Annotated in this window: 98 protein-coding genes (1 of these 98 running past the window's edge); 52 read left to right on the top strand and 46 right to left on the bottom strand. The window is 60.6% G+C overall.

Annotated features, from left to right (window positions below; genetic code table 11):
- The 7 genes from dadA to IF654_RS00705 all read left to right on the top strand — a co-directional run.
- A protein-coding gene (gene dadA, locus IF654_RS00735) for a D-amino acid dehydrogenase (RefSeq protein ID WP_047278796.1) crosses the window boundary here: on the top strand, nucleotides 1–569 show its end. The gene continues 733 nt to the left of window position 1, outside the view; only the last 569 of its 1,302 coding nucleotides appear in the window; its start codon lies off the left edge, out of view; the stop codon is at nucleotides 567–569.
- Nucleotides 541–894 carry a RidA family protein gene (locus IF654_RS00730; RefSeq protein ID WP_047278798.1) on the top strand — a complete coding sequence of 118 codons (354 nt, stop codon included), beginning with the start codon at nucleotides 541–543 and terminating at the stop codon, nucleotides 892–894. The genes dadA and IF654_RS00730 overlap by 29 nt, the downstream gene beginning before the upstream one ends.
- A 98-nt stretch (nucleotides 895–992) precedes the next feature.
- A complete protein-coding gene (gene alr / locus IF654_RS00725) occupies nucleotides 993–2,069 on the top strand; it encodes an alanine racemase (protein ID WP_047279581.1) in 1,077 nt (358 codons plus the stop codon).
- Nucleotides 2,070–2,196: 127 nt separating this feature from the next.
- On the top strand, nucleotides 2,197–2,745 hold the full coding sequence (locus IF654_RS00720) for a cupin domain-containing protein (protein ID WP_047278802.1): 549 nt from the start codon (nucleotides 2,197–2,199) through the stop codon (nucleotides 2,743–2,745).
- Nucleotides 2,746–2,927: 182 nt separating this feature from the next.
- Nucleotides 2,928–3,338 carry a c-type cytochrome gene (locus tag IF654_RS00715; RefSeq protein ID WP_047278804.1) on the top strand — a complete coding sequence of 137 codons (411 nt, stop codon included), beginning with the start codon at nucleotides 2,928–2,930 and terminating at the stop codon, nucleotides 3,336–3,338.
- Nucleotides 3,339–3,637: 299 nt separating this feature from the next.
- Nucleotides 3,638–4,384, top strand: a complete 747-nt coding sequence (locus tag IF654_RS00710; RefSeq protein WP_052959445.1) for an S-type pyocin domain-containing protein — start codon at nucleotides 3,638–3,640, stop codon at nucleotides 4,382–4,384.
- A gap of 110 nt (nucleotides 4,385–4,494) precedes the next feature.
- Nucleotides 4,495–6,423 carry an acetyl-CoA hydrolase/transferase C-terminal domain-containing protein gene (locus tag IF654_RS00705; RefSeq protein WP_083333135.1) on the top strand — a complete coding sequence of 643 codons (1,929 nt, stop codon included), beginning with the start codon at nucleotides 4,495–4,497 and terminating at the stop codon, nucleotides 6,421–6,423.
- 69 nt (nucleotides 6,424–6,492) lie between these two features.
- On the opposite strand, the gene IF654_RS00700 is transcribed toward IF654_RS00705, so the two are convergent.
- Both IF654_RS00700 and rep read right to left on the bottom strand, forming a co-directional pair.
- Complete coding sequence (locus tag IF654_RS00700) at nucleotides 6,493–7,065, bottom strand: xanthine phosphoribosyltransferase (protein WP_047278811.1); 573 nt, start codon at nucleotides 7,063–7,065, stop codon at nucleotides 6,493–6,495.
- A 56-nt stretch (nucleotides 7,066–7,121) separates the two neighbouring features.
- Nucleotides 7,122–9,131, bottom strand: coding sequence for a DNA helicase Rep (gene rep, locus IF654_RS00695; RefSeq protein ID WP_047278813.1), 2,010 nt, complete (start codon nucleotides 9,129–9,131; stop codon nucleotides 7,122–7,124).
- A 263-nt stretch (nucleotides 9,132–9,394) separates the two neighbouring features.
- Between rep and IF654_RS00690 the strand changes: the two genes are divergently transcribed.
- Nucleotides 9,395–11,062 carry a putative bifunctional diguanylate cyclase/phosphodiesterase gene (locus IF654_RS00690; RefSeq protein WP_047278816.1) on the top strand — a complete coding sequence of 556 codons (1,668 nt, stop codon included), beginning with the start codon at nucleotides 9,395–9,397 and terminating at the stop codon, nucleotides 11,060–11,062.
- A 21-nt stretch (nucleotides 11,063–11,083) separates the two neighbouring features.
- On the opposite strand, the gene IF654_RS00685 is transcribed toward IF654_RS00690, so the two are convergent.
- The gene (locus tag IF654_RS00685) at nucleotides 11,084–12,469 is read right to left on the bottom strand and encodes a NorM family multidrug efflux MATE transporter (protein WP_047278818.1); all 1,386 of its coding nucleotides are present in this window, start codon (nucleotides 12,467–12,469) and stop codon (nucleotides 11,084–11,086) included.
- 152 nt (nucleotides 12,470–12,621) lie between these two features.
- Between IF654_RS00685 and IF654_RS00680 the strand changes: the two genes are divergently transcribed.
- Entirely contained in the window at nucleotides 12,622–13,542 is a 921-nt protein-coding gene (locus IF654_RS00680; protein WP_047278820.1) for a LysR substrate-binding domain-containing protein, read from the top strand.
- A gap of 44 nt (nucleotides 13,543–13,586) precedes the next feature.
- Here the strand turns inward: IF654_RS00680 and IF654_RS00675 are convergent, their stop codons facing one another.
- The 13 genes from IF654_RS00675 to IF654_RS00615 form a co-directional block, all read right to left on the bottom strand.
- Complete coding sequence (locus tag IF654_RS00675) at nucleotides 13,587–14,819, bottom strand: vWA domain-containing protein (protein WP_047278822.1); 1,233 nt, start codon at nucleotides 14,817–14,819, stop codon at nucleotides 13,587–13,589.
- Nucleotides 14,820–14,882: 63 nt separating this feature from the next.
- Nucleotides 14,883–15,386, bottom strand: a complete 504-nt coding sequence (locus IF654_RS00670; RefSeq protein ID WP_047278824.1) for a lipoprotein — start codon at nucleotides 15,384–15,386, stop codon at nucleotides 14,883–14,885.
- 4 nt (nucleotides 15,387–15,390) lie between these two features.
- Nucleotides 15,391–16,125 (bottom strand): hypothetical protein, encoded by a 735-nt coding sequence (locus IF654_RS00665; protein ID WP_047278827.1) that lies wholly within the window; start codon nucleotides 16,123–16,125, stop codon nucleotides 15,391–15,393.
- 33 nt (nucleotides 16,126–16,158) lie between these two features.
- Nucleotides 16,159–17,706 carry a formylglycine-generating enzyme family protein gene (locus IF654_RS00660; protein ID WP_047281564.1) on the bottom strand — a complete coding sequence of 516 codons (1,548 nt, stop codon included), beginning with the start codon at nucleotides 17,704–17,706 and terminating at the stop codon, nucleotides 16,159–16,161.
- Complete coding sequence (locus IF654_RS00655; RefSeq protein WP_047278831.1) at nucleotides 17,696–18,919, bottom strand: ABC transporter permease; 1,224 nt, start codon at nucleotides 18,917–18,919, stop codon at nucleotides 17,696–17,698. The genes IF654_RS00660 and IF654_RS00655 overlap by 11 nt, the downstream gene beginning before the upstream one ends.
- A complete protein-coding gene (locus tag IF654_RS00650) occupies nucleotides 18,903–19,607 on the bottom strand; it encodes an ABC transporter ATP-binding protein (protein WP_047279587.1) in 705 nt (234 codons plus the stop codon). The genes IF654_RS00655 and IF654_RS00650 overlap by 17 nt, the downstream gene beginning before the upstream one ends.
- A gap of 10 nt (nucleotides 19,608–19,617) precedes the next feature.
- Nucleotides 19,618–21,561: a vWA domain-containing protein gene (locus IF654_RS00645; RefSeq protein ID WP_169835792.1), complete on the bottom strand. Its 1,944-nt coding sequence runs from the start codon at nucleotides 21,559–21,561 to the stop codon at nucleotides 19,618–19,620.
- 41 nt (nucleotides 21,562–21,602) lie between these two features.
- A complete protein-coding gene (locus IF654_RS00640; RefSeq protein WP_047278838.1) occupies nucleotides 21,603–22,643 on the bottom strand; it encodes a hypothetical protein in 1,041 nt (346 codons plus the stop codon).
- Nucleotides 22,644–22,646: 3 nt separating this feature from the next.
- Nucleotides 22,647–25,355, bottom strand: a complete 2,709-nt coding sequence (locus tag IF654_RS00635) for a putative virulence factor (protein ID WP_047278839.1) — start codon at nucleotides 25,353–25,355, stop codon at nucleotides 22,647–22,649.
- A complete protein-coding gene (locus IF654_RS00630) occupies nucleotides 25,352–28,423 on the bottom strand; it encodes a virulence factor SrfB (protein WP_094987327.1) in 3,072 nt (1,023 codons plus the stop codon). Before IF654_RS00630 ends, IF654_RS00635 begins: the two co-directional genes overlap by 4 nt.
- Nucleotides 28,424–28,441: 18 nt before the next feature.
- Nucleotides 28,442–29,857: an SrfA family protein gene (locus tag IF654_RS00625; RefSeq protein WP_094987328.1), complete on the bottom strand. Its 1,416-nt coding sequence runs from the start codon at nucleotides 29,855–29,857 to the stop codon at nucleotides 28,442–28,444.
- Between the two features lie 226 nt (nucleotides 29,858–30,083).
- Nucleotides 30,084–31,577 carry a YifB family Mg chelatase-like AAA ATPase gene (locus tag IF654_RS00620; protein ID WP_047278844.1) on the bottom strand — a complete coding sequence of 498 codons (1,494 nt, stop codon included), beginning with the start codon at nucleotides 31,575–31,577 and terminating at the stop codon, nucleotides 30,084–30,086.
- 182 nt (nucleotides 31,578–31,759) lie between these two features.
- Entirely contained in the window at nucleotides 31,760–32,020 is a 261-nt protein-coding gene (locus IF654_RS00615) for an accessory factor UbiK family protein (protein WP_047278846.1), read from the bottom strand.
- Nucleotides 32,021–32,437: 417 nt separating this feature from the next.
- Between IF654_RS00615 and glnK the strand changes: the two genes are divergently transcribed.
- The 3 genes from glnK to sutA all read left to right on the top strand — a co-directional run bounded on the left by glnK (nucleotide 32,438) and on the right by sutA (nucleotide 34,944).
- The gene (gene glnK / locus IF654_RS00610; protein ID WP_002555808.1) at nucleotides 32,438–32,776 is read left to right on the top strand and encodes a P-II family nitrogen regulator; all 339 of its coding nucleotides are present in this window, start codon (nucleotides 32,438–32,440) and stop codon (nucleotides 32,774–32,776) included.
- A gap of 34 nt (nucleotides 32,777–32,810) precedes the next feature.
- On the top strand, nucleotides 32,811–34,148 hold the full coding sequence (locus IF654_RS00605; protein ID WP_047278849.1) for an ammonium transporter: 1,338 nt from the start codon (nucleotides 32,811–32,813) through the stop codon (nucleotides 34,146–34,148).
- A 469-nt stretch (nucleotides 34,149–34,617) separates the two neighbouring features.
- On the top strand, nucleotides 34,618–34,944 hold the full coding sequence (gene sutA, locus IF654_RS00600) for a transcriptional regulator SutA (RefSeq protein WP_047278851.1): 327 nt from the start codon (nucleotides 34,618–34,620) through the stop codon (nucleotides 34,942–34,944).
- Nucleotides 34,945–35,083: 139 nt separating this feature from the next.
- On the opposite strand, the gene IF654_RS00595 is transcribed toward sutA, so the two are convergent.
- Genes IF654_RS00595 through lptM form a run of 6 tightly spaced genes read right to left on the bottom strand, consistent with a single transcriptional unit; the run spans nucleotide 35,084 to nucleotide 39,640 of the window.
- Complete coding sequence (locus IF654_RS00595; RefSeq protein ID WP_194862838.1) at nucleotides 35,084–35,773, bottom strand: HAD family hydrolase; 690 nt, start codon at nucleotides 35,771–35,773, stop codon at nucleotides 35,084–35,086.
- Nucleotides 35,770–36,666, bottom strand: coding sequence for a tyrosine recombinase XerC (gene xerC / locus IF654_RS00590; protein ID WP_047278855.1), 897 nt, complete (start codon nucleotides 36,664–36,666; stop codon nucleotides 35,770–35,772). The genes IF654_RS00595 and xerC overlap by 4 nt, the downstream gene beginning before the upstream one ends.
- Nucleotides 36,667–36,668: 2 nt before the next feature.
- Nucleotides 36,669–37,385, bottom strand: a complete 717-nt coding sequence (locus tag IF654_RS00585; protein WP_194862839.1) for a DUF484 family protein — start codon at nucleotides 37,383–37,385, stop codon at nucleotides 36,669–36,671.
- 13 nt (nucleotides 37,386–37,398) lie between these two features.
- Nucleotides 37,399–38,229, bottom strand: coding sequence for a diaminopimelate epimerase (dapF, locus tag IF654_RS00580; protein WP_047281571.1), 831 nt, complete (start codon nucleotides 38,227–38,229; stop codon nucleotides 37,399–37,401).
- 4 nt (nucleotides 38,230–38,233) lie between these two features.
- Nucleotides 38,234–39,481, bottom strand: a complete 1,248-nt coding sequence (gene lysA / locus IF654_RS00575; protein WP_047278862.1) for a diaminopimelate decarboxylase — start codon at nucleotides 39,479–39,481, stop codon at nucleotides 38,234–38,236.
- 12 nt (nucleotides 39,482–39,493) lie between these two features.
- Nucleotides 39,494–39,640: an LPS translocon maturation chaperone LptM gene (gene lptM / locus IF654_RS00570; protein WP_047278864.1), complete on the bottom strand. Its 147-nt coding sequence runs from the start codon at nucleotides 39,638–39,640 to the stop codon at nucleotides 39,494–39,496.
- A gap of 203 nt (nucleotides 39,641–39,843) precedes the next feature.
- Here lptM and cyaY point away from each other — a divergent pair, with 203 nt between their 5' ends.
- The 3 genes from cyaY to rnk all read left to right on the top strand — a co-directional run bounded on the left by cyaY (nucleotide 39,844) and on the right by rnk (nucleotide 40,967).
- Nucleotides 39,844–40,176 (top strand): iron donor protein CyaY, encoded by a 333-nt coding sequence (gene cyaY / locus IF654_RS00565; protein ID WP_047278866.1) that lies wholly within the window; start codon nucleotides 39,844–39,846, stop codon nucleotides 40,174–40,176.
- Nucleotides 40,177–40,178: 2 nt separating this feature from the next.
- Nucleotides 40,179–40,388, top strand: coding sequence for a DUF1289 domain-containing protein (locus IF654_RS00560; RefSeq protein ID WP_047278869.1), 210 nt, complete (start codon nucleotides 40,179–40,181; stop codon nucleotides 40,386–40,388).
- A 159-nt stretch (nucleotides 40,389–40,547) separates the two neighbouring features.
- Nucleotides 40,548–40,967 carry a nucleoside diphosphate kinase regulator gene (gene rnk / locus IF654_RS00555; protein WP_047278871.1) on the top strand — a complete coding sequence of 140 codons (420 nt, stop codon included), beginning with the start codon at nucleotides 40,548–40,550 and terminating at the stop codon, nucleotides 40,965–40,967.
- A 3-nt stretch (nucleotides 40,968–40,970) separates the two neighbouring features.
- Here the strand turns inward: rnk and IF654_RS00550 are convergent, their stop codons facing one another.
- Both IF654_RS00550 and IF654_RS00545 read right to left on the bottom strand, forming a co-directional pair.
- Nucleotides 40,971–43,820 (bottom strand): class I adenylate cyclase, encoded by a 2,850-nt coding sequence (locus IF654_RS00550; RefSeq protein ID WP_194862840.1) that lies wholly within the window; start codon nucleotides 43,818–43,820, stop codon nucleotides 40,971–40,973.
- 185 nt (nucleotides 43,821–44,005) lie between these two features.
- Nucleotides 44,006–44,275 (bottom strand): TIGR02647 family protein, encoded by a 270-nt coding sequence (locus IF654_RS00545; RefSeq protein WP_047281573.1) that lies wholly within the window; start codon nucleotides 44,273–44,275, stop codon nucleotides 44,006–44,008.
- Nucleotides 44,276–44,658: 383 nt separating this feature from the next.
- Here IF654_RS00545 and oscA point away from each other — a divergent pair, with 383 nt between their 5' ends.
- The 8 genes from oscA to IF654_RS00505 all read left to right on the top strand — a co-directional run bounded on the left by oscA (nucleotide 44,659) and on the right by IF654_RS00505 (nucleotide 51,067).
- Nucleotides 44,659–44,841, top strand: a complete 183-nt coding sequence (gene oscA / locus IF654_RS00540; protein ID WP_047278876.1) for a sulfur starvation response protein OscA — start codon at nucleotides 44,659–44,661, stop codon at nucleotides 44,839–44,841.
- Nucleotides 44,842–44,909: 68 nt separating this feature from the next.
- Entirely contained in the window at nucleotides 44,910–45,920 is a 1,011-nt protein-coding gene (locus tag IF654_RS00535; RefSeq protein ID WP_047279602.1) for a sulfate ABC transporter substrate-binding protein, read from the top strand.
- 91 nt (nucleotides 45,921–46,011) lie between these two features.
- Nucleotides 46,012–46,830: a sulfate ABC transporter permease subunit CysT gene (gene cysT / locus IF654_RS00530; protein ID WP_047278882.1), complete on the top strand. Its 819-nt coding sequence runs from the start codon at nucleotides 46,012–46,014 to the stop codon at nucleotides 46,828–46,830.
- A 13-nt stretch (nucleotides 46,831–46,843) separates the two neighbouring features.
- On the top strand, nucleotides 46,844–47,716 hold the full coding sequence (gene cysW, locus IF654_RS00525; RefSeq protein ID WP_047278884.1) for a sulfate ABC transporter permease subunit CysW: 873 nt from the start codon (nucleotides 46,844–46,846) through the stop codon (nucleotides 47,714–47,716).
- Between the two features lie 3 nt (nucleotides 47,717–47,719).
- Nucleotides 47,720–48,709: a sulfate/molybdate ABC transporter ATP-binding protein gene (locus tag IF654_RS00520; RefSeq protein ID WP_047278886.1), complete on the top strand. Its 990-nt coding sequence runs from the start codon at nucleotides 47,720–47,722 to the stop codon at nucleotides 48,707–48,709.
- A 198-nt stretch (nucleotides 48,710–48,907) separates the two neighbouring features.
- A complete protein-coding gene (locus IF654_RS00515; protein WP_047278889.1) occupies nucleotides 48,908–49,540 on the top strand; it encodes a CDP-alcohol phosphatidyltransferase family protein in 633 nt (210 codons plus the stop codon).
- Nucleotides 49,527–50,126, top strand: coding sequence for a lysophospholipid acyltransferase family protein (locus IF654_RS00510; RefSeq protein ID WP_094987331.1), 600 nt, complete (start codon nucleotides 49,527–49,529; stop codon nucleotides 50,124–50,126). The genes IF654_RS00515 and IF654_RS00510 overlap by 14 nt, the downstream gene beginning before the upstream one ends.
- Entirely contained in the window at nucleotides 50,123–51,067 is a 945-nt protein-coding gene (locus IF654_RS00505; protein ID WP_047281574.1) for a phosphatidate cytidylyltransferase, read from the top strand. The genes IF654_RS00510 and IF654_RS00505 overlap by 4 nt, the downstream gene beginning before the upstream one ends.
- A gap of 50 nt (nucleotides 51,068–51,117) precedes the next feature.
- On the opposite strand, the gene IF654_RS00500 is transcribed toward IF654_RS00505, so the two are convergent.
- Nucleotides 51,118–51,396 (bottom strand): YheV family putative zinc ribbon protein, encoded by a 279-nt coding sequence (locus IF654_RS00500; protein ID WP_047278897.1) that lies wholly within the window; start codon nucleotides 51,394–51,396, stop codon nucleotides 51,118–51,120.
- Nucleotides 51,393–53,471: an oligopeptidase A gene (gene prlC / locus IF654_RS00495; RefSeq protein ID WP_170320281.1), complete on the bottom strand. Its 2,079-nt coding sequence runs from the start codon at nucleotides 53,469–53,471 to the stop codon at nucleotides 51,393–51,395. Before prlC ends, IF654_RS00500 begins: the two co-directional genes overlap by 4 nt.
- A gap of 75 nt (nucleotides 53,472–53,546) precedes the next feature.
- Between prlC and IF654_RS00490 the strand changes: the two genes are divergently transcribed.
- Both IF654_RS00490 and IF654_RS00485 read left to right on the top strand, forming a co-directional pair.
- Nucleotides 53,547–54,095 (top strand): gamma carbonic anhydrase family protein, encoded by a 549-nt coding sequence (locus IF654_RS00490; RefSeq protein ID WP_047279606.1) that lies wholly within the window; start codon nucleotides 53,547–53,549, stop codon nucleotides 54,093–54,095.
- A 32-nt stretch (nucleotides 54,096–54,127) separates the two neighbouring features.
- A complete protein-coding gene (locus IF654_RS00485; RefSeq protein ID WP_047283305.1) occupies nucleotides 54,128–54,772 on the top strand; it encodes an HAD family hydrolase in 645 nt (214 codons plus the stop codon).
- Nucleotides 54,773–54,816: 44 nt separating this feature from the next.
- On the opposite strand, the gene IF654_RS00480 is transcribed toward IF654_RS00485, so the two are convergent.
- Genes IF654_RS00480 through IF654_RS00470 form a run of 3 tightly spaced genes read right to left on the bottom strand, consistent with a single transcriptional unit; the run spans nucleotide 54,817 to nucleotide 57,753 of the window.
- Nucleotides 54,817–55,296, bottom strand: a complete 480-nt coding sequence (locus tag IF654_RS00480) for an Mpo1 family 2-hydroxy fatty acid dioxygenase (protein WP_094987332.1) — start codon at nucleotides 55,294–55,296, stop codon at nucleotides 54,817–54,819.
- Between the two features lie 46 nt (nucleotides 55,297–55,342).
- A complete protein-coding gene (locus tag IF654_RS00475; RefSeq protein ID WP_047279608.1) occupies nucleotides 55,343–56,158 on the bottom strand; it encodes an ABC transporter ATP-binding protein in 816 nt (271 codons plus the stop codon).
- Nucleotides 56,155–57,753 (bottom strand): ABC transporter permease, encoded by a 1,599-nt coding sequence (locus IF654_RS00470; protein WP_194862841.1) that lies wholly within the window; start codon nucleotides 57,751–57,753, stop codon nucleotides 56,155–56,157. The genes IF654_RS00475 and IF654_RS00470 overlap by 4 nt, the downstream gene beginning before the upstream one ends.
- 307 nt (nucleotides 57,754–58,060) lie before the next feature.
- Here IF654_RS00470 and IF654_RS00465 point away from each other — a divergent pair, with 307 nt between their 5' ends.
- A complete protein-coding gene (locus tag IF654_RS00465; RefSeq protein WP_047279610.1) occupies nucleotides 58,061–59,083 on the top strand; it encodes an ABC transporter substrate-binding protein in 1,023 nt (340 codons plus the stop codon).
- A 42-nt stretch (nucleotides 59,084–59,125) separates the two neighbouring features.
- Nucleotides 59,126–60,031: a TauD/TfdA dioxygenase family protein gene (locus IF654_RS00460; protein WP_047278913.1), complete on the top strand. Its 906-nt coding sequence runs from the start codon at nucleotides 59,126–59,128 to the stop codon at nucleotides 60,029–60,031.
- A gap of 57 nt (nucleotides 60,032–60,088) precedes the next feature.
- On the opposite strand, the gene IF654_RS00455 is transcribed toward IF654_RS00460, so the two are convergent.
- Entirely contained in the window at nucleotides 60,089–61,696 is a 1,608-nt protein-coding gene (locus tag IF654_RS00455) for an alkaline phosphatase family protein (RefSeq protein ID WP_194862842.1), read from the bottom strand.
- Between the two features lie 110 nt (nucleotides 61,697–61,806).
- A complete protein-coding gene (locus IF654_RS00450) occupies nucleotides 61,807–62,754 on the bottom strand; it encodes a LysR family transcriptional regulator (RefSeq protein ID WP_047281580.1) in 948 nt (315 codons plus the stop codon).
- Between the two features lie 155 nt (nucleotides 62,755–62,909).
- Here IF654_RS00450 and IF654_RS00445 point away from each other — a divergent pair, with 155 nt between their 5' ends.
- The 12 genes from IF654_RS00445 to IF654_RS00390 all read left to right on the top strand — a co-directional run bounded on the left by IF654_RS00445 (nucleotide 62,910) and on the right by IF654_RS00390 (nucleotide 77,944).
- On the top strand, nucleotides 62,910–65,282 hold the full coding sequence (locus IF654_RS00445; RefSeq protein ID WP_094987335.1) for a TonB-dependent receptor: 2,373 nt from the start codon (nucleotides 62,910–62,912) through the stop codon (nucleotides 65,280–65,282).
- Nucleotides 65,283–65,301: 19 nt separating this feature from the next.
- The gene (locus IF654_RS00440; protein WP_194862843.1) at nucleotides 65,302–66,645 is read left to right on the top strand and encodes an aryl-sulfate sulfotransferase; all 1,344 of its coding nucleotides are present in this window, start codon (nucleotides 65,302–65,304) and stop codon (nucleotides 66,643–66,645) included.
- 18 nt (nucleotides 66,646–66,663) lie between these two features.
- Complete coding sequence (locus tag IF654_RS00435; protein WP_047281583.1) at nucleotides 66,664–67,467, top strand: energy transducer TonB; 804 nt, start codon at nucleotides 66,664–66,666, stop codon at nucleotides 67,465–67,467.
- 35 nt (nucleotides 67,468–67,502) lie between these two features.
- Nucleotides 67,503–68,216, top strand: coding sequence for a MotA/TolQ/ExbB proton channel family protein (locus tag IF654_RS00430; RefSeq protein ID WP_047278925.1), 714 nt, complete (start codon nucleotides 67,503–67,505; stop codon nucleotides 68,214–68,216).
- A 1-nt stretch (nucleotide 68,217) separates the two neighbouring features.
- Nucleotides 68,218–68,619 (top strand): ExbD/TolR family protein, encoded by a 402-nt coding sequence (locus IF654_RS00425; RefSeq protein WP_047278927.1) that lies wholly within the window; start codon nucleotides 68,218–68,220, stop codon nucleotides 68,617–68,619.
- Nucleotides 68,620–68,754: 135 nt separating this feature from the next.
- On the top strand, nucleotides 68,755–69,336 hold the full coding sequence (locus IF654_RS00420) for an alpha/beta hydrolase (protein WP_047278929.1): 582 nt from the start codon (nucleotides 68,755–68,757) through the stop codon (nucleotides 69,334–69,336).
- Between the two features lie 50 nt (nucleotides 69,337–69,386).
- A complete protein-coding gene (locus IF654_RS00415) occupies nucleotides 69,387–70,283 on the top strand; it encodes a sigma 54-interacting transcriptional regulator (RefSeq protein ID WP_047278931.1) in 897 nt (298 codons plus the stop codon).
- Between the two features lie 159 nt (nucleotides 70,284–70,442).
- On the top strand, nucleotides 70,443–71,225 hold the full coding sequence (locus IF654_RS00410; RefSeq protein WP_047278933.1) for a MetQ/NlpA family ABC transporter substrate-binding protein: 783 nt from the start codon (nucleotides 70,443–70,445) through the stop codon (nucleotides 71,223–71,225).
- Between the two features lie 146 nt (nucleotides 71,226–71,371).
- On the top strand, nucleotides 71,372–72,487 hold the full coding sequence (locus IF654_RS00405; protein WP_052959697.1) for an RHS repeat-associated core domain-containing protein: 1,116 nt from the start codon (nucleotides 71,372–71,374) through the stop codon (nucleotides 72,485–72,487).
- A gap of 239 nt (nucleotides 72,488–72,726) precedes the next feature.
- Nucleotides 72,727–73,818 (top strand): efflux RND transporter periplasmic adaptor subunit, encoded by a 1,092-nt coding sequence (locus IF654_RS00400; RefSeq protein ID WP_047281585.1) that lies wholly within the window; start codon nucleotides 72,727–72,729, stop codon nucleotides 73,816–73,818.
- Nucleotides 73,815–74,882: an efflux RND transporter periplasmic adaptor subunit gene (locus IF654_RS00395; protein WP_194862844.1), complete on the top strand. Its 1,068-nt coding sequence runs from the start codon at nucleotides 73,815–73,817 to the stop codon at nucleotides 74,880–74,882. Before IF654_RS00400 ends, IF654_RS00395 begins: the two co-directional genes overlap by 4 nt.
- A complete protein-coding gene (locus tag IF654_RS00390) occupies nucleotides 74,879–77,944 on the top strand; it encodes an efflux RND transporter permease subunit (protein ID WP_047278940.1) in 3,066 nt (1,021 codons plus the stop codon). Before IF654_RS00395 ends, IF654_RS00390 begins: the two co-directional genes overlap by 4 nt.
- Nucleotides 77,945–78,362: 418 nt before the next feature.
- Here IF654_RS00390 and IF654_RS00385 read toward each other — a convergent pair whose 3' ends face one another.
- From IF654_RS00385 to hemF, 5 genes are all read right to left on the bottom strand, one after another.
- Entirely contained in the window at nucleotides 78,363–78,620 is a 258-nt protein-coding gene (locus IF654_RS00385) for a hypothetical protein (protein ID WP_047281587.1), read from the bottom strand.
- Between the two features lie 396 nt (nucleotides 78,621–79,016).
- Nucleotides 79,017–80,978 carry a choline transporter BetT gene (gene betT / locus IF654_RS00380; RefSeq protein WP_094987340.1) on the bottom strand — a complete coding sequence of 654 codons (1,962 nt, stop codon included), beginning with the start codon at nucleotides 80,976–80,978 and terminating at the stop codon, nucleotides 79,017–79,019.
- A 360-nt stretch (nucleotides 80,979–81,338) separates the two neighbouring features.
- Complete coding sequence (locus IF654_RS00375) at nucleotides 81,339–81,665, bottom strand: DOPA 4,5-dioxygenase family protein (RefSeq protein WP_047278945.1); 327 nt, start codon at nucleotides 81,663–81,665, stop codon at nucleotides 81,339–81,341.
- Between the two features lie 43 nt (nucleotides 81,666–81,708).
- Nucleotides 81,709–82,530 carry a shikimate dehydrogenase gene (gene aroE, locus IF654_RS00370; RefSeq protein WP_047278947.1) on the bottom strand — a complete coding sequence of 274 codons (822 nt, stop codon included), beginning with the start codon at nucleotides 82,528–82,530 and terminating at the stop codon, nucleotides 81,709–81,711.
- A 22-nt stretch (nucleotides 82,531–82,552) separates the two neighbouring features.
- Nucleotides 82,553–83,467 carry an oxygen-dependent coproporphyrinogen oxidase gene (gene hemF / locus IF654_RS00365; RefSeq protein ID WP_047281588.1) on the bottom strand — a complete coding sequence of 305 codons (915 nt, stop codon included), beginning with the start codon at nucleotides 83,465–83,467 and terminating at the stop codon, nucleotides 82,553–82,555.
- 160 nt (nucleotides 83,468–83,627) lie between these two features.
- Between hemF and IF654_RS00360 the strand changes: the two genes are divergently transcribed.
- Nucleotides 83,628–84,605, top strand: coding sequence for an NADPH:quinone reductase (locus tag IF654_RS00360; protein WP_047281589.1), 978 nt, complete (start codon nucleotides 83,628–83,630; stop codon nucleotides 84,603–84,605).
- A gap of 63 nt (nucleotides 84,606–84,668) precedes the next feature.
- On the opposite strand, the gene tsaC is transcribed toward IF654_RS00360, so the two are convergent.
- Nucleotides 84,669–85,226 carry an L-threonylcarbamoyladenylate synthase type 1 TsaC gene (gene tsaC / locus IF654_RS00355; protein WP_047278952.1) on the bottom strand — a complete coding sequence of 186 codons (558 nt, stop codon included), beginning with the start codon at nucleotides 85,224–85,226 and terminating at the stop codon, nucleotides 84,669–84,671.
- A gap of 36 nt (nucleotides 85,227–85,262) precedes the next feature.
- Complete coding sequence (gene dprA / locus IF654_RS00350) at nucleotides 85,263–86,369, bottom strand: DNA-processing protein DprA (RefSeq protein WP_047278954.1); 1,107 nt, start codon at nucleotides 86,367–86,369, stop codon at nucleotides 85,263–85,265.
- A 567-nt stretch (nucleotides 86,370–86,936) separates the two neighbouring features.
- Between dprA and def the strand changes: the two genes are divergently transcribed.
- The 5 genes from def (at nucleotide 86,937) to IF654_RS00325 (ending at nucleotide 91,573) form a co-directional block, all read left to right on the top strand.
- Entirely contained in the window at nucleotides 86,937–87,443 is a 507-nt protein-coding gene (def, locus tag IF654_RS00345) for a peptide deformylase (RefSeq protein WP_047278956.1), read from the top strand.
- A 156-nt stretch (nucleotides 87,444–87,599) separates the two neighbouring features.
- Nucleotides 87,600–88,550 (top strand): methionyl-tRNA formyltransferase, encoded by a 951-nt coding sequence (fmt, locus tag IF654_RS00340; RefSeq protein ID WP_194862845.1) that lies wholly within the window; start codon nucleotides 87,600–87,602, stop codon nucleotides 88,548–88,550.
- Nucleotides 88,547–89,857, top strand: coding sequence for a 16S rRNA (cytosine(967)-C(5))-methyltransferase RsmB (rsmB, locus tag IF654_RS00335; protein WP_194862846.1), 1,311 nt, complete (start codon nucleotides 88,547–88,549; stop codon nucleotides 89,855–89,857). Before fmt ends, rsmB begins: the two co-directional genes overlap by 4 nt.
- 21 nt (nucleotides 89,858–89,878) lie before the next feature.
- The gene (gene trkA / locus IF654_RS00330; protein WP_047278959.1) at nucleotides 89,879–91,255 is read left to right on the top strand and encodes a Trk system potassium transporter TrkA; all 1,377 of its coding nucleotides are present in this window, start codon (nucleotides 89,879–89,881) and stop codon (nucleotides 91,253–91,255) included.
- 12 nt (nucleotides 91,256–91,267) lie between these two features.
- Nucleotides 91,268–91,573, top strand: coding sequence for a hypothetical protein (locus tag IF654_RS00325; RefSeq protein WP_194862847.1), 306 nt, complete (start codon nucleotides 91,268–91,270; stop codon nucleotides 91,571–91,573).
- 49 nt (nucleotides 91,574–91,622) lie between these two features.
- Here the strand turns inward: IF654_RS00325 and IF654_RS00320 are convergent, their stop codons facing one another.
- Complete coding sequence (locus tag IF654_RS00320) at nucleotides 91,623–92,510, bottom strand: lysophospholipid acyltransferase (protein ID WP_047279215.1); 888 nt, start codon at nucleotides 92,508–92,510, stop codon at nucleotides 91,623–91,625.
- Between the two features lie 89 nt (nucleotides 92,511–92,599).
- Nucleotides 92,600–93,157, bottom strand: a complete 558-nt coding sequence (locus tag IF654_RS00315; protein ID WP_047279625.1) for a DNA-3-methyladenine glycosylase I — start codon at nucleotides 93,155–93,157, stop codon at nucleotides 92,600–92,602.
- A gap of 81 nt (nucleotides 93,158–93,238) precedes the next feature.
- On the opposite strand from IF654_RS00315, the gene glyQ reads away from it, so the two are divergent.
- The 4 genes from glyQ (at nucleotide 93,239) to IF654_RS00295 (ending at nucleotide 97,635) form a co-directional block, all read left to right on the top strand.
- Nucleotides 93,239–94,192, top strand: coding sequence for a glycine--tRNA ligase subunit alpha (gene glyQ, locus IF654_RS00310; RefSeq protein ID WP_003437964.1), 954 nt, complete (start codon nucleotides 93,239–93,241; stop codon nucleotides 94,190–94,192).
- Complete coding sequence (glyS, locus tag IF654_RS00305) at nucleotides 94,189–96,243, top strand: glycine--tRNA ligase subunit beta (RefSeq protein ID WP_047278967.1); 2,055 nt, start codon at nucleotides 94,189–94,191, stop codon at nucleotides 96,241–96,243. Before glyQ ends, glyS begins: the two co-directional genes overlap by 4 nt.
- A 10-nt stretch (nucleotides 96,244–96,253) precedes the next feature.
- Nucleotides 96,254–96,787, top strand: a complete 534-nt coding sequence (gene gmhB / locus IF654_RS00300) for a D-glycero-beta-D-manno-heptose 1,7-bisphosphate 7-phosphatase (protein WP_047278969.1) — start codon at nucleotides 96,254–96,256, stop codon at nucleotides 96,785–96,787.
- Between the two features lie 77 nt (nucleotides 96,788–96,864).
- A complete protein-coding gene (locus tag IF654_RS00295; RefSeq protein WP_047278971.1) occupies nucleotides 96,865–97,635 on the top strand; it encodes a lysophospholipid acyltransferase family protein in 771 nt (256 codons plus the stop codon).
- 178 nt (nucleotides 97,636–97,813) lie between these two features.
- Here IF654_RS00295 and IF654_RS00290 read toward each other — a convergent pair whose 3' ends face one another.
- Together IF654_RS00290 and IF654_RS00285 are read right to left on the bottom strand one after the other, a co-directional pair.
- On the bottom strand, nucleotides 97,814–99,436 hold the full coding sequence (locus tag IF654_RS00290; protein ID WP_047279627.1) for an MFS transporter: 1,623 nt from the start codon (nucleotides 99,434–99,436) through the stop codon (nucleotides 97,814–97,816).
- A gap of 90 nt (nucleotides 99,437–99,526) precedes the next feature.
- Nucleotides 99,527–101,188: a GMC family oxidoreductase gene (locus IF654_RS00285; protein ID WP_047281592.1), complete on the bottom strand. Its 1,662-nt coding sequence runs from the start codon at nucleotides 101,186–101,188 to the stop codon at nucleotides 99,527–99,529.
- Nucleotides 101,189–101,325: 137 nt separating this feature from the next.
- Between IF654_RS00285 and IF654_RS00280 the strand changes: the two genes are divergently transcribed.
- From IF654_RS00280 to IF654_RS00270, 3 genes are all read left to right on the top strand, one after another.
- Complete coding sequence (locus IF654_RS00280) at nucleotides 101,326–102,213, top strand: LysR family transcriptional regulator (RefSeq protein ID WP_047278977.1); 888 nt, start codon at nucleotides 101,326–101,328, stop codon at nucleotides 102,211–102,213.
- A 174-nt stretch (nucleotides 102,214–102,387) separates the two neighbouring features.
- Nucleotides 102,388–105,357, top strand: a complete 2,970-nt coding sequence (eprS, locus tag IF654_RS00275; RefSeq protein ID WP_094987345.1) for an autotransporter serine peptidase EprS — start codon at nucleotides 102,388–102,390, stop codon at nucleotides 105,355–105,357.
- 133 nt (nucleotides 105,358–105,490) lie between these two features.
- Nucleotides 105,491–108,526 (top strand): autotransporter domain-containing protein, encoded by a 3,036-nt coding sequence (locus IF654_RS00270; protein ID WP_194862887.1) that lies wholly within the window; start codon nucleotides 105,491–105,493, stop codon nucleotides 108,524–108,526.
- Nucleotides 108,527–108,601: 75 nt separating this feature from the next.
- Here the strand turns inward: IF654_RS00270 and gyrB are convergent, their stop codons facing one another.
- Genes gyrB through dnaA form a run of 4 tightly spaced genes read right to left on the bottom strand, consistent with a single transcriptional unit; the run spans nucleotide 108,602 to nucleotide 114,809 of the window.
- Nucleotides 108,602–111,019 (bottom strand): DNA topoisomerase (ATP-hydrolyzing) subunit B, encoded by a 2,418-nt coding sequence (gene gyrB, locus IF654_RS00265; RefSeq protein WP_047279216.1) that lies wholly within the window; start codon nucleotides 111,017–111,019, stop codon nucleotides 108,602–108,604.
- Between the two features lie 5 nt (nucleotides 111,020–111,024).
- Nucleotides 111,025–112,128 (bottom strand): DNA replication/repair protein RecF, encoded by a 1,104-nt coding sequence (gene recF / locus IF654_RS00260; RefSeq protein ID WP_047278983.1) that lies wholly within the window; start codon nucleotides 112,126–112,128, stop codon nucleotides 111,025–111,027.
- 21 nt (nucleotides 112,129–112,149) lie between these two features.
- Complete coding sequence (gene dnaN / locus IF654_RS00255) at nucleotides 112,150–113,253, bottom strand: DNA polymerase III subunit beta (protein WP_047278985.1); 1,104 nt, start codon at nucleotides 113,251–113,253, stop codon at nucleotides 112,150–112,152.
- A gap of 38 nt (nucleotides 113,254–113,291) precedes the next feature.
- Complete coding sequence (gene dnaA, locus IF654_RS00250; RefSeq protein WP_047278987.1) at nucleotides 113,292–114,809, bottom strand: chromosomal replication initiator protein DnaA; 1,518 nt, start codon at nucleotides 114,807–114,809, stop codon at nucleotides 113,292–113,294.
- Nucleotides 114,810–115,343 lie beyond the last annotated feature (534 nt).

The raw sequence follows: 115,343 nt of genomic DNA, 5'->3' as shown, positions 1-115,343 counted from the left end.
CGGCCGACCGTTACGTGCTGGCGCTGGGCAGCTACTCGCCACAACTGCTCAAGCCGCTGGGCATCAAGGCCCCGGTTTACCCGCTCAAGGGTTACTCGTTGACCATTCCGATCACCCACCCGGACATGGCCCCGACCTCGACGATTCTCGACGAGACCTACAAGGTCGCGATCACCCGTTTCGACAACCGTATTCGCGTCGGCGGCATGGCCGAGATTGCCGGTTTTGACCTCTCGCTTAATCCGCGTCGGCGCGAAACCCTGGAGATGATCGTCAACGACCTTTATCCTCGCGGCGGTGACTTGAGCCAGGCCAGTTTCTGGACCGGCTTGCGTCCCACCACGCCAGACGGCACGCCGATTGTCGGTGCGACCCCGTTCAAGAACCTGTTCCTGAACACCGGCCACGGCACACTCGGCTGGACCATGGCGTGCGGCTCCGGTCGTTACCTGGCTGATGTGATGGCCAAGAAAACGCCACAAATCAGCACCGAAGGCCTCGACATTTCGCGTTACGGCAACCACCAGGAGACTGCTAAACATGGCAATCCAGCGCCAGCTCACCAATGACCGCATGAGCCAGATCGTCGTCCACAACGGGACGGTGTACCTGTCCGGTCAAGTCGGCGATGACATGAATGCGGGTGTCGAGCAGCAAACCCGTGAAACGCTGGTTAACATCGAGCGCCTGCTGGATTTGGCTGGCACCGACAAGCATCACATCCTGTCGGTGACCATCTACCTCAAGGACATCGATGCTGATTTTGCCGGCATGAACCGTGTGTGGGACCAATGGCTGCCCAAAGGTGTGCAACCGGCCCGTGCCACCGTTGAAGCCAAGCTGTGCGAACCCGAAATTCTGGTTGAGCTGTCAGTGATTGCAGCTCTGCCTTAACTGTTCTGCTCCTTGTAACAGTCCCTCTTGCGGCGCAGCTCGCAGTTAACGCTGCGGGTAGCGCCGTTTTTTTATTCATTAGCCGTTAGAAGCCCGCCATGCGCCCAGCCCGTGCCCTGATCGACCTTCAAGCCCTGCGTCATAACTACCAATTGGCCCGCGAAGTGACGGGGGCCAAAGCCCTCGCCGTGATCAAGGCCGATGCCTACGGCCATGGCGCCGTACGCTGCGCCCAGGCGCTGGAGGGCGAGGCGGATGGTTTCGCTGTCGCCTGCATTGAAGAAGCCCTGGAGCTGCGCGAGGCGGGCATCCGTGCCCCGATCCTGCTGCTGGAGGGTTTTTTCACCGCCCAGGATGAACTGCCGCTGATCGTCGAGCACGACCTGTGGTGCGTGGTGCACTCGCTGTGGCAACTCGATGACATCCTCGCCAGCACGCTCGCCAGACCGATTCACGTCTGGCTCAAGCTCGACACCGGCATGCACCGCGTCGGGCTGCATCCGGCGGACTTTCAGGCGGCTTACCAACGCCTGCTCGCCAGCCCCAACGTTGCGAAGGTGGTGTTGATGAGCCACTTTTCCCGAGCAGACGAACTGGGATGCGGCCGCAGCGAAGAACAGGTGGCGGTGTTCGAAGCAGCCCGCGCTCAATTGAACGCTGAAGTGAGCCTGCGCAATTCGCCCGCGGTGCTTGGCTGGCCGAGTGTGCCCAGCGACTGGGTACGCCCTGGCCTGATGCTGTATGGAAGCACCCCGTTCGAAGAAGCCCATGCGCTGGCTGAACGTTTGCAGCCGGTGATGACACTGGAGTCCAAGGTCATTTGCGTGCGTGAATTGCCTGCCGGCGAACCGGTGGGCTATGGCGCCCGCTTCATCACCGACCGCCCCATGCGCATTGGCGTTGTGGCCATGGGCTACGCCGACGGTTATCCACGCCACGCCCCCACGGGCACGCCGGTTTGGGTGGGCGGGCAACGCAGCCAATTGCTGGGGCGCGTGTCGATGGACATGCTGTGCATCGACCTGACGGATGTGCCAGAGGCGGGTCTGGGGTCTACCGTTGAATTGTGGGGTAAACACATCCTTGCCAGTGAAGTGGCAGCACATGCTGAAACCATTCCTTACCAGATTTTTTGCAACCTCAAACGCGTGCCACGCCTCTATTCCGGGAGCTGATGGCAGACCGTCCAAATAAGGAGCCAAACGGTTGCGCAGGTTTGAAGTCGAAGTGTTGTAAATACTGAACGCTATCGCCATGATGGCGCCCATTCGACCTAAATCTGAACCCCAGGAGGCTCCCGCATTGGACGTCGGTGAACGACTGCAATCCATCCGCAAACTGAAAGGGCTATCTCAGCGTGAACTCGCCAAACGGGCGGGCGTCACCAATAGCACCATTTCAATGATCGAAAAGAACAGTGTCAGCCCTTCGATCAGTTCGTTGAGAAAAGTGCTGAGCGGCATCCCGATGTCGATGGTCGAGTTCTTTTCCGAAGAAATCCTTCAAGAAACACCGACTCAGATTGTCTATAAAGCCAATGAGCTGATCGACATTTCCGACGGTGCCGTGACCATGAAACTGGTCGGTCGCGCGCACCCCAGCCGGGCCATTGCCTTCCTGAACGAAATTTACCCACCGGGCGCCGACACCGGCGACGAAATGCTGACCCACGACGGTGAAGAAACCGGCATTTTGCTCGAAGGTCGTCTTGAATTGACCGTAGGTCTTGAGACGTTCGTGCTGGAGGCGGGTGACAGCTACTATTTCGAGAGTTCGAAGCCGCATCGTTTTCGTAATCCGTTCGACGTCGCAGCGCGACTAATCAGCGCAGCGACCCCGGCGAACTTCTAATAAAAGAGGCGCCCTGCAGGCCCTGCAGAGGCGGCCCACGTTGCATTTCGCCACTTATAAGACCCCTTCTACTTTAGGGTTGTTTCAGAGTGGCGGGCTAACCGTTATACTTTCGCCCGCCCGCGAAACCGTGGTTGTGGGCGTGACTAGCCACCATTGAGGGTGAACGCGTGAACCTAATTATGAAAATGCTGGCCGTACCAGCAGCAGTAGTGGCCCTTTGGGCAGTCAACGCTCAAGCAACGACGAACGATGACATCGCAAAACGTCTTGAGCCTGTGGGTAAAGTGTGTATTGAAGGCCAAGAATGCAAAGGAATGGAAGTTGCAGCCTCGGTCGGCGGCGGCGGTATGTCGGCAGACGACATCATCGCCAAGCATTGCAACGCGTGCCATGGCACAGGCCTGTTGGGCGCACCGAAAATCGGTGACACCGCCGCCTGGAAAGAACGCGCAGATCACCAGGGCGGCCTTGACGGCATCCTGGCCAAGGCCATCACCGGGATCAACGCCATGCCGCCCAAAGGCACGTGCACAAGTTGCTCCGATGAAGACCTCAAAGGCGCCATCGAGAAGATGTCCGGTTTGAAATAAACCGATCTCCTGCAAAAAAGCCGCTGATGGGCGGCTTTTTTGTGCCTGCCGTTTCACCCCCGCCCACGGCCCTTACGCCGCAAGGCCGAAAGACCAAGTTACAAACCGCTCAGAAAACTCAGAATTCTCCTACGTGTCCCGTACCGGCATGTCGCTAGCATCACCACACACCCATCCAGCGACTCATGCCTGTGTACGAAACGTGTGTGGCCTCATCTCATTCCCCTTGCCCCTGTCGCGCCTGCACCCGGCAGCGCAAGGCCGTCCCGGCGTTCAATGCACCTGCAAGCCCGCCAGGGATGGCACGTGGCAGCGTGTTCGCCAAGTCGTGTGCGCTGCCAGACGGGCTGATGGACTTCAGCAATTACAACGAGTTCGTCCCCGTGGAGGCACTGACCCAGTACGGCGAATTTGCCGTGCTGGGCACCGACACCCGCATTGCCGGTGACCATACGGATTTGCACTGGATTGGCGGCTCTCTCAGCGCCAGGCTGTTCGCCGCCCGCCTGCAGGGCAGCCTGGCCGTGAAGGCCCCACCGCGAAGTCGGGTCGTCGTCACCGTGCTGATGCCCAGCACCAATTCGGGCGACAGCGCGTTCTACCGTCACGAGCAATATGGCCAACTCACGGAAGGCAACACGCGTGTGAGGTTGACCGTCAAACATCTGCACGACGGCGCCATCAGCGCCTACGGTTTTTATACCGGCACCAAAAGAGAATGGCAGCGAGTCCCCGTCATCGCCGCACACGCGCACGCTGAACAACGGGTCGCCCGCGTGGGCAACGGCCTTGAAATAAGCTGGAAACCCGCACCCGACCCGTCGGCCATCGCCCCCCTTGCGCCCCTCGAAGGGGCATCCCTCAAACCGGCCGCCTGGGTGTTCCCGCCCTCCGATCAGGCCGACACGATGCTGGTCAACCCCGTCTACCCGCCTGACTATCAAGACGCCATTGTGTGGTTTCCCGGCCTTGCCCACCGAGCGCCTGTGTATGTTTCGATCAACGTGCGCTTGCCGGAAACCGGCGAAATCCACAGCGTGGGTTAAACACGCTGTTCCTGTTCCGGGCAGGCCGGTCGGGGTTAGTCTTGGTCAGTGCAACCAACACCCGTCACTCTCAGTCACATCTCTACACATGGATGGTTTTGGAGGATCAGATGGTGCAGTCCTGTTCAATCGAGCGCGCAGTCGATGACGTATTGGCGCGGCTTCCCTCGCATATTCACCTGGGTTTACCGCTGGGTCTGGGCAAGGCCAATCGCTTCGTCAACGCGCTCTACCAACGCATCAGGCAACTGCCCGAACGCCGACTGACGATTTACACCGCCCTCAGCCTTGGCCGCCCGCCCCTGGGCGAAGGGCTGCAAAGGCAGTTTCTCGAACCGTTCATCGAGCGGGTGTTTGGCGACTACATTGAGCTGGACTACCTCGCAGACCTGCACCGCAACAGCCTCCCGGACAACATCCACGTCGAGCAATTCTTCATGCAGCCGGGCAGCCTGCTCAACAGCCCGTCGGCCCAACAAGACTACGTCAGCAGCAATTACAGCCACGCCGCCCGCGACATCAATGCCAATGGCTTGAATCTGGTCGCGCAACTCATCGCCCGTGATCCGCAGGATGCCCATCGCCTGAGCCTGAGCTGCAACCCCGACATCACCCTGGATCTGCTGCCGATGATCGCCAAGCGTCGGGCCGCGGGCGAGACCATCCTGATGCTGGGCCACGTCCACAGCGACCTGCCGTTCATGCCCGGCGACGCCGAAATGACAGCCGACGATTTTGACCTGCTCATCGAGGAGGATGAGCGCACCACGCTGTTCTCCACACCCAATATGCCGGTGAGCCTGCAAGACCACTTTATCGGCCTGCACGCCAGCACCCTGGTGCGCGATGGCGGCACCTTGCAGATCGGGATCGGTGCCATGGGGGATGCGCTGGTGGCGGCATTACTGGCACGTCAGGCCGACAACGCAGGCTATCGCGCCTTGCTCGACGACCTGGACATCAGCCCCTGGCACCCCCTGATTGAGGCAGAAGGCGGCATCGTGCCCTTCGCCCAAGGCTTGTACGGTTGCAGTGAAATGTTTGTCCACGGGCTCATGGTGTTGGTGGACGCGGGCATCGTGCGGCGCAAGGTGTACCCGGACGCCGAACGTCAGGCGCTCGCCAACGCGGGCATGCTTGACGAGAGCCTGCACACTGACGGGGTGTGCGTACATGGCGGCTTCATCCTCGGCCCGGCCAGTTTTTACCAACGCCTGCGGGAGGTGCCTCACAGCAAACGCAGCGAATTCAACATGACCGCCATCAGCTTTATCAACGAGCTGTACGGCCAGGAAGCATTGAAACGCCTGCAACGCCGCAACGCGCGCTTTGTGAACAGCGCGTTCACCATGACCCTGCTTGGCGCCGGGGTGGCCGATCAACTGCAAGACGGCCGCGTACTCAGCGGCGTGGGCGGGCAATACAACTTTGTCGCGCAGGCGCACGCCCTGCATGACGCGCGCTCGGTCATCATCCTGCGCAGCTGGCGTGAGTCGGGCGGGGAGGTGAGTTCCAACATCGTCTGGGAATATGGCCACTGCACCATCCCGCGCCACCTGCGCGACATCGTGATCACCGAATACGGCATCGCTGATTTGCGCGGCAAGACAGACCGCAAGGTCATCGAAGCCTTGCTCAACATCACGGACTCACGCTTTCAGACCGCGCTCATCGAGCAGGCTCAGCACATCGGCAAGCTGCCCAAAGACTTTTGCCTGGATCCGCGCTTTGCCAACAACAGCCCGGAGCGCTTGCACGCCATCGCCGCGCGCCATCCGCACCTGTTCCCGGAGTACCCGCTGGGCTGTGATTTCAGCGCGCAGGAGCAAGACCTGCTGCGAGCCCTGAACTGGCTCAAGAGCAAATTCAAACTCACGCAGATCTATGAACTGGGCAAGGCCACGCTGGACGCACCCGCGCCCCATGCCTTCCCGGAGCACCTGGCGCGCATGCAACTGGCAAAGCCCACTGGCCTGCGCGAAGAGTTGTATCAGCGCTTGCTGCTGGCGGGTTTACAGGCAACCGCCAAGCCGCACTGAAACACAGGCACGCACGTGCTTTAACCGTTGGCGGCGCACGGCGTGGCCAGCGGTTAAAGAGGCAACGCCTTACTCGATAAAGGTCACTTTGCCGTCGGCCAGGGACTTGACCCGAGCCAGCGACTCAACGCGATAACCCTGAGCGTCCAGTTCGGCACGGCCGCCCTGAAACGACTTCTCGATCACGATGCCAAGGCCTGCAACCGTGGCGCCCGCTTGCTTGATGATCGAAATCAGTGCCTGCGAAGCCTTGCCGTTGGCCAGGAAGTCATCGATGACCAGCACGCGGTCGGTGCTTTTCAGGTGACGCGGCGAGATCGCAACGGTGCTTTCGGTCTGCTTGGTGAACGAGTAAACGGTCGCCGTCAGCAGGTTCTCAGTCAGGGTCAGCGACTGGTGCTTGCGGGCAAAAATCACCGGCACGCCCAGGTTCAAACCCGTCATCACCGCAGGCGCAATGCCCGACGCTTCGATGGTGACGATCTTGGTGATGCCCGCATCTTTGAACAAACGCGCGAACTCGTCGCCGATCTCTTTCATCAATTGCGGATCGATCTGATGGTTCAAAAAGGCGTCGACCTTCAAAACCTGATCGGAAAGCACGATGCCTTCTTCGCGAATTTTCTTGTGCAGTGCTTCCAACGTAACGTCCTCAAATAGCGCTTATGCGCTGAAGGTAGAGTGAAAAATAGTCGATTTTAGCGTTTAAGCATGGCGCGTATATCGGCCAATGCCGTATTTCCGCGAACCGCTTTAACTTCGGTAGGGGTGTCGTCGTTACCTTCCCAGGCCAAGTCGTCCGGGGGCAGCTCATCCAGAAAGCGGCTAGGCGCGCAATCGATGATCTCGCCGTACTGTTTACGCTTGGCGGCAAAGGTAAACGCCAGCGTCTGACGTGCGCGGGTAATCCCGACGTAGGCCAGGCGCCGTTCTTCTTCAATGGTGTCGGCTTCAATGCTGGAACGGTGCGGCAGGATTTCTTCTTCCATGCCCATGATGAACACGTAGGGGAATTCCAGGCCCTTGGACGCGTGCAAGGTCATCATCTGCACGCCTTCGGCGCCGTCTTCCTCTTCTTGCTGACGTTCGAGCATGTCGCGCAAGACCAGCTTGCCGATGGCCTCTTCGATGGTCATGCCGCCGTCTTCGTCTTTTTCGAGGGTGTTTTTCAACGCCTCGACCAAAAACCAGACGTTGGCCATGCGGTAGTCCGCCGCTTTCTCGCTCGAACTGTTGGTGCGCAGCCAGTTCTCGTAGTCGATGTCCATGATCATGCTGCGCAGCGCGGCTATCGGGTCTTCGCCCGCGCACTGCTGGCGGATGCGGTCCATGAAGCGCTTGAAGCGTGCCAGTCGGTCGGTGTAACGGGTGTCGAGGTGCTCGCCCAGGCCGATTTCGTCGGTGGCCGCGTACATCGAAATTTTGCGTTCGGTGGCGTAGTTGCCGAGTTTTTCCAGCGTCGTGGAACCGATTTCCCGGCGCGGCACGTTAATCACCCGCAGGAAGGCGTTGTCGTCATCCGGGTTCACGATCAAGCGGAAATAGGCCATCAGGTCTTTGACTTCCTGACGTCCGAAGAAGCTGTTACCGCCGGACAGACGATACGGAATCTGATGGTGCTGCAATTTCAGCTCAATCAGTTTGGCCTGATAGTTCCCGCGATAGAGGATCGCAAAGTCGCTGTAGGGCCGGTCGGTGCGCAAGTGCAACGTGAGGATTTCAACCGCCACGCGCTCGGCTTCTGCGTCTTCGTTGCGGCAGCGAATGACCCGCACTTCGTCGCCATGGCCCATCTCGCTCCACAGTTGCTTCTCGAACGCGTGCGGGTTGTTGGAAATGAGCACGTTGGCACAGCGCAGGATGCGGCTGGTGGAGCGATAGTTTTGCTCCAGCATCACCACTTTCAGGGACGGGTAATCGTCCTTGAGCAACATCAGGTTTTCCGGGCGGGCGCCGCGCCAGGCGTAGATCGACTGGTCGTCGTCGCCCACCACGGTGAACTGGTTGCGCGTGCCAATCAGGTACTTGACCAGCAAATACTGGCTGGCGTTGGTGTCCTGGTATTCGTCCACCAACAGGTAACGCACCTTGTTCTGCCACTTTTCAAGGATGTCGGCGTGCTCTTCGAACAGCTTGACGGGCAACAGGATCAGGTCGTCAAAGTCCACCGCGTTGTACGCCTTGAGCGTGCGCTGGTAGTGGGTGTAGACAATGGCGGCCGTCTGTTCCTTGGGGTTGCGGGCGTCTTCGAGGGCCTTGGCGGGCAGGATCAGGTCGTTTTTCCACGAGCCGATCATGTTCTTGATTTCATCGACCCCGTCGTCGCCCGAGTACTCCTTCTGCATGATGTCGGTCATCAGCGCTTTGACGTCCGCTTCGTCAAAGATCGAAAAACCCGGCTTGTAGCCCAGCCGCGCATGCTCCTTGCGGATGATGTTGAGCCCCAGGTTGTGAAACGTACTCACTGTCAGGCCACGGCCCTCGCCCTTTTTGAGCAATGTGCCGACCCGTTCCTTCATCTCGCGCGCCGCCTTGTTGGTAAAGGTCATGGCGACGATGTACTGGGCGCGGATGCCACAGTTCTGGATCAAGTGCGCGATTTTGCGGGTAATCACGCTGGTTTTGCCCGAGCCCGCGCCGGCGAGCACCAAAAGAGGGCCGCCGACGTAGCTCACGGCTTCTTGCTGCCGGGGATTGAGTCGGGACATGACGAGTCAGGGGGTCGTATCTGAAAAGGGCGGGCATTTTAACAGGCTGAGCAAATATTGCTGCCACTCTGCGACAGTGTGACGTAGCACTCTGTCTAAATTTGCTGCTTTTGTTACTTTCGCGCAGGATGCCGGGCGGATTTGAGGCTACCGTGAGAGGTGGACCACAAATATGTATTTGATAACCAATGTCATTTGCCATTGGTCGTCGGCGCGTCATAATGCCCACCGCCTGAAATTACTGCAGAGTCTAGGGAGCCAGCTTGTCTACGCCTGTCGAACCCTTGCGTTTGCTGCTATTGGCCGAAGAGCCTTCTTGGGCAGCGTTGTTGCGCGAGTGTCTGGCGCCCATAAAAACCGTTGCCGTTCTTGTGTGTGCGCCGAATTGGGAGTCGGTCAGTTATCTGTTCGAAAACGACCGCAATGCGTTGCTGCTCACCACCCCCGCGCTACAACCCGCACCGGGCCGTTGCCGGTTATCGACCATTCTGCTGCTGGAGGCTGAACCCGATGCCTCGCCGCAAGGGGTCAGCGACTGGTTCGTGGCGTCCAACCTGACGACCGATTTATTGCGCCGAAGCCTGCGGCATGTTCGCGAGCGCGGCGTACTCGAACACACCTTGCAGCGCTTGGCCGAAGAAGACCCGCTGACCGGCATCGCCAACCGCCAGGGCTTTCAGACCCTGCTGGCCGTGCGTCTGGCGGAAAGCGAAGGCCGCGGCATCGCCCTCGGGCATCTGGACCTGGACAACTTTCGCCACGCCAACGATGCCCTTGGGCACCAGGCGGGGGATCGCCTGATCCTGCAAGTGGTGGCCCGGCTCAAAAGCCAGCTGGAGGCGGGCGATCAACTGGCCCGACTGGGCAGCGACGAATTCGCCTTGTTGATCGACACCCGCCGCGCCCCCGAACGCGCCGAGCAGATCGCTGAACGCATCACTGAAGCGCTGGCCGAACCTTACTGGATTGACGGCGAGAGCCTGTTGATCGGTTGCAGCCTCGGTATCGCCCATGCGCGCGCCAACGCCGGGGCCGATCCGCTGATGTGGCATGCGCACATCGCCATGCAGCAGGCCAAGAGCACGCAAGGCTGCACGTTTCACCTGTTCAATGAACGCATCAACCGCAACGCCCGCAGCCTGGCAGACCTTGAAAGCGAACTGCGTCGTGCCCTGCGCCGCGACGAGCTGGAGCTGCATTACCAGCCGCGCCTGGATTTGGGCACCGGGCAGATTGTCGGCCTTGAAGCCTTGGTGCGCTGGCGTCACGGCGAACGTGGCCTGCTGGCCCCCAGCGAGTTTGTGCCGCTGGCCGAACAAAGCGGGTTGATTGTGCCGCTGGGCTATTGGGTGATTTCCCGGGCGCTGCGCGACATGCAAGCCCTGCGCGAACACGGGTTTGCGCCGCTGCACATGGCGGTCAACCTGTCGTTCCGGCAATTTCAGGACAGCCAGTTGCTCTCCACCCTCAGCCGCTTGATTAGCGAGCGCGGGGTCGAGGCGCAATGGCTGGAATTCGAACTGACTGAAACCGCCGTGATGCGGCGCAGCGACCTGGTCAAGCAGACGATGGATGCGCTGGGGCGGCTGGGCGTGAGGTTTTCGCTGGACGACTTCGGGACGGGGTTTTCTTCTTTCGTGCACCTCAACAGCCTGCCGATCGCCTTGTTGAAAATCGACAAAAGTTTCGTCGGCGGCATGGAGAGTCGCGAAGAAAACCGCAAGCTGGTGCCCGCCATGATCAACCTGGCGCACAACCTCAAGCTGGAAGTGGTCGCCGAAGGGGTCGAAACCCCCGAGCAACTGGCCCTGCTGCGTAGCTTTGGCTGCGATCAGGTGCAGGGCTACTTCATCAGCAAGCCCTTGCCACTGACCGAACTGGTGGCCTTCTTGAGCCAGGCCATGGGCAAGCGCGAGGCGGCCTCGCGCTAACGGCGCGAGGCTCGGTTACGCCTACAGGCGGATCGTGGCGTTGTGCGCACGCCTGAGCATGCGCCGCATCTTCCACTCGAACGCCAGGGTCAGGCTGATGGCCGCACACGCGAGGCCCAGCGCCAACCCCCACCACACACCCGCCGGGCCCCAATCGAAGGTGAACGCCAGCAACCAGGCCAGCGGCGCGCCGATGGCCCAGTAGCAGAACAGGCCGACGAGAAAGGTCGTGCGGGCGTCTTTCAGCCCGCGAATCGCGCCCATGGCGATGGTTTGCGCACCGTCGAACAGCTCAAACCACGCCGCCACCGCCAGCAAGCTCATCGCCAGCTCGAACACCGGGCGGAACGCCAGATTGTCGTAGTCCAGCAACAGGCCGACCAGCTCCTTGGGCCAGAACCAGAACACCACCGAAAAGCACAGCATGGTCGCCGCGCCAAAGCCGATCCCGACTCGCCCCGCCAGGCGTGCGCGCAACAAATCGCCACCGCCGTAATGCTGACCGATGCGCATGGTGATCGCATACGACATGCCCGCGGGCACCATGAACGCGGCCGACACAATTTGCAGCGCGATCTGGTGCGCGGCCAGTTGCGTGCTGCCCATGGTGCCCATGCACAAAGCCGCAAAGGCAAACAACCCGACTTCCACCGCGTAGGTGCCACCGATGGGCAAGCCCAGGCGCCACAATTCGCGCAGGTACGGCACGTTAAGCCGCGACAGGCCTTTGCGCAGCGGATAGGCGTCGTAGGCCGGGTGCCGATGAATATGCCAGGCAAGCCCCAGCGCCATGCCCGTGGCCACAATCGCCGTCACCAGGCCGATGCCCATCAACCCCAGTTTAGGCAGGCCGAACATGCCGGTAATCAGCGCGTAATTGAGCAGGAAGTTGGCCACGGTGCCGATGACGCTAATGACCATCACCGGCACCGGGCGACCCATTGCACTGGTAAAGCCGCGCAAAGCCATAAACGTCATGTAGCCGGGCAGTGCAAAAGGCAGTAACAACAAGAACTGACCAGCCATTTCGACGTTGCTCGGGGTTTGCCCGAACAGCAGCAACACCGGCTTGATGTTCCACAGGATCAATGCGGCGCCCAGCGCCAGCCCCCACGCCAGCCAAACGCCAGCCTGAGTGAGACGGGTCGCGCCCTCGATGTCGCCCGCGCCCTGGCGGATCGACACCAGCGTGCCCACGGAGGCAATCACCCCCAGGCAGAAAATCGACACGAACGAATAACTGGCCGCCCCCAAACTGCCGCCCGCCAGTGCTTCGGGGCTCAGGCGCGCCATCATCAGGGTGTCGGTGAGCACCATCAGCATGTGCGCCAACTGCGAAGCAATCAGCGGCCCAGCCAACCGCATGATGGCGCCGAGTTCGATACGTGCAGAATGCTGTTTGGTCATCGGTATGAATTCTTAAGATACGTTGAAAGGCTGGATTCTCGGCGCCTTCAGTGATTTAAGCAAAGGGATAAAAACGATCCATGGCATGATTAAAACTCATATCAAATGCCTTTATGCCCGCATAAACCTCTCGTACACATGGAATATTCCTCATGTCTCGTAGCCTTCCTCCGCTGTATGCCTTGCGCGCGTTTGAAGCCGCTGCCCGTCACAGCTCGTTTACCCGTGCGGCCGATGAGTTATCCATCACCCAAAGCGCCGTCAGCCGCCACATCAAAACCCTGGAAGCGCACTTTGCCTGTCGACTGTTCCAGCGCAATGGCCGCACGCTGCAACTGACCGAAGCCGCACGCTTGCTGGTGCCGGGCGTACGCGAGGGGTTCCTCGCACTGGAGCGTGCCTGCACCACCTTGCGCGCTGAAGATGACATCTTGCGCATGAAGGCACCGTCGACCCTGACCATGCGCTGGTTGTTGGCCAGACTCAGCCGCTTTCGCCACTTGCAGGTGGGCAACGAAGTCCAGCTGACCAGCGCGTGGATGGACATCGACCATGTCGATTTCAATCAGGAGCCGTTCGACTGCGCGGTGTTGCTGAGTAACGGCCACTTCCCGCCTGACTGGGAGTGCACCTTGCTGTTCCCGGAAATGCTGATCCCGGTGGGCGCGGCCAACCTGCTCGACGAGCAACCGTGGGATGTCTCACGGCTGGCGGGCACCGAGTTGCTGCACCCTACGCCTGACCGTCGCGACTGGCGCCGCTGGCTGGACTGTCAGGGCCTGACCGGGCAGGTGTCGCTCAAGGGCGGGCAGGTGTTCGACACCCTCGAACTGGGGATGATCGCGGCGGCGCGCGGGTATGGCATCTCCATGGGTGACTTGCTGATGGTGGCCGAGGACGTGGCACAGGGGCGGTTGAGCCTGCCGTTTCCAACCGCCGTGGCCAGCGGCGAAAACTACTACCTGGTGTGGCCAAAAACCCGGCCCGGCGGCGAGCGCTTACGCCGCCTGAGCGACTTCTTGCAGCAAGAAGTCGCCGCCATGGAACTGCCCGACGTGCGGCGGCTGGCGTGAGGCGGACGTGAGGCTGGCGCGCCCGGCCTCACGCTACGACAGGGTCATTCGCACTCTGAAACAGCCTGGGTGGCATGTTTGAGGGCGTTGGCCAAGTCGCTGGCGTTACGGCTGGAGTAGATGCTGCCGCCGGTGTTTTCCGCAATGCAGTTGGACAGCGAGCTGTCACCGATATTGACCACATTCACCCGCAGCCGCGGTTGTTCGACAGCAATGCGCTGCGCCACCTTGCAGACGTTTTCATTGCAGCCGTCGTCGCCGTCCACAAACATCACGATCACCGCGTCGCGATCACGGCCATTGACCTGCCGGGCCGCCTTTTTCAGGCTCGACGCCAGCGGCGTGCCTTCGTTGGCGTTCAGCCCCTGAATCCCGGCGATCAACTGCGGGCGCTGCGCCGCGCTGAAGACACCGTGGTCGGGCTGGCGGAAACACCCGGCAAAGGTCATCAGCCGCGTGTCGATGTCGGGGTGCAGGTTGTTGATGATCCCGGTCAGCGCCGTTTTCGCGACGTCGAGACGGGTTTGCGGGGCGAAGATTTTCACCGTGCGCGGGTCATTGTCTTCGGGCTGGGGACGGCTCTTGAAGTACCAGTCCTCATCGTCCTTGGTCGCGTTGATGTTGAGGTTCATCGAACCCGATGTGTCGAGGATCACCACAAACTCAGGCGGCAACTCGCTGCCTTGCGGCGTGCTGGCACGGCACACAGGAGTGCTCTGCACCGGCAACAGGTTCATCGGCGGCAAGCGCCAATGCCATAACGCCCACAGTAACAGGCCCAGCAGCAGAAACAGCGCCAGCAGCCACCACGGCCAGAGACGCCGTGGGCGCCGCACCACAACGGGTGCGGCTACGGGCGCAGGCGCCGGGGTCGCCACCGCGGGTGGTGCCTGCAACCCCCAGCGCACCACCACCGGGTCGCCATTGATGCTGTAGAGGTTGTTCAGATCGGGCGCACCAATCAGGGTACGCAAACTGGCGGCCTGCTCCGGCTGGCCGCGGGTGACCAGTTCATCGGCCAGTAACCCGAGGGTTTCCTGCCGCTGGCGATAGCGCTCCAGCAGCGCCGCCTGCTGGTCGTCATTCAAGTCATGAAAGCGCGTGGGCTGGCCGCCCAGCTCGGTCCACCACTCCACCACGTCGCCACTGCCAATGCGCGGGATCGCGTAGACACTGGCCACCGACGGCGGGAAGTGCTTGAGGATCAGGGCGATTTTGTCTTTTAGCGCGTCCAGTCCGTGTGGCGTGGCGTGCTCGTCCCGGGTAATGCGCTGCATGGGGTGAATTCCTGAAAAAGACGTCGGCAGCGCCAGGCTGCCGACCGGGTCAAGCAGAAGGGCTTATTCGTAACCGAGGCTGAATTGCAGCTGGTTGACCTTCTTTTGCAGCGCCTTGAGTTCCTGTTGCTTGGCCGCCATTTGCTTGGCGTTGCCGGTGCTGGCGGGCTTGGCTTGCGCGGCTTTGAGCTGCTGCTCAAGCGCGGCAATTTGCTGCTGCACCTGCGCCTTGTTGCCACTGCGGGTCTTGAGCGAACCCAGCAGTTGGCTCAGGGACTGGTTCAGCGCCGCCTGGGACTTCTGCTGCGCCAGCAAGTCATTGCGCGACGCCGCCTGTTGCGCGGCAATGTCCTGGTACACCTGATGGAACATCGCGTTTTCTTGTTGGGATTTGGCCAGCGCCGCCTCGTTCTGGCGGATTTGCTCGCTGTAACCGCCGCCCGCGTCGCAGTTCACTTTGGTGAACAGGCTGGCATCACGGTTCGTGGCATCGCATTCACCCGGTTGGGTGGCGCAACCGGACAACACCAGCAACGCGCCCACCCCTAGCATCAATCGTACATTCATGGTTTCAACCCAACGTGATCGCGGAACGCTGGCTGTACAAGCCATCGACTTCTTTTTGCAGGCTCGCCACTTTCTCGTTCATCTTCGAAATGTTGGCGTCGATCTGCTTCAACTCAGGGGCGTTGCCCTGGGCGCGCTCGACTTTCACCACGTCGTTGTAGCCCGCGACTTTGGTCTGCATGTTTTTCACTTCGCTGCGCAGTTGATCGATGTTGCTGTCGATCGCGGCAATCTGTTGTTGCGCCTGGGCCTTGTCGATTTTTTTGCTGGCCAGGTCGCGTTTGATCTGGGCGATCTGCGCCTTGTCATCGTTAATCACCTGCTGAGCCGTAGCGGTACGCGTGACGACCTTTTGCGTGTCCAGCTGCACGTCGCTGTTGTACTTCTGCAAGCGCTGCGTGGTGTTGGCGTATTCGCTACGACGCTGGTCCACGTAGTAGTTGGCCCCCATCGCCACCCCACACGCCGCCACGCCTGCGGCAATCATGCACACCGCTTTATTCCCGGAGTTGCTCAGGGCACAGGTCAACACCGCAGCCCCCGCGCCCATGGCGCACGCCTGATAGCCCGACTTGCTGAAAAACTCGGCATCGGTGCCCTGGGTCAGGCGCGGATCGGGTGCCGGGGCGCCCGAACCCAACATGCCACTGCCAGTGCTGGCGCAACCGGTCAGCAGCACGCTGGCGGTGAGCATGAAACTGACCAGTAACTTCGAAGAGGACCAGAGGCGGCGCATCATTGTATTTCTCCTTGTTGAAGCGGGTTTCAGGGCTTATTGGGTGACGGACTTGCAGCTGCTCAGCCAGGCGTCAGTGTCGATCTTCTGCTTTTGCAGGTAGGTCTTCTGATTGGCCCAGTGGGTGCGCAGGTACGGTTTGAGTTCTTGCAGTTGTTTGTTCTGGCTGATGATTTCTTCCATCACCGGCACTTGCGGCTCCAGCAACGGCTGGCCGTACAAGGACGCAGACTCCACCAGGCTGCTGGCGTAGTAGCGGCTGAGTTTGTGCAGGCGGTCCTTTTGCTCGTCGAGCTTGCCCTTGCGCATGTCGCAGCTCGGGTCTTTGTCTTCGGATTCACAGTTGAGCGCGTAGTTTTTCTGCAAGAAATCCAGGTAGCGGCCGTCATCAAGCATCTTGGTGCACAGGAACGCGCCCAGGTTGAGGCTGGCGCGAATGGCTTGGTCGCGGGTCTCTTCTTGCTGCTGGTTGCTGGCGCGCAGCTGGTTTTCCAGCGCTTGCAGCTTCTCTTTGAGGGCTTTGTCTTCCACCGCGGAAGCGAGGTTGTTCAACTCCTGAACCGTGCCTTTGTCCTGCGACGCGTCCCCTTGCTGGGCGCCCGTGCCGAGTTTTTTCCAGCTCTTCTCGATGCTGCCCACGCGCTCGCGGGACGTCAGGGTGGGCGACACCAGCACCAGGCGCAAACCGGTGGTTTTGTTTTTCACCTGGCCGTCAGCGTTGTAGTACGGCTCTTCCTTGCGCAACGCAGTGCGCAGATCGGCCTGCGGCGTCAGGTAGTTGCCGCCGCGCACCACGTAACCACCGGCCTGACCGTGCTGGCGGTCCAGTTTGTTCAGGCGGAAGGGTTCAAACATCATTTCGTCGGCGTTGCCGAGCATGTCGTGCAGGCCCAGCGGGTTAGGCTTTTGCAGCCCTGAGAGTTGCAGCTTGCCGTTGGACGACTGCGCGCCGCCAAACCACTCATAGGCATTCAGGCCGTCGGGCATCGGGTAGCGCGTGTCGCTGAACTCGGCCGCGCCGACTTCCAGCCCGCCACGGGCCGCGAATTCCCACTCGGTTTCCGTGGGCAGGCGCAGGAAGCCCAGCGCACCATCTTCTTTCGGCAGTTTGTCGGCGGCGTTTTTACGCAACCACAGGTTGTACGTGTCCCCGGCATCGATGGCCTGCACCCAACTCACCGCCACCTGCGGCAGGCGCAGTTTGTTCGACGGAGTCGGGCAGGTCTCAGCGGTCAGCGCCTGATACTGCAACTGGCTCATCTCGTACTTGGCCATCAGGTAGTAACGGGACTTGTCGTTCTTGGCGCCGGTGAAGCTGCCCGCAATGAACGCCGGGCGCTTTTGCTCGACATAGCCCCAGTCCGGGCTGTCCTGACCAATGTTGATCGGGTAATCGTCCAGCGGGCCGGTGACCGGGATGAACACCTTGCGAAACACCATCGAGCCGTCGCACGGCATCGGCAGCACCACGTCACTGGCGTCGGGCACAGGGTTGAAATACTTCTCGTCCCAGCCTGCCGCCGAAGCGTTAAGCAAGTAGCCGAAGCTCAGGGATGCGAGCAACACAACACGTTTATAGCTCACGCAAACTCTCCGCAGGTTGGATGCTGATGGCCCGCAGCGCGCCGATCACGGCGACCAGTGCAGCGACCAACAGTGCAATCAGCAGGGCCGCCAGCCCATGCCAGACAGTGATGTGACAAACAAAGGTGCCCGTGGCCTGACTGCTGCCGAGCAGGTGGTCGAACAGCAGGCTGCCAACCCCGTAAAACGCGAGTCCGCCGACATACCCGGCAAGGCTTAACAGCATCGCCTGGGCGATCACGAACCCCGCCACTGCCGGGCTGCTGAAACCAAGCAGCCGCAGCACGGCGAGGCTTTTGCGTTTGCGGTCGATGTTGGCCAGAAACGCGCCGATCATCGACGCAATGCAGCCGATCAGCGCCGCCCCGGCGATCACGCCAAAAATCAGGCCCAGCACGTGGTTGATGGCTTTGACGTTGTCGATGTCGGCCAGGCGGCTGGACGTTTCAATGTTCTGCCCGTTCAACCAGCGCTCCAGCGGCGCGACGCCATCCACGTCGCGGGCGTACACCCGCGCCCTGGCGTAGAGCGGTTGCAGGTGGCCGAGTGGCTGACCGGTGTCGAGGCCGAACGCGGGCACCTGATAACCGTCGCGAAACCGCTCCAGCGCCAGCAGCAACGGTGGCGCGACAAACCCCGCGGCCCGGCCGAAACGGGCGGCGTCGAGCACCGCGACCACCTGCAAGGTCAGCTCGCCGCGTTCGTTGATGCCGTCCAGACGCCGGGTTGCGCGCAAACGCACGCTGTCGCCGACCTTGGCCTGCAAGCGTTGCGCGGCGCGGTCACTGAGGATCACTTGTTGGCCGCTCAGGTGGATCTGCGGCAGGTTGAGCAACGGGTCAGCGGCCTCGCTGGGGATAATTTCCGCGTTTTCGACAAAGCGCTGCAGGCCGACCAGCAAATCTGCCTGGGTGTTGAGCGAGCGGGTCTGGCCAATGGCAAAGCCGACTTCGGGTTGCTCACGCAACCGCGCGATCCAGGCCGCGTCGTAATTGCCGCTGCTGAGCATTTTCACTTCGAGGTTGCGCGGGTCGCTGAGCAGTTCGTTCTGCAACTGGCTGACCACGCCGTGCTTGAGGCCAAACAGCAGCAACAGCGGCGCAATCACTGCCACCAGCGAGGCAGCAATGCAAAACGACACCTTGCGGTCATGCCAGAGGTCGTCGACCGCCAGCTTGCCGAGCAGGCCGAGACGGCTAATCCATGGCTTCAAACAGCGTTTCTCCCTGACGGCTGATCGCGCCCAGACGCGGTAAGCCAAAGTCGCGCACCAGCGCCCAATCGTGGGACACCACCAGCGCACTCAAGCCCAGCTCATTGACCAGGCTCAGTAACAATTCGAACAGGCGCCGGGCGCTGTGGGGGTCGAGCGCGGCCGTCGGTTCGTCGGCCAGCAACACCTGCGGCTCATGGGCGATGGCCCGCACACAGGCCACCCGCTGGCGCTCGCCGATGGACAAGGCTTGGGGCAGCTTGCCCAGCAAACCGTCGAGGCGCAGCGCCTGCACGGCCCGATCCACCTGCGCGCTGTCGGCGGGCATGCCGAGCAAGCGGCGGGGCAGGCTGATGTTGTCGCGCACGCTCAAGAACGGCAGCAAGCCGCCGCTTTGCAGGATGAACCCCAAGTGCCGCGAGCGTACGGCCGACAAACCGGGCTGGTCATTCGCGGCAAGCATCTGCGCGATATCCAGCGAAGCCGTCGCCGGGCCGAGGCGAAATCGCCCCAGCTCCACGGGTTGCAATAACAAGCCGATGGCTTCGAGCAGGGTGCTTTTGCCGCAGCCGCTTTCGCCGGTGATGGCCAGAATTTCTCCGGGCTTCACCTGCAACGTCGGCAAACGCACATTGTGCGCCTGGGCGCCGCTGCCCCGGCGCACCCACATGTCCTGAATATCGAGCATGGGCGTCCCGTTAAGGCATCATTTCCAGCGGCACCGGGTACACGTTATCCCGTGCATCGCTGTCTTTGGCCAGGGCCACCCAACGGTCCACGTCCGCGTTGTAACGCTGGTAGTGGCGCAGTTTGGTGCTCAGGTTGCGGATAAAGCGCTCTTGCGCCAGGCCGTCCCAGCTCTTCCAGGTTTCTTCGTCCAGGTTGAGCACTTCGCTCTGGTACGGCAGGTCTTCGAGGTACTCACCGAGCACGCCCATGTCCGCCAATTTGGCGTTGCCGTTCTGCTTGAGCTGGTTGGGGTCGGCGCCCATGGTCGCCGCGACCGAACGCAGGCGATCAAACATTTCCGTCGGTGAGATCAACCCTTCGTTGGCCGCGTCCAGAATCTGTTTCATCACGTCGCTCAAATCGCTGAGCTGGGCTTTGGTCAGCAGCACACGCACATCGGTGGTGGGGATGTTTTGCTTGATCAGGTCGCGGTCCGTGATCCACGCCTCAAACACGGGCGGCGCCTGGCTGTTGGTTTTTTCACCCAGATACGCCAGTTGCATGGCATGACCGATCAAGGCCGCGTCATCGAGCATTTTCTGCTCGGCCGGGTCTTTCTGGGCGGCCACGTCCTGCTTGGCATTCAACGCGCTGCCGATGGCGTCATCGCCCATGTAGGCGGCCTTGACCTGCGCGGTGATGGCACCGGCCAGCGCATCGACCTTCTGACCGAACGCCTGCACGTCACCGGCATTGACCGGGTAGTACAGCGAGGTGTTGGTGCCGGGGTAGGTGGACAGGTTCTGGTACTGCGCCTCGGCCTTGCCGTGATCCTTGATCCCGGCCGGGGTTTTGAGGTGCAGGGTGTAAATCGCCACGCCAGGGTTGGCCGCTTCAAGGCGAACCTGATCGGCGCTGAGCCCGGTGCTGCTGAGCTTGTCATCGCCTTCAAGGGCGCCCGCGTCGGTAATCAACACCACATACCGGGCGCCGAACTGTGACCAGTCGACCTTCTCAATGCTGTGCATCACACCGGCATACGAGTCTTCGTCGAAACTTTTACTGGAGACCTTGGCTTGCTTGAGGTCCGCGACCTTGGCCAAAAAGTCTTCACTGCCGGTGACCTTGTTCGGGTCGGCGTACATTTTGGTCACGTATTCCAGCCCCGGCACCGCCTGGGTGTTGGAACGAAACGCCACCAGGCCGAACTTGACCTGATTGCCCAGGTTCTCGCTTTCGATCTGTTTGTAGACCTTGCGAATCGCTTCGCGGGTGCGGTCGATGTACGGGTCCATCGAGATGGTGGAGTCGATGACAAACACCACGGCCGCACTGAATTCTTTCAATTGGCTGGTTTTCACCGCGCCCGCGTCAGCGGCGTTGGCGGCGGCCGCTTGCACCGCTTTGTCCTCGGCCTTGCTCACCGACGCGACGTTGAGCAAACGCGTGCGGAAGCCTTCTTCGGTCATGACTTCTTCGCCGCTCAACACCGGCAGCAGGTAGAACTGCTTGTGCAGGTCGACGAAGTATTCCGGCTCCTGGGCCAGTACACCCGGCGCCAGCGTGCCCTGTTTGAGCTTGGCCCGCAGCGGCGCCACCTTGCTCACCGGGTCGGGCGCGTCGAGGATGCCTTCGAGCGTGGCGCGGTCCTTGAAGAACATCAGGCGATCACGGTTGGCCGGGTTGGTGAAGGCCAGTGTCAGCTGCATCTTCCAGTCCGTGGTGCAACTGGCCGGCAGCCAGCCGATGGTTTTGCCGTAGCTGTCAGGCCCGACCTTGAGCCACTGGGCATTGCCGGCGTCGGCCCGCTCGTACACGTAGAAACGGCTGAATGTCGGCTGAACCGCCCCGGCGGCGCCACCCGCGCTGCTGCTCAGTGCGCAGCCCGGCGTGGTGAGGACGCGCTGGAACAGGGTTTTCTTGCCTTCCTGAATCAGCGGCTTGTCGTCGGCCCAGGCCAGCGAACTGCCCATGCACAGGGCCAGCAGGGCGCTGGCGGCCAAAGCAAAACGGCTCACGGCTTCAACTCCTCAAAACGCGCCTTGGCGTCGGCATTGTCCGGGTCCTGGCTGAGAATGGTTTCGTACCAGTAAGCGGCCGTGGCTTTGTCCGGCTCGGCAAAGCAGGTGCTGGCCTGATGGAATTTCGGGTCGTACTCATGGGCATAGGCCATGGCGATGGGCAGATCACCGGCCTGTGCACGGTTGGCGTACAGCCGCTGGGCGACGCCGCAGTGGTTGTTGGCCTTGGCGACGTTGATGATTTCCAGCAGTTCGGCGCTGCCCGGCGCTTTTTTGATGCAGGTTTGCACAAACGTCAGCTCGGGCAAGGTGCTCATGCTCTCCAGCGTGCAGGCTTCGGCGCCCGTGATTGCCGGTGCAGGGACGGGGGCCGGTTCAGGCGCAGGCGCTTGGGCCGCCGGGGTTTTGTTCAGCCAGAACCAGGCGCCCACCGCAATGGCCGCCAGCACCACCAGGGCGATGATCAAAGGCAGCAACCAGGCTTTTTTGCGAGGCGCAGCAGGGGGCGGCGCAGGCGGGGCCGGGGCGGGTTCAGGGTCTGGTTGCGGGGTGACGGGTTCGACGACCGGCTCCGGCTCAACCACGGGCGCCGGTTCAGGCTGCGCCGGGGCGGGCGGAGGCGGCAGCTCGCCGGTGTCCTTGTGCTCGGGCAGCTTTTCTTCGGTGTTCGCTGACGACGGTTGCAAGCCCACCGCCGGTTTCAGTACCCCACGGTCGCTGTACCCGCCACCGCCCTGTTCGCGCAGCTCGATCATGAACTGGGCATTTGCCCCGCCTTCGAGCACCGGGTCGATCAGTTGCGGGCCGACCACGGTTTCCAATTCTTCTTCAGTGGCCCCCACGCTGAAATGCGCGACCTTGAACCAGTACGGGCTGTTGCTCCAGTGCTGGTCGCCCTGAAGGAAGTGGCCGTCCTGATTGCGCTGGATCGAAAACTCCAGGCACTCATGGCCGCCTTGCCATTTTTTGACCGACAGGCAGCCCTGACCGGCGATGTGGGGTTGCAACTTGAACAAGTCGACTCGAATGGTCATTGCTTATCTCGCAGGGAACATCTTGAGCACGTGGCCCAAGCGTTCATTTTGTTCTGGAGTGATTTCATTACCGGAGCCATGCCCGGCGTTTTCCATCGTGATGTAGGCCACGCCGCTCAGCCAGTCGCCCAAAAATTGCTGGGCCTGATTCGCCGGTTGCGCAGGCAGAATCGGCAGCTGGTCCGGGGCCACGTCGCCGTAAAAGGCAAACAACGCCTCGCGATTTCCGGCATGGCTTTTCGGGCGCTCGGCCACAGGCTTTTGGGTGTAACCGAACCAGGCCACGAAGTCGCTCAGTACGCGCTGTACTTCCAGCACCTGACGTTCAACCATCTGATCGCGGCGTGATCCGCTTTGCGCGCGTTTGAGCACGGCGTCGCGCAGTTGACCGGGCAGATCGAGGCGATAGCCGCTGGTGATGAGTTCATCCACCAGCGCCTCAATCGACGGTTTGTCCAGTTGCAGCACGTCCATCAGGCCCTGACGGCCCGGGATCGCACGCAGGTAGGCAATCCAGTCCTTGAACACCGCACGGGCGAATTTGTGCTCGTTGCTTTGCAGTTCCGGGGCCTGGTTGGCCTCGGCCGCCGCGGCGACCGGCGCATCGAAGTCCACCGACAGATCCCCGAAGCTGTCACCGAAATCAAAGTCGCTGCTCGGCGCGTAGAGCTGCGGCTTTTTCTCCACCACCTGGTCGGCATCGTCTGCCGGTTCGCTGTCGTCCTCGTCATACACGCCGTTGAGGTACAGCTCGCGGATGTCTTCGTTGGGCAATTGCAAGGTGTTGATCAGCTCGCCCAACACCGGGCCGCGGCGCTTGAGCTGGGCCAGAATCATCTGCGCCTGCTCGCGCTTGGCGGCGCTGGCGTCATCGCCATCGGCACGGTACAAGCGGCTCAAGGCCTTGAGCGTGTCGCCGTTGAGCGTCTGTTGCAGTTGTTCGCGGATGCGGCTGAGTTTGAACTCCAGTCCCGCCAGTTCGCTGAAACTTTCGCTGAACCGGGTGATGCCGCCATCGTTGAGGGTCAGCATCGCGTCCCACGCCTGATCGACGTCTTTGACGTGCTTGCTCACCAGCTCCGCCTTGGCGAAGGTCTTGCGCATCAGCGTCAACTGCTCGCCGCAGCTGTCGGAGAACTGCTGCTCGTCCTTGCCCACAAGGTTGATAAACGGCGTCGGCATACGCGGTTTACGCACCAGATAGGTGTTGTTGAACGCCTGGTCGTTCTTCCAGTTGGCCATCCACGGGAAGCTCTTGAAGCGCTCCAGCATGGTGCGCGTCATCATGCCTTCCCACTCTTCGTCCAACTGAAGCGCGGATTTTTGCAGGGACTGGGCGATGCACTTGTCGAACATGGTCAGGGCCCAGATCAGGCCGGTTGCACGGCCCGCACGCTCTTGCGCGGTCTTGCCCTGAGTGACTTCAATCCAGCGGCTGAGCACCGGGCCTACGTCATTCACGTCGCTCTGGTTGGTGGAACCGGTACACACCACCAGCGCGTTCATTTCCTGATCGTCGGTGTAGCGTTCGAACAGGTAGGCCACCTTGCCCCGCAGGATCAATTGCGAGACCGAGTTTTCCTGACCGTTTTCGCTGGAGATGCTGCTGATCTGACGTCGCCCGCGGTAGCCGGGGAAGTCGAGCAGGTCGACTTGTTCAACGATTTTCGCGTTCGGGGTTTCAACCAGCCGAAAGGTCATTTCCGCCGTCAGCGCCGCCAGCTGGGCGATCGGCAGGGAGTTGGGGTTCTGCAGGCGGCCGTCGGTGAACGGACGCACTTCGACCGGCAGATCCTGCGGGCCGCCGAAGCGCTCCAGGATGTCGACGCTCATGATGCTGTTGCGGCGGCTGTATTCCTCGCCCTGACGCTCCACCAGCACCGACAGCGGCGCGAACACGGTGGCGGGCATGCCCAGGCGGTTCAGTGAACCCGCCAATTGCTGATACACACGGGTCAGCGCGCTTTGCTCGCCCCACAGGATCGAAAACAGCTCGCCACGCTCCTGGAAGTTCAGGCGCGGGGCCAGCTTGATCACTTTGGGCCAGTAGTGATGGGTCAGGGCCTTGAGGGATTTTTCGAAGCTCTTGTTCAGGTAATCGAGCAACGAGACCACGTCGTCAGCGTTTACACCCGGCTGCAAAGGCCCGGTTTCACGGCCTTCGAAGGGCTTGAGCGCTTTGCGGATGCACTCTTCGTCGATGACGTAATTGACCTTTTCCTGATCAAAATCCTTGAACCAGGTGTTGGCCAGAATTTTCGCCAGCTCGATTTCATTGAACAGTTTGAGCTCGACCGGGAAGTTGTCGTCTTCGCTCTTTTTCGCCAGACGGCTGAAACGCGTGACCAGCCCGGTGGCTTCTTTACCGCCGCCGCCGGGGTTCACGTGCTCGATGAAGTCCATGCGCTGAGGGCCGAAGTCGGTTTCCAGCGTGCCTTTGGGGCCTGCGGCGAGTGCCGAAATCAGAAAGGACTTGCCCGCCTGCGACAAGCCGAAAAACCCGGCCGTCATCGGCGTGGTCGCCACACGGCTCAGGCTCTTGGCCTGATTGCGCGCCTTGTGCAGTTCCAGGCTGAGTGCGTCGGCTTCGCTGTCCAGGCGCGGGGCGGTGACACGGGTTTTCTCAACCCAGTCCAGCGCCTGACCGGCACCTTCATACACCGCGGCCCAGCTGTCACGCAGCGTTTGTTGCTCAGGGGTCAGGTTGCTCATTTGCGTTTTACGCTCCCGCTGTCCAGCCAATACTTGTTGTCGCTCAAGCCCGCCACCAGCAACGTGTTGAGTTGCAGCAGCAAGTCACTTTTGCGGAACTGCTTGTCGGTGTTCGATTCCACCTGGTCGATACTCAGCAGGTCACTGAGCTGTTCCTGACGCTTCATTTGCGTGGTCGGCTCAAGCACTTTGAAGGTGACCTTGACCACCGGCATCTCGCCTGCCACCACCGGCCGCGCTTCGGAGAAACGCTGACGCCCCGACGGCGTGAAACTCAGGGTGTACAGCGGCGAGGCGGACCAGCGTTCGGCCGCCAGTTGGCGGAAGCCCAACCGCATGTCACCGCGCATTTCCAGCGCAGGCGTGCGGGCGTCGAGGCCCTCACCGATTTCAGGCAGCACAATGCGCCCGTCCGCCGATTTCAGGTCGCGGTACAGCACGTCGGCGTCGGTGATGATGTTGCTCAGGTCGATCACGCCCAGGTGCTTGATGGTCGAATAGGGCTTGAGTGCCGAAGAACGGAAGTAGAAGTTCGGCACGCTGTGATTGGCGCACAGCAGGCACAGCATGGCGCCCACCGAGGCGGTGCTTTTCGGGTCGTCGATCAGGCCGTTCTTGTGGAACGGGTACCAGCCGCCGGTGCGGTAGTTTTGCAGCGCGAGGATGCGCCCCGGTGGCAGCGGCAGCATTTTGCGGATAAACGCTTGAATGCCCGGCAAGCGGGACGGGCGGCCGGTCAGCAGCAACATGTCGCACGGGTAGTGGGCGATCACTTCACACAGCGCACCGAGGATTTTGGTGATGTTGATCTGGCCGTTGAGGAACGCGCCATGCATCACTTGCAGGTCAAAGGTGATGGGGGTCTTGCACAGGTCGAAATCGGTCTGGCCGCCCAGCTCGCGGCGTACCGCGCTGTTCACGTAATCGAGCACGCTCTGGCTGATGGCGTCTTTGCCCAGCAACTCAAGGTAGGTGTGGGTGCTGGCAACGACCGGGAACTCCGGGTTGTAAAGCTCGTACTGGCGCAGCAGTTCCAGCCCCAGCGGGGTGAACACCTGCAAGTTCAGTTGCTGGCGCAGCACCATGTCTTGCGCGCTGCCGGACTCGGCGCCGCACAGGCGCGACATCAGCGAAGCCGGGGCTTTTACGCCCGCGTCCTGCAAAGCCTTCTCGAAGCTGGGCAGGATGAATTCCTGAATCACGTCAAGCAAGATGTCGTCGCCCGCCACCTTGAAGCCGTCCCGAAAACGCTGTTCCGGCACGATGTGCACGTTACTGCCGCTGGTGGCGTTGCCCGCACGGTCCAGCCGGTAGTCGGTGATGACCAGGTCAGTGGTGCCGCCGCCGATGTCGATGGTGGCCAGCGTGATGCGCTCACGGTCTGTCTTGCCGGGGCGGGAAATGGCGTCGAAGAACTCTTCGGGGTGGCCCGCGAAGTTTTCGTTCACTTCGGTGTAGAGGTACACCAGTTGCCCGCACGACGCCTCGTCCCACTCCACGCGCACTTTAGGCAGCGGCGTGGTGGACGGCGCGGCGTCCTGATCGTAAGGGTCCAGTTCATCGGTTTGCCAGTTCAGGCTTTTCCACACCAGGCCGATGGCGTGGCGCATGCGTTTCTCAAGGATGCTGCGCTCGGCCTGCGGCATGCCCGGCGGCACGGTCAGCGTGATGCTGTTCAGGCGACGCGGCACGCGGGTATGACCCTGGCGCGAACGCTGGGCAGGGCTGTTGATTTGCATCAGCGCCTGCGCCAGCACTTCGGCCAGCATGAAGGTCATCAGCGAGCTGCGTGAGTAACGCGGCATGAACACGGGCAGCTGTTCGTTAGGGTCGAGGCTGTACAGCGCGTCGCCGGTCTCGTTAATCAGGTGCGAAAACGGCGCGGCGGTGGCGAACGGCTCCTTGTCGGTCTTGACGTAGGCGCAGTTGAAGCGCCAGCCGTGGTCGTACGTGTTCTCATCCCACAGATAGCGTTTGGGGCTCGACAGCCCGGTCGACCCTTCGGTGCCACGGCGACGGCTGGCCAGACGCCCGGCTTCTTTGCCCACGCGGGCGATGGTGGCCCACTGGAAGGCATCGTGACGGCCGCTCTTGACCGAGCAATGGTCCTTGCCAAACGAGGCTTGCGCAAACTCGACCCGGCTTTCGAACGCATCGTTGTAGGTGTGCTCGGGGGTAATCAGGTCACGCAACTCAAGCACATAGTTGTCCTTGAGGCCCGAACCGGTCTGGCCGTGGTCTTCGATGAGGATCCCGCAGGTGCGCGAGTTGCCGACGTCGAGGACCAGGTCCACCGGAATCGGCGGCGTGACACCGCTGCCGTGGCTGGCCACGACCTTGAGTTCCGGCACTCTGACCTGCGGCGGCGGGGTGGTGTTGTCGCGCGTGGTGCACGGTTCCATGAACAGGCTGAGCAGGTTGAGGTAGTGCGCCTCGGGCCAGCCTTCCTTGATGTCTTTTTCCAGCTCGTCACGCGGGGTTTTCGCGTTGCCTTCCTTGAACACCTCCAGCAGCCATTCCTTGACCCAGATCTGGTCGAGGAACCAGCGCGCCTGCTGCGGCTTGCACGCCAGTTTGAAGGTGACGCCCGAGCTGGCGTCGTCCTTGTTGGGGCCCAGGTAGAGGCTGGTGTCGTGCTTGTCCATGGTGCGGGTGTCGAATGCCAGCGTCAGGCGATGGGTATTGCCATCCACATCCGGCTCGGCCAGGCGCACCAGGCGCATGCGCGACCAGTTGGTCGGGCCTTGATCAAAGGTGTACGGCGGGCGGTGACGGAACACCGGAATCGGCAGCCAAAGCCCGTCGTAGAGCTGCAGGCTGCTGTCCATGCTGATGTTCAGGGTGCTGCGCGCTTCGACGGTTTTGCCTGGCTCGCTTTCGTAAAAGTAGCTGGTCAGGCCATTGCGTTCGCCTTCTTCAAGGCGGCACAGCAAACCGTTGGTCAACGGCGCGAAGTCACCGGAGGGCAGCTTTTTCGGGTCCAGTCGCAGGGCGAAATCCATGAACTGGACGCCGGTGTCACCCACGAGGATGACGGTGTCTTCAAATTGGGTAACTTGAGGCAGCATGTCAGAGTCTTCCGGTCATTATTCGCCCGTCTGGCGCATGGAGATGGGGAATTTCTTGTCTTCGTAAACGCCGGTGCAATCGGCAATGCTGCGGGCACCCTGGCGGCAATCGATCTGCGGCATCTCGTAACTGCTGCCGTCGCTGCACGCCGCCTGACCCTGGCTATTGATCGCCAGACTGCCGCCCTGCATCGCAGCCGATACCGGGCCGGTGCAGTTGATGCCGTTGGCCTTGCGCACAATCACGTCGCCTTTGCCGTCCTTGAACTGGTATTCAAGGCGCAGTGGCTTGCCGGTGTTTTTGTCTTGAATGCCCGCACCTGCGCGGTAGTGGCCATTGAGGAAGTCCGCCTGACCATCAGGGCTTTGTGCCGGGATGGTCAGCGGTTCGCCGGGTACATTCGGCGCTGGCGGTGGCGTCGACGCTTGCGGCTCATCCGGGATCTGCGGCGGGGCAGGTGGCGTTTGGTCGGCTGGCTCGGCTGGCTCGGCTGCATCCGGCGCTGACGGCTCGTCTGCGGGAGCAGGCGGCGCGGCGTCAGGCTCCGGTTGCGGCTCGGACTCGGGCTGAGACTCAGCAGCGGGCTGCGCATCAGGCACGGTGGGCACCTGAGCATTGGGCACCGAAGCCCCCAGACCTGCGCCCGGCACGGTGGGGCCACCATTGGGCAACGACAGGTCAGCGTTGACGTCAGGGGCGGGCACGCTCACGTCAGGCACGTTCACATCCGGCACGGTGGGCCATATCTGCGCGGGCAAGCCCAATTGTGGCGCGCAGCCGCGCAGGCCAAACAGCAGCAGGAGCAACAACAGCAAAAGCAGCGGCAACAGCCACCACCAACGACGCCACCATGGCCGCGCCACCACCGGCAACGGTGCAGGCGCGGGGACGGGTTCGGCAATCGGCGGCACCACGGGCGCAGGCGTGACCAGCGGCGCGGCCTGCGGGCGCAAGCAGTGCAACGGGTCCATGTTGTGATCGGCCCCGGGGCGACGGAACCCCCAGAACGTCAACACGGGTTTACCGTTGACCAGGTACACGTAATGTTCGTCAGGGAAAGGCAGCACGTGCCCCAGCAGTTTGCCGAACACAGTACGGTCGACAGAAGGCTTGGTATCGCTGTTCGGGTCGAGGTAGGTGGCACTGAGCTGATTGAGGAACGCCTGGAGCTTTTCCAGCTCGCCGACGGCATGGGCGCGCTCATCAGGGGTGGCGCTGCTCCAGGGGATCACATCGCCTGGCAGCTCGCTGTACCAGTCAATGTTGTCGCCCAGTTCATCGCTTTGCGGGATGGCCAAGTGCTGAGCCATCTCTGGATTTTTGCGGCGAATGGCTTCGCGTAACTGCAGTGCTGCCCGGTAAACCGGTTGTCCGGTTTCGCCAAGGGCTGTGAAATCACCGCTTTTACCACTGCGTAGAAGTGCGCCGCGCATCCGAGCTCCATCTTTTTAAATTCGCGCGGTTAAACCCGGACGTGTGCCCGAACCGCTTCCCTGATTAAGCGCGTGACAGTACTGGCTAAACGATATCGGAGTCAATTAGCCATTAACTGATGCCTGTCATTTTCAACGCTTTGGCAGGCAAGCAGGCGCAAGGCAAAGGGCCGTGACGCCCTAAAGCGTACGGCGCAGGGTGTGAAGGATGGCGCGCGGTGTGGCTTCAGCCACTGACCGGCCGATACTGCAACGCCTCGGCCAGATGCCGGCGTTCTATCGATCCAGCCCCTTCCAGATCCGCCAGCGTGCGCGCCACTTTCAACAGGCGATGCGCCGCGCGCAACGACAAGGTCATGCGCTCGCAGGCGTTTTCCAGCCAGGTGTTATCCACAGCCGTCAACTGACAATGGCGGCGCACGCCGGGCAAGTCGAGAAACGCATTGGCGCAGCCCTGGCGCTGAACTTGCCGCCCACGGGCCAACGCCACCGAGGCGGCAGCCGTTGCGGTGTTGTCGCCCGATTGCGCGAGCGGATTGAGCGAGGTGGTTTCACGGGCCACGGTCAGGTGCAGGTCGATACGGTCCAGCAGCGGACCGGACAGTTTGTTGCGGTATCGCTGGATCTGCTCCGGCGTGCAGCGGCAGCGCCCGGTGGGCTCTCCCAGAAAACCGCATGGGCAGGGGTTCATGGCGGCCACCAGCTGGAAGCGCGCCGGAAAACGCATGCGGTCTCGCGCTCGCGCTATCACGATAAAGCCCGACTCCATTGGCTCGCGTAAAACCTCCAGCACCTTGCGGTCAAACTCAGGCAACTCATCGAGGAACAAGACGCCGTGGTGGGCCAGCGTGATTTCACCCGGCTGCGGCCTGGAACCTCCGCCCACCAATGCCGGGCCGGACGCGGAGTGATGGGGCTGACGAAAGGGGCGTTGCGGCCAACTGCTCAGCGGCTCATGGCTGGCCACGGACTGAATGGCCGCGACCTCAAGCGCCTCCTGTTCATCGAGCGGCGGCAGTAAACCGGGCAGGCGGCTGGCCAGCAGGGTTTTACCGGTGCCGGGCGGGCCTGTGAATAAGAGGTTATGGCTGCCAGCGGCGGCGACCAGCAGAGCGCGCTTGGCCGATTGCTGGCCTTGTACATCGCTCAGGTCTGGGTACGGCTTGCTCACTTGGAGCAGGCCGCTGGCGATGTAAGGCTCCATCACCGTACGGCCCGCAAAGTGCGCGACCACTTGCAGCAAATGCTCGACCGCAATCACCGTCAACCCGGAGGCCAGACAGGCTTCCTCGGCATTGGCCACGGGCACCACCAGCGCACGCCCCGCCGCCCGGGCAGCCAGAGCAGCGGGCAGAACGCCCTGCACCGGACGAATCGCCCCCGACAGCGCCAATTCACCGAGAAATTCCACGTTTTCCAGCGCCACGGCAGGCAATTGCCCACTGGCCGCCAAGATCCCCAGCGCGATGGCCACATCAAAACGCCCGCCGTCCTTGGGCAGGTCGGCGGGCGCGAGATTGAGCGTGATGCGGCGAGCCGGGAAGTCAAAACCGGCGTTGAGGATCGCACTGCGCACCCGGTCTTTGCTTTCTTTGACGGCGGCTTCAGGCAAACCGACCAGTGTCAGCGCAGGCAGGCCATTGGCCAGGTGCGCTTCGACGGTGACTACAGGCGCCTCAACGCCCACCTTGGCACGGCTGTGAACAATCGCCAGAGACATGACTCACTCCTTGAGTTCGCAAAAAACGCATCCTGCGCGAATTGACGCTCATGGGAGGAGGTTGAATGGATACGGAATGTGAACAGGCGCTGCGTCACGTGCTGGCTAGCCAACCGGCGGACACCCACGGGCTTCAGGGCGTCATGCAAACACGTCCGTTGCCCACAGGCACGGCTGCGCGATTACTCGGCAGGTGGCAGCAATCGGGCTTCCATTTCGGCCACTTTGGCTTCCAGCGTTTCAAGGCGGGCACGGGTGCGCGCCAGTACCACCATCTGGCTGTCGAACTCTTCGCGACTGACCAGATCCAGCTTGCTGAAGCCGCTTTGTAGCAGGGCTTTGAACTGGCTTTCGATTTCATTGCGCGGCAAGGCGGTGTCGCCATTGAACAAACGAGCAGCCTGGCCACTCAGGGCATCGAGAAAATCTTTGGGCGCGAGCATGGAATAGGTCCTTAACACTGATGGCGGCGAGTGTATCACGGGGTTTCAACCCTAACGGCGCCGGGGGCCGTTGCACATTTTATGAGCATGCCATCCCCCTCCCGCGCACTGTTTTTGTGCACAAAATCCGTACTTCTTCCGGCTGTGTTTTCTCTACACCTGATAAGCCGCTGTAATTTCTGACTTTTCCAGACATGGCAAGGTTTCTGCTAAGGCAGTAATGACTCATGCACTGATGCAGTTGCTGTGACGAAGGCAGTGCGGCAGGCGGATCAAGGGATGTTTTCGTCACCAGCAGTTAACTGAGGTTGAACGGCCTGAAGAAGGCTGACGACGCGTTACAAAGCCAGACACTGCGCTTAGACTTGGGCCGGGTTTGTTTTCCTGGGGCAAGTCCACCAATTCGGGAGAAGTTTCATGAAGCTAGTCACCGCCATTATCAAGCCGTTCAAGTTAGACGACGTGCGCGAGTCGCTGTCCGAGATCGGCGTGCAGGGCATTACCGTTACTGAGGTCAAAGGCTTCGGCCGGCAGAAAGGCCATACCGAGCTGTACCGCGGCGCTGAATACGTGGTCGATTTTCTGCCAAAGGTGAAGATTGATGTCGCCATCGACGACAAAGATCTTGACCGGGTTATCGAGGCGATAACCAAGGCTGCCAACACCGGCAAGATCGGTGACGGCAAGATTTTTGTGGTCAATCTGGAACAGGCTATCCGCATCCGTACCGGCGAAACCGATACCGACGCCATCTAAGCCGCCAAACCCCAACGCCCCAGGAGAAAACACTATGACTCTGCGTAAATTCGCAGGGCTCGGAGCCCTGTTGTCTGTCGTAATGCCCGGCCTGGCCATGGCGGCAGACGAAGTGGCCGCTCCAGTCCTCAACTCCGGCGATACCGCCTGGATGCTGACCGCAACGGCCCTGGTGCTGTTTATGACCATCCCCGGCCTGGCCCTGTTCTACGGCGGCATGGTGCGCTCCAAAAACCTTCTTTCTGTGATGATGCAGTGCTTCGCCATCACCGGCTTGATCAGCATTCTCTGGGTCATTTATGGCTACAGCATCACGTTCGACACCACCGGCATGGAGCAGGGCGTCACCAACTTCAACTCGTTCATCGGCGGGTTCGGCAAAGCGTTCCTGGCAGGCGTCACGCCCGCCAGCCTGACATCGCCCACCGCACTGTTCCCGGAAGCTGTGTTCATCACCTTCCAGATGACCTTCGCCATCATCACCCCCGCGCTGATCGTCGGCGCCTTTGCTGAGCGCATGAAGTTCTCAGCGATGCTGATCTTCATGGGCGTGTGGTTCACCCTAGTGTATGCGCCCATCGCGCACATGGTGTGGAGCGGCAACGGCGGCCTGATGTGGGACTGGGGCGTGCTCGATTTCGCGGGCGGCACCGTGGTGCATATCAACGCCGGTATCGCGGGCCTGGTGGCGTGCATTGTGCTGGGCAAGCGCAAAGGCTACCCGACCACCCCCATGGCGCCGCATAACCTTGGTTACACGCTGGTCGGTGCCGCGATGCTGTGGATCGGCTGGTTCGGCTTCAACGCAGGTTCTGCCGCAGCCGCCAATGGCACGGCCGGCATGGCGATGCTGGTGACCCAAATTGCGACCGCCGCCGCTGCGCTGGGCTGGATGTTTGCCGAGTGGATCACCCACGGCAAGCCAAGCGCGCTGGGCATTGCCTCAGGCGTGGTGGCCGGTCTGGTGGCCATCACCCCGGCGGCTGGCACCGTAGGCCCAATGGGTTCGATCGTGATCGGCCTGGCGTCGGGCGTGATCTGCTTCCTCTGCGCCACCAGCCTCAAGCGCAAACTGGGCTATGACGACTCGCTGGACGCCTTTGGTGTACACGGGGTGGGCGGTATCGTTGGCGCCATCCTCACCGGCGTATTTGCCGCCCCGGCACTGGGCGGCTTCGGCACGGTGACCGACATCGCGGCCCAAGTCTGGATTCAGTGCAAGGGCGTAGCGTTCACTGTCATCTACACCGCGATTGTGACCTTCATCATCCTGAAAGTACTGGATGCCGTGATGGGGCTGCGGGTGACGGAGGAAGAGGAAGCCGTAGGCCTGGATCTGGCGCAACACAACGAGCGCGGCTACAACTTGTAAGCAGCCCCTCGAAAAAAATACCCGGCCTGCCGGGTATTTTTTTGCCCGGAATGTGGCGCCATTCGCATCAAGAGAATGATTTTTCCTACACCTTTATGCAGTTATCAGATCTACGATGAAATGTAAGACGAACACTTACATCACAACTCGACTATTAGCTGCTTTGCTTTTTTCTTCAGCACGCTAGAATGCGCGCCGAAGGGCGGAGTTAAGCGCCCGAAAACCACGAAGGCACGGATCATCTCCTCAGGCTTTCAAGGTCAGCGTACCAAGGCCCCGCGCCAGGTACCTGACACGCGTTTATTTAATGAGCGAATGCCCTCAACGGCACTCGTAAAGTCCTACCGCCTTCCAAGGCGAAGAGGCGTAAGCCGCGGGTAATCCGGGGCTACTTTTTCACCAGCGGCGGTCCACAGTGGGCATAGCTGGTCTATAACTAATCTGCTTTACGTAAGTCATGGGGTAGAACATGAGCGACGATGATCTGGAAAATGATGACCTCGAAGTAGGTGACGAAGACGAAACCGAAGAAGGTCTTGAAGCGGCCGCCGATGACGTGGCTGACGACGACGGTGGCGACGATGTGCCGGTCCCCGTGGCCAAAGGCAAATCCAAGGCAGCGGTGTCGGTCGATGACCTGCCCAGCGTAGAAGCCAAAAACAAGGAGCGTGACGCTCTGGCTCGCGCCATGGAAGAGTTTCTTTCCCGTGGCGGCAAGGTGCAGGAAGTCGAGGCCAATGTGGTGGCAGATCCACCCAAGAAGCCTGACAACAAGTACGGCAGCCGTCCTATTTAAGGTCTGTTGTTTGCTTGAAAAAAAAGCCCGCCGTCGCTGCGGGCTTTTTTGCGAGTGCCGGGAATTGATCCGGGCCAGTTGCCGAGGCACGAAGCCGTAACCCGGCTCCCGCACCACCCCTCAGCGGCGATAAACAGCTTTAACCAAAGTGCTTGAGCACCTGAGGCAACTCGCTCAGACAGCCGATTTCAGCGTCAGGACGCGTGTCGCCTTCCCAGATGTTGCCACCGGGGTTAAACCAGACGGCGCGCAAGCCGGCCTGCTGGGCGCCAGCGATGTCGTCGCCCGGATGATCGCCCACATGCACGGCAGCACTGGCCTTCACGCCGCCTCGCGACAAGGCTTCGTGGAACAAACGTGCATCCGGCTTGGCGATGCCGATGTCTTCGGCGCACAACACGAACCTGAAGTGATGCCCCAAACCGATGCGCCGCACGTCGGCATTGCCATTAGTGACAACCCCCAGTGCGTAATCGCGCGCCAGTACCGCCAGCATTGGCTCGACCTGCGGGAAAACCTCCAGCGCGTGGCGGGCCTCGATGAACACCTCAAACGCCGCGTCTGCCAACGCGTGTGCGTCAGCGTATTGCGCCTCCCGCAGGGCGTGGAACAGTACGTGCCGACGCAGTGCACTGATTCGGTGCTTGAGGTGTGGGTTTTCACTTAAAACCTGCTCGCGAATCGCCTGGGATGTTCCAGGTTCAAGAGCGCCCACATCCGGTGCGTTTACAGCCAGCCACTGCCGCAAGGTCTCTTCGGCCCGCATGATCACGGGGGCGGTGTGCCACAGCGTGTCGTCAAGATCGAAGGTAATCAGTTCAATCGTCATTCACTGCCCTTACTGCGTTTGGCCCGTGGGTGGGCGCTGTCGTAGACGGTCGCCAGATGCTGGAAGTCCAGATGGGTATAAATTTGCGTGGTTTTGATGTCCGAATGCCCGAGCAACTCTTGCACCGCGCGCAAATCCTGAGAGGACTCTAGCAAATGGCTGGCAAACGAATGGCGCAGCATGTGCGGATGCAGGTTTTGCCCCAACTCGCGCTCGCCCGCAGCCTTGACGCGCAGTTGAATGGCGCGAGGCCCGAGACGGCGCCCGCGCTGGCTGACAAACACCGCGTCGTCTTCAGGGTTGGCCAGCGCCCGCAAAGGCAGCCAGACCTGTAGCGCCTCGCGGGCCTTTTGCCCGACCGGCAGCACACGCGTCTTGCTGCCTTTACCCAACACTTGCACCAGCCCGTCAGCCAGGTCCAGTTGATCCAGATTCAACCCCGTCAGCTCCGACAGGCGCAGCCCGGAGGAATAAAACAATTCCAGAATCGCCTGATCGCGCTGCGCGAGGAAATCCTCTTCCACGGCGCCTTCCAGCAGTTGCAGGGCGCGGTCGGTGTCGAGGGTTTTGGGCAGGCGACGTTCGCCTTTAGGCGGCGCCAGACCGTTGGCTGGGTCGTGATCGCACAGACCTTCGCGGTTGAGGTAGTGATACAACCCGCGAACGGCCGACAACAACCGCGCAATGCTGCGCGAAGACTGTCCCTGATGATGCAGGCGCGCCACCAACTGACGCAGGCGTTGAATATCCAGGGCCGCCCAGCTGGGGATGGCTTCTTTGCTGCAAAACGCCACGACCTTGCCGAGATCGCGGCGGTAGGCTTCCAGCGTGTGGGGCGACACTTGGCGCTCACTGCGCAGGTGAATGCAGTAAGCGTCCAGTTGCCGTTGCATGCCTAGCGCACCGAGCGCAGGGCGTTGGTGAAACGCGGCAACACGCGACCCAGCACTTCAGCGATGTAGCTGAGGAACAGGGTGCCCACCGAACTTTTGTAATGCTGCGGATCGCGGCTGGCGACGGCCAGTACGCCGTGCAGGCCCAGATGGTTGAGGGCAACGACAGCGGTCGAGCCGATTTGCTTGCGCTGCGCTTCTCCAAACAGGAAGTCCAGTTCATGCTCGCGCAGGCTGCCACTCACGGCCTTGCCTTCGGCCAGCAACCCCCCGAGGGCACGCTGGGCGTCCGCGCTATTGACCCAGCGCCCCACCGGCATCGGGTTGTCACCAAACAGCACCAAGCTGACGAAGGGCACCTGAAAATCCTGTCGCAGGCTGTCTTCGACGGCGATCACCAGTTCTTCAAGGCTGGTGGCGTCCATCAAGGCCAGGTTCAGGCGACGGGTTTTCTCAAACAGGCGATCGTTGTCGCGGGCCACATCCATCAGTTGTGAAAGGCGATGGCGCATCTCGATATTGCGGCCACGCAACAGCTCAAGCTGGCGCTCCACCAACGACACCGTATCGCCGCGCTGGTGAGGAATGCGTTGGGTCAACAACAGTTCTTCACGCTGGCTGAAGAAGTCGGGGTGGGCCTGGAGATAAGCCGCCACGGCCGCAGCCTCGGGGCTTTGATCCTGGACATCGAGGTCTGCTAACTGTGGCTGGTCGGTCATCGTGTGCGCTCGCTCATAAACGGACTTGTCCTTCGTAAACACGCATCGCCGGGCCGGTCATGATCACTGAATGACCCGGACCTTCCCACTCGATGGTCAAACGACCGCCGGGCAGGTCCAGCGTCACCGGGGTGTGCATCCAGCCCTGAAGGATGGCAGCCACCGCCGCAGCGCACGCGCCTGTGCCGCAGGCCTGGGTTTCCCCGGCGCCGCGTTCCCAGACACGCAATTGCGCGCGGTGACGGTCGATGACGTGCAAAAAGCCGACATTGACCCGGGCCGGGAAGCGCGGGTGGTGTTCAATTTTCGGGCCTAACTCATGAACCGGCGCGGCATTGATGTCGTCGACGCGCAACACCGCATGCGGGTTGCCCATGGAGACGGCGGCCAACTGGACCGTCTGGCCATCGACGTCCACGTCATAGCTCAGCGCCTGCGCATCCGCCACAAACGGAATCTCGGCCGGCACCAGACGCGGCGGGCCCATATCCACGCTGATCTGGCCGTCACTGCGCACGTTCAGTTCAATGATGCCGCTTTTAGTTTCGACCTTGATCTGGCGCTTGGTGGTCAGGCGCTTGTCGAGCACAAAACGGGCGAAACAGCGGGCACCGTTGCCACACTGCTCAACCTCGGAACCGTCGGCGTTGAAGATCCGGTAACGGAAATCCACCTCCGGGTTGCTGGGCGCTTCAACGATCAATAATTGATCGAAGCCGACGCCCGTGTGCCGGTCGCCCCATTGCTTGGCGTGCTTGGGCAGGATGTGCGCGTGCTGGCTGACCAGGTCGAGAACCATGAAGTCATTGCCCAGGCCGTGCATTTTGGTAAAACGCAGCAACATGGGTTCACTCCGGCAGCAGGCTTTCGCCAGCAAACAGCTCGGCAACCGTCTCGCGACGACGCACTTCGAACGCCTGATCGCCGTCCACCAGCACCTCGGCCGCACGGCCACGGGTGTTGTAGTTAGAGCTCATGACAAAACCATAGGCACCGGCCGAATGCACCGCCAGCAGATCACCTTCGGCCAGCGCCAACGGGCGGTCTTTGGCCAGGAAGTCGCCGGTTTCGCAGATCGGACCCACGATGTCATAGGCACGGGCTTCAGTGTCGCGCGGGCGAACCGCTGTCACGTCCATCCAGGCCTGATACAGCGCAGGGCGGATCAGGTCATTCATCGCCGCATCAACGATGGCGAAGTCTTTGTGTTCGGTGTGCTTGAGGTACTCGACCTGTGTCAGCAGCACGCCCGCGTTGGCCACAATGAAACGGCCCGGCTCGAACACCAGCGCCAGATCACGGCCCTCGATGCGCTCACGCACCGCCTTGATGTAGTCGGCCGCCAGCGGAGGCTCTTCATCGCGATAACGCACGCCCAATCCACCGCCCAGGTCGATATGGCGCAGGTAAATCCCGCAGTCGCCCAACCGGTCGATCAACGCCAGCAGGCGGTCGAGCGCATCGATGAACGGGTCAAGGGTGGTCAGTTGCGAACCGATGTGGCAATCGACGCCAACCACTTCGAGGTTCGGCAACTGCGCAGCACGGATGTACACATCCTCTGCGTCCGCGATGGCGATACCGAATTTGTTTTCTTTGAGGCCAGTGGAGATGTACGGGTGGGTGCCCGCGTCCACATCCGGGTTGACCCGCAGCGAGATCGGCGCACGCACGCCCATCTCGGCGGCCACGACCTGCAGGCGCTCCAGCTCGTCGGTGGACTCGACGTTGAAGCAATGCACGCCCACTTCCAGTGCGCGACGCATGTCATCGCGGGTCTTGCCGACACCGGAAAACACGATCTTGTCAGCCGAGCCGCCTGCGGCCAGCACACGCTCCAGCTCGCCACGGGACACGATGTCAAAACCGGCGCCCAAACGCGCCAGGACATTGAGTACACCCAGGTTGGAGTTGGCTTTAACCGCAAAACACACCAGATGCGGCATGCCGCTCAATGCGTCGGCATACGCGTTGTATTGCGCCTCGATGTGGGCCCGGGAATACACATACGTGGGCGTACCAAAACGCTCGGCAATGGCCGTCAGCGAAACACCTTCAGCGAATAACTCGCCGTCCCGGTAGTTAAAAGCGTCCATGGTGTTCCCTTATCAGTGCTTGTGCGGTTGCGACGACTTCGCTTGGTCTTCAGGGGACTTGGTGTCATCGGGCAGGTACAGCGGACCTTTTTGACCACAGGCAGAAACAAGGCAAGCAACCGCGACGAGCGCAGCAATGGAAGAGATCAGGCGCTTCATGGCGAAATCCTTTGAAAAGCTTTAATTGCGCCCGAGTATACCGAGCACCCACCGGCTTGCCTATGCAGCAGAGCGGTCGCGCAAAAGCACCTGTGCGGATAATCAGTCCTGTGCCAGCTGCGGGTCGGTTGGGGTTTGCAATCGGTCTGGAGCGCCCGTATCTTGCGATCTCCGAGCATGACTAGACATTACGAGGTTCCACCATGAGTTTGACTGAAGCCCGTTTCCACGATCTGGTCGATGCAACCCAGCAAGTCCTGGAAGACGTTTTTGACGATAGCGGTCTGGACATGGACCTGGAGAATTCGGCCGGTGTACTGACAGCCACATTTGAAGGGGGCCAGCAGCTTATTTTCAGCCGCCAGGAGCCTTTGCGACAGCTTTGGCTCGCGGCACGGGAGGGCGGTTTCCACTTCGATTACGACGAGGAGGAGTCACGCTGGCAGTGCGACAGCTCTGACGAGTTACTGAGTGAAATGGTCCAGCGCCTGACGCAGGCATACACCGGCGTCGAGCTGGATTTTGACGAGATTTAACTGTGACTGCCCCTGCTAAACCTGCAAAACCGCTATACAGCAACGTCAGCCCGGCGGTGCCGTCGCCTTGCATCAGCACGTGCCGGCTGGATGAACACAAAGTGTGTCTGGGCTGCTTTCGGCATGTCGAAGACATCCGCGAGTGGCGTTCGGCAGACGACCAGCGGCGCCGGGTGATTTGTGAACAGGCGCGTCTCAGGCGCGCCCCGTAATCACGGTTACAGGCTGCAACGGCATCGGCCGCTGGCTTGTGTATTTATTTTGCTGTGGTAGTGTCCGGGTTCGCCTCGCACTAACGAGGTTGGTCAAAACCCCGCCATTTTCTGGCGGGGTTTTGCTTTTTCGTGCAGAAAAAAGGAGTCTGCCAGGTCATGACCACTTCACCCCAACCCTCCATCATCCTCACCCGCCTGGACGTCCAGCGTCTGGAGCAATTGATTGAGTCCCTCGACGATTCGTTGCCAGGCGTCGTCGCGCTGCAAGAAGAACTTGATCGTGCCGAATCGGTTGTAGGCCATACCGAAGTGCCTGCAGGCGTTGTCACCATGAATTCGCGTGTGCACTGCCGCGAACAGGGCAGCGGCAAGGATTACCACCTGACACTGGTTTACCCCAAAGACGCGAACGCAGACGAAGGCAAGATTTCGATTCTTGCACCCGTCGGCAGTGCCTTGCTGGGTCTTCAGGTCGGCCAACATATCAACTGGCCAGCACCGGGAGGCAAAACCCTCAAGCTGGAACTGCTGGAAGTTGAATACCAGCCTGAAGCCGCTGGCAATTACGACCTTTAAGCCTCAGACCTGCGCCAGCGCCTCGTTGAGCGCCTGCTCCAGATCCGCCTTGTAGCGCAGGCATAGATGGCTCGGGCTGTGGCTTTCGCCCAACAGCCCCGATAAATCCAGATCAGTGATGTAACAGCGGTAGCGCTCGGTTTCACGGCGCTGCCCGACAATTTCCCGCGCCACCGCTGCGTATAACTGATCGCCATGGTCCATCTGGCTGAACTCACGCTGGTTGCAGAACAGCGTGACCCATTGGCCACCATGCGCGCCTTTACCGACCACCGCTTGCACCTCGTAGTAAGGCGTCAACGCCGCACTGGCGGGGATGCGCCGCGCTTCAACGCTGCGCGCCCGGCCCTTGCCCGACGGCAATAGCTGGTAATACAACAGGTCCAGTGGCGGGGCGGGGCTCTCGTCTTCCAACGGCTGGCACGCTTCCCGACGAAACAACGACGCCTGCAAAAAACGCTGCAAGGGCACCAACAGGCTCATCTCGTCATGGAACGAAACAGTCTGCTGCCACAGCACATTGCACTCGTCGAGCACGCTGAGGTCGGCCTCACCATCATTGAGTCGATAAAACACTTGAATGGCCCCCGACTTGCCTTTGGGCAGGATCAGCCCCAGGTCATCCTCGCCTAAAGCCATCGCGTCCAGATGCACCGGCCGATACGTTGCCAGGCTCTGGCTCAGATAGCCGGCCAGTGCGCTGCGGTCCGCCAGGGCCACGTGGTGTACGTGCTCTTTGGTCAACTCCAGCACATGTAGACGCTGCTCGACTTGCACCACATACCGCAGCGCTTGCCCGCTGGCACGCAGCGCCTGTGCCGTATTGAAAATCCCTTCCACCCGATGCGCGATAAATTGCGCCCGGTTGTGGCACAAGCAGCGCACGCGCAACTGCGGGGCTTCACGCCCGGTCGGTTGCGCATTGAGGTAGTCCGCCAGGCATTCAAACAGCGCATGTTCGCCATCGAAACGGCTGACGATGACCTCGTTCCAACTGTTGAGCGTGACTTGGTCCAGGGTCAGCACCAGGTTTTCGCGCACCCCGGCGTAACTCAGCGAATCCGTGCGTTCGGTGGTCATCAGGATATTCATTTCACGGTGATGCTTGAGCGGGTCAATTCCGACGTTGACCACAATCAGCACCTGCGCCGGCACACTGGGCCGCAACAACTGCGTTTCGTCCACCGCCCCCAGCGGCAACGGAATCAGTTGCTGCAAACACCCCAGCAGGTTGAACAGTTCGTACTCGCTGACATCCGTCGTGCCGGGGTTGAGGGCCAGACGGGTGCTGTTGTCGATGACCCCGTTGCGATGGCACCAGGCCAGCAACTCAAGCAGCGCAGGGCTGCGCTTGATGACCGGCGTGTGCTCCCACTCGTGCACCGCGAGGTTGCCGCGATAGACGCCCCAATGAAACTCGCCGGGTTCTTTCTTGTTTGGCGAGTGCACCAGTGTCAGCAGGTCTTGCGCCAGATTGGGCGCAATGCCGGGGTTGATGTGGTCGACCTTGCCGGCCTTGCGCTCAAACGCGGCGTACAACCGTCGCCCCAGCACATTCAAGTCACGTTTGTTGGTCAGCCCGGCGGCTTGCTCATCGCGGGCAAACTGGCTCAAAAAGCGGTAGCTGTAATTGAGCTCGTGCACCAGCGCCCGGCGTTCATGGACCGCCTGTTCGGCCTTCCATACCGGGCGGCTGTCGAGCCAGGCCAACTGTCGCTCATCCCAGCCCCACTCCCGCGCCAGACGCTCCAACAACTGGCGCTGCCATTGCGTGCCGCGTTGGGCGAGGGTGCCGGTCAGCTTGCGGTTAACCTTCAGATACAAACTGCGGCGCACCAGCTCCAGCCGCTCGACGTCGCCCCGCGCCTTGAGGTACTGCTCAATGCGCCGGTACACCACCACATACGGGTCGAGTTCATCGAGGTCCAGCTGATGGGCATACACCGCCTGCTTGAAGCGCAGGCTCAGGCACTGCACCTTCGGGTGTTCACTGGCATACACCTCGATCAGCAGCAGTTTGAGCACCGACTTGTAGGGCGACTCAATCCCTTTGAACAACTGCCACAACCCGGCCCCCACGAATTCGCCGGGCGGGATGTGTGCCAGATGCCCCAGGTCGACGGTTTCGTCAGCCCGAATAAAACGCTTGGAGAGCAGGGTGTGGGTAAATTCGGCGTAGTTGGCCTCTTCATTCGCCGGCACCCACCACCACATCGGCGTACGCCCCGCGAGCCAAATGGCGGTGCGATAAAACTCATCCAGCAATAAATAATGCTGCGTCGTACCGCAATCGTCCGTGCTCAGGCGGGCATCGCGTTCGCCAAGGGCAAAGCGGGGCGCATCAATCAGGAAAAAATGCGCATCGGCGCCTAAACCGGCGGCCCAGGCTTCCAGCAACTGGCATTTCTTGCGTAACTCTTCGAGGGCCACTTCACTCAGGTCCGGAGCATGGCAAATCCACACATCCATGTCGCTCTGATCGGTCTGTGCCAAGGTTCCCAGGCTGCCCATCAGGAACAGGCCGTGGATCGGCAACTGTGCCGTGGGCGTGCGCGCCTTGTAGGAAAACGAGCGGGTCAGGCGCTGGGCTTCGGTCAGGGCAGGGCCGTCGGGCTCATACCCGGCAACCCCGGCAGGCGTGCTGCCCGACACATAACCGGGCAACAGCGGGTGATTCACATGAAAAAACAACGGCAGCAGGCTCAGCACCGTTTGCTGACGCGGGGTCAGGCCCTCCGTTGCCCGCAGCAGGCGTGCGCGATTGACGTGAAGAAACCGCTCACGCAAATGAGTGAGTGTCTGCCGGTCAATACCTTCATTCAGATCTATCTGAATTTCCTGGGTGCGCGTCATATCAAACTCAAACCGGCTCGCTAGGCGAGAAAGAGAAGGGAGGCAACGTAGGGGGGAGTCTACAGCGAGAGTATGAAAAGGCTTAGGACGAAAGCGCTTTTGACGTCAGATTTTTTGCGGGGAGGAGACGGTAAGCCCGCGGAATCCCTCATTCACCGAAGAGATTCCGAAGGCGATCAGTGGCGTCAGGCAAGTTTTGCCAACTTCACGGCCACCAGAGGCTTGGTGGTCAGAATCGACAGTATCGTTTGCACCTGCTCTACAGCATCACGGCCCAGGCTAGTGAGGTAGCCCCCGTCAGGTTGGGTGAGGAGGTCTTTTTCATGGAGCCGCTTGGCGGCAGCGATCAGCTTTTTGTCAGCTTCTTGATGGACTTTAAGCCCTTCTTGAGTGCTGTTCAGATCGAACAGTGCAAGGACTTCCAGTTCGGCAACCAACTTAGGGGTAAACGACATAAGGACTCCAGACTATGCAGGAAAAGACGACAACGGCCCTAAGGTGAGCCTGATTAGCCTGACTGTCCAGTAACAGTTCTCGCCGGGCCCGAGCCATTTGCCGCACCTGCCCCGCGCGGTGCACGGGCGAGGCAGTTGGAGTGTAGACCGCGTATGACAATGTGCTGGCCGGTGTGGCCGGGCGGTCTGCCGCCCCGTGAACGTCCACTTCACGGCCCCGATCAGCCTGCATGGCCAGGCAGCAGAGACCGGGCAGGTCGTAAATCGTATTTCAGTTATATAAACATTCTTAAATAGTATTTTTAAGAATAATCGCGCCTCACTACTATTGCCCCCACGCCGACACGAACCCTTCGGCACCCCCTTTTTTCAGGAGCAGCACCATGAGCGCATCTCTGCGTAGCGTTGACGGCCAGGACGAAGCCACCATTCTGCGGGAAATCCAGAGCGCGCTACGTGACCTGCGCTTCGGTGCCGTGGAAATCACTGTGCACAACGCGCAAGTGGTCCAGATCGAACGTAAAGAGAAGTTCCGTCTGCAGAACCCCGGCCAAAAAAATAGCTGAATACCGCAGGCGCCCTGTCTGGGGCGCTTATAAAAACTAAAAATACACGCTGCTCTGGAGCCTCACCTATGTCCCTACGCCGTTACGCTTTGGCCGCGCTGGCCAGTGCCATTTTTGCGGGTTCTGCCGTGGCCAAAGATTACGAGTTGTTGAACGTTTCCTACGATCCAACCCGTGAGCTGTATCAGGATTACAACGCTGAATTCACTCAGTTCTGGCAGCAAAGCCATCCCGGCGACACAGTCAAAATCCAGCAATCCCATGGGGGCTCGGGCAAACAGGCCCGTGGCGTGATCGATGGCCTGCGCGCTGACGTTGTGACCCTGGCGTTGGCAGGCGACATCGACGAAATCGCCAAGTTGGGTAAAACCCTGCCGGATAACTGGCAAACCCGCCTTCCGGACGCCAGCACCCCGTACACCTCGACCATCGTGTTCCTGGTGCGCAAGGGCAACCCTAAAGGCATCAAAGACTGGAACGACCTGACCAAAGACGGCGTGTCGGTGATTACACCGAACCCGAAAACCAGTGGCGGCGCACGCTGGAATTTCCTCGCGGCCTATGCCTACGGCCTCAAGGCCAATGGTGGCGACGAAACCAAAGCCAAGGCCTATGTAGAAAAACTGTTCCAGCATGTGCCTGTGCTGGACACCGGCGCGCGCGGCTCGACCATCACCTTCGTCAACAACGGTCAGGGTGACGTGCTGCTGGCGTGGGAAAACGAAGCCTTTTTGGCGCTCAAAGAAGATGGCGGGGCAGACAAGTTCGACATCGTCGTGCCTTCACTGTCGATTCTGGCCGAGCCTCCGGTCGCCGTGGTCGACAAAAACGCGGACAAAAAAGGCAACGCCGAGATCGCAAAAGCCTACCTCGAACACCTGTACAGCCCGGCCGGTCAGGAAATTGCTGCAAAGAACTTCTACCGTCCGCGTGATGAGAAGGTCGCGGCCAAATACGCACAACAGTTTCCGAAGCTGGACCTTGTGACTATCGACAAAGACTTCGGTGGCTGGAAGACTGCCCAACCGAAATTCTTCAATGACGGTGGCGTGTTCGACCAGATCTATCAGGCGCAATAACCTGTGGGGCGGGCCTTTTAGGTATCGCTGAAAGCTAGAACATTAAGCCCGCAATCGGTTTGCGGGCTTCGTGCGTTAAACAAGGACTTTTATGTCGCGTCGTATCTCCCCCGTCATACCCGGCTTCGGGCTGACACTGGGCTACACCTTGGTGTATCTCAGCCTGATTGTGCTGATCCCCCTGGCCGCCATGTTCGTGCATGCCGCGCAGCTGACCTGGGACCAGTTTTGGGCCATCGTCACCGCCCCTCGCGTACTGGCCGCGCTCAAGTTGAGCTTCGGTACTGCCTTTGTTGCAGCACTGATCAACGGCATCATCGGCACCGTGCTGGCCTGGGTGCTGGTGCGCTACACCTTCCCGGGGCGCAAGGTCATCGATGCCATGATCGACCTGCCTTTCGCGCTGCCGACCGCGGTCGCCGGTATCGCCCTGACCGCGCTTTACGCCCCCAACGGCTGGATTGGCCAGTTCGCCACCGACCTGGGTTTCAAAATCGCCTACACCCCGATGGGTATCACCCTGGCGCTGACCTTCGTCACGCTGCCGTTCGTGGTGCGCACCGTCCAGCCGGTGCTGGCTGATATCCCGCGTGAGGTCGAAGAAGCTGCCGCGTGCCTGGGCGCCAAACCCTTGCAAGTGTTCCGCCACATTCTGGTGCCCGCGTTGTTGCCCGCCTGGCTCACCGGCTTCGCACTGGCCTTCGCCCGCGGCGTTGGCGAGTACGGCTCCGTGATTTTCATCGCCGGCAACATGCCGATGAAAACCGAGATCCTGCCGCTGCTGATCATGGTCAAGCTGGACCAATACGACTACACCGGTGCCACGGCCATTGGCGTGATGATGCTGGTGGTTTCCTTCATTTTGCTGCTGCTGATCAACCTGATTCAGCGCCGCATCGAAACCCCTTGAAGGAGGCGTCACCATGTCCAATGCCACTTTGAACGCAGCCTCCGTCGCCAACGCCGCCCGCCGTGGCAGCCCGCTGTCGCGTCGGGTACTGATTGCCTTTGGTTGGTTGTTCTTCGTCGTCTTCCTGCTGTTGCCTCTGCTGATCGTGGTTTCTCAGGGCCTGAAACTGGGCTTCGGCGCGTTCTTCGACGCCATCCTTGAGCCCGATGCCCTGTCGGCCCTGAAACTGACCGTGATCGCCGTCGCGATTTCGGTGCCGCTCAACGTGGTCTTCGGCGTCAGTGCGGCCTGGTGCGTGAGCAAATACAGCTTCCGCGGCAAAAGCATCCTCGTCACCCTGATCGACCTGCCGTTCTCGGTGTCGCCGGTGATCGCCGGTCTGGTCTACGTGCTGATGTTCGGTGCGCAGGGCTTCTTCGGTGAGTGGCTGCAAGACCATGACATCCAGATCGTGTTCGCACTGCCAGGCATCGTGCTGGCGACCATTTTTGTCACCGTGCCCTTCGTGGCGCGCGAACTGATCCCGCTGATGCAGGAGCAGGGCACGCAAGAAGAAGAAGCCGCACGCCTGCTGGGCGCCAACGGCTGGCAGATGTTCTGGCACGTCACGGTGCCCAATATCAAATGGGGCCTGATCTACGGCGTGGTGCTGTGTACCGCGCGGGCGATGGGCGAATTCGGTGCAGTGTCGGTGGTGTCCGGGCACATTCGCGGGGTGACCAACACCCTGCCGCTGCACGTCGAGATTCTCTACAACGAATACAACCACGTTGCCGCCTTCGCCGTGGCCACCCTGTTGCTGATCCTGGCGCTCTTCATCCTGCTGCTCAAGCAGTGGAGCGAATCCCGTATTAACCGCCTGCGCGCCAGCGCCGCAGAGGAATAAAGCATGTCGATCGAAGTTCGTAACGTCAGCAAAAACTTCAACGCCTTCAAGGCGCTGGACCGCATCAATCTGGACATCCAGAGTGGCGAGCTGGTGGCTTTGCTGGGGCCGTCGGGCTGCGGCAAAACCACGTTGCTGCGCATCATTGCCGGCCTGGAAACCCCGGACGAAGGCAACATCGTGTTCCACGGCGAAGACGTCTCCGGCCATGACGTGCGTGATCGCAACGTCGGGTTTGTGTTCCAGCATTACGCACTGTTCCGCCACATGACAGTGTTTGACAACGTCGCGTTCGGCCTGCGCATGAAGCCGAAAAAGGAACGCCCGAGCGAAAGCCGGATTGCCGAAAAAGTCCACGAACTGCTGAACATGGTGCAACTGGACTGGTTATCCGACCGTTACCCGGAGCAACTGTCAGGCGGCCAGCGTCAACGTATTGCCCTGGCCCGCGCCTTGGCGGTTGAGCCTAAAGTGCTGTTGCTGGACGAACCTTTCGGCGCCCTGGATGCCAAGGTGCGCAAAGAGCTGCGCCGCTGGTTGGCGCGCCTGCACGAAGACATCAACCTGACATCGGTGTTCGTCACCCACGACCAGGAAGAAGCGATGGAAGTCGCGGACCGCATCGTGGTCATGAACAAAGGCGTGATCGAGCAGATCGGCTCCCCGGGTGACGTCTACGAAAACCCGGCCAGCGATTTTGTGTACCACTTCCTGGGCGACTCCAACCGCCTGCACATCGGTGAAGACCAACACGTCCTGTTCCGTCCGCACGAAGTGTCGTTGTCACGCCATGAGATTGAAGAACACCACGCCGCCCAGGTACGCGACATCCGTCCGCTGGGCGCGACCACTCGCGTGACCTTGAAGGTTGAGGGGCAAAGCGAGTTGATCGAAGTGGAAGTGGTCAAAGACCATGACAGCCTGACCGATCTGACCCGTGGCGAGACGTTGTTCTTCAAACCGAAGGTGTGGCAGAAACACTCTAGCCTGTAACGTTCGCACGCCTCACCAAAGCCTGACGTCTCTCGACGCTCAGGCTTTTTTTAGGCGTTTGAACACTACTTCTGCACCTGAACACCTACAAAACTATCGGCTACTTCTCTCGCAAGTTACCCATCGGCCCCGACATAGCTATCCGACTTTCGCACTTAAAGTCCGCCTCTTCTCTCACAGCAAGATGCAAGGATTCGCATGAAGGAAAACCGAAGGCCCATCAAGGCACGCGCCTCCAAATGGGCGACGGGCATCACAGATGCCTTGCTCAAAAGAAATATCTCCCCCAACCAGATTTCAATCGCCAGCGTGGTCTTTGCGTTAGCCGGTGCCAGCCTGTTGATCGTGGACAACGGGGTCATGGGGTCGATCGCGTGTGCGCTCTTTATTCAACTGCGCCTGCTGTGCAATCTGCTCGATGGCATGGTGGCGATAGAGGGTGGAAAACAATCCAGCCTCGGCAGTCTCTACAACGAATTTCCGGATCGCGTGGCCGACAGTGTGCTCATCGTCGGGCTTGGCTATGCCATCGGTTATTCAGACCTTGGATGGTTTGGCGCCCTGGCTGCAGCCCTGACCGCCTATGTCAGGGTTTTTGGCGGATCGATTGGCCTTACTCAGTGTTTTAAAGGGCCCATGGCCAAACAGCACCGGATGGCTCTGATGACGGGCGCCCTCTTATTGAATGCGATTGAAACGGCCGTTTATGGCACGCACCTCGCGCTAGTGGCCACCCTGTTCATCATCGTTATCGGCTCGCTTATCACCTGCGGCACACGAACGCTCGCTATCGTCAGACAGCTAAAGGAAAACGCCCATGTGGATCAGTAACGCTCTGATTTCAGTGCTTCGTGTCCTGATTGGTGTGAACGCCCGCTGGGAGAGCCCTCCCGACCTGACCCGCCAGCGTATCTATTTCGCCAACCACACCAGCCATATGGACACACTGGCCATTATTGCGGCCCTCCCGCAAGAGGCTCGCCTTAATGTGAAGCCGGTGGCCGCAGCCGACTATTGGGGCAAGAACGCATTTCTTTCGTACATTTCAAAAAAAGGGCTGAATGCCGTATTGATTGAGCGTAAGCCAGACGCCGGTAAACCCGCGCTGGAGCCCATAATCGACGTGCTGGACGCCGGGCACTCCATCATTTTCTTTCCGGAAGGAACGCGCTCCTGCCAGGCCCTGCCGGGCGATTTCAAATCGGGTCTGTTCCGGTTGAGCGAAACGTTCCCAGAGGTCGACCTGGTGCCCGTTTATTTGGAAAACCTTCATCGCTCAATGCCTAAAGGCAAACATTTCCCCCTGCCCATTATCTGCACCATCAGGATCGGCAATCCGCTGCCCACCATCGCTGGCGAAGAGAAACAGCAATTCCTTGAGCGCGCGCGCGATGCCATCGTGAGGTTATCCAAATGACATTTGAAACCAAGTTTCTGTGGTTCTTTGCCGGGCTTGCCAGTCTGCTGGTCATCGCCTCGATCATCGGTCATGTACTGGCCAGGCGCGCGACCACCGAGCATGGCGTGGAAACGGTCGACAACCTGAATCAGCGTGTGAATGCGTGGTGGGGGATGGTGATTGTTTTCTTTACCTCCTACCTGCTCGGCAGTCATGCAACCGTCATTCTTTTCGGTTTCATTTCTCTGTTAGCGCTCCGAGAGTTCATCACGTTGGCCCCCACCAAAAGAGGCGACCATAACGCGCTGTTTGTCGCCTTTTTCATCCTTATACCGCTGCAATATGTGCTGATCGCTACCCACTGGTATTCGATGTTTACGCTATTGATCCCGGTGTATGCCTTTCTACTGCTACCCGCGATTGCGGTACTGAGTCAGGACACCGACGGGTTTTTGGAGCGCACGGCAAAAATCCAGTGGGGGGTGATGATCTGCATTTTCTGCATTAGCCACGCACCCGCGCTGTTAATGCTGGATCTGGAGGGGTTTGAGGGGCAAAACGCGTTGCTGTTGTTCTACATGGTGTTTGTGGTGCAGATGAGTGATGTCCTGCAGTACGTGTTTGGCAAGCTCTTTGGCCAACACAAAGTCGCGCCACAGGTCAGTCCTTCAAAAACCGTTGAGGGGCTGGTGGGCGGCGGTCTGGCGGCGACCCTGATTGGCGGGGGCATGTTTTGGCTGACCCCTTTCAATTTTTGGCAATCACTGTTGATGGCCTTTGTGATCGTGGTCATGGGCTTTGTCGGCGGACTGGTCATGTCAGCCATCAAGCGAAGCCTGAGCGCCAAAGATTGGGGCACATTGATCAAAGGCCACGGCGGGATGCTCGACAGAATGGACTCGGTTTGCTTTGCGGCGCCGATCTTCTTTCACCTGACACGCTACTTCTTCTCGGCCTGAAAGCCGCCCTGTGGTCGCACCGCAATAGCGACCACAGGGCGTTTTTGGCGTTAAGGCTTTTTCAACTTCGGATTGGGGAAGAATTGCACTGCCTGAACCTTGGGATCAGGCGCTTTATTCAAGGCCGAGGTATTGACCCGCGTCCCCAATTCCTTGGGTATCGACAGGCCTTGCTCATTCAAGGTGTCCGAATAACCGCATGCCACACATTCGCGGTGCGGCACGTCGTTTTCATTCCACATCATCAATTTGTCAGGCTCGCTGCACGCCGGGCAAACCGCCCCGGCGATAAAGCGTTTTTTGGTTTTGATCACGGGTGCATCGCTCATGCTGCCGAACCCTCGGTCAGGCCGCTGTGACGCAACAGCGCGTCAATCGATGGCTCACGGCCACGGAAATCCTTGAACAGCTCCATGGGCGCTTTGGAACCCCCGCGGGCCAGAATCGCCTGACGGAATGCCTTGCCGGTGTGCGGGTTGAACACGCCTTCTTCTTCAAAGCGCGAGAACGCGTCCGCCGACAGCACTTCGGCCCACTTGTAGCTGTAATAGCCCGCCGCGTAACCGCCCGCGAAGATGTGCGCAAAGCTGTTCGGGAAGCGGTTATACGCCGGTGGGCGCATGACCGAAACCTCATCGCGGATGCCGTCGAGCACTTGAGCCACACTGCGGCCGTCACCGTGGGTGGCGTGCAGTTCGAAGTCGAACAGCGAGAATTCCAGCTGGCGAACCATCATCAGGCCGGACTGGAAATTCTTGGCCGCGAGCATTTTTTGCAGCAAGTCTTGCGGCAAGGCTTCGCCGGTTTCGTAGTGACCGGAAATCAGCGCCAGGCCTTCAGGCTCCCAGCACCAGTTTTCCATGAACTGACTCGGCAGCTCGACCGCATCCCACGCCACGCCATTGATGCCGGACACGCCCGAGTGTTCGATCTCGGTCAGCATGTGGTGTAAGCCGTGACCGAACTCGTGGAACAGGGTGGTCACTTCGTCGTGTGTCAGCAGTGCAGGCTTGCCCGCCACTGCCGGGGTGAAGTTGCACACCAGGTTCGCCACCGGGCTTTGCAACACGCCAGCCGCCGTGCGGCGACGGTCGCGGGCGCCGTCCATCCACGCACCGCCGCGCTTGTTGGCGCGGGCGTACAAGTCAAAGAAGAAACGCCCGATGTGCTGGCCGTTTTCCTTGATTTCAAACAGGCGAACGTCCGGGTGCCAGGTGTCGAAACCCTTGAGTTCAACGATGTCGATGCCATACAGGGTATGCACGATATCGAACAGGCCCTTGAGCACTTTGTCGATCGGGAAGTAAGCGCGCAGGGTTTCCTGAGACACGCTGTAGCGCTGCTCGCGCAGCTTCTCGCCGAAGAAACCGCTGTCCCAGCTTTTGAGTTCCGGGCAGCCCTGTTCGGCGGCATAGGCTTGCAGCTGCTCCAGGTCACGCGCGGCAAACGGCTTGCTGCGCTTGGCCAGATCACGCAGGAAGGTCAGCACCTGCTCCGGGGTCTCGGCCATTTTGGTGGCCAGACTCAGCTCGGCAAAACTGCCGAAGCCCAGCAATTGCGCCAACTCCTGGCGCAGGTCGAGGATTTCTTCCATCACCGGGCCGTTATCGAACGTTCCGGCATTCGGGCCTTGATCCGATGCGCGGGTGCAGTACGCCGCGTAGACTTCTTCGCGCAGCGCGCGGTCTTCGGCGTAGGTCATGACTGGGTAGTAGCTCGGGAATTCGAGGGTAATCAGCCAGCCGTCCAGCCCTTTGGCTTGAGCCGCTGCCGCCATTTGCGCCTTGGCCGACTCGGTCAGGCCCGCCAGGGCCGCTTCGTCAGTGATGTGCTTGGTCCAGGCTTGCGTGGCGTCCAGCAGTTGGTTGGAGAACTTGCTGCCCAGCTCGGACAGCTTGCTCTGCACCTCGGCGTAGCGCTTTTGCTTGTCGTGCGGCAGGTCGATACCCGACAGACGGAAGTCGCGCAGCGAGTGCTCCAGAATGGTCAGTTGCGCCTGATCGAAGTCAGCGACGTGCGGGCTGTGCGCGAGGGCTTCGAACGCTTGGAACAGCTCGCGGTTCTGGCCCATCTCGGTCGAATAGGCACTCAAGGCAGGCAAACATGCCTCGTAGGCAGCCCGCAGTTCGGCGCTGTTACACACGGCATTGAGGTGGCTGACCGGGCTCCAGGCAGCGCCCAGCCGGTCGTTCAGCTCATCCATGGCCAGCACCAGACCTTCCCATGTCGGGTTTTGGCCTTGGTCTTGAAGAATTTTTTCGATGCCGGCGCGGTTGTCAGCGAGGATCTGCTCGATGGCCGGCTGCACGTGCTCAGGACGGATCGCCGAGAACGGCGGCAGGTCGTAGGGCTGCAATAGAGGGTTGTTCTCGCTCACGTTAAGCACCTTGGCTGGAAGAAACATTGGGCCATCTTAATTACAATCGCCGCAGTCCGCAGCCCTGTGACGCCCTATTACTGCTAAAGAAGGAAGCTATTTGTGTCCATCCGTCCGTTCCAGCAGCACACCCCCGCATTGGGCGAACGCGCCTTCGTTGACCGTTCGGCCGTGGTGATCGGCGATGTCGAGATCGGCGCCGACAGCTCCGTCTGGCCACTGACCGTGATTCGCGGCGACATGCACCGCATCCGTATCGGCGCGCGCACCAGCGTGCAGGACGGCTGCGTGCTGCACATCACCCACGCCGGGCCGTTCAACCCCGACGGGTTCCCGCTGCTGATCGGGGACGACGTGACCATCGCGCACAAAGTCATGCTGCATGGCTGTACCGTGGGCAGCCGCGTGCTGATCGGCATGGGCAGCATCGTGATGGACGGCGCCGTCATTGAGGACGATGTCATCGTGGGCGCAGGCAGCCTGGTGCCTCCCGGCAAGCGTCTGGACAGCGGCTTTCTGTACGTTGGCAGCCCGGTCAGGCCAGTGCGTGCGCTGACCGACAAGGAAAAGGCCTTCTTCACCTACAGCGCTGGCAACTACGTCAAACTCAAGGACCAACACTTGGCCGAAGGCTACCACCAGCCCGTTTGAGCCTCTTCAAGATCACGGCTTAGGAGCCTTGCATGCATTACCAAAACGTATTGTTCGACCTTGATGGCACGTTGACTGATCCGCGAGAAGGCATTACCCGTTCAATTCAGTACGGCCTGAGCAAAATGGGCATCGACGAACCTGACCTGAGCAAACTGGAACACTTCATTGGCCCGCCTTTGCTGCAAGCGTTCATGGCCACCTATGGCTTTGACGAGGCCCGTGCCTGGGAAGCCATGGGCTTTTACCGCGAGCGGTTTGCCGTGACCGGGCTGTATGAAAACCACGTGTTTGACGGTGTGACGCCGTTGCTGGAAGAGCTGGTCGGCCAAGGTCGGCAGCTGTTTATCGCCACCTCCAAGCCGCAAGTGTATGCCCGCGAAATCGCGCGTCATTTTGACTTCGCCCGCCACTTCAACGTGATTTACGGCAGCGAGCTGGACGGCACGCGCACCCATAAAGTCGAGCTGATCCGCCACTTGCTGACCGAGCAAGGGCTCGACCCGGCCCAGACCTTGATGATCGGCGACCGCAAGCACGACCTGATCGGCGCCCGGGAAAATGGCCTGGATGCCGCCGCCGTGGGGTATGGCTTTGGCAGTTTTGAAGAGCTGAGCGCGTTCGCGCCCACGTACCACTTCCAGACCCTGGCGCAACTGCATCAGGCGTTCAGGTAAAGGCGCTGCCGAGGTTGGGCGGGGGTCAGGCCCCGCTCAACGCATCAGCGACTGCGTTGCTCGATCGCCTGCTGCAAATCCTTGCGCCAGCCCAGCAAAAAGCCCACTTCCACCACCACAAACAAAGGGCCGACGATCAACCCGGACACGTCATCGATGAACGCCGGTTTTCGGCCTTCGTAGTAATGCCCCACGAACTGAATCACCCACCCCAGCACAAACAAGCCGACGCCCCAGCCCAGCCACAGCCCCGTGCTCAGGGCGGCGAGCCGATAACCGAGCCACACCGCCAACCCCATCAATACCGTCATCAGCAACCCGAGCCGTCGCTCAAGTCGCAGATAAAACACCGCGCAGGCCACCATCAGCACCAACGCTGGCGAGATGGCGGCCCACTGCGGGCGTGACAGCAGTGTCGCCACCGCAATCACGATCAGCGGAATGCCGACAAAGTGGCTCAGGATATTGCGCGTATCGCGGTGATACGCGGCGTACTGGCTCAAATGCTCGACGAGGGTTTTCATGGCGCCGCCTTTGGGATGAACGATCAACCCAGTGTAGGCGCTTGCCTCACACCGCGATAAAGGCCAAGGGCACATCACGCACCTGAATGGGCGCAACCGGCGTGTAGTGATCCGCGTGGGTCAGCTCATGCAGCAGCTCTTCGCGCAGTTGATGAAACGCAAAGCTGGCGCGTTGACGCGGGTGCGGCAGGTCAACGTTGACCACCTGTTTGATCCGGCCCGGACGCGGCTCAAGCACCACCACGCGGTCAGCCAAAAAGATCGCTTCTTCCACGTCGTGGGTCACCAGCACCGTGGTGATTTTCGCCCGTGCCCGAATCGCCAGCAGCTCATCCTGCATGTGCTGACGGGTCAGGGCATCCAGCGCGCCGAACGGCTCGTCCAGCAGCAGAATCCGTGGGCTGGCCACCAACCCACGAGCAATCGCCACACGTTGCGCCATGCCGCCCGACAACTGATGCGGAAGGGCGCGGGCGAAATCCGTCAAACCCACCAATTCGATGAACGCCGCCACCCGCTGACGGCGTTCCACGGGGCTGAGCGCTTCGTTGACCAGCCCCAGGCCGATGTTGTCCTCCACGCTGAGCCACGGGAACAACCGGTGCTCCTGAAACACAATCCCGCGTTCACTGCCCACGCCCGTGACCGGCTTGCCATCGACTTCAATCGTGCCGTGAAAGTCGGTGTCCAGCCCCACCAGCAGGCGCAGCAACGTCGACTTGCCGCAGCCACTGGACCCGACGATGGCGACAAACTCACCTTCAGCGATTTGCACGTTGAAATCACGGATGGCTTCCAGTGCCGCGCCATCCACTTCGAAGGTTTTGCCCACGTGGTTAAAACTGACAATCGGTGCGTTCATGCGTGTCTCCAGCGCGTTGCGCGACGTTCCAGGCGTTGGCCAATCAGGTTCAAAGCGGCGCCGGTCAGGCCGACCAGCAGCATGCCGCTGAAGATCGTGTCCATGCGCAGCAGTTGTTGCGCACCGATCATCAGGCTGCCGATGCCGCCGTTGGACGGCATGAAATATTCCGCGCCGATGGTGCCGAGCCACGCATAGATCAGGCTCAGGCGCAGTCCGGCGAAGATCCCCGGCGCGGCCCCCGGCAAGACCAGCACGCGCACGCGCTGCCATAGGCTCAGGCGCATCACCTGCGCGGCCTCTCGCAGCAGGGGCGAAAGCGTCGCCACGCTGCGTTGGGTGGCAATAAACAGCGGAAAAAAAGCAGCCAGAGCAACGAACGCCCACTTCGACAACTCGCCCAGGCCAAACCATGCCGTGAGCAGCGGCACCCACGCGAAAATCGCAATCTGGCGCAAGGCCGACAAGCTCGGCCCGAGCAACCGCTCACTGACACGCGACATCCCCAGCAGCACGCCCAGGCCAAACCCCAAACCGCCCCCCATCACCAGGCCACCCAGCGTGCGTTTCAGGCTCAAGGCCAGCGCCGTGGGCAAACTGCCGTCAACCAGCCCGGTCCAGGTGCTCTGCAACACCGCCAGCGGGCTGAGCAAAATCTGCGGGTCGACCCACTGCAACGCCACTGCCAGTTGCCACACCCCGAACAACCCCAGCGGCAGCCACCAGGACTCCAGGCGTTGCCAGCCTTGAGCACGGGGACCACGCGCCAATTGGGCAGTGGCCGCATGGGGCCAGTGCACCCATTTTTTATCCAGCCAGCCGATACCGCGGTCCATCGCCACGCCCATCACCCCGATCACCGCGATGCACACAAACACGATGTCGAGCATAAACAGCTGCCGCGCATACACCATCAAGTAGCCGATGCCTTCGCTGGACGCCAGCAACTCCACCGCCAGTAACGATGTCCAGCCCGTGGCCAGCGCCAGCCGTAACCCGGACATGAAGCCGGGCAGGGCCGCCGGGATAATCAGGCGCCGCAACCGCACCGTCAGCGGCAAGCGCAACACCTGCGCCGCCTCGCGCAACGTGGGCTGGGCATCGCGCACGCCGATCAACGTGTGCAGGGTGACGGGCACCACGATGGCCTTGATCAGCACCACCAGCTTGAGCACTTCACCGATGCCGAAAAACACCATGAACAGGGGAATCCACGCCAACGTCGGGATTTGCGCCAGTGCGCTGAAGGTCGGCAGCACCACGCGCTCGGCGCGGCGGCTCAATCCCATCGCCGCCCCCAGCACCGCACCGATGCTCACCCCCGCCAGCAACCCCACCAACAGGCGCTGCAAGCTGATGGCCAAATGTGCCCACAGCTCGCCGGAACCCAGTTCCAGCGCGCTTTGCCACACCAGCGAAGGCGGCGGCAGGATTTGCTCGCTCATCCATTGATTGCGGCTCGCCAGCCACCACAACGCCAGCAAGCTGAACGGCACAATCCAGGGCAATACCCGTTGATTGAAAGGGGGTGACCACACCTTGAACCCCAGCGGCGGGGCGGTCATCGGTGAATTGAGCAGCGAAGCCTTAGTCATCGCAGACCTCCGTTGTCGGCTGTGCGGGCGTTATCAAACCGGCTGTAGATATTTCCGTCTGATCTATAAAACGATAAAAAGCTGCCTATCGGTGATAAGCACTGCTCTTTATGGCCTGTCTTTGCGCAGGCTTCCAATGCAATGCATGAATATTTTCAGTGCGATTCATGCATACCGGGCCAGCACCCGCAGGCTGCAACGCTTATTCCTTTTGGTTACTAAGTTGTGAACTCTTAGTATTTATTGTCCTGAAAATCTTCTGCCTACTTTTTGCTCCTCAAAGCCCGCCGCCTTCAGGAGCTGCACCATGCCCATCCCGTTCAAACGTGCTCTGCGCCGCCTCGCCGCCCCCACACTCATTGGCGTGCTGGGCTACTTGCCCTGGCTGGCGCAGGCTGAGGACCTGAAACACATCCGCATCGCCGTGCCCGACCTGAGCGCTGGCGCGCAACACAGTGGAGGCGGTATCAGCGACGTCCTGCGCAGCCAGCAACTGCTGGAAAAAGCCTTTGCCGAAGACGGCGTCACCATCGACTGGAAATACTTCAAAGGCGCAGGGCCGGTGATCAACGAAGCGTTCGCCAATGGCCAGGTCGACTTCGCTTACCTGGGTGATCTGGCGGCCATCATCGGCAAAGCCAATGGTCTGGACACCCGTCTGTTGAGCGCGGCGGCACGAGGCAACAAGCAATACCTGGCCGTGGTGCCGGGCTCGGGGATCAAAACCCTGCACGACCTCAAGGGCAAACGTGTCGGCCTGTTCCGTGGCACCGCGACCCAACTGTCGTTCGACGCCGCGTTGGCCAGCGTGGGCCTGAGCGAGAAGGACCTGAAAGTCATCAACCTGGACTTCAACGCCGCCGTGGCAGCCCTGGCCGCCCAACAGATCGATGCCTCGTGGGGCGGTTCCAACCTCAGCTCGCTGCAGGCCAAAGGCCTGGCCGAAATCCCGTTGACCACCAAAGATTTAAACAACGCAGGCAGCGTCCAAAGCGTACTGGTAGGCGCGGGCGCGTTTGTCGATGCGCACCCGCAAGCCGTGGCCAAACTGCTCAAAACCCAGGAGCAAGCGGTGCAATGGCTGACCAACGACGCCAACAAACCGGCCTACATCCAACTGGTTTCGGGGCTGGCCAGCTACCCGCCGCAGATCCTTGAGCAAGACCTCAAGGACCAAACCTTCAGCGAGGTTTTCCCGTCGCAACTGGACCCGGTATTCCTGGCCACCCTGCAAGACTCAATCACCCTGGCCGCTCAACAGCGGCTGATCCGCAAAGCGTTTCACGTCAGCGACTGGGTTGCCCCGCCGCTGGCCGCCGCCACCCGCTAATCCCTTCGCCCCACCACCGTCAAACACGATGAGGTTCTTACGATGAGCACTGCCGCATTAGCTGTGAAAACTGACGTACACGCCTTGGACATCCATCCGGTCGCGGGGCGCATCGGCGCTGAAATCCGCGGGATAAAACTGTCCGGCGACCTCGACCCGGCCACCGTGGACGCCATTCAACAGGCGCTGCTGACCCACAAAGTGATTTTTTTCCGCAACCAGACCCACCTCGACGATCAACGCCAGGAAGCCTTCGCCCACCTGTTGGGTGAGCCCATTGCCCACCCCACCGTGCCGGTGCGTGACGGCACCCAATACCTGATGGAACTGGATGGCGCTCAAGGTCAACGCGCCAACTCCTGGCACACCGACGTCACCTTCGTGGATGCCTACCCAAAAGCCTCGGTGCTGCGCTCGGTGCTGGCCCCGGCGTCGGGAGGCGACACCGTGTGGGCCAACACCGCCACGGCTTACGCCAAGCTGCCCGCAGACCTGCAAGAACTGGCTGACAAACTCTGGGCGGTTCACAGCAACGAATACGACTACGCCAGCGCCAAACCCGATGTCTCGGCAGAAAAGCTCGAACGTTATCGCAAGGTCTTTACCTCGACCGTGTATGAAACCGAACACCCCGTGGTGCGCGTTCACCCGGTGAGCGGTGAGAAGAGTCTGGTGCTGGGGCATTTCGTGAAACGTATCAAAGGGTATTCACAAGCCGACTCGGCGCACCTGTTCAACCTGCTGCAAAGCCACGTGACCCGTCTGGAAAACACCGTGCGCTGGCGCTGGAACACCGGCGACGTGGCCATCTGGGACAACCGCTCGACGCAGCACTACGCCATTGACGACTACGGCACTCAAGAGCGCATCGTGCGCCGCGTGACCCTGCAAGGGGATGTGCCGGTGAGCGTACAAGGGCACCGCAGCCAGACCACTAAAGGCGCCTGACCCGTTGCCATTCCTCCAACCCTCTCCCGATGGGAGAGGGTTTTTGTTTGCCCGGCGTTACCACACGCCGATCTGCACCACCTTCTGCGCCTGAGGTTCGCCATACCGAAAGCTCTCAGCGCGACGGTCCACTTCCTGATGGCTGACGGTGGTCCTGCGCTTGAGCCCGCGCAGCCAGTCGAACAAATACCCCACATGCTGTTCACGCACCGCCGCATACGCCGGGTCAGCCCCCAGGTCGTTCAGCTCCTGCGGGTCGTTTTCCAGGTCAAACAACTGCGCTCGAAAGCCGTCATACGCCAGGTACTTCCAGCGTTCGCTGCGCACCATGGTCATGCGGCAACGATCGATCGGCTGACCCAGCCGTTCGCGGGCCGGTGCCTGAAACGCGTAGTCATATTCGCTGATCGCATAGTCGCGCCATGCGGGGTTCTGGCCGTGCAACAACGGAATCAACGAACGCCCCTCCAGACGATGCTCCGCTCCACTCACCCCCAGCGCCTGCAAAAAGGTCGGCAACGCGTCGATGGTTTCAGCCAGTCGCGCGTCCACCGTGCCCCGCGTGACATCTGCGGCGGCCCGAGGGTCGCGCACAATCAATGGCACACCCACCGCGGGCTCCAGCAAAAACTCCTTTTCGCCTAACAAGTGATCACCCAAAAAGTCGCCGTGGTCACTGGTGAACACAATCAGCGTGTCGTCCCAGCGGCCCGTGCTGTGCAGCAGGTCGAACAGGCGTCCCAGTTGATCGTCGACCTGTTTGATCAGGCCCATGTAGGTCGGAATCACGTTCAGGCGCACGTCCTCGCGGGAGAAGTTCAGGCTTTCCTCGTGCTGTCGAAACGCCGTGTAGACCGGGTGATCGCTGGGCGTTTGAGCACGGATCGGCGCCAGCACCTGCGCAGCGCCATACAGCGCGTGATAAGGCGCCGGAGCGATGTAGGGCCAGTGCGGTTTGATGTAGGACAAATGCAGGCACCACGGCTGCTCACCTTGCTCCTGAATGAAGTCGATGGCGCGGTCTGTGGTGAAGACGGTTTCGGAATGTTGCTCCAGCACACGGGCCGGCAGGTGGGCGTTGCGCATTTTCCAGCCGCTCAGGATCTCGCCCGTGGGCCCGGCCCCGGCATTGGCCCAGTCATGCCACGGGTTTGCACCGTCGTAACCCAGATCGCGCAGGTAATGGATGTACGGCGCCGCGTCACGCTTGTCATCGAACAGGGGGCTATCAGGGTAAATCCCGTCATGGCGGGCGTAGGCTTCAAAGCCCACCTCATTAAAGGCTTCTGCCTGCTGGCTGTCAGGGTCGATAGCCAGCCGCTGTAAGGCATCGACATTGGCCGTGGCGTGGGTTTTACCCACCAGGGCCGTGCGAATGCCGTGCGGACGCAGGTAATCCCCTAGCGTCAGTTCTTCCAGAGGCAATGGCACAGCGTTCCACGCCACTTGGTGGCTGCTGACGTAGCGCCCGGTGTAGGCCGACATGCGCGACGGCCCGCAGATCGTGCCCTGGGTGTAGGCACGGCTGAAACGAACGCCCGCCGCGGCCAGCCGGTCGATGTTGGGCGTGTGCAAGTGCGGGTGGCCGTAGCACGACAAATAATCGCGACGCAGTTGGTCGCACATGATGTAGAGCACGTTTTTGACAGGTTGCAGCTGTGGCATGGGGGTTCACCTTTTGACAGATCAGGTGACCGATTTCGCGCGAGCACGGCGCCAGCGACAAGCGCATTTGGTGAATGGCATTGATGCACGGCGCGCATGCCCCGGCGGGCTCAGATGGCGAAATTCTCCAAGCCGCACACATCATGGTCGTCGCTGTCATCCAGCGCCTTGATCTGTTCGATCATGGCCTGGGCCAGTGGCGACAGGCGCACCGCCGCACGACTGACGATGCCGTAACGGGTGTAAAGCGCGTCCTGATCGTCTGCCAGCTCATCGACGGCGATACGCACCAGATCGCCTTTGGCGTACAAAAAAACATCGCTGTACGCACCGCAAATACCGATGGCGTCGCTGCTCAGCACCACGCTCATCAGGCTGAACGGGCTTTCGCATTCCACATTCGGTGCGTAGTCGAGACGGCCACTGAGTTGCACCAGCACTTTGCGCAGGTTTGGCGGGCGGATGGTCACCGCCAGTGGATAACTCAACAGCTCGGCGGCACTGACGCTGTGGCGCCCGGCCAACGGGTGACCCGCCCGGCAGCAGAAATGCCAGCGGCGCGGCCGTAAGCGCTGGGTGATGTAAGCCGGATCAGCCTCGAAATTGCGCGTATCCGCGACGAAAAACTCAAACTCTTCGTCCTGCAAGCGCTTGCTCAGACTTTGCCAGTCGTCCACCTGAAAATGCACCCGCGCCTTGGGATAACGCCCGATGAAGCGTCCGATGGCGCGCGGCACCAGGCCAGACGCTGGCGCCGGGCCGCAGCCGAAATGCAGCTCACCCGCCTCCAGCCCATTGAACTGATTGATCTCATTGGCCATTTGCCGGGCGCCGCTGACCAGTCTGCGGGCGTGCTCCAGCAACACCTGACCCTGTTTGGTGGGCGCCAGGTCTTTACGCCCGCGATCCACCAACGGGCAACCGACGCTGTGTTCCAGCGCCTGAATGCTACGGCTGAACGCCGATTGCGACAGGTTTACCGCCTGCGCACCCGCAACAAAACTGCGCTGCTCAGCGAGGGCAATGAAGTGACGAAGTTGGCGCAGGTCGATATGCATTTTTCACATCAAAAATATCCGGGAAATGCATTGGCTATGCATTAGGTCGGTTCCTTATAAAGGCAATCTCTTATGCAGTAAATATCTGTCAAAACATAAACAAATAACTTTTAGGAATATGCAGTTGTGTGTATTTCGCCCCACAGGAGCCGTCCATGCGCCCATCTCCACTCGCCCTGCCGTTACCTTCGAGGCCTTTCAAGCGCTTGCCGCTGGCGTTGTTCATGGCGGGCTGTGCCAGCGGCTCGATGACCTGGGCGGCGGATGAAACCCCTGCGCCAGACGCCTCACCTGCGATCAAGGCAAGCCCTGCCCACGCCGATGGCAGCCAGTTGCAAACGGTGACGGTCACGGCGCGGCGCCGCGAAGAAAGCGCGCAAAACGTGCCCACGCCGATGAGTGTGATCAGCGGCCAGACCCTGGAGGCGCAGCGCATCTACCGCATTCAGGATTTGCAGCAACTGGTGCCCAGCGTGAACGTGGCCTACATGCACGCCCGCCAGTCCAGCGTGTCGATCCGCGGCCTGGGCAACAACCCGGCCAGCGATGGCCTGGAGGGCAGCGTCGGTTTGTACATCGACAACGTCTACCTCGGGCGTCCCGGCATGGCCGTGTTCGACCTGATGGACATTGAACAACTGGATGTCCTGCGCGGCCCGCAAGGCACGCTGTTCGGCAAGAACACCACCGCCGGGGTCATCAACATCAGCACCGGGGCACCGACCTTCACCCCGGAACGCAGCATCGAAACGTCGGTAGGAGAGCAGGGTTACTTTCAGACCAAGGGCACGATTTCCGGGCCGCTGACCGATGAGCTGGCCGGGCGCTTTTCGGCGTACCGCACCCGCAGTGACGGCGACATCAAAAACGAATTCGACGGCAATAAGCTCAACGGCGGCTCCCGTGAGGGCTTTCGCGGGCAACTGCTCTACAAACCGAACGATGATTTCAACCTGCGCTGGATCGGTGATTACAACGAAGAAGACTCCAGCGCCGGTACCCGTACGCTGTTCAGCACCGGGCCGACCATCAATGGGGTGAACCCCTACTCAGCGCGGGCGGCCGCCGTGGGCGCGACACTGGTCAACGGTTCACACCGCAAGGTCAACCTCGACAGCCAACAAGCCGTGACCGTGTTTCAGGGCGGCACCTCGCTGGAAGCCAACTGGACACTGCCCAACGACTTCACCCTGACGTCGGTCAGCGCTTACCGCTGGTGGGATTTCACCCCCCGCAACGATGACGGCCTCGATGTGCCGGTGGCCTACAACGCCGGCGTTTCGGTAAAGGACAAACAGTGGTCGCAGGAATTTCGCCTCGCGTCGCCGACCGGCGGCTTCTTCGATTACGTGGTCGGCGCGTACTACTTCGGCTCTGATCTGGATAACAAATCCTTCAGCTACTACGGGCCCAAGGCGGACATCTGGAACGGTACGCCGACGGGCGCGCTGGCCAATGTCTCGACCCTGGGCAAAGGCCATATCGACACCAACAGCTTTGCGCTGTTTGCCCAAGGCACCTGGCATTTGACCCCCAAGCTGGATTTCACCGCCGGGCTGCGCGGCACCTATGAGGAGAAAAGCGCCTCGGTGGAACGCAACGCGCCAGTGGGCGGGGTCGCCGTGACCGGGGCCGCTGCCACGGCCCGCCGGGCGAGGGTCGGCGCTTACGACTCCGGGGGCTTGAACCAGTACAGCACCAGCCCGTCAGGCTTGCTCAACCTCAGTTATCACTTCAACGACAACCTGCTGGGTTACGCGACCTTGAGCCACGGCGAGAAATCCGGCGGGGTCAACCTGACCGTGGGTTCTGCGCCCACGGCCGGGGCCGATTCGCTGTTGATCGGTGCCGAACGCGCCAACAATGCCGAGCTGGGTCTCAAGAGCACGCTGTGGGACCGCCGCCTGCAACTCAACGCCAACCTGTTCTGGACGCAGGTCAACGGCTACCAGACCACGGCCTATGACGACGCCACGCGGGCGCAATACCTGACCAACGCCGGGTCGGTGCGCTCACGCGGGGTCGAGTTCGAAAGCACATTGATCCCTGTGCGCGGGCTGACATTGAACGTCAACGGTTCTTACAACGACGTGCGCTACCTCTCGTACAAGGACGCCCCGTGCCCGCCAGAAGTGAGCTTGCGTCCGGGGGCGCCTGCGTCCTGCGACCTGAGCGGGCATCAGGTGGTCGGCGCGTCGAAATGGATCGGCAACGTGAACGGCGAATACAAGTGGGACCTCAACGACGGACTCGAAGAGTACGTCACCGCCAGCTATGCCTATCGCTCCAAAGCCGTGGGCACCGTTGAAGACTCGGCCTACGCACAAATCCCTGGCTATGCCGTCGTCAACTTATCCACAGGCCTGCGGGGCGATTTCCACCAAGGGCAGTGGGACGTTTCGCTGTGGCTGAAAAACGCCTTCGACAAAACCTATTACACCACCCTGTGGAGCGCAGGCAACGGCGGCTATGAAGGCCTGCTGGGCTCGCCGCGCACCTTGGGCGTCACCGGCCGTTACGACTTCTAACTGACTCAGGATATTCATGATGAAAACCCTCCCTTCTGTGGTGTCGTGGTTGATTGCCGGCAGCTTGCTCAGTGCTGTCGCGCACGCCGCGCCCAGCGTGTACCCCACCGGCGTAACCCGTTATGACCCGGCCAAAGCCTACAACCAGTACGTCATTTTCAGCGGTGCGGATAAGCAAACGCACCTGATCGACATGAACGGCAACGCCGTGAAAACGTGGCCACACGCGGGTTTTCCCTCTGCGATCATCGACCCGACGTTGGTGGGCGGCGAGCGCGGCCATGTGTTGTTGCAACTGAGCGACAAGGCCCCCGGCCCGCTGGGCTCGGCCGGCAACGGGCTGGGCAACCGCAGCGTGGGCGAGCTGGACTGGCACGGCAACGTGATCTGGCAGTGGGGCGATAAGGCCCCCGGTGGCGCGGCGCAGCAGCATCACGATCAACGACGCTTGAGCAACGGCAACACGCTGGTGCTGGCAAACAAGGTGCATGCGGTGGCCGGGTTCAAGGTGCCACAGGTGATTGACGACGCGATCTATGAAGTCACCCCCGACGGGGCAGTGACCTGGCAATGGCTGGCGTCCGAGCATTTGAACGAGTTTGGCTTCACTCCCGAACAGTTAAAACTGGTGTACGCCACCCCAAACCCGGACTACCTGCACATCAATAACCTGAGTGTCGTAGGCCCCAACAAGTGGTTCGACGCCGGTGACAAGCGCTTCGCGCCCGATAACCTGCTGATCGACTCACGCAACGCCAACTTCATCGCCATCCTCGATAAATCCAGCGGCAAGGTGGTGTGGAGTCTCGGCCCGAACCTGCCTGCCATCAACCCCAAAACCAGTCAGGCACTGCCTCGCCCGGTGGACCAGTTCGTCGGCCAGCATGACGCGCACATCATCCCGGCCGGTCTGCCCGGCGCGGGCAATGTGCTGGTGTTCGATAACCAGGGATCGGCGGGTTACCCGTCTGCCACGCTGGGCCTTATCAGCGGTTCGCGGGTGCTGGAAATCGATCCTCAAACCCGAGAAATCGTCTGGCAATACACCGCGGCCGATTCCACGCAGCCGGGCTGGGCGTTTTACAGCTCGTTCATCAGCAGCGCGCGTCGCTTGCCCAACGGCAATACGTTGATTGATGAGGGCATGAACGGGCGGTTCTTTCAGGTCACGCGCCACGGGGACATCGTTTGGGAGTACGTGAGCCCTTACCTGGGCAAGGCACCGGGCAGCGAAGCGATCAGTAACTGGGTGTACCGCGCCTTGCCGGTGAATTACGACTGGGTGCCACAAGGCACGCCGCGTGAGCAGACCGCCGTGCTTGCGCCCTCGGCCGTGCTGCAACCGACCAACGCCAGTCGCTAAGCGCGCAGGAGTCAGACCATGGGCAATCTCCAGACCGCCGAACAGACGTGGCCAACGGTGCCCGGCGCCGAGCTGCTGAACCTGGGTCGGGCGTACCGGCGGCCGTTGGGCCAGTTGCGTTTGCAGCGTGCGCCCACGGCAGTGCTGCGCCGTCGTGAAGCATGGGCCCTGGCGGTGGTGGCGCTGTTGCTGCACGGCGGGGTGCTGCTGTGGGTCAGCCTGAACCCCGCGCCAGCGCTGCCGATTGTGCCGCCCGAGGTGCCGCCGATGACGATTGAGTTTTCCCGACCGGCGCCACCGGTGGTAGAGCCAGCACCGCCCGCGCCCGCGACACCGGTGGTTGAACCGCCGCCGGTGGAAGACGCACTGGCGAGCAAACCGCCACCGCCCAAACCGCTGCCAACACCTCAGCCCAAACTCAAACCCAAACCAGTCGCCAAACCGGTGGCCAAACCCGTTGTTGCGCCTGCAACGCCCGCGCCGCCCACACCACAGCCTGTGGCGCCGCCATCACCGCCCGCCCCCCCGGCGCCTGCACCGGTCACGCCGGCCTCGGCCAACGCCGGTTACTTGAAAAACCCGGCGCCCGAGTACCCCTCGCTGGCGTTGCGCCGTGGCTGGGAAGGCACGGTGTTGCTACGGGTTCAGGTGTTGGCCAGCGGAAAACCGGGCGAGATTCAGGTTCAGAAAAGCAGCGGGCGCCAACAGCTCGATGACGCTGCGCTGAATGCCGTTAAACGCTGGAGCTTTGTCCCGGCCAAGCAGGGCGATGTCGCTCAGGTTGGCTGGGTCAGCGTGCCGATTGATTTCAAGATTCATTGATTGCCTGTCCCCCTTTTTTAGAGAGCGTATCGACCATGACCTTATTGGCATCCCCCCTCGCATCGATTGAAAGCGCCGTCATTTGGCTGTTGGTGATTTTTTCGCTGGCCACGTGGGGGCTGGCGTTGATTAAAGGCGTGCAGTTCTCACGGCTCAAGGCCCAGGACCGTGCCTTCCATAAGCGATTCTGGGCCGCTTCAAGCCTGGAGGCGGCCGCCGAACTGAGCGAGAGTTATCCCGGCGCGGCGGCCCGCGTGGCGCAGGCCGGTTATGCGGCTATTCAGGTGGGCGAGGGCGCTCAGGTCGACGACCTAAGCCACGCGATCAACCATCAGGACCGCCTGGAACGCGCCTTGCGCCAACAAATCGTGCGTGAACGGCGCTCGCTGGAAAGCGGCCTGGCAATAGTGGCCAGCATTGGCAGCACGTCGCCGTTCGTGGGGTTGTTCGGCACCGTGTGGGGCATCATGGAAGCCTTGAAAGGCATCAGCATCGCGGGCTCGGCAAGCCTTGAAACCGTGGCCGGGCCAATTGGTGCGGCGTTGGTGGCGACCGGCGTGGGGATTGCCGTCGCCGTGCCTGCGGTGCTGGTTTACAACTACTTTTTGCGACGCCTGAAGCTGACGGCGGCCGACCTCGACGACTTCGCGCACGACTTCTACAGCCTAGCGCAGAAAAGTGCGTTCCGGGTGCTGATCCATCCGGCAGCCCGCAAAACGGCCGCGCACCCTGTGAAGGAGGCCTCCTGACATGTCTTTTTCAACCCAGGACAACGACGAAGTGCTGAGCGAGATGAACGTCACGCCGCTGGTGGACGTCATGCTGGTGCTGCTGGTGGTGTTCATCGTCACCACGCCCATGCTGACCAACGCCATCCCGATCAACCTGCCCAAGACCGACGCCGTGGCCCCGGCGCCACAAAAAGACCCGGTGGTGGTGAGCATCAATGGCGCGGGGCAACTGTTCATCAACAAAGACCCGGTTGAGCCCGCGCGGTTAGCGTTCAACCTGCAAGGCGCCAAGGCCCGAGACCCTGACATCCGCGTGCAGTTACAGGCCGATGAAGGGGTGAACTACGGCGAAGTGGCGCGGGCCATGGCCTCCATTGAACGGGCGGGCATTACCAAAGTGTCGGTGATAACGGCGCGCTGAAATCCGTGCACAGCGCAGCAGAACGCGCCTGCTAATCAGTTTTAGTTATTAATAAATAGCTTCTTATTCCTTAGCGAATCTAAAAGCCGTCCCTATACTGACCCGGTAACACACCCAAGCAGGAGGCGCACACCCATGGGCAACGAGTCGATTCGCTATCTGATAGTGCCGGGCTGGCAAGGTTCGTCCGACGATCATTGGCAAACCCACTGGCAGAACAGCCTGCCCAACGGTGCCCGTGTGGAACAGGCTGACTGGTTGACGCCACGTCGCGAAGACTGGATCGCGGCCCTGGCCGAAGCGATTGCCGCCGACAGCACGCCGGTGATTCTGATTGCCCATAGTCTGGGCTGCATCACCGTGGCGCATTGGGCCGAGCGGGCACCTGCCAGCCTGTTGAGCCAGGTGCGTGGCGCGCTGCTGGTGGCGCCGGCCGATGTCGAACGCCCGGCCTGTGCGCCAGCCCTGCGTAACTTTGCACCGATTCCAACGCGGCCTTTGCCGTTCCCGAGCCAGATTGTCAGTTCCGATAACGACCCGGCCGTGAGCGCACCCAGGGCGATGGAGTTTGCCCGCCAGTGGGGCGCGGAGATCGGGATCATCAGCGGCGCCGGGCACATCAACGTCAAGTCTGGGCATCAGCGCTGGGAGCAAGGTTTCGCCTTTTTGTATCGCCTGCAAACCCGCATAGAGCACGACGCCCTGCGCCGCGCATGATTTTTCTGTAACGCCCGCGCCCTCCCTGCGGCGGCGGGCGGGAGCCTGCCATGAGCCTGCATGAAACTTTCGGTCAGCCGCTGCTGACGTTTCCCGACGCTGAAAAAAGCCCGCTGAGCATTCGCGCCAAGGCGCTGGTGTTTGTCGACCCGCGCTCACGCCAATTGCGCAACGACCTCGAACTGTTGGCGCCGCGTTCGCTGCCCGTGCTGATCCGGGGCGAGACCGGCACCGGCAAGGAACTGCTGGCCCGCCACATCCATCGCGCCAGCGACCGCACCGGTTTGTTCGTGTCGGTGAACTGCGGCGCGATCAGCCCGACCTACGCCGACGCCGAGCTGTTTGGTTACGCTGCCGGGGCCCACAGCAGTTCTGCCAGCAGTCGCGCAGGCTGGTTCGGGTCGGCCAATGGCGGCACCTTGTACCTGGACGAGATCGGGGATTTGCCGCTGGCGATTCAGATCAAGCTACTGGCCGCGCTGGAAAACCACGAAGTCACCCGCGTGGGCGCGCATCAACCCAACCCGGTGGATGTGCGGCTGGTGGCCGCCACCAGTATCGATCTGGCGCAGGCGGTCGCGGCGGGCAAGTTCCATGAACGGCTGTATCACTATTTGAGCGAAGGCCGGCTGGACTTGCCGGCCTTGCGCGAACGGCCGGGGGATATTTTGTCGCTGGCGGAATACTTTTTGGGCATCTACAGCCAGCGGCTGAACCTGAGCGTGCCTTTTATCAGCGACAGCGCACAGCGTGTACTGGAGCGCCACAGTTGGCCGGGCAACACCCGCGAGCTGGAGAACGTGATCCATTTTGCGTTGCTGGTGAGTGCGGGTGAGGAGATCCAGCCCGAGCATTTGAACCTGCCGGATGCGCTGAGCCAGATCGAACGGTTCATCAAGGGCGCCACCGAACAGGAACGGGCGGCGCTCAAAGAGTGGCTGCGGTAGGGCCAGTGCCGCCGTGTGCCTCAACCGAGACTGTAAATAACCAATTGATATAAGCGCCAGATTAAAAATTATTATTAGGGAATAAAGAATCTCGGTATTGTCGGCTCCGTCATCCAAATCAAGCCGTCATTCGAACGGCCACGTACGTAGGGGCATTGCATGAAAAAGGTTCTGTTGTTTACCGCATTGGCGGCTGCTTTGACGGCAGGCCTGGCACAGGCTGGCGAGAAACTGGTGGTGGCTGCAACCCCGGTTCCCCACGCCGAAATCCTTGAACTGATCAAACCGGCCCTCGCCAAAGAAGGCGTGGACCTGGACATCAAAGTCTTCACCGACTACGTGCAACCCAACGTGCAGGTCGATCAGAAGCGTCTGGACGCCAACTATTTCCAGACCCTGCCGTACTTGCAGAGCTTCAACGAAGGGAAAGGCACTCACCTTGAAACCGTGATCGGCGTTCACGTTGAACCGTTTGGCGGTTACTCGAAGAAGGTTAAATCGCTGGCCGAACTCAAAGATGGCGCAACCATCGCGATCCCTAACGAAGGCAGCAACAGCGGCCGTGCGTTGATCCTGCTGCAAAAGGCCGGTTTGATCGAACTCAAAGACCCGACCAACGCCGTCGCGACGCCGAAAGACATCGCCAAAAACCCGCACAACTTCAAGTTCAAAGAGCTTGAGTCCGCCATGCTGCCGCGGGTGCTGGATCAGGTCGACCTGGACATGATCAACACCAATTACGCACTGGAAGCAGGCCTGAACCCGGCTAAAGATGCCTTGCTGATTGAAGGTTCGGACTCGCCTTACGTGAACTACCTGGTGGCACGCCCTGACAACAAGAACAGCGAAGCGATCCAGAAGCTGGCCAAAGCCCTGACCAGCCCTGAAGTCAAAGCGTTCATTGAGAAGAAATACAACGGTGCCGTGCTGCCAGCGTTTTAACCCGCGCTGCGTCATCGCAAACGCCGACGGCTTGCACAGCGTCGGCGTTTTTTATGGTTTGTCACATGACCTAGCAACATCGATAGGTAGGCGACGTGTGTTTTAAGGTGAATGCTGCAGGTCTTTAAAACAAGCCTGCACACCCTATGACCTGCGTGCGCTATCGCTACGATCCACTGGATCGCCTGATCGCCAACCAAGTGGACACCACCCCGTCCGTGCAGCACTTTTATAACCGTGAGCGTTTAAGCACTCGGCTGCACGGCGATCAGGGTCAGTCGGTCTTTCACTATCAAAACCAACTCTTGGCAACGACAGACACCACCGGCGCACAGCTGCTGGCGACTAACCTGCAACGCAGCGTTTTGCACACGCTCAGTGCTAGCGGCAGTCACGCGTCAGGGTATGGCCCCTATGGCTATCCGTGCGCTCAACATGCCCAGCAGAGTCTGTTGGGGTTTAACGGAGAATTGCCTGACCCTGTTACCGGTCACTATCTGCTCGGTAATGGCTATCGGGCATACAACCCCGTGTTAATGCGCTTCAACAGCCCGGACCGATTGAGCCCGTTTGGCGCGGGGGGGATCAACACCTATGCCTATTGCAAAGGGGATCCGGTGAATCGGGTGGACCCCAGCGGGCGATTACCCCTGGACGCTATTCTTTCTATAGCACTCGGAACACTCGCTTTGGCTAACGGTATCAATGGGGCCGTGCCCGGTATCGGGTTTTGGGGCGCGCTCAAAAGCCTGAAAAAGAAACCCATCTCGATCGCTGCCGTGGCGAAAGTCGCCGGTACAGGAGTGGGCGTCACAGCCAGTGCCGTCGGTTTGAGCCGGCAACTGGCGGCATCCCAGGGAGAGGGGCAGAACGATAATGCATTTGCTTGGTCAATGCTGGTCCTCTCGGCGCTGGGTTTAGCGGCAGGTATTGGTGCTAACGCGTTCGGCTGGAGAGCGATGCGCCTACAGGCCAGACAGGCAAAAGCCAATGCAGCCTACGTGGAAACCCACGATTTTCTTAACACCCTCCCACAGGGTTCCAGAATCCAATCTCCCGTGACTAACCGCGCTACGCCCGCCTCATCAGCAAACGTCTCCAGATCCTCTTCGTCAGCAGGGGCTCGCCCTGAGCCTTCAGCACCGCCCCCCGAGGAGGTTTTTCAGGACTCTGTCAGAAACCTGGAAAGACAAAATCATGTGTTAAAAGAGCTGGCCAAGATCCAGACGACCGCTGGAAAGATCAGACGAAGCACCCTGTAATCTGCGCACTGCTCTCCCGGAAAGTCCCGCCTCCCTGCGAACGACCCACCCCATTATGTGTTCCCATCGATGGATAACGCGCTAACGGGCCAACGCCAGCGGCTTTCATATGCGCAACTTCCTACAAAGAAACAGACATGATTACCTGTCACCACACATAGAATCCCACGGACACTGAACCCTGTTCTACGCTGTCAGTCGTATCGTCAGCTAAAACAGCATCACGCAAAGGAGCCTGCATGGCTGGTCCACGAAGTATGGGTATGTTGGGCGTCAGCCTGGTGGTATTGCTGACCGCGTGCGGTAAAGAAGCCCCCAAAGAGCCTCTGTCGCCACGGGTGTATGTACAGCAAGTGAACACGCGCGAATTTGCTCCCCCGATTCAACTCAGCGGTGACATTCAGGCGCGGGTCGAAACCCAGCTTTCCTTCCGCGTGGGCGGCAAGATCATCGAGCGCAGCGTGGACGTTGGCGATCACATTCAGGCCCATCAAGTGCTGGCACGCCTGGACCCCAAAGACTTGAAAATCCAGGTCGCCACGGCACAGGCCAGCGTCAGTGCCCAGCAGGCGCAAGTGGTGCAGACCCGCGCCGCATTTATCCGTCAGCAAAAACTGCTGCCAAAAGGCTATACCAGCCAAAGTGAATACGATGCCGCCAACGCCGCGCAGCAGAGCGCGCAAAGTGCGCTGGCCGCCGCTCAGGCGCAGTTGGCCAACGCCCGCGAACAGTTGAGTTACAGCAACCTCGAAGCCGAAGCGCCGGGCGTCATCACGGCGCGGCAGGCCGAAGTGGGGCAAGTGGTACAGGCCACCATGCCGATTTTCACCCTGGCCCGCGACGGCGCCCGGGATGCGGTGTTCAACGTCTACGAGTCGCTGTTTATCGAACCGCCCAAAGACCCGACCGTGCAGGTCACGCTGTTGAGCAACCCGCAGATCAAGGTCAAGGGCCAGATCCGCGAAATCACCCCCACCGTGGCCGCCCAAAGCGGCACCCTGCAAATCAAGGTGCAGCTCGATGAACTGCCCAAGGGCATGGATTTGGGCTCGATTGTTACCGTCAACCTGACCCCGCCGCCGAGCCGCAGCATCGAACTGCCCTGGTCGGCGCTGACCAAAGACGTCAGCGAGCCCGCCGTGTGGCTGGTGGACGGCACTAACAACGTGCGCCTGCAACGGGTCAAGGTCGGGCGTTACCTGACCGGCAGCGTGATCATCAATGAAGGCCTCAAAGACGGAGAGCATGTGGTGGTCGCAGGCGGACAACTGTTGCACCCCGGCATGCAGGTCGAAATTGCCCCCACGCCAGCCGGGGGCACTCAACTATGAAGCCTCTGTGGATAGTGCCCCTGGCGGCCGCCCTGCTGGTCGGTTGCTCTGAAGAAAAAGCCCCCGAGCCGGTGCGCCCCGCGCTGTTCGTGGTGGTCCAGCCCGAGCTGAGGGAACACTTCGGCCGCTTTGCCGGCACGATCGAAGCCCGCTACGAAAGCACGTTGGGCTTTCGTGTGCCGGGGCGCATTGTGCGGCGGTATTACGACGTGGGCGCGGTGGTCAAACAGGGCGATATTCTGGCCAACCTCGACCCCACCGATCAGCAGAACCAACTGCGTTCGGCGCAAGGCGATCTGGCCAAGGTGCAGGCACAGCTCATCAACGCGCAGGCCAACGCCCGGCGCCAGCAAGAACTGTTCGACCGTGGCGTCGGCGCCCAGGCGCAACTCGACACCGCCCAGGCCGACCTGAAAACCACCGCCGCGTCCATGCAACAGGCCGTGGCGGCGGTCAATCAGGCGCAAGACCAACTCAGTTACTGCAACCTGCGCGCTGACCATGACTCCGTCATTACCGACTGGAAGGCCGAAGCGGGCCAAGTGGTGAGCATCGGTGAAGAGGTCGTCACGCTGGCCCGCCCCGAAATCAAGGAAGCTGTGATTGACCTACCGGGGCCATTGGCCGAGGCGCTGCCCAAAGGCATCGAATTTCAAGTGGCAGGGCAGCTCGATCCCAACGTGAAAACCACCGCCCGTGTGCGGGAAATCGCCCCACAGGCCGACAGCGCCACCCGCACCCGGCGTACCCGCCTGACACTGGACCAGACGCCACTCGCGTTCCGCCTGGGCAGTTCGGTCAGCGTGACGGTCAGCAGCCCGATTGCCGAGCATTTCGAGCTGCCCGTCACCGCCCTGCAAGAAACCGACGGCAAAACCCGCGTATGGATCATTGACACGCCCTCGCACACCGTCAGCCCGCACGAGGTCACTGTGCTGCGCCGCGACGCGCACACGGCGCTGTTGAGCGGCGGCCTTAAAGGCGGCGACAAAGTGGTCATCGCCGGGGTCAACAGCCTCACGCCCGGACAGAACGTCAGACTGGATAAGGAAAGCTCGCAATGAATGGGAAGAAGTTCAACCTGTCCGAGTGGGCCCTGAAGCATCAGTCGTTTGTCTGGTATTTGATGTTCGTCTCGGTGCTTGCCGGGATCTTTTCGTACATGAACCTGGGGCGCGCCGAAGACCCGAGCTTCGCCATCAAAACCATGGTGATCCAGACCCGCTGGCCGGGCGCCACGGTCGATGAAACCATGCTGCAGGTCACCGACCGGATCGAGAAAAAACTCGAAGAACTCGACTCCCTGGACTACGTACAAAGCTACACCCGACCCGGTGAATCCACGGTGTTCGTGTTCCTCAAGGACACCACCGAGGCCAAGGCGATCCCACAGATCTGGTACCAGGTGCGCAAGAAGATCGACGACATTCGCGGCGACTTCCCCCAAGGCATTCAAGGCCCGGGGTTCGACGACGAATTCGGGGATGTGTACGGCACGATTTACGCCTTCACCGGCGACGGCTTCACCATGCGCCAGCTGCGCGACTACGTCGAGCACGTGCGCACCGGGATTCGCGACGTGCCCAATCGCGGCAAGGTGATGACCATTGGCGAACAGGACGAAACGTTCTACCTGAACTTCTCGACTCGCAAACTGGCAGCGCTGGGGCTGGATCAGCAGCAAGTGCTGCAAAGCCTGCAAGCACAAAACGCCGTGACCCCGGCCGGGGTGATCGAAGCGGGGCCGGAGCGCATGTCGGTGCGCACCTCCGGGCAATTCCACACCACTGAAGACCTCGAAGCCGTCAACCTGCGGGTCAATGACCGGTTCTATCGCCTGGCGGACATTGCTGAAATCAGCCGGGGTTACGTTGACCCCGCCGAGCCGATGTTTCATTACAACGGCAAACCCGCCATCGGCCTCGCCATCGCCATGAACGATGGCGGCAACATTCAGGAGTTCGGGCAGCAACTGCAACAACGCATCGAAGACCTGACCGCCGAGCTGCCGCTGGGTGTGGACGTACACATGGTGTCGGACCAGGCCCAGGTGGTTGAAGTGGCCGTGGGCGGCTTCACCAGTGCGCTGTTCGAAGCGGTGATTATCGTGCTGGGCGTGAGCTTTATCAGCCTCGGCCTGCGCGCTGGCCTGGTGGTGGCCATCTCCATCCCGCTGGTGCTGGCGCTGGTCTTTGTGTTCATGGAGTTTGCTGGCATTGCCATGCAGCGGGTGTCGCTGGGTGCGCTGATTATCGCCCTCGGCCTGCTGGTGGACGACGCGATGATTACCGTGGAGGTGATGATTACGCGGCTCGAAATGGGCGAAAGCAAGGAGGAGGCGGCCACGTTTGCCTACCACTCCACCGCCTTCCCGATGCTCACCGGTACGCTGGTGACGGTCGCCGGTTTCGTGCCCATCGGGCTCAACAACAGCTCGGCGGGCGAATACACCTTCACCCTGTTCGCGGTGATTGCCGTCGCCATGCTGGTCTCGTGGGTGGTGGCGGTGCTGTTCGCGCCGGTGCTGGGCGTGCACATCCTCAGCGCCAAGGTCAAACCCAAGCCCGAGAAGCCAGGCCGTCTGGCCCACGCGTTTGATACGGGGCTGCTGTGGTGCATGCGCCATCGGTGGCTCACCATTGGCGCCACCGTGCTGATGTTCGTGCTGTCGGTGTTCGGCCTGGGGCTGGTGCAGAACCAGTTCTTCCCGTCGTCGGACCGACCTGAAATTCTGGTGGACCTGAACCTGCCGCAAAACGCGTCCATCGCTGAAACCCTCAAGGTCACTCAGCGTTTTGAAGAAACCCTCAAGGGCGACCCGGACATCGTGCGCTGGAGCAGTTACATCGGCGAAGGGGCGATCCGTTTCTACCTGCCGCTGGACCAGCAATTGCAAAACCCGTTCTTTGCGCAACTGGTGATCGTCAGCACCGGGCTTGAGAGCCGCGATGCGTTGATGGCGCGACTGGAAAAACGCCTGCGCGACGATTTTGTGGGCGTCGGCACCTTCGTCCACACCCTTGAACTGGGGCCTCCCGTGGGGCAGCCGCTGCAATACCGGGTCAGCGGCCCGAACATCGATCAAGTGCGTAAACACGCGATTGATCTGGCCACGGTGCTGGATGCCAACACGAACGTGGGCGAAATCAACTTCAACTGGAACGAACCGGGCAAAGTCCTGCGCATCGACATTGCTCAGGACAAAGCGCGCCAGTACGGTTTGTCATCCGAAGACGTGGCGCGCGTGATGAACAGCATCGTCAGCGGCGCGGCGGTCAGTCAGGTCAAAGACGACATTTATTTGATCAACATTGTCGGCCGGGCGGTGGGCACCGAGCGCGATTCCCCGGAAACCCTGCTTAACCTGCAAATCACCACCCCGAGCGGCACCTCTATCCCGCTACTGGCCTTTGCCTCAGTGCGTTACGAACTGGAGCAACCGTTGATCTGGAGCCGTGACCGCATCCCGACCCTGACTCTCAAGGCTTCGGTACGCGGCAGCATGCAGCCGACTGATCTGGTCGCCGACCTCAAACCAGCGATTGATAAGTTTGCGGCCGACCTGCCGCGTGGCTACACGCTGCAAACCGGCGGCACAGTGGAGCAAAGCGCCAAGGCGCAAGGCCCGATCGCGCACGTGGTGCCGTTGATGCTGTTTTTGATGGCGACCTTTTTGATGATCCAGTTGCAGAGCGTGCAGAAGATGTTTCTGGTGGCCAGCGTCGCGCCGCTGGGGCTGATCGGCGTGGTGCTGGCGCTGGTGCCGACCGGCACGCCCATGGGCTTTGTGGCGATCCTCGGGGTGCTGGCGCTGGTGGGCATCATCATTCGTAACTCGGTGATTCTGGTGACACAGATCGACCAGTTCGAGCGCGACGGCTACGACCCGTGGCACGCCGTGGTGCAAGCGACTGAACACCGTCGTCGGCCGATCTTGCTCACCGCTGCGGCCGCCAGTCTGGGCATGATCCCGATTGCCCGCGAAGTGTTCTGGGGGCCGATGGCCTACGCCATGATTGGCGGCATCATCTCTGCCACCTTGCTGACCCTGCTGTTCCTGCCCGCGCTGTACGTGGCCTGGTACAAAATCAAGGAGTCGAAGGAGCCAAGCCCGGTCGCCAAATAATCGAGGCAGGGGGCGTGTTCGCGAGGCCTAAGGAGGGGCCAACGCCCCAACCCGCTACGGCAGAAAGAAGGTGGCAGCTATGCGCGGGTGTGCAAGACCGGTTATTGGGACCCGGCAGACCCTAAGATCTCCCGCGCACAACTGCCATAACGCCAGTGCAGGCGCGGAGCCTGACGAGCGAAATGGAAAGTTGGAATCGGTAAGGACAGGCTTGCACACCTGATCGCTGAAAACTCAGCAACGGCGCGGACTATAGGCAACCCATAACGGCCATCACAATGGGGGCAAACGCGAGCAAGCCTGATCCCACAACAGTCAGGGAAAGGTCCGTAGAACCAGCCGACCCCGCGTTACCTGCTGACGAGCAACGAGACCAAGCGCGCGCTCAACCACAAGCCCGTACATGGCGGACGGGCTTTCAGTCAGACCGCAGCACCACGACCCCCAGCACATCGCAGCCCTCTTGCAACAACAGCGAAGTCGCTTCACACACGGCGTTTAAGTCCTGCTGGGCACTGCTGGTGGCGCTCAAGCAGGACACACTGCGCAACAAATTCTTGGCCGCCTGAAAGCGCTGCTCGGCACAACAGAGCAGAGCAGACACAGAGGCGCGGGTATCAATCAGAAGAACGTCGGAGCCGACAGGGTTGTCGGTTTGCGGAAGGTAATGCGGCATTTTTCAAACCCCTGAAGAGAAGGAGCCACTTCAATCAGCTTGCACGCAGAAAGAAGGTGGCAGCTGTGCGCGGGTGTGCAAGACCGGTTACCTACCCACCCGGCAGACCCTGGGGTCTCCCGCGCACAACCGCCATAACGCCAGTTGCAGGCGCGGAGCCTAGCAAGCGAAATGGAAAGTTGGAATCGGTAGGGACAGGCTTGCACACCTGATCGCTGAAAATTCAGCGACGGCGCGGACTATAGGCAGTCCGTAACGGCCATCACAATGGGGGCAAACGCGAGCAAGCCTGATCCCACAACAGTCAGGGAAAGGTCCGTAGAGCTGGCCGACCCCGCGTTGCCTCCTGATGAGCAACGAGGACAAGCCCGCCCAGGGCGGGCGGGCTTATGACGATCAACGCACCAAATGCAGGAACTGCATGTGGCGCTCGTACTGGTCGAGGATGTCGTTGATGATTTGCTCTTTGGTGTAGCCCGTCAGGTCGTAGTCCTGGCTGCCTTCACTCAAGTGCACTTCGGCGCGGTAGTAACGGCGGTTACGCAGCTCTTTGGGCCCCATGCCACCCCGGGCGAACGACGGGGTGAAGTAGCCGCGCATCTGCACCTGGTACACGAACGGGTGTTCGTCACCGTGGCCGATTTCAAGGCTGACGTTGTCGTTGGCCGGGTCGGGCTGGGTGACCACGTTGAGGCCTTTCTCAAGGAACACCGCGCTCACTTCTTCAATCGCCGGGCGCACGGTGGTGTCCATGAAACGGTACACCTCGTCACGGGACGGGAAGTGCACAGCCTGACTCAAGCGCTGACGCCAGCCGCCACGCCCGCGGCGCGAAGCCGAGACCGGTGCCAGTGAGTGCATTTGCGCGATTTTCTTCTGCGACTCCAGATAGAACGCCTTGTGCAGGCCCCACATCATCAGCAACAGAATCAACGAGAACGGCAAGGAGGTCAGCACCACCGCCGACTTCAGTGCATCGATGCTGCCGGAGAACAACAGCGCACTGGTGACCAGCGCCGTCATCGCCCCCCAGAACACGCGCAGCCATTTCGGACCGTCTTCGTCCGCGCTACCGCCACGGGCCGACAGGGTGGACAGCACCACGGTGCCGGAGTCGGCCGAGGTCACGAAGAACACAAAACTGATGAACACCGTCACGGCGATCACGGTTTTGCTCCACGGGTAGGTTTCCAGCAGCAAGTACAGGGTGCGCGACGGGTCGTCGATGGCCGACTGGCCTAGGGCAACCATGCCGTGGTTGAGCACTTGGTCGATGGCGCTGTTGCCGAAGATCGACATCCACGCCAGGGTGAAGCCCAACGGGATCAGCAGCACGCCAAACACGAACTCACGGATCGTCCGGCCACGGGAAATGCGCGCAATGAACAGGCCCACAAACGGCGACCATGCGATCCACCAGGCCCAATAGAACACGGTCCAGCCACCCAGCCAGTCGCTTGGCTTGTCGTAGGCGTACACGTCGAAACTCTTGGTCGGCAGCGAGCCGAGGTAGTCACCGATGTTTTGCACCAGGGTGTTGAGCAAATGCTGGGTCGGCCCGGCAAACAGCACAAACAGCAGCAGGGCGCAGGCCAGTAGCATGTTGATGTCGGACATCACCCGCACGCCTTTATCGACGCCAGCAATCGCCACCAAAATGGCAGCGCCCATCATCAGCGTGATCAGGCCCACCTGCACCCATTGGGTGTGTGGCATGCCAAACAGGTAGTCGAGGCCAGAATTGAGGTGCAGCACCCCAAAGCCCATGTCGGCGCCCAGACCGAACACCGTGGCAATGATGCCGAAGCCATCCACGGCGTAGCCGATAGGCCCGTTGATACGCTTGCCAATCAGCGGGTAAAGCGCCGAGCGCAGCGCCAGCGGCAGGTTGTGGCGGTACGCAAAGTACGCCAGCGCCATGCCGACAAACGCAAACACACCCCAGCCGTGCAGGCCCCAGTGCAAGAACAGCAACTGCATGCCCTGACGTGCAGCCTCGGCGTTACCGGCCGGGCCTTGCGGCGGGTTGAGCATGTGCGTCAGGGGTTCTGAAACGCAGAAGAAAAATAGCGTGATGCTGATCCCGGCGGCGAAGAGCATGCCCGCCCAGGACAGGTAACTGAACTCAGGTTCGTCGTGGTCGGCACCGAGCTTGATCTTGCCGTAGCCGGACAAGGCGGTGACGACCACGAAGATCAGATACAGGGTCATCGCTAGCATGTAGTACCAGCCGACCGTATTGGCCGCCCAGTTTTGTGCTGCCAGCAGCCATTCACCGGCCGCTGCGGGCATGGCAATCACCACCACGCCAAAGATCAGGATAAAGATCGCCGCGAAGTAGAAAACCGGCGGGTTCATGCGGATGGGAGACGTCTCGGACGTCAGCGGTACACTCATCGGATGTGCACCTTATAGAGGTAAAACGTGAGCAAAAAGAGCGGGTTCGGCAAAGGTAAGCCTCCTGTTGTGAGCGGGCAGCGGACCACCGTTTTAAGTTGAACGAGTATTCAAGTTAAACATGGATGGCCTTTTAGAACTAATCGCTGCCTACGGCTTCACGTCTAATACGTTAGCGCGTGGCAAGGTATGACACATGGCCATGATCAACGTTCAGCCGTTGTCCCAAGGGCCTATCAGCGCGATGCGGGCGTCTCAGGAAGGGACGCGTTTTCGCCGCTGAAAAAAAATGGAAAAAAATTTACCTCCGGGGCATATCGATCAAAAAACAGACAAATCCAGCGGCCGAATCGCCCCCATCCAGATCGCATGCTCGGTGTGATCCAGCAGGTCGTCGCCCGTTTCGGGGTGTAGAAACACCACCAGCCCGTTGCGATGCAGCGCCAGCCACGGCAAGACCACGCCGATCAACTCAGGGCCAAATGCCAACTGGCAGCTCCAATCGGGGTGCGGGCCGACCGGTTTTTCGTGGACGCGGCCCATTTGCAGCTTGAAAAGCCGCGTGGCTTCTTCAGCGAGGGCGCGCGCCTGGTCGAGGGTCGTGGCGTCGAAGTAGAGGTGGGCGTGATAGCCCTTGATGCGTTGCATGAGTACCTGTCGAAGACGATGCCAAGGCTTGAGGTGTGCTGCTTTACAGCGCCAGCAACCGGCGCAATTGCACCAGTGCGGGGGCCGTGTCCGGGCGCACGCCGCGCCACAGGTAGAAGGCTTCTGCGGCCTGTTCGGCCAGCATTCCCAAGCCGTCCATGACCTGCCCCGCGCGGTGTTCGGTGGCCCACGCACAAAACGGCGTTGGCTCTTTGCCATACATCATGTCGTAGCACAGGGTGTTGCCCGGCTCGATCAGGCTGCTGGCAATGGGCGGGACTTCACCGGCCAGGCTGGCCGATGTCGCGTTGATGATCAGATCGACCGGTTCACGCAGCCAGTCAAAACCACTGGCGGCCACGGGGCCAAGGTCGCTGAACAGTTCGGCCAGTTGTTCGGCTTTTTCGACCGTGCGGTTGGCGATGGTCACTGAGGCCGGGCCTTGCGCCAAAATCGGCTCCAGCGCGCCACGCACCGCGCCGCCCGCGCCCAGAATGAGGATGCGCTTGCCCTTGAGGCTGAACCCCGCATTGACCGTCAAATCACGCACCAGCCCGGCGCCGTCGGTGTTGTCACCCAGCACACGGCCATCGGCCAGTTTGCTCAGGGTGTTGACCGCGCCAGCCCGTTGCGCACGAGCGCTCAACTGATGGGCAAAGCGGTAGGCCTGCTCTTTGAAGGGCACGGTGACATTTGCCCCGCGTCCTTGTGTGAAAAACGCGGTGGCGCAACCCGTAAAATCATCCAGCGGCGCCAGCAGGGTGTCGTACTGCATGGCCTGCCCGGTTTGCTCGGCAAACAGACGGTGCAGCACCGGCGATTTGCTGTGGGCGATCGGGTTACCAAAAACGACGTAACGGTCCATCAGGCAAATTCCTCGGGCAATGTCAGGCGTTGGCCAGCCAGTCTCGGTCTTGCAGGAAGTAATCAGTCAGACGCGCTTCCGGGCTGCCAGGCTCGGCTTTCCAGTCGTAGCCCCAGCGCACCTGTGGCGGCAACGACATCAGGATCGACTCGGTACGGCCCCCGGACTGCAGGCCGAACAAGGTGCCACGATCGTAGACCAGATTGAACTCGACGTAGCGGCCACGGCGGAATTCTTGAAACTCGCGCTGCTGTGCTGTGTATTCATCCGCCTTGCGGCGCTGAACGATGGGCAGGTAAGCGTCGATATACGCATCGCCAATGGCACGAATGAAAGCGAAGCAGGTGTCGAAGTCCCACGCGTTCAGGTCATCAAAGAACAGGCCGCCGATGCCACGGGGCTCGTTGCGATGCTTGATGTGGAAATAGGTGTCGCACCAGGCCTTGTAACGCGGGTACACCTCGGCGCCAAACGGCGCGCATGCCTGCTCGGCAATACGGTGCCAGTGCACGCAGTCTTCTTCGACGGCGTAATAAGGCGTGAGGTCGAAACCGCCACCGAACCACCAGACCGGCTCTTCGCCTTCTTTTTCAGCGATGAAAAAGCGCACGTTGGCGTGGGAAGTCGGCACATGCGGGTTGTGCGGGTGGATCACCAGCGACACGCCCAGCGCTTCAAAACCACGGCCCGCCAGTTCAGGGCGATGCGCGCTGGCGGACGGCGGCAAACCGCTGCCGAAGACGTGGGAAAAGTTGACGCCGCCTTTTTCGATCACGTGGCCGTTTTCGATCACGCGGGTACGACCGCCACCGCCTGCCGGACGCTGCCAGGCGTCTTCAACGAAGCGCGCGCCGCCGTCTTCGGTTTCCAGAGCGGTGCAAATACGGTCTTGAAGGTCAAGCAGATAGGCTTTCACAGCCTCGGTGCGGGTAGTCATGACATCACCTTGAATAGGTCAAAGCTACGCGGCACTTCGTCAGAGCGGGGCCGGCGGCAAAGGGCCGCTAGCATACCACCGCGTCCCGCCTCCTCGCAGTTGACGAAGATCACGCTTAAGCGTTGGATGTAGCCTTCGTGAACCAGCGAGGACAGTGCAGATGGCTAAACGTATTCAGTTTCAGGCCCACGGCGGCCCAGAAGTGCTTGAGTTTGTTGACTACACCCCCGTCGAGCCGGGCCCGCAGCAGGTGCGGGTGCGCAATGAGGCCATCGGTCTTAATTTCATCGACACCTATTACCGCAGCGGTTTGTACCCGCTGCCCGAGCTGCCGTCCGGGCTGGGCAATGAAGGGGCGGGGGTGGTGGATGCCATCGGCAGCGACGTGCACAACCTCAAGGTCGGCGACCGCGTGGCCTACGGCACCGGCCCGCTGGGGGCTTACAGCGAGTTGCACGTGTTGCCCGCTGCGAATGTGGTGAAGCTGCCCGATGACATTTCGTATGAAGAGGCCGCCGCCGTGATGCTTAAGGGCCTCACGGTCCAGTACTTGTTGCGTCAGACCTATGAACTCAAAGGCGGCGAAACCATTCTGTTCCACGCGGCGGCCGGTGGTGTGGGTTCGATTGCCTGCCAATGGGCCAAGGCGCTGGGCGTGAAATTGATCGGCACGGTCAGTTCCCCGAAAAAAGCGGCATTGGCCAAAAAGCTGGGCGCGTGGGCAACCATCGACTACAGCCACGAAGATGTGGTCCAGCGGGTTCTGGAACTGACCGACGGCAAGAAATGCCCGGTGGTGTACGACGGCGTCGGTAAAGACACGTGGCTGACGTCTCTGGACTGCCTGTCGCCGCGGGGGCTGATGGTCAGCTTCGGCAACGCATCAGGCGCCGTGACGGGTGTGAATCTGGGGATTTTGTCGCAGAAGGGCTCGTTGTATGTCACACGGCCAACATTGGCGTCGTATGCCAATACCCCCGAGAACCTGCAAAAAATGGCAGACGAGCTGTTCGAGATGATCCGCAGCGACAACATTACGGTGGACATCAGCCAGCGCTTTGCCTTGAAAGACGCCGCCAAGGCACAGACCGAACTGTCAGCACGCCGCACGACCGGCTCGACCATTCTGGTGCCTTGATCTCAACCTTCCGGTAGCCGCTGGCGAAGGCCTCTCGGCCTGCGACAGCGGCCCCGCGTTGAATCAGGCCGGGCGAACCACTTTGCCCGTCGCCAGATCGCGAATCAGGCTCGGGTTTTTCCGCCCGCCCAGGTTGCCGCCCAACACATGGTCGATTTGCCCCCGGAAGTATTGCTCCACCTTCAGCCGCGTCCGCGCAGCCGGCAAACCCGCCGGGTTGGCAGACGTCGAGACGATCGGGCCCACCAATGAACACAGTTCGCGCACCAGCGGGTGATCGCTCACACGCAATGCCACGGTGTCGTGCACGCCGGTAATCCACTCGGGCAACAAGCCCTGGTGCGGCACCAGCCAGGTGTTCGGCCCCGGCCAGGTACTGGCCATGCGGTCGAGCCAGTCCTGGGGGAAGTCCTCAAACAGAAAGTCGAATTGGTGAATATTGTCGGCAATCAAAATCAGGCCTTTATCCACAGGCCGCGACTTGATGGCCAGCAGCCGTTCTACCGCGTCTTCATCCCATGGGTCGCAACCCAAACCCCAGACCGCTTCGGTGGGATAGGCAATCACCGCGCCCGCGCGAATGGCGGTTGCGGCTTGCTGTACGCGCCAGGTGCTGATCATTGAATGTCTCCAGATATGTGCTGTGCGCAAGTGTACTTAGCTGGCGCGAGCAAACCAACGTCCGCCCTCCAGGACCACGTGGCCTTCTAGCTCCAGCTCGGTCAGGGCGGCGAGCAGGGTGGGCAATGCCCATCCGCTGGCACGGGCCAGGCCTTCGCTGGTGTAGGGCGATGCCTGCAACAATTGCACGAGCGGATGACAACTTGGCGTGAACAATCCACCGGTGGACACCGGCATTGAGCGCCAGCCGCGCAGCCCTTCCAGAATGTGCTCAACGGTTTCCACCAGCGTAGCCCCGTCGCGGATCAATTGGTGACAGCCCCGCGCGCCAGGGTGGTGGATGGAACCGGGCAGGGCGTACACCTCTCGCCCCTGTTCGGCCGCCAGCCGCGCCGTTATCAGCGAGCCGCTGGCCACGCTGGCTTCCACGACCAGTACCCCCAGGGATAAACCGCTGATGATGCGGTTGCGACGGGGGAAGTTGCTGGCGTGTGGCCCGGCGTCCAGCGGGAGCTCTGAAACAACGGCGCTGCCGCTCGCAATCATGGCCTCAGCCAAGGCCCGGTGGCGCTGTGGATAAAGTTTTTGCAGACCGGTGCCGAGCACCCCGACGGTTTGCCCGCCGATGTCCAGCGCGGCCTGATGCGCGGCGCCATCAATCCCCAGCGCCAGCCCGCTGGTGATGACAAATCCGGCACCCGCCAAGGCGCGGGAAAACGCACTGGCGGTGTCCAGCCCCGGCCGCGAAGCGCGTCGGCTGCCGACCATGGCCAGCTGTGGTTTTTCCAGAATCGACGGCGCGCCCGCCACAAACAACAGGGGCGGCGCATCGCTGAGTTCAGCCAGCAAGGCCGGGTAATCGGGTTGGTCGTGGAGTAGCAGATGCTGGTTGCAGCCCTCAAGCCAGCGCAATGCAGCGCTTGCGCCGTCGCGCACCTCAACACTGCGCCGGGCTTCGGCGCACACCGCCGGCAAGCCCAGCGACCGCCACGCACTGGCAGGCGCACTGAGCGCCGAGCTGGCTGAGCCAAAGGCATTGAACAGGGTGTAATAACGACGCGGGCCAACTTCAGGCAAGCGGTGAAGGCGCAGACGCGCTTCCAGCTCTGCCGGGGAAATACGCGAACATTCAGACAGCGACATAGGATCATCCTTGATCTGTTTCACCAGCGTTACGAAGTCAACAACCTGTGGATAACTCTGTTAACAAGTTGTTTGGGAAAATCGCCCGCCGGGACGGCAGGGCGGCTCGCTACCCTTGAAATACAAGCGGCATTCCCCACCTTAGTAGAACGATTCAGCCAGACAGCGAAGAGGCAAAAGGCCACTTGGCCGAATCGCATGAGAAGTGGGCATTACCCCTCAGGCCCTGCACGCATCCGACTCACAATCAACGCAGGCGGGGCCTGAGTTTCAGCGCAAAATGGCAGCGGCAAAACGCGACAGTGGGTGTCATACCTGCTGACAAACGAGCGTTCGGCGGCAGGTTACAAAGTGCTACAAGCGCCAGACCGCAAGGCGCGCGTACCGTGCAGCCCGGCAGCTAGTCGTTTCATCCGCGGGGGAATCCCTTTATTATGTGCGCTCGCGTGAAACGCTTGAGCCCGAGCGGGTTCTCTCTGAAAGAGACGTTTTGCACAGGTTGCCCGAGTCCTCAGGACCCACCTGACAACCGTTATTAATCTTTCATACAGTGCAGCAATTACGCCTATGGCCATCTTGAACATCCTCGAATTCCCAGACTCGCGACTACGCACCATCGCCAAGCCCGTGGAGGTTGTGGACGACGAAGTGCGTCAGTTGATCGATGACATGTTTGAAACCATGTACGAAGCGCCGGGCATCGGTCTGGCAGCGACCCAGGTCAACGTCCACAAGCGCATCGTGGTCATGGACCTGAGCGAAGACCGCAGCGCGCCGATGGTCTTCATCAATCCGGTGTTCGAAACCCTGACCGACGAGATGGACCAGTACCAGGAAGGCTGCCTGTCGGTGCCGGGGTTCTACGAAAACGTGGACCGCCCGCAGCGCGTCAAGATCAACGCGCTGGACCGTGATGGCAAACCGTTCGAAATGATTGCCGAAGGCCTGCTGGCCGTGTGCATCCAGCACGAGTGCGATCACCTCAACGGCAAGCTGTTCGTCGATTACCTGTCTAATCTCAAGCGTGACCGGATCAAGAAGAAGCTGGAAAAACTGCACCGCCAGAACGCCTGACCGGCCCTGTGACCGCCGCCCCCGCACGAGGCGGCGATCCCGCGCGACGCGGCTTTGATCCGGGCAACACCGATAGGCCTCAAGCCCCCGCCACCGGGACTATCGGTAGTTCTCGGGATTATTCCCGCGCATTCCCCCATTCCAAGTGAGTAATCCATGACTGAGCCACTGCGCATCGTCTTTGCCGGCACCCCAGAATTCGCCGCTGAACACCTCAAGGCACTGCTCGACAGCCCTTACGAGATCGTCGCGGTTTACACCCAACCGGATCGTCCGGCCGGGCGCGGGCAAAAGCTGATGCCAAGCCCGGTCAAGCAACTCGCGCTGGAACACTCTATTGCTGTCATGCAGCCGCCCACTTTGCGTGCGCCTGAGGCCCAGGCCGAACTGGCCGCGCTCAAGCCGGATTTGATGGTGGTCGTGGCCTATGGCCTGATCCTGCCGCAAGCCGTGCTCGATATTCCGCGTCTGGGCTGTATCAACAGCCACGCTTCGCTGCTGCCACGCTGGCGCGGTGCGGCGCCGATCCAGCGGGCAATTGAAGCGGGCGACAGCGAAAGCGGCGTGACCGTGATGCGCATGGAGGCCGGTTTGGACACCGGCCCCATGCTGCTCAAGGCCTTTACCCCTATCACGCGTGAAGACACCGGCGGCAGCCTGCATGACCGTCTGGCCGAGCTGGGCCCGCCTGCGGTGATCGAAGCCATTGCCGGTCTGGCAGCCGGCACGTTGGTGGGCGAGGTGCAGGACGACAGCCTCGCGACCTACGCCCACAAGTTGAACAAAGACGAAGCACGCATCGACTGGAATCGTCCGGCGGTGGAGCTGGAGCGTCTGATCCGCGCCTTTAACCCGTGGCCGATCTGCCACAGCACCCTGAACGGCGAAGCCTTGAAAGTGCTGGCTGGCACGGTTGCGCAGGCACAGGGCACGCCCGGTCAGATCCTCGCCGCCAGCAAGGACGGGCTGATCGTGGGATGCGGCGAAGGCGCGTTGTGTCTGACCCGCCTGCAATTGCCCGGTGGCAAAGCGCTGAACTTCAGCGACCTGTTCAACAGCCGCCGGGAGCAATTCGCCATCGGCACCGTCCTGGGTGCCGCCCAATGAACCCGCGTCTGGCCGCCGCCAAGGCACTGACGGCTGTTCTGAACGGCAAAGCGTCGCTTAACAGCTCGTTGCCATTACAGCTGGATAAAGTCGAAGTCCGCGACCGCGGCCTGACCCAAGACCTCGCATTCGGCACGGCGCGCTGGCAGCCACGGCTGTCGGCGCTGGCCAACAAACTGTTGCAAAAGCCCTTTAAAGCGGCAGACGCTGACGTTGAAGCGTTGCTGCTGGTCGGCCTGTATCAACTGCTCTACACCCGCATTCCCGCCCACGCCGCCATCGGTGAAACCGTGGGGTGCGCCGACAAGCTGAAAAAGCCGTGGGCCAAAGGGTTGCTCAATGCCGTGTTGCGCAATGCCCAGCGCGAAAGCGAGGCGCTACTGGCCGAGCTGGAACACGACCCGGTGGTGCGCACCGCCCACCCGCGCTGGTTGCAAAAATCCCTGAAAGCGTTCTGGCCTGAGCAATGGGAAGCCATCTGCGCCGCCAACAACGCGCATCCGCCCATGATTCTGCGGGTCAATCGTCGTCATCACAGCCGCGACGCCTACCTGCAATTGCTGGCGGACGCGGGCGTCCAGGCGACGGCTTGTGCCTTCAGCCGGGACGGTATCGTGCTGGCCGAAGCCTGCGACGTGCGTCACCTGCCGGGCTTTGCCGAAGGCTGGATCAGCGTGCAGGACGAAGCCGCACAACTGGCGGCCGACCTGCTCGATCTGGCACCCGGCCAGCGTGTGCTGGATGCCTGCTGCGCGCCGGGTGGCAAAACCTGCCACATCCTTGAAGTTGAACCCAACCTGACCGGCGTGGTGGCCGTGGATCTCGAAGCCAAGCGTCTGGTGCGCGTGCGCGAGAACCTTGAGCGACTGGGCCTGAGTGCCGAATTGATTGCTGCCAACGGCCGCGACACGGCCACATGGTGGGACGGCAAGCCGTTCCAGCGCATTTTGCTGGATGCGCCTTGCTCAGCGACGGGCGTTATCCGACGCCACCCGGACATCAAGCTGACGCGTCAGCCAGACGACATCGCCGCCCTCGCGACCTTGCAAGGTGAGTTGCTGGACGCCATGTGGCCGACGCTCGACGTCGGTGGCATCCTGCTCTACGCCACGTGCTCAACGCTACCGACCGAGAACACCGAGGTGATTGAAGCATTCCTTGCCCGCACACCGGGTGCGCGAGAGCTGGACATCGCCGGGCAGTTCGGTCTCAAGCAACCGCACGGGCGCCAACTGCTGGCCCAGGAAGGCGGGCACGATGGCTTCTATTACGCCAAGTTGATCAAGATCGCAGCCGCTCGCGGCTAATCGAGAACAGGAAATGACGGCATGAAAATCATCATCCTCGGCGCAGGCCAGGTCGGTGGCACCCTGGCAGAGCATCTGGCCAGCGAAGCCAACGACATCACAGTGGTCGATACCGATGGCGAACGCCTGCGCGACCTCGGTGACCGCCTCGACATCCGCACCATTCAGGGCCGCGCTTCACTGCCCAATGTACTGCGTCAGGCGGGCGCCGACGATGCCGACATGCTGGTGGCAGTGACCAACAGCGACGAGACCAACATGGTCGCCTGCCAAGTGGCGTACTCGCTGTTCCACACACCCACCAAAATTGCCCGCGTGCGTGAATCGGCCTACCTGAGCCGGGGCGAAGAGCTGTTCGACAACGACGCGATTCCGGTCGATGTGCTGATCAGCCCCGAGCAAGTGGTGACCAATTACATCAAGCGCCTGATCGAACACCCCGGTGCCTTGCAGGTGATCGACTTCGCGGAAGGCAAGGCGCAATTGGTGGCGGTCAAGGCGTACTACGGCGGCCCGCTGATTGGTCAGCAATTGCGCCAACTGCGCGAGCACATGCCGAATGTGGATACACGGGTGGCGGCGATTTTCCGACGTGATCGGCCAATTACGCCCCGTGGCGACACGGTGATCGAAGCCGACGACGAAGTCTTTTTCATCGCCGCCCGCGCCAATATTCGCGCCGTGATGAGCGAAATGCGCCGCCTGGATGAAAGCTACAAACGCATCGTGATTGCTGGCGGCGGCCAGATCGGCGAGCGGCTGGCCGAAGCCATCGAAAGCCGTTATCAGGTCAAGATCATCGAGATGAGCGCTGCCCGTTGCCGCTACCTGTCGGACACGCTCGACAGCACCGTGGTGCTGCAAGGCAGCGCTTCGGACCGCGACCTGATGCTGGAAGAAAACATCGCGGATGCCGACCTGTTCCTGGCGCTGACCAACGACGACGAAGCCAACATCATGTCGTCGCTGCTGGCCAAGCGGCTGGGGGCGAAGAAGGTCATGACCATCATCAACAACCCGGCGTATGTGGACCTGATTCAGGGCGGCGAAATCGACATCGCCATCAGCCCTCAACTGGCCACCATCGGCACCTTGCTGGCCCACGTGCGGCGCGGCGATATCGTCAGCGTGCACTCACTGCGCCGTGGCGCGGCCGAAGCCATCGAGGCCATCGCTCACGGCGATTCGAAGTCAAGCAAGGTGATCGGGCGGCGCATCGGTGAAATCCACCTGCCACCCGGCACCACCATCGGCGCAATCATTCGCGATGAAGAAGTGCTGATTGCCCACGACGCCACGGTGATCAATGCCGGGGACCATGTGATTTTGTTCCTTGTGGATAAAAAGCATATTCGCGACGTCGAGAAGCTGTTCCACGTAGGACTGAGCTTTTTCTAAGGAGCCAGACGGATGTTGGATTCACTGGAAAAGATGTTGGCCAAGGGTGTGGATAACGCATTGCTGCGCTTTGGCCTGGGCAAGGGTTATCTCGACCTTGGGCATCACCTCAAGGCGGTGCAGCACCTGCAATGCTGTGTGACCTTTGATCCCAAGTACTCTGCGGCGTGGAAGTTGTTGGGCAAGGCGCACCTGGCGGCCGGGGATCGGGCCGCAGCGCGTTCGGCGTGGGAGCAAGGGCTTGCGGCTGCGCAGGCCCATGGCGACAAACAGGCCGAAAAAGAAATGACCGTGTTTTTGAAAAAACTCGACAAGTAGTCGCCGCCGCAGCCTGCGGCAGCCACTACAAGGTCGGTCGGCGGGCGCGTTAGTACCAGCGCGCCTCGCCCGGCGGACGCTTTTTGAAGCGTTTCATGCTCCACATGTACTGGCTCGGGTAAGCCCGCACGTACTTTTCCACCACTTGGCTCATCGCTTTGCACGACGTTTCGGTGTCAGTGCTGTACATGGCTTCGGGCGCCGCTTCCAGAATCACTTTGAAGCCCGAGCCGTCAGGCAGGCGCAGGGCGTGCAGGAACACCCCCACGGCTTTGCCGCCCGCCAGCATGTTGGGCACAAATTTGCTGGTCAGGGCCTGAGTACCGAGGAACGGCACGAAAATACCTGCCGATTCCGCGGGCTCGGGGTCGGCCGGGATACCGACCTGACCGCCTTTGCGCACTTCCTTGATGACACTCAAGATGCCTTCTTTGGTCGACGCGGCCACACGGTTGCCCAGTTGCACGCGCTGTTTGCGCAGCAGTTCGTCCACCGCCTTGAGCTTGGGCGGACGGTAGAAAATGATCGGCTTGCACTGGCTGCAATAGAAGTGATTGAGCACTTCCCAGTTACCCAAATGGCTGGTGATCCCGACCACGCCCTTGCCGGAGGCCAGCGCGTCCTTGAGCACCTGCAGCCCCTCGACTTCACGCACCAGGTCGATGGAGCGCTGGGCAGGCCAGATCCACGCGCAGGCACTTTCCGTCAGGCTTTTGCCGATGTCCTTAAGGCTTTGGCCCACCAGTTGCTCGCGGGCAACCGGGTCCATTTCCGGGAAACATTTCGCGAGGTTGATGCGCACCACTTCCCGCGAACGGTTCGGCAGTTTCCACATCAGCCAGCCGATGGCCGACCCCACACGTTGCACCGCGCCCCACGGGAGCATGGCAAACACGCGCAACGCCCCGACCAGCAAGGCACCTTTAAACTTTTCCACAGGGGGTTCCCATTCAATACAAAAACAGCGTTTGTCGTCGCTGACCAAGCACGAGGCGGCGACCACAGGGTTCAAGAGTGGCCAGCATTCTAACCGCCGTTTGCCAGCTCCGCGTAGCGGTAGCAGGTGGTGGCGTGGTCCATGACCATGCCACTGGCTTGCATAAAGGCATAGCAAATGGTCGGTCCGACGAACGTAAACCCGGCTTTTTTCAGGCCTTTGCTCATGGCTTCGGCCTCGGGGGTGACGGCCGGAAACTCATGCCGTTCGGTGAAGTGATTGATCTTGGGTGTCCCTTGCACAAACGACCACAAGAACGCCACCGGGTTGTCCAGCGCCAGCCAGGCCTGGGCATTGCGCCGGGCGCCTACCACTTTCAGGCGGTTGCGAATGATCCCCGGGTCTTGCAGTAACGTCTCTATCTCGGCGTCGCTCATCACCGCCAGACGCTGGGCATCAAAGCCAAACATCACCTTGCGATAGTGCTCGCGTTTCTTCAGAACCGTGATCCATGACAAGCCGGCCTGGAACCCTTCGAGCAATAACAACTCGAACAACCCGTGCGCATCGCGCAACGGTACGCCCCACTCCTGATCGTGATAGGCCATGTACAGAGGGTCATCCGAACACCAGAAACAACGTGCCATAAAGGCTCCAAGAGGTGGAGGCGCGACCGAATCGGGTATACTCCCGCTCTTTAAATCGCAGCCCAAGAAACAGGTGAATTTGTGAGCCAGCCTACGCCAGCAGTGCGTACCTTCCAAGACTTGATCCTCGCCCTCCAGCAATACTGGGCCGAGCAAGGTTGTGTGGTGCTTCAGCCCTACGATATGGAAGTGGGCGCCGGCACATTCCATACCGCCACTTTTTTGCGCTCCCTGGGCCCAGAAACGTGGAACGCCGCTTATGTGCAGCCCAGTCGTCGACCGACTGACGGCCGCTACGGCGAAAACCCGAACCGTCTGCAGCACTACTACCAGTTCCAGGTGGTTTTGAAGCCAAACCCGCCTAATTTCCAGGAGCTGTACCTGGGCTCGCTGAAGCACATCGGCCTCGACCCGCTGGTGCACGACATCCGTTTCGTTGAAGACAACTGGGAATCGCCAACACTGGGCGCCTGGGGTCTGGGCTGGGAAATCTGGCTCAACGGCATGGAAGTCACCCAGTTCACCTACTTCCAGCAAGTCGGCGGCATTGAGTGCTACCCGGTAACCGGCGAAATCACCTACGGCCTTGAGCGACTGGCGATGTACCTGCAAGGCGTGGATTCCGTCTACGACCTGGTCTGGACTGACGGCCCGTTCGGCAAAGTGACCTACGGCGACGTGTTCCACCAGAACGAGGTCGAGCAGTCGACTTACAACTTCGAACACGCCAACGTCGACAAACTGTTTGAGCTGTTCGATTTCTACGAAAGCGAAGCCAAGCGCCTGATCGAACTCGACCAGCCGCTGCCGTTGCCCAGCTACGAAATGGTGCTCAAGGCATCGCACACCTTTAACTTGCTGGATGCGCGCCGCGCCATTTCCGTGACGGCCCGTCAGCAATACATCCTGCGTGTGCGTACCCTGGCGCGTTCGGTGGCTCAGGCGTACCTCGAAGCGCGCGCCAAATTGGGCTTCCCGATGGCACCCCCTGATTTGCGTGATGAAGTGTTGGCTAAGTTGGAGGCTGCACAATGAGTGCTCAAGATTTTCTGGTTGAACTGGGCACTGAAGAACTGCCACCCAAAGCCCTCAACACTCTGGCCGACGCCTTTCTGGCCGGGATCGAAAAAGGCCTGCAAAACGCTGGTCTGAACTTCACCGCGAAAAAAGTCTACGCCGCGCCGCGTCGTCTGGCCGTGCTGTTGACGCAGCTCGACACCCAGCAACCGGACCGCAGCATCAACATCGACGGCCCGCCACGTCAGGCCGCGTTCGACGCTGAAGGCAACCCGACGCAGGCAGCTCTGGGTTTCGCCAAAAAATGCGGCGTTGAACTGAGCGAAATCGATCAGAGCGGCCCGAAACTGCGTTTCAGCCAGGTGATTGTCGGCAAGCCGACCGCCAGCCTGCTGCCGACCATCGTTGAAGATTCGTTGAACGACTTGCCGATTCCAAAGCGCATGCGCTGGGGCGCCCGCAAGGAAGAGTTCGTACGTCCGACCCAATGGCTGGTCATGCTGCTGGGCGATGAAGTGGTCAACTGCACGATCCTCGCGCAAACAGCCGGTCGCGACTCCCGTGGTCACCGCTTCCATCACCCTGAAAGCGTGCGTATCACCTCGCCGGCCAACTACCTCGAAGACTTGCGCAAAGCCTATGTGCTGGCCGACTTCAACGAGCGCCGCGAGCTAATTGCCAAGCGCGTGGCCGAGCTGGCGACCCTGCAGGAAGGCACCGCCATCGTGCCCCCAAGCCTGCTCGACGAAGTGACCGCACTGGTTGAGTGGCCTGTGCCGCTGGTGTGCTCGTTCGAAGAACGCTTCCTCGATGTACCGCAAGAAGCGCTGATCACCACCATGCAGGACAACCAGAAGTACTTCTGCCTGCTGGACGTGGATGGCAAGTTGCTGCCGCGCTTTATCACCGTGGCCAACATCGAGAGCAAAGACCCGCAGCAGATCATCTCGGGTAACGAGAAAGTCGTGCGCCCACGTCTGACGGACGCCGAGTTCTTCTTCAAGCAAGACAAGAAGCAGAAGCTCGAAGACTTCAACCTGCGCCTGCAAAACGTGGTGTTCCAGGCCCAATTGGGCAGCGTGTTTGACAAAGCCGAGCGCGTGTCCAAACTGGCTGCGTTCATCGCGCCACGCATTGGCGGCGACGCCCAGCGTGCTGCCCGTGCCGGTTTGTTGTCCAAGTGCGACCTGGCCACTGAAATGGTGGGCGAGTTCCCGGAGATGCAAGGCATTGCCGGTTACTACTACGCCCTCAACGACGGCGAGCCGGAAGACGTTGCACTGGCGCTCAACGAGCAGTACATGCCACGTGGCGCAGGCGCTGAACTGCCAGGCACCCTGACCGGTGCGGCCGTGGCCATCGCTGACAAGCTCGACACCCTGGTCGGCATCTTCGGGATCGGCATGTTGCCCACCGGCAGCAAAGACCCGTATGCCCTGCGCCGTGCAGCGCTGGGTATCCTGCGCATCCTGATCGACAAAAAACTCGACCTCGACCTGACTGAAGCCGTTAATTTCGCGGTGACCGCGTTCGGCGCCAAGATCAAGTCGGCGGGGCTGGCGGATCAAGTGCTGGAATTCATCTTCGACCGCCTGCGTGCGCGTTATGAAGACGAAGGCGTGGACGTGGCCACTTACCTCTCGGTACGTGCCCTGCAACCGACCTCGGCGCTGGACTTCGATCAACGCGTGCAAGCCGTTCAGGCGTTCCGTCAATTGCCGGAAGCCGCTGCCCTGGCAGCCGTGAACAAGCGCGTGTCGAACCTGTTGAGTAAAGTGGACGGCACCGTGTCGACCCACGTTGAAGCCAAGTTCTTCGACAATGCCAGCGAGTTCTCGCTGTACTCAGCCATTCAAAAGGCCGATGAAGCGGTGCAACCCATGGCCGCTGCCCGTCAGTACAACGAGGCCCTGACCCGTCTGGCGGCGTTGCGCGAGCCAGTGGATGCATTCTTCGAAGCCGTGATGATCAACGCTGACGACGCCAACGTGCGGGCTAACCGCTACGCATTGCTGGCGCGCCTGCGCGGTCTGTTCCTCGGCGTTGCCGACATCTCGTTGCTGGGCTAAGGGGCTGCTGTTGAAACTGCTGATTCTCGATCGGGACGGAGTGATCAATTACGACTCCGACGCTTACATCAAGTCTGTCGAGGAGTGGATCCCGCTCCCCGGCGCGATCGAGGCCATCGCGCAGTTGAGCAAGGCGGGCTGGACGGTGGCCATCGCCACTAACCAGTCCGGCATTGCACGCGGCTACTACGACATCGCCACCCTGAACGCTATGCACGACCGTTTGCGGGCGCTTGTGGCCGAGCAGGGCGGTGACGTTGGCCGGATTGAATATTGCCCGCACGGGCCTGATGAAGGCTGCGACTGCCGAAAACCCAAACCCGGCATGCTGCGCACGATTGCCGAGCATTACAGCGCCGATTTACATGAATGTTGGTTTGTTGGCGACAGTTTGGGTGACTTGCAGGCTGCAAAAGCCGTCGGTTCACAGCCAGTTTTGGTGAAAACCGGAAAAGGCGAAAAAACGCTCGAAAAAAATCTTCCGGCTACTACCCTGATTTTTAACGATCTGGCGGCAGTTGCCGCAAAACTTATCCACACATAAGGCATTTTTGAACACCTGCTGACTTCCGTTGCCCAGGCCTGTTCACAAATGCGTTATCCGCAACGGTAAAAGCCTCTATGTCGATCCTGCAGGCCATCAGAACTTTTTTCTTTTACCTGCTGCTGGGCACCAGCTCGCTGCTGTGGTGCTCGCTGAGTTTTTTTGTCGCCCCCTTTCTGCCGTTTCGTGCGCGTTATCGTTTTATCAACGTGTACTGGTGCCGTTGTGCACTGTGGCTGACGCGGGTGTTCCTGAACATTCACGTTGAAGTGAAGGGCGCAGAAAACGTCCCGCAGCGTCCGTGCGTGATTCTGGCCAACCACCAAAGCACCTGGGAGACGTTTTTCCTCTCCGCTTACTTTCAGCCGCTGAGCCAGGTGCTCAAGCGTGAACTGTTGTATGTGCCGTTTTTCGGCTGGGCCATGGCCATGCTGCGCCCGATAGCCATCGACCGTGACAACCCGAAAGCGGCACTCAAGCACATCGCCAAGAAGGGCGACGAGCTGCTCAAGGACAACATTTGGGTGCTGATCTTCCCGGAAGGCACGCGCGTGCCTTACGGCACGGTGGGCAAGTTCTCCCGAGGCGGTACGGCGCTGGCGGTCAATGCTGATTTGCCGGTGTTGCCGATTGCCCATAACGCGGGCAAGTACTGGCCAAAAGTGGGTTGGGCGAAAAAACCCGGCACGATCGAGGTGGTGATTGGCGAGCCGATGTACGCCAATGGCACCGGGCCGCGCGCCATTGCCGAGCTGAACGACCGGGTTCAAGCCTGGAACGAACAGGCTCAACGCGCTATGGGTTCGCTGCCGCCAGTGGCTGAACCGGTTGAAGCGATTGAGCGCTAGGCGTTTTGTGGATAACGTGTGTACAAGTTTTGGATTTCTTCGGAAAAATGCTCGTAAGTCTATGATTTATTTACTTATTTCTCGGTATGACTTTTTACCGTAAAACGTGCATAAGTTTTTCTAAGGCTTAAAAAAACCGGCGTTTTCGCCGGTTTTTTTGTGCCGCTTATACAGCCTCTTACACCTTATCGATGTTCACGTTTCGGGTCTCCTTAAGGCACAGCATGCCCACCACCAGGCTGACCCCGGTAATCAGCACCGGATACCACAGCCCGTAGAAGATATCCCCGGTGTACACCACCAGCGCGAACGACACGGTGGGCAGAAAACCACCAAACCAGCCATTGCCAATGTGGTATGGCAGCGACATGGACGTGTAGCGAATGCGGGTCGGGAACAGTTCCACCATCACCGCGGCCAACGGCCCGTAGGTCATGGTCGCAATCAACGTCAGCATGACCATCACCAGCACCACCATGGGCTGGTTGACGGCACTTGGGTCAGCCTTGGCCGGGTAGCCGGCGGCCGAGATGGCGGCACGCATGGCCGCTTCGTCGAAGCCCTGGATCTGCTGCTCACCCACCGACACTTGCACGGGCGTGCCGGGCGCTGCCGACACAGAGGTGTACGGCAAACCCTGTTTCACCAGGAAGGTTTTGACCTTGTCGCACGGGCTGTCGAAGCGCGCCTTGCCCACCGGGTCAAACTGGAACGTGCAGGTCGAAGGATCGGCCATCACCACAATCGGTGACTGGCGGCTTGCCGCGTCGATCTGCGGGTTCGCGTAGTGGCTGAGGGCTTTGAACAGCGGGAAGTACAGCACGGTGGCCAACAACAAGCCCATCATCAGGATCGGCTTGCGCCCGACGCGGTCCGACAGCCAGCCAAAAAAGATGAAGAACGGCGCGCCAATCACCACGCTGATAATCAGCAGCGTATTGGCCTGTGCCGGGTCCATCTTGAGCATTTGCGTGAGGAAGAACAGCACGTAGAACTGCGCGGTATAGAAGGTCACGGCTTGACCGGCGTTGATGCCGAACAGCGCAATCAGCACGATTTTGAGGTTTTCCCATTTGCCGAAAGACTCGCGGATCGGCGATTTGCTGCTTTTACCTTCGGCCTTCATTTTCACGAAGGCAGGCGACTCATGCATGCTCATGCGGATCCAGGTCGAGATGCACAACAGCACGATGGACAGCAGGAACGGCAGGCGCCAGCCCCACACTTCAAACTCGTCGCCCGTCAGGTAGCGACAGCCCAGCACCACCACCAGCGACAGCAGCAGGCCCAGGGTCGCGGTGGATTGAATCCAGCTGGTGTTGAAACCGCGTTTGCCGGGCGGCGCGTGCTCCGCCACGTAGGTGGCAGCACCGCCGTATTCGCCGCCGAGCGCCAGCCCTTGGAGCATGCGCAGCAGCACCAGCATGATCGGGGCCGCAATGCCGATGCTGGCATAAGTGGGCAGCAAACCGACGGCAAAGGTCGAAAGGCCCATCAGAACGATGGTCATGAGGAAGGTGTATTTTCGCCCGATCATGTCGCCCAAGCGGCCGAACACCAGCGCCCCGAACGGACGCACCAAGAAGCCGGCAGCAAAGGCCATCAGCGCAAAAATGAACGCAGTGGTGTCATTCACCCCGGCGAAGAATTGCTTGCTGAGGACCGTCGCCAGCGCGCCATACAAGAAAAAGTCATACCACTCGAAAACGGTCCCGAGGGATGACGCAAAAATGATTTTTCGTTCTTCTCGACCTGTCGGCGCTTTCGCGACGCCAGCCGTTTGTGCGATTGAGTCTGACATGTTCAATGTCCTCGGCCCTTGGGGCCACAGTGATTATTGTTGTTGTCCACTGTCGGTTCCGGATGACTGCGACCGGAACCACGATCACCTTCAGGCGACCGGTATTGCTGCTACGCGAGACGTATCCACCGCTTTTTCTGCCCGATTGACGGGTGGTTCAAGAATCAGTTGCGCAGCTTTTTCGCCAATCATCAGCGTAGGCGAACAGGTATTACCCGACACGATATCGGGCATGATCGACGCATCGGCCACCCTTAATCCCACGACGCCATGAACCCGCAATTGGGCATCCACCACGGCATCTGAATCCTGCCCCATGCGGCAAGTGCCCACGGGATGGAAAATCGTCGTACCGATGCGGGCGGCCGCTTCATACAACTGTTGCTCAGTGTGCAGTTCAGGGCCAGGCAGATATTCCTCGGGGCTGAAGCCTTGCAGGGCAGGGCTGGCGACAATGTGGCGCGTCAGTCGGATGGCATCCGCCGCCACGCTTAAATCGTCGGGGTGGCTGAGGTAATTAGGATCGATCAACGGCGCGTCGTCCGGGTTGGCAGAGCGGATATCCACGCGGCCGCGACTCTTAGGCCGCAGGTTGCACACCGATGCGGTGAAGGCGGGGAAGGTGTGCAACGGCTCACCGAAGCGTTCCAGCGACAATGGCTGCACGTGGTACTGCAAATTCGCGGAAGGCTGCGCGGGGTCTGACTTTACAAACGCCCCTAACTGGCTGGGCGCCATGGCCAGCGGGCCGCTGCGGTCGTAAGCGTAACGCAGGCCCATGCCCAGTTTGCCCCACAGGCTATTGGCCACCTGATTGAGGGTGCGCGCTTTGCTCAGTTTGAAGATCAGGCGCAGTTGCAGGTGGTCCTGCAAGTTGCCGCCGACACCGGGCAGCTCGTGCTCGACCTTGATGTTCAGGCTTTCGAGTAAAGGTCGCGGACCAATCCCCGAGCGCTGCAAAATCCCCGGCGAGCCTATCGCGCCTGCGCACAGAATGATTTCACGCTGCGCGTTGAAGTCCTGTTCCGTGCCTTGCCAACGGGCGCGCACATGGGTGGCGCGGCCGTCGTCTAACAGCACTTTATTGACGTGAACGTCGGTGAGCACGGTCAAATTCGGCCGTTTGAGGATCGGCCGTAAAAATGCTTTGGAGGCGTTCCAGCGCACCCCGGCACGCTGATTGACCTGAAAGTAGCCACAACCCTGATTGTCGCCGGTGTTGAAATCGTCGACGGTCGGGATGCCGCTTTGGGCAGCGGCGGCGCGAAAAGCGTCGAGTATGGGCCAGGAATATCGCTGTTGCTCAACCCGCCATTCGCCGTCACTGCTGTGCATATCGGCATTGCCGCCGTAGTGTTTTTCGCTGCGTTTGAACAGCGGCAGCACGTCTTTCCAGGCCCAGCCCGGGTTGCCCTGTTCGGCCCAACGGTCGTAGTCACTTGCCTGACCGCGCATGTAGATCATGCCGTTGATCGACGAACAGCCACCCAGCACCTTGCCCCGTGGATAACTCAGGCTGCGGCCTTGCAAGCCGGCCTGCACTTCGGTTTTGAAACACCAGTCGGTACGCGGGTTGCCGATGCAGTACAGATACCCCACAGGGATGTGAATCCATGGGTAGTTATCACGGCCGCCCGCTTCCAGCAGCAGCACCGAGTGGGCAGGGTTGGCCGACAAACGGTTGGCCAGCACAGAACCGGCAGGGCCTGCGCCCACAATGATGTAGTCATAGACCTGAGTCGCTGATGGCATGAAGCACCTCGCGCCTGTATTTATTTTTATTGTCCTGCCCCATCGTATTGATTAATTTCGAGTTGAAAACGCGCGATTTCGCCCATGGCCTGTGCGTTTTTGCACAACACCTCCTACAGCTGCGCCCGAGGACACTCATGTTCGACTGGAATGACCTGCGGTATTTTCTGGAGTTGCAGCGCAGCGGTCGCCTGCTGACCGCCGCCAAACGCCTCAATACCACCCACAGCACGGTGGCGCGGCACATTGAGACCATCGAACACCATCTGGGCACGGCGCTGTTCGTGCAGCATGCGCAAGGGTACGAACTGACCCCGGCCGGGCAAGCGCTGCTCAAGCACGCCGAGGCGATGGAAAACGTTGCGCTGCTGGCACAGGAAGAAATCACCCAGGCCATGGCGCCGCTGGGCAAGATTCGTCTGGGGGTCACTGAAGGCATCGGCATCATGTTCATTACCGCCCGTCTGCGCGGCCTGTTTGAGCGCTATCCGGGGCTGGAGGTGGAGCTGGTGGCGGTACCGCGCTTTGTCAGCATTCTCAACCGTGAGGCCGAAATCAGCATCCATCTGGAGCGACCCAATGCCGACCTGTTGATCACCCGCAAACTCACGGATTACACCCTAGGGCTTTATGCCAGCCCCACGTACCTGGAAAGAGCACCCGCGCTCAATGATCGCGATGACCTTGGCCAGCACGATTGGATCGGGTACGTCGATGACCTGTTGTTCAGCCAGGAGCTGCTGTTCCTGAATACCTTCTGCCGCACCCCGACCGTGACGTTTCGCAGCACCAGCGTGATCGCTCAGCAACAGGCGGCAAGCGCCGGGTTGGGCATTGCCGTGCTGCCCAATTACATGGCCCGTCACGACCCGGCGCTGGTGCGGGTCTTGCCGCAGGAGTCGGTGCAACGCAGCTACTGGATCAGCACCCGCCGCGAGCTGCACAAGTCTGTGCGGTTGCGCGTGGTGTGGGATTTTTTGCTGGCGTTATGCACAGCCGAACAACCCGTGTTGATGGCCCCCTGACCGGCCCACGCGCGCGGGGGCCTGTGGATAACGTTTAAAAAACAAAAAACGCGAAACAGCCCACACCCTGTGCATAAATTCGGCAGCACATAAAACCCTGTTCTAAAGTCACGCCCTTAAAGGGGACTTCGCGATAGAAGCCCGCGCTCTAATAACGATAAGAAGTGAGCTTTTATGAACAGGGACGTTCGTCGTGGCAGCGCCGCGCCTATTGTGTGCGCCAGCCTGCTGGTAATGCTTTCTACCCCGGCCCGGGCGGTGTATCAGGAACAGGGCACCGCAGGCGATGCGGCCAGCTGGCGCTCCGCCGAGTATGGGCAGGATTGGGGCCTTGAGCGGCTGTCGGCCAACGCGGCGTACGCGGCGGGTGTCACCGGGGACGGGGTCAAGATCGGCGTCATGGATTCGGGGTTCGACCCGGGTCATCCCGAAGCCGCCCGCTTCCAGGCCGTTACGGCCAGCGGTCAGTCCGCAGACGGCACGCCCTTTTCGGTCAGCGGCGTGCTCAACCCGCGTAACGATTCCCACGGCACCCACGTCACCGGCACCATCGCCGCCGCCCGTGATGGCGTTGGCATGCACGGTGTGGCCTTCAATGCCGATCTGTATGTGGCCAATACCAACCAGAACGACAGTTTTTTGTTCGGCCCCCACCCGGATGCGCTCTATTTCAAGGCCGCCTATAACGCATTGGCGGATGCAGGCGTGCGAGCGATCAACAACAGTTGGGGCAGCCAGCCCAAAGACGTGAACTATCAAACCCTTGAGGGTCTGCACGCGGCGTATGCACAGCATTACAACCAAAACACCTGGCTGGATGCGGCTGCCGACGTGTCGCGTCGTGGGGTGATCAATGTGTTCAGCGCCGGTAACAGCGGGGTGGCCAACGCCAGCGTGCGTTCAGCGTTGCCGTACTTTCAACCCGACCTTGAAGGACACTGGCTGGCGGTCTCCGGGCTGGATAAAAACAATCAGCAAAAGTACAACCAGTGCGGCATCGCCAAGTACTGGTGCATCGCCACCCCCGGCGCATTGATCAACAGCACCATCCCGGGCGATGGCTACGGGGTGAAGTCCGGCACTTCCATGTCGGCCCCGCACGCCACGGGGGCTCTGGCGCTGGTCATGGAGCGCTACCCGTACCTGAACAACCAGCAAGCCCTCAACGTCTTGCTGACGACCTCCACCCAACTGGACGGCTCGCTCACTCAGGCACCGAGTGAACGGGTGGGCTGGGGCGTGCCGGATCTGGACCGGGCAATGAAGGGGCCGGGACAGTTGCTCGGGACCTTTGATGTGCAGCTCAACAACGGGCAACACGATGTGTGGAGCAATAACCTGACGGATACCGCGCTGGCCGCCCGTCAGCAGGAAGACGCGGCCGAGCATCTGGCGTGGCAACACACCCTGATCGACAACGGGTGGACCCAGGGCCTTGCGAGCGGCGCCAGCCAACAGGAACACACCGATTACGCCATTGGCATGGCCCGCGATGCAGCCGCTGCCCAACGCGAATACCAGGGCAGTCTGATCAAGTCCGGTGCAGGCAGCCTCACGCTGACCGGCGCCAACACCTATCGCGGCGCCACCACGGTCAATGGCGGCACCCTCAACGTGAACGGCTCGATCACCTCGAACGTGACGATCAACGACAGCGGCACACTCGGCGGATCGGGCAGTGTCGGCGGTTTGATCGCCAACACAGGGGCGAGTGTGGCGCCCGGTAACTCCATCGGCACGCTGAACGTCGCGGGCGACGTGACCTTCAAGGCCGGCTCGACCTACGCCGTGGAGTTATCCCCAACCCAAAGCGACCAACTGGTCGCGGGCGGCAAGGCCACGCTGGAGGGCGGCACTGTGACACTGGCGCTGGAAAACACCCCTGATCTGCTTACCCAGCCGCAAGCGCGCAGCTTGCTAGGCCGCCAGTATCAGATCCTGCACGCGGCGGGCGGCATTGAAGGGCAGTTCGCCAGCGTCATGCCCAATTTCCTGTTTATCGGCGCACACCTCGACTACTCGGCCAGCACCGTGCAGATGGCGATCGAGCGCACGGCCACCGCCTTTGCCGACGTCGGCGCCACGCCGAACCAGCGCGCTGTCGCCGCCGCCAGTGAACAATTGGGCGCGGGCAATGCGGTGTATGAAAGCGTATTAAGCGCTCCGTCGATCGCCGAGGCTCAACGCGCATTCCAACAGTTGTCGGGAGAAATTCATCCGGCACTGGGCACGATGCTGATCAACGACAGCCGTCAATTACGGGAGGCAGTCGGTGAACGCCTCAATTCGCCAGACGCCTGGCAGTCATCGCACGCAGCGCCCGAGGTGTGGTTCAAGGCACTCGGCGCGTGGGGCAAAACCGACTCGCGCCATGACACGGCGGATTACACGACCTCGATTGGCGGTGCAGTGGCCGGCGTGGATGGCGCACTCAATGACGAAACCCGGCTCGGCCTGCTGGGCGGTTACAGCGACAGTTCGCTGAATATGGGCACCGGCACGCATTCGCGGGCCACGGTGGACAGCTATCACGTAGGCGCCTACATCGGCCACGCGCTGGGGGCGGTTCGGGTCAGCGGCGGTGCAACCTACAGCTGGCACCGTGCCGATGTGAAACGCGACTTGCAGTACATCAACAGCAGCGCCAAACAAAAAACCAAACGTGACGCGCAAACGGTGCAGGTCTTTACCGAAGCGGCCTACCGCGTGGACTTGCCAGCGGTGGGGCTGGAGCCGTTCGCCCATCTGGCGTACATCCACCTCAACAGTGAGGGGTTCACCGAAAAAGGGGACGCCGCCGCACTCAAGGGCAGTCACGATCAACGCGACGCGGTGCTCGGCACATTAGGTCTGCGGGCGCTGAAAACGGTGCATATCGCCCAGCAACCACTGGATCTGGCGGGCAGCCTGGGCTGGCAGCACACGCTCAGCGCAGTCGATTCGGACACCCATGTGCGATTCGCCTCGGGCGGGCCGAGCTTCACCGTTGAAAGTTCGCCGTTGGTACGGGATGCCGCCCTGGTCGGCGCGCACGCCAGCCTCGCGATCAACCGCGACTTGCGCGTCAACCTGGATTACAGCGGCCAACTGGCCAATCGGGAAAAAAGCCACGGCGTGGGCCTGAGCCTCAATTGGCAGTTCTGATTTCACGGCTTTCGTAAACACCCTGTGCCTTGGGCGCAGGGCTCTTCAGCACCTCACCAGGGAAGGTCATTAAATGGACGTAACACGTGGGCAACTCCTGCCTGTAGGAAAGCTGCCGTTTAAAAAACGGGTCATGTCATTGGCATTGGGCATGGCATCAGTGGGCATGATCGGACAATTGCACGCTGCTCCTTATGTAGAGGCCGGACGGGCAGGGCAGCCTGATAGCTGGCGCAGCCCGGAGTTCAAGGCGGACTGGGGCTTGGGCGCGATCAATGCGCAAGATGCCTACGCCGCGGGGTACAGCGGCAAGGGTGTCAAACTCGGGATCTTCGATCAGCCGGTCTACGCGCAGCACCCTGAGTTCAACAGCCCGAACAAAGTCATCACCCTGACCACCTCCGGCATTCGCGAATACACCGACCCGTACATTCCGGTCAAAGCCGGTGACGCGTTCATCTACGACGGCAGCCCTTCGGCCGGGTCGGACGGCAAATTGGGCTCCCACGGCACCCACGTCGGCGGCATTGCAGGGGGCAACCGCGATGGCGGCCCGATGCACGGCGTGGCCTATGACGCGCAAATCATCATGGCCGACAACGGCGACCCCGGCCCGGAAGACGGCATTATTCGTGGCAATGACGGCGCGGTTTACAAAGCCGGTTGGGATGCGCTGGCCGCCAGCGGGGCGCGGATCATCAACAACAGTTGGGGCATTGGTATCACCGACAAGTTTCGCCTGGGCGGGCGCGACCCGGCTTACCCGCACTTCACCGTGGACGACGCGCAGAAGCAGTTCGATCAGATTGTGCCGCTGCTCGACACCAAGGCGGGTGGCGCTTACAGCGGCGCCATCGAATCGGCGCGCAGTGGCATCGTGACCATTTTCGCCGCCGGTAATGACTACAACCTCAACAACCCGGACGCCATTGCAGGGCTGGCGCATTTCGTCCCGGACATCGCCCCCAACTGGATCACGGTGGCCAGCTTGCAGCAAAACCCTGACACCACCAGCGCCATCCCTTACACCCTGAGTACGTTCTCATCCCGGTGCGGGTATGCGGCCAGTTTCTGCGTGTCCGCACCGGGCACCGGGATCTACAGCGCCGTGATCGGTGGCACCACGCTGGACAACATGACGGTCGGTTACGGCAATAAAAGCGGCACCTCAATGGCCGCACCCCATGTGGCGGGCAGTGCAGCCGTGTTGATGGAGCGCTTCCCGTACATGACCGGGGCACAGGTGGCAGGCGTGCTCAAGTCCACGGCAACCGACCTGGGCGCGGCGGGTGTGGACGAACTGTATGGCTGGGGCATGATCAATCTGCATAAAGCCATCGACGGCCCCGGCATGTTCATCGCTGATGCCGATATCCCACAAGCCCTGCGCGTAGCAGGCTCGTACGGCGACGGCCAGTTTGTGGCAGACCTGCCGGGCGTGGGCGCGCTGATAGATGCCGGAAAACCCACGGAGCGACGCTGCACGGATGCCAGCTGCGGTTTGGATATCTGGCGTAACGACATTGGCGGCCACGGCGGGCTGACCAAACAAGGCATTGGTACGTTGGTGCTGACTGGCGCCAATACCTACAGTGGGCCAACGGCGATCAATCAGGGCCTGCTGGCGGTGAATGGCTCGCTCAGCTCCGCCGTCACGGTGAACCAGAACGGCGTGTTGGGTGGCAGCGGCCAGGTCGGGGCACTGAATGCCAACGCGGGCGGTACGGTGGCGCCGGGCAACTCGATCGGCACGCTTAATGTGGCGGGTAACGTGACGTTCGAGCCGGGCGCCACCTACGCCGTTGAGTTATCCCCAACCCAAAGCGACCGAATTGTGGCGGGTGGTAAAGCCACATTGAAGGGCGGCACAGTGACCCTGGCACTGGAAAACAATCCTGCGCTGTTGAGTCGCCAGCAAGCCGGCAGCCTGTTGGGCCAACAGTTCAGCATTCTCCAGGCCGCGGGCGGGGTAGAGGGGCAGTTCGCCAGCGTCTTGCCCAATTACCTGTTCATCGGGGGGCAGCTGGATTATTCAGCCACGGCGGTGCAATTGGGCATCGAGCGCACGGCTGCATCATTCGCCAGTGTCGCGCTAACCCCTAACCAACGTGCCGTGGCCGCCGCTGCGGAAGGGCTAAGCGCTGGTAATGCGGTGTATGAAGGGATTTTGCTGTCCCCTTCGGTGACCAGTGCGCGTCAGGCGTATCAGCAATTGAGTGGTGAAATTCACCCTGCCATTGCCACCCAACTGATTAACGACAGTCGCCACGTACGCGACGCCGTGGGTGATCGTTTGCGCCAGCATGACCTGTACACCGCCGGTTCAGAGGCGGCTGGCCAGAACTCTGTGTGGGTCAAGGCCCTCGGTGCGTGGGGTAAAACCGATGCCGGCTCATCCAACGCGCAGTCCACCACCTCGTTGGGCGGCATGCTGATTGGCGCGGACGGGCTTATCACCGAGGCCACCCGCGTCGGCCTGTTCACCGGTTACAGCCACAGCGGCCTGAACATGGGAGACGGCACGCACGCCAACGCGTCGACCGACAGCTACCACCTCGGCGCCTACGTGGGGCATGAAATCGATGCCCTGCGCCTGAGTGCGGGTGGCGCTTATAGCTGGAACCGGACCGACGTGAAACGTGATGTGCAATTTGCCGACATCGATGCCAAACAAAAAACCAAACGCGATGCTGGCACTGCGCAGGTCTTCACCGAAGCCGCCTACCGCATCCAACTCCCGTCGCTGGCGCTGGAGCCCTTCGCTAACCTGGCGTATGTACACGTGAGCAGCGACAGCTTCCATGAAAAGGGCGGGGCCGCAGCACTCAAGGGACGCCGCGATAATCGCGAAGCCGTGTTATCGACCCTCGGCCTGCGGGCTGCCAAAACCTTCACCTTAAACAGTGACCAAAAAATGGACGTGGCGGGCAGCCTGGGTTGGCAACACAACTTGAATGCCGTGGGCTCGGATGAGGACTTGAGCTTCGTGGCGGGCAGCACGCCCTTCAGCGTTCACAGTGTTTCATTGGCCCGCGATGCAGCGGTGGTAGGTGCCCAAGTGGGCGTGGCACTGGGTAAAGACACGCGCCTGGAACTGGATTACAACGGGCAGTTGAGCAACAAGGACAAGACGCACGGGGTAGGGTTGAACCTGAGCTGGCAGTTCTGACGACCGCGCTTTCAGCGCGCATAAAAAAAGGCCAACGCGAGCGTTGGCCTTTTTCGTGGTGCGTTTACATCCGCATTAGAAGTCCAGGTTGGACACCGCCAATGCGTTGCTCTCGATGAACTCACGACGCGGTTCAACTGCGTCGCCCATCAAGGTATTGAAGATCTGGTCAGCGCCGATCGCGTCTTCAATGGTGACCTTCAGCATGCGGCGCACACTTGGGTCCATGGTGGTTTCCCAGAGCTGATCCGGGTTCATTTCACCCAGACCTTTGTAGCGCTGAATGGTGTGACGCTTGGTGCTTTCAGCCATCAACCAGTCCAGTGCTTCCTTGAACTCGGTGACTTGCTTGCGGCGTTCGCCACGCTGGATGTAGGCGCCTTCATCCAGCAGGGTGCTCAACTGCGCGCCCAGGGTCACAACGGTTTTGTAGTCGTTGCTGCCGAAGAAATCACGGTTGAAGGTGATGAACGTCGAGTGGCCGTGGGAGATCAGTTCGACTTCCGGCAACCAGACGTTGCGCTCCGTGTCTTCACGCAGGCTGGCCTTGTACACCAGACCGGATTTCTCAACCAGACGCAGACGCTCTTCGAACTTGGCCATCCACGCCTGCATGGCAGCGTGGTCACCCAATTGCTCAAGGGTCACGGCCGGCAGGTAGATGAAGTGCTCGGTCAGCTCCTGAGGGTACAGGCGCGACAGACGCTTAAGGGTTTTCATCACCATGCGGAAGTCGTACACCAGACGCTCCAGTGCTTCGCCGGAGATGCCCGGGGCGTCTTCGTTCAAGTGCAGGCTGGCGTCTTCGAGGGCCGACTGCGTCATGTACTCTTCCATGGCGTCGTCGTCTTTGATGTATTGCTCTTGCTTGCCCTTTTTCACTTTGTACAACGGCGGCTGAGCGATGTAGATGTAGCCACGCTCGATCAGCTCCGGCAACTGACGGAAGAAGAAGGTCAGCAGCAGGGTACGGATGTGCGAACCGTCGACGTCAGCATCGGTCATGATGATGATGTTGTGATAGCGCAGTTTGTCGATGTTGTACTCTTCGCGGCCAATCCCGCAGCCCAGCGCCGTGATCAAGGTGCCGACTTCTTGCGAAGAAATCATCTTGTCGAAGCGAGCTTTCTCAACGTTGAGGATTTTACCTTTCAACGGCAGGATCGCTTGAGTGCGGCGGTTACGTCCCTGCTTGGCGGAGCCGCCAGCAGAGTCACCTTCCACCAGGTACAGTTCGGACAACGCCGGGTCTTTTTCCTGGCAGTCAGCCAGCTTGCCCGGCAAACCGGCGATATCCAGCGCGCCTTTACGGCGCGTCATCTCACGGGCTTTACGCGCTGCTTCACGGGCACGGGCGGCGTCGATCATTTTGCCGACAACCAGCTTGGCTTCGTTCGGGTTTTCCAGCAGGAAGTCCGAGAAGTACTTGCCCATTTCCTGTTCAACAGCGGTCTTCACTTCGGAAGAGACCAGCTTGTCTTTGGTCTGGGAGCTGAACTTCGGGTCAGGCACTTTTACCGAAATAATCGCGGTCAAACCTTCACGGGCGTCATCGCCGGTGGTGGCTACCTTGTGCTTCTTGGCCAGGCCTTCAGCTTCGATGTACGTGTTCAGGTTACGCGTCAGGGCAGAGCGGAAGCCCACCAAGTGCGTACCGCCATCGCGCTGCGGAATGTTGTTGGTAAAGCACAACAGGTTTTCGTTAAAACTGTCGTTCCACTGCAGAGCAATTTCTACACCGATGCCATCTTCACGCTGAACATTGAAGTGGAACACCTGGTTGACGGGTGTCTTGTTGGTGTTCAGGTAGTCAACGAATGCACGCAGACCGCCTTCGTATTTGAACAGCTCTTCCTTGCCGCTGCGCTCATCCTTCAGGACGATGCCAACACCGGAGTTGAGGAACGACAGTTCACGAATACGCTTGGCCAGGATGTCCCAGCTGAAGTGAATGTTCTTGAAGGTTTCTGCCGATGGCTTGAAGTGGATCTGGGTACCGGTGGTTTCGCTCTCACCGACGATGGCCATCGGCGCCTGAGGCACACCGTGAACGTAGGTCTGTTCCCAGATTTTGCCGCTGCGACGTACGGTCAGCACCAGAATTTCGGACAGGGCGTTAACCACCGACACACCTACACCGTGCAGACCGCCGGAGACTTTATAGGAGTTGTCGTCGAACTTACCGCCAGCGTGCAGCACCGTCATGATGACTTCAGCTGCGGAAACGCCTTCTTCTTTGTGTACATCGACCGGAATGCCACGACCGTTGTCGCGCACGGTGATGGATTCATCCGGGTGGATGGTGATGGTGATGTCGTCGCAATGGCCAGCCAGCGCTTCGTCGATGGAGTTATCGACCACCTCGAACACCATGTGGTGCAGACCGCTGCCATCGTCGGTGTCACCAATGTACATACCGGGACGTTTGCGTACGGCATCTAGGCCTTTCAGCACTTTAATGCTCGTTGAGTCGTACGTATTTTCTTCGCTCAATGCCTTCACTCCCGATGGTCGTGGGTCTGGGTGATACAGCCCTGTTCCACGTGGAACAGTGCAACTGGCGTTTCCGTCTGCCAGCCTTCCCTCAATAATTCGTGATCTACACAGGTGATAAACACCTGGCAGCGTAAGTCTTCCAACAAGCGACACAGTGCGTGGCGATGCTGCTCGTCGAGTTCAGACGGCAAATCGTCCACCAGATAAATACATTGGCCGCGCCGTGCCTGACTGACCAAATGCCCCTGAGCAATTCGCAAAGCGCAGACCACTAACTTTTGCTGCCCGCGCGAGAGGATTTCTGCGGCGTTGTGGCCGCCCAGCTTCAGGCGTAAATCAGCACGTTGCGGTCCCGCCTGGGTATGACCCATTTGCTGATCGCGGTGGACGGATGCGGCGAGCACAGCGCTCAGCTCACGGTCTTTGTCCCACCCACGGTAATAACTCAGCGTTAACCCTTCGAGCTCCAACAACTCGCTCAGGGTCTGCTCAAAGACTGGTTTCAAGGCTTTGATATAGGCGCGTCGGTATTCATCAATTTCAGCACTGGCCAGACACAGTTCCCGGTCCCAGGCCGCTTGTGAAACGGCGTCGAGTGTACCATGCCGCAGCCATGAGTTCCGCTGCCGCAGGGCCTTCTGTAGCCGCTGCCAGGTCGACATGAAGCGCGGTTCGACGTGGAACACTCCCCAATCCAGAAACTGCCTACGGATCTTCGGGGCGCCTTCCAGTAGACGGAAGCTGTCCGGGTTAATTAATTGCAGCGGTAATATCTCGGCCAATTGCGCCGCACTGCGCGCATTCTGGCCATCGATACGGATTTGAAACTCCCCCTGCCGGTCGCGTGAGATGCCCAGCGCACTGTGGCCACCTTCAGCCAACTCAACCTGGCCGAAGACGGTGCAGGTCTGTTGTTCATGCTGAATAACGGGGTTGAGGCGCACGCTACGGAACGAACGGGCCAGCCCCAGCAAGTGGATAGCTTCCAGCACGCTGGTTTTACCGCTGCCGTTGTCGCCGTACAGGATATTGATGCGGGGGGAAGGGGAGAACGTCACCGGGTGCAAGTTACGCACCGCGGTGACTGTGACACGACTGAGGGACATCTAGTGCAGGCTGTGCATAAGTTACAGACGCATCGGCATGACAACGTAGGCCGAATCGTCGTTGTCCGATTCTTGCACCAACGCACTGCTGTTGGAGTCCGACAGGATCAGACGCACTTGCTCAGTGGTCATGACGCCCAGCACGTCCAGCAGATAGCTCACGTTGAAGCCGATCTCCAGCGAGCCGCCGTTGTAGTCAACGCCCACTTCTTCTTCCGCTTCTTCCTGTTCCGGGTTATTGGCCTGGATTTTCAGTTGGCCATTGGCCAGTTGCAGACGAATACCGCGGTATTTCTCGTTGGACAGAATCGCAGTGCGGCTGAACGCTTCACGCAAGGCCTGACGATCACCGATAACGGTTTTGTCGCCGCCTTTAGGCAGCACGCGCTCGTAGTCCGGGAACTTACCGTCCACCAGTTTGGAGGTGAAGGTGAATTCACCGGTTGTTGCGCGAATGTGGTGAGCCCCCAGCACGATGCTGACTTCACCGTCCGGTTCCGTCAGCAGGCGAGCCAGCTCCAGGATGCCCTTGCGCGGCACGATGACCTGATGGCGATCAGGCTGGCCAATATCGGCTTTCATCGAACACATGGCCAGACGGTGTCCATCGGTGGCTACGGCACGGATGATCCCGGCCGACACTTCGAGCAACATACCGTTGAGGTAGTAGCGCACGTCTTGTTGCGCCATGGCGAAGCTGGTGCGCTCGATCAAACGACGCAGCTTGCTCTGTTGCAGGTTGCAGGTCAGCGAACCTGGGCCTTCTTCAACCGTCGGGAAGTCATTGGCAGGCAGGGTCGACAGCGTGAAGCGGCTACGTCCGGCCTTGACCACCAGCTTCTGGTCATCAAGCTTGATGTCGATCAGCGCATCGTTGGGCAAACTTTTGCAGATATCCATCAGCTTGCGCGCAGGTACGGTGATTTCGCCGGGCTCAGCCGGCTCTTCCAGTTGCACGCGCCCCACCAGCTCGACTTCCAGGTCGGTACCGGTCAGCGACAGTTGCTGGCCTTCGACAACCAACAGCACGTTGGACAATACCGGCAAGGTCTGGCGGCGTTCAACGACGCCTGCGACCAGTTGCAGGGGTTTCAACAGGGCTTCGCGTTGAATGGTGAAATGCATGGTCTAGTCCCTTGCCTTAATAAGCTGCGCTGGTGTCATCAGGTGGTCAGTGTACGCAGCAGGTTCTTGTAGTCCTCGCGGATGTCCGCGTCGGATTCCTTGAGTTCGTTGATTTTGCGGCACGCATGCAAGACCGTCGTATGGTCGCGGCCACCAAACACGTCACCGATTTCCGGCAAGCTGTGGTTGGTCAGCTCTTTGGACAACGCCATTGCGACCTGACGTGGACGCGCCACCGAGCGCGAACGGCGCTTGGACAGCAAATCCGAGATCTTGATCTTGTAGTACTCCGCGACAGTGCGCTGGATGTTATCCACAGAGACCAGCTTGTCTTGCAGCGCCAGCAAGTCTTTAAGGGATTCGCGAATCAGCTCGATGGTGATGTCGCGGCCCATAAAGTGCGAGTGAGCAATCACCCGCTTGAGTGCGCCTTCAAGCTCACGCACGTTGGAGCGAATGCGTTGTGCAATAAAGAAGGCAGCATCGTGGGGCAAATCGACTTTGGCCTGATCGGCCTTCTTCATCAGGATCGCCACACGTGTTTCCAGTTCCGGCGGCTCGACGGCCACTGTCAGGCCCCAGCCGAAACGTGATTTGAGGCGTTCTTCAAGGCCTTCGATTTCTTTCGGGTAACGGTCGCTGGTCAGAATCACTTGCTGACCGCCTTCAAGCAGGGCGTTGAAGGTATGGAAGAACTCTTCCTGTGACCGCTCCTTGCGCGCAAAGAACTGAATGTCATCGATGAGCAACGCATCCACCGAGCGGTAGAAGCGCTTGAACTCATTGATCGCGTTGAGCTGCAGGGCTTTGACCATGTCCGCTACAAAACGCTCGGAATGCAGGTACACCACCTTGGCATTCGGGTTCTTCTTGAGCAGGTGGTTGCCCACGGCATGCATCAAGTGAGTCTTACCCAGACCTACACCGCCATATAGAAATAGCGGGTTGTAACCGTGCTTGGGGTTGTCCGCCACTTGCCACGCCGCAGCGCGGGCCAGTTGGTTGGATTTACCTTCGACAAAGTTTTCAAAGGTGAACGTGCGGTTCAGGTAACTGGTGTGCTTGAGCGCACCTTCAACTTGAACGGTACGTTGCTCGGCGCGAACCGGCGCTTGTTGCGAACTGGCGCCAGCCATTGGATCGAAGCTGTCGCGCGACGGTTCTTCACTCGTCTGCGTTGCAGGCTTGGGCGCAGGCGCAGGTGTTGCAGCGGCCTGGGCAGGAGCACTCGGGGCTACGGAGGGGGCGGGGGCCTGTTGCGAGGCAGCAGCCGCCAACGGCGCATTCGGTGCAGCGCGAGGCGCCGAGCTGCGCTTGCTGCCTATTAATAAGGACAACGCAGGCGCCATGCCATTGCTGTGCTCATTCAACAGCTCAAGCAGACGGCTCAGGTACTTCTCGTTCACCCAGTCCAGCACAAAACGGTTGGGTGCATACACGCGCAACTCGTCGCCTTCGGCTTCGACCTGTAGTGGACGGATCCAGGTGTTGAATTGCTGGGCAGGCAGCTCTTCGCGCAAAAGCTCTACGCACTGCTGCCAAAGTTCCACTGACACGGATATCCCCTAAGTTGAAAGCCGGTGAGGCAAAAACAGGCGCCATTGTAGCGACCACGCGTTCACTTATCCACATGTAGGTTGCCTGTCTATAAGGAAGGATTCGGTTTTTATCCCTGAATAAAGCGACAAATGGTAGGTGCATAAGGTCTGTGGATAAGCGGGCCTAAGCCCGTTGCACAAGTGGGGGTGAAACGTTGTGCATAAGTCGCCTGTGGATAAAGAGCCCTTTCATGCACAGCTTTTCCGACGGTGCGGCACAGGCAGAGCACGGCTTGTGGACAACCTTTTGAATCGCTGAAACCCTTTTCCCATATGGCCTACAGCGTTTTATCCACAGATACCGGGCTCTGTAAGAGTAGTTAGTTCTTTAAAAGAGCTTTAAATAAAACGTTTTTTAATTTCTATAGCTACGCCGTGAGAGCGCTGTGTAAAAAAGCCCACATCTATTTACCAGGAAAGGTTGGTTGGAAATTGACCTATTGGCTTGCATTCTCTAGAATCGCCGGTCTCTTAAAACGGGGGCCATTCCGG

Source organism: Pseudomonas lundensis, from assembly GCF_015377145.2.
Classification (GTDB): Bacteria; Pseudomonadota; Gammaproteobacteria; order Pseudomonadales; family Pseudomonadaceae; genus Aquipseudomonas; species Aquipseudomonas lundensis.
The sequence above is the reverse complement of the archived record's forward strand: the minus strand, read 5'-3'. Positions and strand labels throughout refer to the sequence as shown.

What these genes read in the sequence shown, in the direction of transcription:
- IF654_RS00730 (WP_047278798.1), top strand. Translation starts at nt 541, where the DNA reads ATGGCAATCCAGCGCCAGCTCACCAATGACCGCATGAGCCAGATCGTC.
- alr (WP_047279581.1), top strand. Translation starts at nt 993, where the DNA reads ATGCGCCCAGCCCGTGCCCTGATCGACCTTCAAGCCCTGCGTCATAAC.
- IF654_RS00715 (WP_047278804.1), top strand. Translation starts at nt 2,928, where the DNA reads ATGAAAATGCTGGCCGTACCAGCAGCAGTAGTGGCCCTTTGGGCAGTC.
- IF654_RS00710 (WP_052959445.1), top strand. Translation starts at nt 3,638, where the DNA reads ATGGCACGTGGCAGCGTGTTCGCCAAGTCGTGTGCGCTGCCAGACGGG.
- IF654_RS00705 (WP_083333135.1), top strand. Translation starts at nt 4,495, where the DNA reads ATGGTGCAGTCCTGTTCAATCGAGCGCGCAGTCGATGACGTATTGGCG.
- rep (WP_047278813.1), bottom strand. Translation starts at nt 9,131, where the DNA reads ATGTCCCGACTCAATCCCCGGCAGCAAGAAGCCGTGAGCTACGTCGGC.
- IF654_RS00685 (WP_047278818.1), bottom strand. Translation starts at nt 12,469, where the DNA reads ATGACCAAACAGCATTCTGCACGTATCGAACTCGGCGCCATCATGCGG.
- IF654_RS00680 (WP_047278820.1), top strand. Translation starts at nt 12,622, where the DNA reads ATGTCTCGTAGCCTTCCTCCGCTGTATGCCTTGCGCGCGTTTGAAGCC.
- IF654_RS00675 (WP_047278822.1), bottom strand. Translation starts at nt 14,819, where the DNA reads ATGCAGCGCATTACCCGGGACGAGCACGCCACGCCACACGGACTGGAC.
- IF654_RS00670 (WP_047278824.1), bottom strand. Translation starts at nt 15,386, where the DNA reads ATGAATGTACGATTGATGCTAGGGGTGGGCGCGTTGCTGGTGTTGTCC.
- IF654_RS00665 (WP_047278827.1), bottom strand. Translation starts at nt 16,125, where the DNA reads ATGATGCGCCGCCTCTGGTCCTCTTCGAAGTTACTGGTCAGTTTCATG.
- IF654_RS00650 (WP_047279587.1), bottom strand. Translation starts at nt 19,607, where the DNA reads ATGCTCGATATTCAGGACATGTGGGTGCGCCGGGGCAGCGGCGCCCAG.
- IF654_RS00645 (WP_169835792.1), bottom strand. Translation starts at nt 21,561, where the DNA reads ATGGGCAGTTCGCTGGCCTGGGCCGACGACAAGCCGCTGATTCAGGAA.
- IF654_RS00640 (WP_047278838.1), bottom strand. Translation starts at nt 22,643, where the DNA reads ATGACCATTCGAGTCGACTTGTTCAAGTTGCAACCCCACATCGCCGGT.
- IF654_RS00635 (WP_047278839.1), bottom strand. Translation starts at nt 25,355, where the DNA reads ATGAGCAACCTGACCCCTGAGCAACAAACGCTGCGTGACAGCTGGGCC.
- IF654_RS00630 (WP_094987327.1), bottom strand. Translation starts at nt 28,423, where the DNA reads ATGCTGCCTCAAGTTACCCAATTTGAAGACACCGTCATCCTCGTGGGT.
- IF654_RS00625 (WP_094987328.1), bottom strand. Translation starts at nt 29,857, where the DNA reads ATGCGCGGCGCACTTCTACGCAGTGGTAAAAGCGGTGATTTCACAGCC.
- IF654_RS00620 (WP_047278844.1), bottom strand. Translation starts at nt 31,577, where the DNA reads ATGTCTCTGGCGATTGTTCACAGCCGTGCCAAGGTGGGCGTTGAGGCG.
- IF654_RS00615 (WP_047278846.1), bottom strand. Translation starts at nt 32,020, where the DNA reads ATGCTCGCGCCCAAAGATTTTCTCGATGCCCTGAGTGGCCAGGCTGCT.
- glnK (WP_002555808.1), top strand. Translation starts at nt 32,438, where the DNA reads ATGAAGCTAGTCACCGCCATTATCAAGCCGTTCAAGTTAGACGACGTG.
- IF654_RS00605 (WP_047278849.1), top strand. Translation starts at nt 32,811, where the DNA reads ATGACTCTGCGTAAATTCGCAGGGCTCGGAGCCCTGTTGTCTGTCGTA.
- sutA (WP_047278851.1), top strand. Translation starts at nt 34,618, where the DNA reads ATGAGCGACGATGATCTGGAAAATGATGACCTCGAAGTAGGTGACGAA.
- IF654_RS00595 (WP_194862838.1), bottom strand. Translation starts at nt 35,773, where the DNA reads ATGACGATTGAACTGATTACCTTCGATCTTGACGACACGCTGTGGCAC.
- xerC (WP_047278855.1), bottom strand. Translation starts at nt 36,666, where the DNA reads ATGCAACGGCAACTGGACGCTTACTGCATTCACCTGCGCAGTGAGCGC.
- IF654_RS00585 (WP_194862839.1), bottom strand. Translation starts at nt 37,385, where the DNA reads ATGACCGACCAGCCACAGTTAGCAGACCTCGATGTCCAGGATCAAAGC.
- dapF (WP_047281571.1), bottom strand. Translation starts at nt 38,229, where the DNA reads ATGTTGCTGCGTTTTACCAAAATGCACGGCCTGGGCAATGACTTCATG.
- lysA (WP_047278862.1), bottom strand. Translation starts at nt 39,481, where the DNA reads ATGGACGCTTTTAACTACCGGGACGGCGAGTTATTCGCTGAAGGTGTT.
- lptM (WP_047278864.1), bottom strand. Translation starts at nt 39,640, where the DNA reads ATGAAGCGCCTGATCTCTTCCATTGCTGCGCTCGTCGCGGTTGCTTGC.
- cyaY (WP_047278866.1), top strand. Translation starts at nt 39,844, where the DNA reads ATGAGTTTGACTGAAGCCCGTTTCCACGATCTGGTCGATGCAACCCAG.
- rnk (WP_047278871.1), top strand. Translation starts at nt 40,548, where the DNA reads ATGACCACTTCACCCCAACCCTCCATCATCCTCACCCGCCTGGACGTC.
- IF654_RS00550 (WP_194862840.1), bottom strand. Translation starts at nt 43,820, where the DNA reads ATGACGCGCACCCAGGAAATTCAGATAGATCTGAATGAAGGTATTGAC.
- IF654_RS00545 (WP_047281573.1), bottom strand. Translation starts at nt 44,275, where the DNA reads ATGTCGTTTACCCCTAAGTTGGTTGCCGAACTGGAAGTCCTTGCACTG.
- oscA (WP_047278876.1), top strand. Translation starts at nt 44,659, where the DNA reads ATGAGCGCATCTCTGCGTAGCGTTGACGGCCAGGACGAAGCCACCATT.
- IF654_RS00535 (WP_047279602.1), top strand. Translation starts at nt 44,910, where the DNA reads ATGTCCCTACGCCGTTACGCTTTGGCCGCGCTGGCCAGTGCCATTTTT.
- cysT (WP_047278882.1), top strand. Translation starts at nt 46,012, where the DNA reads ATGTCGCGTCGTATCTCCCCCGTCATACCCGGCTTCGGGCTGACACTG.
- cysW (WP_047278884.1), top strand. Translation starts at nt 46,844, where the DNA reads ATGTCCAATGCCACTTTGAACGCAGCCTCCGTCGCCAACGCCGCCCGC.
- IF654_RS00520 (WP_047278886.1), top strand. Translation starts at nt 47,720, where the DNA reads ATGTCGATCGAAGTTCGTAACGTCAGCAAAAACTTCAACGCCTTCAAG.
- IF654_RS00515 (WP_047278889.1), top strand. Translation starts at nt 48,908, where the DNA reads ATGAAGGAAAACCGAAGGCCCATCAAGGCACGCGCCTCCAAATGGGCG.
- IF654_RS00510 (WP_094987331.1), top strand. Translation starts at nt 49,527, where the DNA reads ATGTGGATCAGTAACGCTCTGATTTCAGTGCTTCGTGTCCTGATTGGT.
- IF654_RS00505 (WP_047281574.1), top strand. Translation starts at nt 50,123, where the DNA reads ATGACATTTGAAACCAAGTTTCTGTGGTTCTTTGCCGGGCTTGCCAGT.
- IF654_RS00500 (WP_047278897.1), bottom strand. Translation starts at nt 51,396, where the DNA reads ATGAGCGATGCACCCGTGATCAAAACCAAAAAACGCTTTATCGCCGGG.
- prlC (WP_170320281.1), bottom strand. Translation starts at nt 53,471, where the DNA reads ATGTTTCTTCCAGCCAAGGTGCTTAACGTGAGCGAGAACAACCCTCTA.
- IF654_RS00485 (WP_047283305.1), top strand. Translation starts at nt 54,128, where the DNA reads ATGCATTACCAAAACGTATTGTTCGACCTTGATGGCACGTTGACTGAT.
- IF654_RS00480 (WP_094987332.1), bottom strand. Translation starts at nt 55,296, where the DNA reads ATGAAAACCCTCGTCGAGCATTTGAGCCAGTACGCCGCGTATCACCGC.
- IF654_RS00475 (WP_047279608.1), bottom strand. Translation starts at nt 56,158, where the DNA reads ATGAACGCACCGATTGTCAGTTTTAACCACGTGGGCAAAACCTTCGAA.
- IF654_RS00470 (WP_194862841.1), bottom strand. Translation starts at nt 57,753, where the DNA reads ATGACTAAGGCTTCGCTGCTCAATTCACCGATGACCGCCCCGCCGCTG.
- IF654_RS00465 (WP_047279610.1), top strand. Translation starts at nt 58,061, where the DNA reads ATGCCCATCCCGTTCAAACGTGCTCTGCGCCGCCTCGCCGCCCCCACA.
- IF654_RS00460 (WP_047278913.1), top strand. Translation starts at nt 59,126, where the DNA reads ATGAGCACTGCCGCATTAGCTGTGAAAACTGACGTACACGCCTTGGAC.
- IF654_RS00455 (WP_194862842.1), bottom strand. Translation starts at nt 61,696, where the DNA reads ATGCCACAGCTGCAACCTGTCAAAAACGTGCTCTACATCATGTGCGAC.
- IF654_RS00450 (WP_047281580.1), bottom strand. Translation starts at nt 62,754, where the DNA reads ATGCATATCGACCTGCGCCAACTTCGTCACTTCATTGCCCTCGCTGAG.
- IF654_RS00445 (WP_094987335.1), top strand. Translation starts at nt 62,910, where the DNA reads ATGCGCCCATCTCCACTCGCCCTGCCGTTACCTTCGAGGCCTTTCAAG.
- IF654_RS00440 (WP_194862843.1), top strand. Translation starts at nt 65,302, where the DNA reads ATGAAAACCCTCCCTTCTGTGGTGTCGTGGTTGATTGCCGGCAGCTTG.
- IF654_RS00435 (WP_047281583.1), top strand. Translation starts at nt 66,664, where the DNA reads ATGGGCAATCTCCAGACCGCCGAACAGACGTGGCCAACGGTGCCCGGC.
- IF654_RS00430 (WP_047278925.1), top strand. Translation starts at nt 67,503, where the DNA reads ATGACCTTATTGGCATCCCCCCTCGCATCGATTGAAAGCGCCGTCATT.
- IF654_RS00425 (WP_047278927.1), top strand. Translation starts at nt 68,218, where the DNA reads ATGTCTTTTTCAACCCAGGACAACGACGAAGTGCTGAGCGAGATGAAC.
- IF654_RS00420 (WP_047278929.1), top strand. Translation starts at nt 68,755, where the DNA reads ATGGGCAACGAGTCGATTCGCTATCTGATAGTGCCGGGCTGGCAAGGT.
- IF654_RS00415 (WP_047278931.1), top strand. Translation starts at nt 69,387, where the DNA reads ATGAGCCTGCATGAAACTTTCGGTCAGCCGCTGCTGACGTTTCCCGAC.
- IF654_RS00410 (WP_047278933.1), top strand. Translation starts at nt 70,443, where the DNA reads ATGAAAAAGGTTCTGTTGTTTACCGCATTGGCGGCTGCTTTGACGGCA.
- IF654_RS00405 (WP_052959697.1), top strand. Translation starts at nt 71,372, where the DNA reads ATGACCTGCGTGCGCTATCGCTACGATCCACTGGATCGCCTGATCGCC.
- IF654_RS00400 (WP_047281585.1), top strand. Translation starts at nt 72,727, where the DNA reads ATGGCTGGTCCACGAAGTATGGGTATGTTGGGCGTCAGCCTGGTGGTA.
- IF654_RS00395 (WP_194862844.1), top strand. Translation starts at nt 73,815, where the DNA reads ATGAAGCCTCTGTGGATAGTGCCCCTGGCGGCCGCCCTGCTGGTCGGT.
- IF654_RS00390 (WP_047278940.1), top strand. Translation starts at nt 74,879, where the DNA reads ATGAATGGGAAGAAGTTCAACCTGTCCGAGTGGGCCCTGAAGCATCAG.
- IF654_RS00385 (WP_047281587.1), bottom strand. Translation starts at nt 78,620, where the DNA reads ATGCCGCATTACCTTCCGCAAACCGACAACCCTGTCGGCTCCGACGTT.
- betT (WP_094987340.1), bottom strand. Translation starts at nt 80,978, where the DNA reads ATGAACCCGCCGGTTTTCTACTTCGCGGCGATCTTTATCCTGATCTTT.
- IF654_RS00375 (WP_047278945.1), bottom strand. Translation starts at nt 81,665, where the DNA reads ATGCAACGCATCAAGGGCTATCACGCCCACCTCTACTTCGACGCCACG.
- aroE (WP_047278947.1), bottom strand. Translation starts at nt 82,530, where the DNA reads ATGGACCGTTACGTCGTTTTTGGTAACCCGATCGCCCACAGCAAATCG.
- hemF (WP_047281588.1), bottom strand. Translation starts at nt 83,467, where the DNA reads ATGACTACCCGCACCGAGGCTGTGAAAGCCTATCTGCTTGACCTTCAA.
- IF654_RS00360 (WP_047281589.1), top strand. Translation starts at nt 83,628, where the DNA reads ATGGCTAAACGTATTCAGTTTCAGGCCCACGGCGGCCCAGAAGTGCTT.
- tsaC (WP_047278952.1), bottom strand. Translation starts at nt 85,226, where the DNA reads ATGATCAGCACCTGGCGCGTACAGCAAGCCGCAACCGCCATTCGCGCG.
- dprA (WP_047278954.1), bottom strand. Translation starts at nt 86,369, where the DNA reads ATGTCGCTGTCTGAATGTTCGCGTATTTCCCCGGCAGAGCTGGAAGCG.
- def (WP_047278956.1), top strand. Translation starts at nt 86,937, where the DNA reads ATGGCCATCTTGAACATCCTCGAATTCCCAGACTCGCGACTACGCACC.
- fmt (WP_194862845.1), top strand. Translation starts at nt 87,600, where the DNA reads ATGACTGAGCCACTGCGCATCGTCTTTGCCGGCACCCCAGAATTCGCC.
- rsmB (WP_194862846.1), top strand. Translation starts at nt 88,547, where the DNA reads ATGAACCCGCGTCTGGCCGCCGCCAAGGCACTGACGGCTGTTCTGAAC.
- trkA (WP_047278959.1), top strand. Translation starts at nt 89,879, where the DNA reads ATGAAAATCATCATCCTCGGCGCAGGCCAGGTCGGTGGCACCCTGGCA.
- IF654_RS00325 (WP_194862847.1), top strand. Translation starts at nt 91,268, where the DNA reads ATGTTGGATTCACTGGAAAAGATGTTGGCCAAGGGTGTGGATAACGCA.
- IF654_RS00315 (WP_047279625.1), bottom strand. Translation starts at nt 93,157, where the DNA reads ATGGCACGTTGTTTCTGGTGTTCGGATGACCCTCTGTACATGGCCTAT.
- glyS (WP_047278967.1), top strand. Translation starts at nt 94,189, where the DNA reads ATGAGTGCTCAAGATTTTCTGGTTGAACTGGGCACTGAAGAACTGCCA.
- IF654_RS00295 (WP_047278971.1), top strand. Translation starts at nt 96,865, where the DNA reads ATGTCGATCCTGCAGGCCATCAGAACTTTTTTCTTTTACCTGCTGCTG.
- IF654_RS00290 (WP_047279627.1), bottom strand. Translation starts at nt 99,436, where the DNA reads ATGTCAGACTCAATCGCACAAACGGCTGGCGTCGCGAAAGCGCCGACA.
- IF654_RS00285 (WP_047281592.1), bottom strand. Translation starts at nt 101,188, where the DNA reads ATGCCATCAGCGACTCAGGTCTATGACTACATCATTGTGGGCGCAGGC.
- IF654_RS00280 (WP_047278977.1), top strand. Translation starts at nt 101,326, where the DNA reads ATGTTCGACTGGAATGACCTGCGGTATTTTCTGGAGTTGCAGCGCAGC.
- eprS (WP_094987345.1), top strand. Translation starts at nt 102,388, where the DNA reads ATGAACAGGGACGTTCGTCGTGGCAGCGCCGCGCCTATTGTGTGCGCC.
- IF654_RS00270 (WP_194862887.1), top strand. Translation starts at nt 105,491, where the DNA reads ATGTCATTGGCATTGGGCATGGCATCAGTGGGCATGATCGGACAATTG.
- recF (WP_047278983.1), bottom strand. Translation starts at nt 112,128, where the DNA reads ATGTCCCTCAGTCGTGTCACAGTCACCGCGGTGCGTAACTTGCACCCG.
- dnaN (WP_047278985.1), bottom strand. Translation starts at nt 113,253, where the DNA reads ATGCATTTCACCATTCAACGCGAAGCCCTGTTGAAACCCCTGCAACTG.